Origin of the sequence: Nocardia brasiliensis, assembly GCF_042691675.1 — a bacterium.
GTDB lineage: Bacteria > Actinomycetota > Actinomycetes > Mycobacteriales > Mycobacteriaceae > Nocardia > Nocardia brasiliensis_D.
Window position 1 is genome coordinate 8,657,929 of record NZ_CP170507.1, and the last position, 96,626, is coordinate 8,754,554.

The 96,626-nt window shown below is 67.1% G+C and carries 86 protein-coding genes; 44 read left to right on the forward strand and 42 right to left on the reverse strand.

What is annotated here, in order from left to right:
• Window positions 1-176 precede the first annotated feature (176 nt).
• Window positions 177-464 carry a hypothetical protein gene (locus tag ACFK0J_RS39995; protein ID WP_218472426.1) on the forward strand — a complete coding sequence of 96 codons (288 nt, stop codon included), beginning with the start codon at window positions 177-179 and terminating at the stop codon, window positions 462-464.
• A gap of 95 nt (window positions 465-559) precedes the next feature.
• Here ACFK0J_RS39995 and ACFK0J_RS40000 read toward each other — a convergent pair whose 3' ends face one another.
• The gene (locus tag ACFK0J_RS40000) at window positions 560-1,783 is read right to left on the reverse strand and encodes an acetyl-CoA C-acyltransferase (protein ID WP_378735138.1); all 1,224 of its coding nucleotides are present in this window, start codon (window positions 1,781-1,783) and stop codon (window positions 560-562) included.
• 552 nt (window positions 1,784-2,335) lie between these two features.
• Here ACFK0J_RS40000 and ACFK0J_RS40005 point away from each other — a divergent pair.
• The 3 genes from ACFK0J_RS40005 to ACFK0J_RS40015 are packed head-to-tail and all read left to right on the forward strand — an operon-like array spanning window position 2,336 to window position 5,886.
• The gene (locus tag ACFK0J_RS40005; protein ID WP_378735140.1) at window positions 2,336-3,166 is read left to right on the forward strand and encodes a hypothetical protein; all 831 of its coding nucleotides are present in this window, start codon (window positions 2,336-2,338) and stop codon (window positions 3,164-3,166) included.
• Window positions 3,167-3,196: 30 nt separating this feature from the next.
• A complete protein-coding gene (locus ACFK0J_RS40010) occupies window positions 3,197-5,137 on the forward strand; it encodes a fumarate reductase/succinate dehydrogenase flavoprotein subunit (RefSeq protein WP_378735141.1) in 1,941 nt (646 codons plus the stop codon).
• Between the two features lie 2 nt (window positions 5,138-5,139).
• Window positions 5,140-5,886 carry a succinate dehydrogenase/fumarate reductase iron-sulfur subunit gene (locus ACFK0J_RS40015; protein ID WP_378735142.1) on the forward strand — a complete coding sequence of 249 codons (747 nt, stop codon included), beginning with the start codon at window positions 5,140-5,142 and terminating at the stop codon, window positions 5,884-5,886.
• A 49-nt stretch (window positions 5,887-5,935) separates the two neighbouring features.
• Here ACFK0J_RS40015 and ACFK0J_RS40020 read toward each other — a convergent pair whose 3' ends face one another.
• The 4 genes from ACFK0J_RS40020 to ACFK0J_RS40035 all read right to left on the reverse strand — a co-directional run bounded on the left by ACFK0J_RS40020 (window position 5,936) and on the right by ACFK0J_RS40035 (window position 7,675).
• Window positions 5,936-6,073 (reverse strand): hypothetical protein, encoded by a 138-nt coding sequence (locus tag ACFK0J_RS40020; protein ID WP_246634268.1) that lies wholly within the window; start codon window positions 6,071-6,073, stop codon window positions 5,936-5,938.
• Window positions 6,074-6,253: 180 nt separating this feature from the next.
• Window positions 6,254-6,478 carry a DUF397 domain-containing protein gene (locus ACFK0J_RS40025; RefSeq protein WP_378735144.1) on the reverse strand — a complete coding sequence of 75 codons (225 nt, stop codon included), beginning with the start codon at window positions 6,476-6,478 and terminating at the stop codon, window positions 6,254-6,256.
• Window positions 6,479-6,521: 43 nt separating this feature from the next.
• Window positions 6,522-6,725, reverse strand: coding sequence for a DUF397 domain-containing protein (locus ACFK0J_RS40030; RefSeq protein WP_378735146.1), 204 nt, complete (start codon window positions 6,723-6,725; stop codon window positions 6,522-6,524).
• Window positions 6,722-7,675 carry a helix-turn-helix domain-containing protein gene (locus ACFK0J_RS40035; protein ID WP_378735148.1) on the reverse strand — a complete coding sequence of 318 codons (954 nt, stop codon included), beginning with the start codon at window positions 7,673-7,675 and terminating at the stop codon, window positions 6,722-6,724. The genes ACFK0J_RS40030 and ACFK0J_RS40035 overlap by 4 nt, the downstream gene beginning before the upstream one ends.
• A gap of 330 nt (window positions 7,676-8,005) precedes the next feature.
• On the opposite strand from ACFK0J_RS40035, the gene ACFK0J_RS40040 reads away from it, so the two are divergent.
• From ACFK0J_RS40040 to ACFK0J_RS40050, 3 genes are all read left to right on the forward strand, one after another.
• A complete protein-coding gene (locus tag ACFK0J_RS40040; protein ID WP_378735150.1) occupies window positions 8,006-8,296 on the forward strand; it encodes a hypothetical protein in 291 nt (96 codons plus the stop codon).
• On the forward strand, window positions 8,296-8,502 hold the full coding sequence (locus tag ACFK0J_RS40045; RefSeq protein ID WP_378735152.1) for a hypothetical protein: 207 nt from the start codon (window positions 8,296-8,298) through the stop codon (window positions 8,500-8,502). The genes ACFK0J_RS40040 and ACFK0J_RS40045 overlap by 1 nt, the downstream gene beginning before the upstream one ends.
• A gap of 93 nt (window positions 8,503-8,595) precedes the next feature.
• Complete coding sequence (locus ACFK0J_RS40050) at window positions 8,596-10,116, forward strand: alpha/beta hydrolase (RefSeq protein WP_378735154.1); 1,521 nt, start codon at window positions 8,596-8,598, stop codon at window positions 10,114-10,116.
• A gap of 47 nt (window positions 10,117-10,163) precedes the next feature.
• Here the strand turns inward: ACFK0J_RS40050 and ACFK0J_RS40055 are convergent, their stop codons facing one another.
• Window positions 10,164-12,044, reverse strand: coding sequence for an ABC transporter ATP-binding protein (locus tag ACFK0J_RS40055; protein ID WP_378735156.1), 1,881 nt, complete (start codon window positions 12,042-12,044; stop codon window positions 10,164-10,166).
• A gap of 148 nt (window positions 12,045-12,192) precedes the next feature.
• Between ACFK0J_RS40055 and ACFK0J_RS40060 the strand changes: the two genes are divergently transcribed.
• Entirely contained in the window at window positions 12,193-15,066 is a 2,874-nt protein-coding gene (locus ACFK0J_RS40060; protein ID WP_378735158.1) for an FAD-binding and (Fe-S)-binding domain-containing protein, read from the forward strand.
• 361 nt (window positions 15,067-15,427) lie between these two features.
• Complete coding sequence (locus ACFK0J_RS40065; protein ID WP_378735159.1) at window positions 15,428-16,375, forward strand: DNA-3-methyladenine glycosylase family protein; 948 nt, start codon at window positions 15,428-15,430, stop codon at window positions 16,373-16,375.
• A gap of 77 nt (window positions 16,376-16,452) precedes the next feature.
• Here the strand turns inward: ACFK0J_RS40065 and ACFK0J_RS40070 are convergent, their stop codons facing one another.
• Window positions 16,453-17,193, reverse strand: coding sequence for a TetR/AcrR family transcriptional regulator (locus tag ACFK0J_RS40070; protein ID WP_378735161.1), 741 nt, complete (start codon window positions 17,191-17,193; stop codon window positions 16,453-16,455).
• Window positions 17,194-17,298: 105 nt separating this feature from the next.
• Here ACFK0J_RS40070 and ACFK0J_RS40075 point away from each other — a divergent pair, with 105 nt between their 5' ends.
• Window positions 17,299-18,822 carry an MFS transporter gene (locus tag ACFK0J_RS40075; protein WP_378735163.1) on the forward strand — a complete coding sequence of 508 codons (1,524 nt, stop codon included), beginning with the start codon at window positions 17,299-17,301 and terminating at the stop codon, window positions 18,820-18,822.
• Window positions 18,823-18,888: 66 nt separating this feature from the next.
• Here the strand turns inward: ACFK0J_RS40075 and ACFK0J_RS40080 are convergent, their stop codons facing one another.
• Together ACFK0J_RS40080 and ACFK0J_RS40085 are read right to left on the reverse strand one after the other, a co-directional pair.
• Entirely contained in the window at window positions 18,889-19,884 is a 996-nt protein-coding gene (locus tag ACFK0J_RS40080) for an oxidoreductase (RefSeq protein ID WP_378735165.1), read from the reverse strand.
• Window positions 19,885-19,998: 114 nt separating this feature from the next.
• Complete coding sequence (locus tag ACFK0J_RS40085) at window positions 19,999-21,069, reverse strand: DNA polymerase IV (RefSeq protein WP_378735167.1); 1,071 nt, start codon at window positions 21,067-21,069, stop codon at window positions 19,999-20,001.
• 125 nt (window positions 21,070-21,194) lie between these two features.
• On the opposite strand from ACFK0J_RS40085, the gene ACFK0J_RS40090 reads away from it, so the two are divergent.
• The 4 genes from ACFK0J_RS40090 (at window position 21,195) to ACFK0J_RS40105 (ending at window position 23,796) form a co-directional block, all read left to right on the forward strand.
• Window positions 21,195-21,800: a DUF1707 domain-containing protein gene (locus tag ACFK0J_RS40090; protein ID WP_378735169.1), complete on the forward strand. Its 606-nt coding sequence runs from the start codon at window positions 21,195-21,197 to the stop codon at window positions 21,798-21,800.
• A gap of 69 nt (window positions 21,801-21,869) precedes the next feature.
• The gene (locus ACFK0J_RS40095) at window positions 21,870-22,436 is read left to right on the forward strand and encodes a TetR/AcrR family transcriptional regulator (protein ID WP_378735170.1); all 567 of its coding nucleotides are present in this window, start codon (window positions 21,870-21,872) and stop codon (window positions 22,434-22,436) included.
• Window positions 22,437-22,503: 67 nt separating this feature from the next.
• Window positions 22,504-22,947, forward strand: a complete 444-nt coding sequence (locus tag ACFK0J_RS40100) for a PaaI family thioesterase (RefSeq protein WP_378735172.1) — start codon at window positions 22,504-22,506, stop codon at window positions 22,945-22,947.
• A gap of 66 nt (window positions 22,948-23,013) precedes the next feature.
• On the forward strand, window positions 23,014-23,796 hold the full coding sequence (locus tag ACFK0J_RS40105; protein ID WP_378735174.1) for an alpha/beta fold hydrolase: 783 nt from the start codon (window positions 23,014-23,016) through the stop codon (window positions 23,794-23,796).
• A gap of 55 nt (window positions 23,797-23,851) precedes the next feature.
• Here the strand turns inward: ACFK0J_RS40105 and lon are convergent, their stop codons facing one another.
• Entirely contained in the window at window positions 23,852-26,305 is a 2,454-nt protein-coding gene (gene lon / locus ACFK0J_RS40110; RefSeq protein ID WP_378743350.1) for an endopeptidase La, read from the reverse strand.
• A 302-nt stretch (window positions 26,306-26,607) separates the two neighbouring features.
• Here lon and ACFK0J_RS40115 point away from each other — a divergent pair, with 302 nt between their 5' ends.
• From ACFK0J_RS40115 to ACFK0J_RS40150, 8 genes are all read left to right on the forward strand, one after another.
• Window positions 26,608-27,150: a hypothetical protein gene (locus ACFK0J_RS40115; RefSeq protein ID WP_378735176.1), complete on the forward strand. Its 543-nt coding sequence runs from the start codon at window positions 26,608-26,610 to the stop codon at window positions 27,148-27,150.
• On the forward strand, window positions 27,147-28,193 hold the full coding sequence (locus ACFK0J_RS40120) for a PrsW family intramembrane metalloprotease (RefSeq protein WP_378735178.1): 1,047 nt from the start codon (window positions 27,147-27,149) through the stop codon (window positions 28,191-28,193). The genes ACFK0J_RS40115 and ACFK0J_RS40120 overlap by 4 nt, the downstream gene beginning before the upstream one ends.
• Window positions 28,194-28,311: 118 nt before the next feature.
• Window positions 28,312-29,667 (forward strand): hypothetical protein, encoded by a 1,356-nt coding sequence (locus ACFK0J_RS40125; RefSeq protein WP_378735180.1) that lies wholly within the window; start codon window positions 28,312-28,314, stop codon window positions 29,665-29,667.
• Between the two features lie 126 nt (window positions 29,668-29,793).
• Entirely contained in the window at window positions 29,794-30,585 is a 792-nt protein-coding gene (locus tag ACFK0J_RS40130; RefSeq protein ID WP_378735182.1) for a TIGR03084 family metal-binding protein, read from the forward strand.
• 407 nt (window positions 30,586-30,992) lie between these two features.
• The gene (locus ACFK0J_RS40135; protein ID WP_378735184.1) at window positions 30,993-31,745 is read left to right on the forward strand and encodes a hypothetical protein; all 753 of its coding nucleotides are present in this window, start codon (window positions 30,993-30,995) and stop codon (window positions 31,743-31,745) included.
• Between the two features lie 22 nt (window positions 31,746-31,767).
• Window positions 31,768-32,958 carry an L-2-hydroxyglutarate oxidase gene (gene lhgO, locus ACFK0J_RS40140; protein WP_378735186.1) on the forward strand — a complete coding sequence of 397 codons (1,191 nt, stop codon included), beginning with the start codon at window positions 31,768-31,770 and terminating at the stop codon, window positions 32,956-32,958.
• 169 nt (window positions 32,959-33,127) lie between these two features.
• A complete protein-coding gene (locus ACFK0J_RS40145) occupies window positions 33,128-33,598 on the forward strand; it encodes an SRPBCC family protein (protein ID WP_378735188.1) in 471 nt (156 codons plus the stop codon).
• Between the two features lie 10 nt (window positions 33,599-33,608).
• A complete protein-coding gene (locus ACFK0J_RS40150; RefSeq protein ID WP_378735190.1) occupies window positions 33,609-34,181 on the forward strand; it encodes a ribonuclease H in 573 nt (190 codons plus the stop codon).
• 91 nt (window positions 34,182-34,272) lie between these two features.
• Here ACFK0J_RS40150 and ACFK0J_RS40155 read toward each other — a convergent pair whose 3' ends face one another.
• From ACFK0J_RS40155 to ACFK0J_RS40195, 9 genes are all read right to left on the reverse strand, one after another.
• On the reverse strand, window positions 34,273-35,118 hold the full coding sequence (locus ACFK0J_RS40155; protein ID WP_378735192.1) for a hypothetical protein: 846 nt from the start codon (window positions 35,116-35,118) through the stop codon (window positions 34,273-34,275).
• Window positions 35,119-35,250: 132 nt separating this feature from the next.
• Window positions 35,251-36,429, reverse strand: coding sequence for an MlaD family protein (locus ACFK0J_RS40160; RefSeq protein ID WP_378735194.1), 1,179 nt, complete (start codon window positions 36,427-36,429; stop codon window positions 35,251-35,253).
• Complete coding sequence (locus ACFK0J_RS40165) at window positions 36,426-37,514, reverse strand: MCE family protein (protein ID WP_378735196.1); 1,089 nt, start codon at window positions 37,512-37,514, stop codon at window positions 36,426-36,428. Before ACFK0J_RS40165 ends, ACFK0J_RS40160 begins: the two co-directional genes overlap by 4 nt.
• A gap of 8 nt (window positions 37,515-37,522) precedes the next feature.
• The gene (locus ACFK0J_RS40170; protein WP_378735198.1) at window positions 37,523-38,629 is read right to left on the reverse strand and encodes an MCE family protein; all 1,107 of its coding nucleotides are present in this window, start codon (window positions 38,627-38,629) and stop codon (window positions 37,523-37,525) included.
• A complete protein-coding gene (locus ACFK0J_RS40175) occupies window positions 38,629-39,615 on the reverse strand; it encodes an MCE family protein (RefSeq protein WP_378735200.1) in 987 nt (328 codons plus the stop codon). The genes ACFK0J_RS40170 and ACFK0J_RS40175 overlap by 1 nt, the downstream gene beginning before the upstream one ends.
• A gap of 8 nt (window positions 39,616-39,623) precedes the next feature.
• Entirely contained in the window at window positions 39,624-40,673 is a 1,050-nt protein-coding gene (locus tag ACFK0J_RS40180) for an MCE family protein (protein WP_378735202.1), read from the reverse strand.
• Window positions 40,670-42,166: an MlaD family protein gene (locus ACFK0J_RS40185; protein ID WP_378735204.1), complete on the reverse strand. Its 1,497-nt coding sequence runs from the start codon at window positions 42,164-42,166 to the stop codon at window positions 40,670-40,672. Before ACFK0J_RS40185 ends, ACFK0J_RS40180 begins: the two co-directional genes overlap by 4 nt.
• Before the next feature lie 6 nt (window positions 42,167-42,172).
• Complete coding sequence (locus tag ACFK0J_RS40190; protein ID WP_218472462.1) at window positions 42,173-43,036, reverse strand: ABC transporter permease; 864 nt, start codon at window positions 43,034-43,036, stop codon at window positions 42,173-42,175.
• Window positions 43,037-43,855: an ABC transporter permease gene (locus ACFK0J_RS40195; protein WP_218472463.1), complete on the reverse strand. Its 819-nt coding sequence runs from the start codon at window positions 43,853-43,855 to the stop codon at window positions 43,037-43,039.
• A gap of 560 nt (window positions 43,856-44,415) precedes the next feature.
• On the opposite strand from ACFK0J_RS40195, the gene ACFK0J_RS40200 reads away from it, so the two are divergent.
• Window positions 44,416-45,090 (forward strand): serine protease, encoded by a 675-nt coding sequence (locus tag ACFK0J_RS40200; RefSeq protein ID WP_378735207.1) that lies wholly within the window; start codon window positions 44,416-44,418, stop codon window positions 45,088-45,090.
• Between the two features lie 62 nt (window positions 45,091-45,152).
• On the opposite strand, the gene ACFK0J_RS40205 is transcribed toward ACFK0J_RS40200, so the two are convergent.
• Window positions 45,153-46,604: an MFS transporter gene (locus tag ACFK0J_RS40205; protein WP_378735209.1), complete on the reverse strand. Its 1,452-nt coding sequence runs from the start codon at window positions 46,602-46,604 to the stop codon at window positions 45,153-45,155.
• Window positions 46,605-46,652: 48 nt separating this feature from the next.
• A complete protein-coding gene (locus ACFK0J_RS40210; RefSeq protein WP_378735211.1) occupies window positions 46,653-47,279 on the reverse strand; it encodes a hypothetical protein in 627 nt (208 codons plus the stop codon).
• Window positions 47,280-47,472: 193 nt separating this feature from the next.
• Here ACFK0J_RS40210 and ACFK0J_RS40215 point away from each other — a divergent pair, with 193 nt between their 5' ends.
• The 8 genes from ACFK0J_RS40215 to ACFK0J_RS40250 all read left to right on the forward strand — a co-directional run bounded on the left by ACFK0J_RS40215 (window position 47,473) and on the right by ACFK0J_RS40250 (window position 56,487).
• The gene (locus ACFK0J_RS40215; RefSeq protein WP_378735213.1) at window positions 47,473-48,012 is read left to right on the forward strand and encodes a DUF6764 family protein; all 540 of its coding nucleotides are present in this window, start codon (window positions 47,473-47,475) and stop codon (window positions 48,010-48,012) included.
• 37 nt (window positions 48,013-48,049) lie between these two features.
• Window positions 48,050-49,336: a serine hydrolase domain-containing protein gene (locus ACFK0J_RS40220; RefSeq protein ID WP_378735214.1), complete on the forward strand. Its 1,287-nt coding sequence runs from the start codon at window positions 48,050-48,052 to the stop codon at window positions 49,334-49,336.
• 41 nt (window positions 49,337-49,377) lie between these two features.
• Window positions 49,378-50,793, forward strand: a complete 1,416-nt coding sequence (locus ACFK0J_RS40225; protein ID WP_378735216.1) for a cytochrome P450 — start codon at window positions 49,378-49,380, stop codon at window positions 50,791-50,793.
• A 289-nt stretch (window positions 50,794-51,082) separates the two neighbouring features.
• Entirely contained in the window at window positions 51,083-52,003 is a 921-nt protein-coding gene (locus tag ACFK0J_RS40230; RefSeq protein WP_378735218.1) for a L,D-transpeptidase, read from the forward strand.
• 176 nt (window positions 52,004-52,179) lie between these two features.
• Entirely contained in the window at window positions 52,180-53,109 is a 930-nt protein-coding gene (locus tag ACFK0J_RS40235; RefSeq protein WP_378735220.1) for a carbohydrate ABC transporter permease, read from the forward strand.
• Window positions 53,110-53,201: 92 nt separating this feature from the next.
• Window positions 53,202-53,993, forward strand: coding sequence for a carbohydrate ABC transporter permease (locus ACFK0J_RS40240; protein WP_246634859.1), 792 nt, complete (start codon window positions 53,202-53,204; stop codon window positions 53,991-53,993).
• 16 nt (window positions 53,994-54,009) lie between these two features.
• The gene (locus ACFK0J_RS40245; protein ID WP_378735222.1) at window positions 54,010-55,338 is read left to right on the forward strand and encodes an ABC transporter substrate-binding protein; all 1,329 of its coding nucleotides are present in this window, start codon (window positions 54,010-54,012) and stop codon (window positions 55,336-55,338) included.
• A 69-nt stretch (window positions 55,339-55,407) separates the two neighbouring features.
• Window positions 55,408-56,487 carry an ABC transporter ATP-binding protein gene (locus ACFK0J_RS40250; RefSeq protein WP_378735224.1) on the forward strand — a complete coding sequence of 360 codons (1,080 nt, stop codon included), beginning with the start codon at window positions 55,408-55,410 and terminating at the stop codon, window positions 56,485-56,487.
• Between the two features lie 14 nt (window positions 56,488-56,501).
• Here ACFK0J_RS40250 and ACFK0J_RS40255 read toward each other — a convergent pair whose 3' ends face one another.
• From ACFK0J_RS40255 to ACFK0J_RS40275, 5 genes are all read right to left on the reverse strand, one after another.
• Window positions 56,502-56,954, reverse strand: coding sequence for a type II toxin-antitoxin system VapC family toxin (locus tag ACFK0J_RS40255; RefSeq protein WP_378735226.1), 453 nt, complete (start codon window positions 56,952-56,954; stop codon window positions 56,502-56,504).
• Window positions 56,941-57,150, reverse strand: a complete 210-nt coding sequence (locus ACFK0J_RS40260; protein ID WP_378735228.1) for a hypothetical protein — start codon at window positions 57,148-57,150, stop codon at window positions 56,941-56,943. Before ACFK0J_RS40260 ends, ACFK0J_RS40255 begins: the two co-directional genes overlap by 14 nt.
• Window positions 57,151-57,180: 30 nt before the next feature.
• Window positions 57,181-59,208: a M13 family metallopeptidase gene (locus ACFK0J_RS40265; protein WP_378743352.1), complete on the reverse strand. Its 2,028-nt coding sequence runs from the start codon at window positions 59,206-59,208 to the stop codon at window positions 57,181-57,183.
• A gap of 116 nt (window positions 59,209-59,324) precedes the next feature.
• Complete coding sequence (locus ACFK0J_RS40270) at window positions 59,325-59,705, reverse strand: DUF397 domain-containing protein (protein ID WP_378735230.1); 381 nt, start codon at window positions 59,703-59,705, stop codon at window positions 59,325-59,327.
• Between the two features lie 9 nt (window positions 59,706-59,714).
• A complete protein-coding gene (locus ACFK0J_RS40275) occupies window positions 59,715-60,716 on the reverse strand; it encodes a helix-turn-helix domain-containing protein (RefSeq protein ID WP_378735232.1) in 1,002 nt (333 codons plus the stop codon).
• On the opposite strand from ACFK0J_RS40275, the gene ACFK0J_RS40280 reads away from it, so the two are divergent.
• Window positions 60,700-61,224: a hypothetical protein gene (locus tag ACFK0J_RS40280; protein ID WP_378735234.1), complete on the forward strand. Its 525-nt coding sequence runs from the start codon at window positions 60,700-60,702 to the stop codon at window positions 61,222-61,224. The genes ACFK0J_RS40275 and ACFK0J_RS40280 overlap by 17 nt on opposite strands.
• On the opposite strand, the gene ACFK0J_RS40285 is transcribed toward ACFK0J_RS40280, so the two are convergent.
• Both ACFK0J_RS40285 and ACFK0J_RS40290 read right to left on the reverse strand, forming a co-directional pair.
• Complete coding sequence (locus ACFK0J_RS40285; RefSeq protein WP_378735236.1) at window positions 61,214-61,696, reverse strand: DUF4190 domain-containing protein; 483 nt, start codon at window positions 61,694-61,696, stop codon at window positions 61,214-61,216. The two genes, ACFK0J_RS40280 and ACFK0J_RS40285, sit on opposite strands and share 11 nt — an antisense overlap.
• Before the next feature lie 117 nt (window positions 61,697-61,813).
• Window positions 61,814-62,587 (reverse strand): pirin family protein, encoded by a 774-nt coding sequence (locus ACFK0J_RS40290; protein ID WP_378743354.1) that lies wholly within the window; start codon window positions 62,585-62,587, stop codon window positions 61,814-61,816.
• Between the two features lie 259 nt (window positions 62,588-62,846).
• On the opposite strand from ACFK0J_RS40290, the gene ACFK0J_RS40295 reads away from it, so the two are divergent.
• Window positions 62,847-63,311 (forward strand): NUDIX hydrolase, encoded by a 465-nt coding sequence (locus ACFK0J_RS40295; RefSeq protein WP_378735238.1) that lies wholly within the window; start codon window positions 62,847-62,849, stop codon window positions 63,309-63,311.
• A 198-nt stretch (window positions 63,312-63,509) separates the two neighbouring features.
• Window positions 63,510-64,877: an MFS transporter gene (locus tag ACFK0J_RS40300; RefSeq protein ID WP_378743356.1), complete on the forward strand. Its 1,368-nt coding sequence runs from the start codon at window positions 63,510-63,512 to the stop codon at window positions 64,875-64,877.
• Window positions 64,878-64,894: 17 nt separating this feature from the next.
• Here ACFK0J_RS40300 and ACFK0J_RS40305 read toward each other — a convergent pair whose 3' ends face one another.
• Window positions 64,895-65,434, reverse strand: a complete 540-nt coding sequence (locus tag ACFK0J_RS40305; protein WP_378735240.1) for a hypothetical protein — start codon at window positions 65,432-65,434, stop codon at window positions 64,895-64,897.
• Between the two features lie 215 nt (window positions 65,435-65,649).
• Here ACFK0J_RS40305 and ACFK0J_RS40310 point away from each other — a divergent pair, with 215 nt between their 5' ends.
• Window positions 65,650-67,230, forward strand: coding sequence for a DUF4185 domain-containing protein (locus ACFK0J_RS40310; protein WP_378735242.1), 1,581 nt, complete (start codon window positions 65,650-65,652; stop codon window positions 67,228-67,230).
• Here the strand turns inward: ACFK0J_RS40310 and ACFK0J_RS40315 are convergent.
• The 3 genes from ACFK0J_RS40315 to ACFK0J_RS40325 are packed head-to-tail and all read right to left on the reverse strand — an operon-like array spanning window position 67,199 to window position 69,590.
• Window positions 67,199-68,092, reverse strand: a complete 894-nt coding sequence (locus tag ACFK0J_RS40315) for a biotin-dependent carboxyltransferase family protein (protein WP_378735244.1) — start codon at window positions 68,090-68,092, stop codon at window positions 67,199-67,201. The genes ACFK0J_RS40310 and ACFK0J_RS40315 overlap by 32 nt on opposite strands.
• Window positions 68,089-68,793 (reverse strand): allophanate hydrolase subunit 1, encoded by a 705-nt coding sequence (locus ACFK0J_RS40320; protein ID WP_378735248.1) that lies wholly within the window; start codon window positions 68,791-68,793, stop codon window positions 68,089-68,091. The genes ACFK0J_RS40315 and ACFK0J_RS40320 overlap by 4 nt, the downstream gene beginning before the upstream one ends.
• 41 nt (window positions 68,794-68,834) lie before the next feature.
• Window positions 68,835-69,590, reverse strand: coding sequence for a LamB/YcsF family protein (locus ACFK0J_RS40325; protein WP_378735250.1), 756 nt, complete (start codon window positions 69,588-69,590; stop codon window positions 68,835-68,837).
• Between the two features lie 178 nt (window positions 69,591-69,768).
• On the opposite strand from ACFK0J_RS40325, the gene ACFK0J_RS40330 reads away from it, so the two are divergent.
• Window positions 69,769-70,584: a hypothetical protein gene (locus tag ACFK0J_RS40330; RefSeq protein ID WP_378735252.1), complete on the forward strand. Its 816-nt coding sequence runs from the start codon at window positions 69,769-69,771 to the stop codon at window positions 70,582-70,584.
• On the opposite strand, the gene ACFK0J_RS40335 is transcribed toward ACFK0J_RS40330, so the two are convergent.
• The gene (locus ACFK0J_RS40335) at window positions 70,581-72,041 is read right to left on the reverse strand and encodes a CCA tRNA nucleotidyltransferase (RefSeq protein ID WP_378735254.1); all 1,461 of its coding nucleotides are present in this window, start codon (window positions 72,039-72,041) and stop codon (window positions 70,581-70,583) included. The two genes, ACFK0J_RS40330 and ACFK0J_RS40335, sit on opposite strands and share 4 nt — an antisense overlap.
• A gap of 190 nt (window positions 72,042-72,231) precedes the next feature.
• On the opposite strand from ACFK0J_RS40335, the gene ACFK0J_RS40340 reads away from it, so the two are divergent.
• The 8 genes from ACFK0J_RS40340 to ACFK0J_RS40375 all read left to right on the forward strand — a co-directional run bounded on the left by ACFK0J_RS40340 (window position 72,232) and on the right by ACFK0J_RS40375 (window position 85,241).
• Window positions 72,232-72,768, forward strand: a complete 537-nt coding sequence (locus ACFK0J_RS40340; RefSeq protein ID WP_218472483.1) for an NUDIX hydrolase — start codon at window positions 72,232-72,234, stop codon at window positions 72,766-72,768.
• Window positions 72,769-72,956: 188 nt separating this feature from the next.
• Window positions 72,957-75,578 (forward strand): DUF6049 family protein, encoded by a 2,622-nt coding sequence (locus ACFK0J_RS40345; protein WP_378735257.1) that lies wholly within the window; start codon window positions 72,957-72,959, stop codon window positions 75,576-75,578.
• Window positions 75,579-76,586: 1,008 nt separating this feature from the next.
• On the forward strand, window positions 76,587-80,396 hold the full coding sequence (locus tag ACFK0J_RS40350) for a lipid II flippase MurJ (protein WP_378735259.1): 3,810 nt from the start codon (window positions 76,587-76,589) through the stop codon (window positions 80,394-80,396).
• 334 nt (window positions 80,397-80,730) lie between these two features.
• Complete coding sequence (gene sigM, locus ACFK0J_RS40355) at window positions 80,731-81,351, forward strand: RNA polymerase sigma factor SigM (protein ID WP_378743358.1); 621 nt, start codon at window positions 80,731-80,733, stop codon at window positions 81,349-81,351.
• Window positions 81,352-81,454: 103 nt separating this feature from the next.
• Complete coding sequence (locus ACFK0J_RS40360) at window positions 81,455-82,264, forward strand: hypothetical protein (protein ID WP_378735261.1); 810 nt, start codon at window positions 81,455-81,457, stop codon at window positions 82,262-82,264.
• A 153-nt stretch (window positions 82,265-82,417) separates the two neighbouring features.
• A complete protein-coding gene (gene trxB, locus ACFK0J_RS40365; protein ID WP_378735263.1) occupies window positions 82,418-83,404 on the forward strand; it encodes a thioredoxin-disulfide reductase in 987 nt (328 codons plus the stop codon).
• A 107-nt stretch (window positions 83,405-83,511) separates the two neighbouring features.
• Entirely contained in the window at window positions 83,512-83,859 is a 348-nt protein-coding gene (gene trxA, locus ACFK0J_RS40370; RefSeq protein WP_378735265.1) for a thioredoxin, read from the forward strand.
• Window positions 83,860-84,047: 188 nt separating this feature from the next.
• Window positions 84,048-85,241, forward strand: coding sequence for an N-acetylmuramoyl-L-alanine amidase (locus ACFK0J_RS40375; RefSeq protein WP_218472489.1), 1,194 nt, complete (start codon window positions 84,048-84,050; stop codon window positions 85,239-85,241).
• Between the two features lie 68 nt (window positions 85,242-85,309).
• On the opposite strand, the gene ACFK0J_RS40380 is transcribed toward ACFK0J_RS40375, so the two are convergent.
• From ACFK0J_RS40380 to rpmH, 9 genes are all read right to left on the reverse strand, one after another.
• Window positions 85,310-86,044, reverse strand: coding sequence for a GNAT family N-acetyltransferase (locus ACFK0J_RS40380; protein ID WP_378743360.1), 735 nt, complete (start codon window positions 86,042-86,044; stop codon window positions 85,310-85,312).
• A 310-nt stretch (window positions 86,045-86,354) separates the two neighbouring features.
• Window positions 86,355-87,374, reverse strand: a complete 1,020-nt coding sequence (locus ACFK0J_RS40385) for a ParB/RepB/Spo0J family partition protein (protein WP_378735267.1) — start codon at window positions 87,372-87,374, stop codon at window positions 86,355-86,357.
• 70 nt (window positions 87,375-87,444) lie between these two features.
• A complete protein-coding gene (locus tag ACFK0J_RS40390; protein ID WP_246634272.1) occupies window positions 87,445-88,401 on the reverse strand; it encodes a ParA family protein in 957 nt (318 codons plus the stop codon).
• Between the two features lie 3,902 nt (window positions 88,402-92,303).
• Window positions 92,304-93,086 (reverse strand): 16S rRNA (guanine(527)-N(7))-methyltransferase RsmG, encoded by a 783-nt coding sequence (gene rsmG / locus ACFK0J_RS40395; protein WP_378735270.1) that lies wholly within the window; start codon window positions 93,084-93,086, stop codon window positions 92,304-92,306.
• A gap of 157 nt (window positions 93,087-93,243) precedes the next feature.
• Complete coding sequence (locus ACFK0J_RS40400) at window positions 93,244-93,750, reverse strand: protein jag (RefSeq protein ID WP_378743362.1); 507 nt, start codon at window positions 93,748-93,750, stop codon at window positions 93,244-93,246.
• A 152-nt stretch (window positions 93,751-93,902) separates the two neighbouring features.
• The gene (gene yidC, locus ACFK0J_RS40405) at window positions 93,903-94,997 is read right to left on the reverse strand and encodes a membrane protein insertase YidC (RefSeq protein WP_378735272.1); all 1,095 of its coding nucleotides are present in this window, start codon (window positions 94,995-94,997) and stop codon (window positions 93,903-93,905) included.
• 4 nt (window positions 94,998-95,001) lie between these two features.
• A complete protein-coding gene (yidD, locus tag ACFK0J_RS40410) occupies window positions 95,002-95,400 on the reverse strand; it encodes a membrane protein insertion efficiency factor YidD (RefSeq protein WP_378735274.1) in 399 nt (132 codons plus the stop codon).
• Window positions 95,397-95,798, reverse strand: a complete 402-nt coding sequence (gene rnpA / locus ACFK0J_RS40415; protein WP_378735276.1) for a ribonuclease P protein component — start codon at window positions 95,796-95,798, stop codon at window positions 95,397-95,399. Before rnpA ends, yidD begins: the two co-directional genes overlap by 4 nt.
• A gap of 21 nt (window positions 95,799-95,819) precedes the next feature.
• Window positions 95,820-95,963, reverse strand: coding sequence for a 50S ribosomal protein L34 (gene rpmH, locus ACFK0J_RS40420; RefSeq protein ID WP_005516618.1), 144 nt, complete (start codon window positions 95,961-95,963; stop codon window positions 95,820-95,822).
• Between the last annotated feature and the right edge of the window lie 663 nt (window positions 95,964-96,626).

Consider the following 96,626-nt stretch of genomic DNA (forward strand, 5'->3'; position numbering starts at 1 on the left):
GGCGAACTGCCGAACTTTGCCAGCTGACGAGCCAGATCCGGATTCTTTCTGTACTGTGTTGTAGATCACGTTGTGTGGTGAGTCACACGACTTGGTGCAGCGCGGTTCCAGGCAGACCATGGAAATACCCGCTACCCACCGAGTTCGCATGTCTGCCAGGAACACAGGAGGTATCGATGACACGCAGCGAAATCGCGGAACTCCGCTACACGGTCGGCCAGCTCCGGCAATCCATCGGCGCACTGCGGGCCCACTATGGCGACGCGAATATGGTGCGGCGGCTGGAGAACGACCTCGAACGGCTCGTCATCGACGCCGACGAACTCGAGCAGTCACCGCCGCCGGAAATCCGCCGCCGCCCCCAGGACACCATCTACGTCCCGGACAGCAAGTCCGACGAGGCGGCCTGGATGGGCGCGCAGGACGAGGGCCTGGGTTTCCACTCCCGCCCCAGGACCACTTAACTCGAGGACCACTTAACTCGAGTCTCGGATTCGCGGGCCCACGCCGTGCCGGTGGGCCCGCGAATCCTTGCGCCGACCCCCACCCGGTCGGTGGATCAGGCGCGATGACGGCCGAATCGCCGAGCCGGGCGGGCCCCGTGGAACCGCGCGCCGCGCGGGGTTTCGGCGATCGGGTCCGATTTCGCCGACTCGAACAGCGCCGCGATGCCGTGGTCATGGCCGAGCGCGATCGCCTCCAAGCCGTAGTTGCCGCCGGTGCGAGCGAGTTCGTGCAGCATCGTGGTCATGATCCGCAGGCCGGTGGCGCCGACCGGATGGCCGAGCGCGATGGCCGAGCCGTTCACATTGAGCCGGTTCCGCGGATCGAAATCCCATTCCCGCGCCAGCGCAAGCACTTCCACCGCGAATCCCTCGTTCACCTCGACCAGATCGATGTCGTCGAGCGCGAATCCGGTGCGCCCGAGCAGCTTGGCGACAGCGGGTGCCGCACCGAGTGTCGCTGTGTCCGAATCACATCCTGCCGCCGCCCAACCCACCAGATACGCCATCGGGGTCAGACCGAGATCGACGAGCCGATCCTCGGCGACGACCAGACAGGCCGACGCGCCGTGCCGATGCGAGCTCATGTTGCCCGCGGTGACCACGCCGTTCGAGACCAGTGGGCGCAACGCGGCCAACGTATAGGTGGAGACGTCTTCGCATACGCCTTCGTCGCGCAGAATCCGGTGACCGCCGGTGCCTTCGAGGCCGGGATCGGACCAGCCGGGCTCATCCAGCACGCCGACCGGGATCACCTCGGCGGCGAACGTGCCCTGCCGCCAAGCGCGCGCGGCTTTGCGATGGCTGGCCACCGCGAACTCGTCGGCGTCCGCGCGGCTGATGCCGTAATAGCGGGCCAGTTCCTCGGCGTTGGCCAGATCGGACGCGTGGGCCGCTTCGCCGTGGCCGGCAGCGGCATCGGGGGCGCACTCGACACCGCCGGCCACCACGACGTCGGCGGCGCCGGTCTGCACCATCATGGCCGCGGTGATCACCGCCTGTAGCCCGCTGCCGCAGCGCCGATCGGTCAGGAAACCGGGAACGGCGAACGGTAACCCCGCACCCCGCGCGGCAACCCTGCTCAACGCGGGCCCGGTAGCCAGACCGCCGTCGACACACGCCATCGCGACGTCTTCGATGCGCATCGGGTCGATCCCGGAACGCTCGACCACCGCGGACAGCACCGTCGAAGCCATCCATTCCGGCGGCATTCCGGACAGCGCTCCGCCTTCGATCCCACTGGGCGTCCGGACCGGTGCGACTATCGCCGCTCGTCTCATCTTGGTGCTCCTTCCCCCGCCCAGTTCGCCGCGTCGATGGCATCTGCGCACGTCAGCGGGTACATCTCGGAAATAGGTGAGCACAGATTTGTTGCCGCCGTGTGACGATCGGCGCGTCGGAATTTCGACTTCGGGTTTCGTTTACGCGCAGAGCCCTCGAATCCTGTTCTGTTTTAGACGAGTTCGAAGCGTTTGCGGTTCGTTCACCGCTCGACCGCATCGGTTGAAGTGACATCCAATGTGGCGCAAATCACGGGCATCCGGGCGGGTCCGGAATGCTGGGACCCTGCTCGAGCGATAGCGGGGGTGTCGTATGGTGCTGGGCATCACATTCGATTGCGGAGGTAACGATGACCACCCGCACAGCAGATCAGCGAGGCATCCACCAGTGAGTGAGCGCAGCGATCGAACCGAAAACACAGCGCCCTCGGCATTCACGACGGTGCCGAGCGTCAGCGAGGCGCGGTCGCCGATGAGTGAGCGCAGCGATCGAACCAAAAACACAGCGCCCTCGGCATTCACGACGGTGCCGAGCGTCAGCGAGGCGCGGTCGTGAATGCCGCACCGACCGCCACGCCGGAAGCGGGGACCGGCGTCTTCAGCAAAACGAGGGCTCGAATTTCCGAACGCACCCTGCGTACCGATCGATGGTGGATTCCGCCACTGTTCACGGTGCTCGGGCTGGCCGCGTTCGTTATCTACGCGACGATCAGATCCTATGTGCGAACCGCCTATTGGGTTCCGGACTACCACTACCTGACGCCGTTCTACTCACCGTGCCTGAGCACCTCCTGCGTCGAGGGTTCGAGCCACTTCGGCACGCCGTTCGGTGAGCTGCCCGGGATCTTGCCGCTCGGCTTCGTGGTGCTGCCCTTCCTGCTCGGCTTCCGGCTGACCTGCTACTACTACCGCAAGGCCTACTACCGGGCCGTGTGGTTCTCCCCGCCCGCCTGCGCGGTCGCCGAACCGCACGCCAAGTACACCGGCGAGACCAGGCTGCCGCTGATCATCCAGAACGTGCACCGCTACTTCTTCTATGTGGCCGTGGTGGTTTCGGTGATCAACACCTACGACGCGATCGTCGCGTTCCACGGCAAGGACGGCGGATTCGGCCTCGGCCTCGGCAATATCGTCCTGTGGGTCAACGTGATCCTGCTGTGGGCGTACACCCTCTCCTGCCACTCGTGCAGGCACATCGCGGGCGGGCGGCTCAAGAACTTCTCCGCCCATCCGGTGCGCTACTGGTTCTGGACCCAGGTCTCCAAGTTGAACACCCGGCACATGGCGCTGGCCTGGACCACTCTGGGCACCCTCGTGCTGACCGACTTCTACGTCATGTTGGTTGCCAGCAAGACGATTTCGGATCTGCGGTTCATCAACTGATCCGCCCCAACCCCAGGAGTATTCGCGGCCATGCCAGAAGTTGAACGGCACAAGTACGACGTCGTCGTGATCGGGGCCGGTGGCGCCGGATTGCGTGCGGTGATCGAGGCCAGAGAACACGGCCACTCCGTTGCGGTGGTGTGCAAATCGCTGTTCGGCAAGGCGCACACCGTGATGGCCGAAGGCGGCTGCGCCGCATCGATGGGCAATGCCAACGAAAAGGACAACTGGCAAACACATTTCAAGGACACCATGCGTGGTGGCAAGTTCCTGAACAACTGGCGTATGGCCGAACTGCATGCCCAGGAGGCGCCCGACCGGGTGTGGGAGCTGGAAACCTATGGGGCACTGTTCGATCGGACCGCCGACGGCCGGATCAGCCAGCGCAACTTCGGTGGCCACACCTATCCGCGGCTCGCGCACGTCGGTGACCGCACCGGCTTGGAAATCATCCGCACCATGCAGCAGAAGATCGTCGCGCTGCAGCAGGAGGACTACGCGGCGACGGGCGACTACGAGTCACGCATCAAGGTCTTCTCCGAATGCACCATCACCGAATTGCTGAAGGACGGGGACCGGATCTCCGGCGCGTTCGGCTACTGGCGCGAGTCCGGTCGATTCATCCTTTTCGAAACGCCCGCAGTGGTTTTGGCGACCGGCGGCATCGGCAAGTCGTACAAGGTGACCTCGAATTCGTGGGAGTACACCGGCGACGGCCACGCGCTCGCGCTGCGGGCCGGGGCGACGCTGATCAACATGGAGTTCCTGCAGTTCCATCCGACCGGCATGGTCTGGCCGCCGAGCGTCAAGGGCATCCTGGTCACCGAGGGTGTGCGCGGCGACGGTGGGGTGCTGAAGAACACCGAGGGCAAGCGGTTCATGTTCGACTACATCCCGCCGGTCTTCAAGGGGCAGTACGCCGAAACCGAGGAAGAGGCCGATCAGTGGTTGCGCGACAACGATTCCGCGCGCCGCACCCCCGACCTGCTGCCGCGTGACGAGGTCGCGCGCGCGATCAACGAGGAGGTCAAGGCCGGTCGCGGGACTCCGCACGGCGGCGTCTTCCTCGATATCGCCTCGCGTATGCCCGCCGAGGAGATCAAGCGTCGGCTGCCCTCCATGCATCACCAGTTCAAAGAGCTCGCGGACGTGGATATCACGGCGGAGCCGATGGAGGTCGGCCCCACCTGTCACTACGTAATGGGTGGTATCGAGGTCGATCCCGATACCGGGGCGGCGACGGTGCCGGGTTTGTTCGCCGCGGGTGAGTGTTCCGGCGGCATGCACGGTTCCAACCGGCTCGGCGGCAACTCGCTGTCGGACCTGCTGGTGTTCGGTCGCCGGGCCGGGCTCGGCGCGGCCGCGTACGTCGAGCAGCTCGGCGCGCGGCCGACGATCACCGACGCCGATGTCACGGCGGCCGCGAAAGTCGCACTCGCACCGTTCGACCCGCCTACCGAGGGCGCGGGCGAGAATCCGTACACCCTGCACACCGACCTGCAGCAGACGATGAACGACCTGGTCGGGATCATCCGCAAGGAACACGAGGTGCGTGAGGCGCTCAGCAAGCTCGCCGAGCTGCGGGCCAGGTTCAAGCAGGTCACCGTCGAGGGTCACCGCCAGTTCAATCCGGGCTGGCACCTCGCGCTCGATCTGGAGAACATGCTGCTGGTCAGCGAGTGCGTCGCGAAGGCGGCATTGCTGCGCACCGAAAGTCGGGGCGGGCACACCCGCGACGATCATCCGTCGATGGATCCCGCCTGGCGAAACCAGCTGCTGGTCTGCTCGGTGGATCCGAGTACGGCGGGGGAGACCATCCCTGACGTCACAGTGACGCCGAAGGCGCAGACCCCGATGCGGCCGGAACTGCTCGCCCTTTTCGAACTCGGCGAGCTCGAAAAGTACTACACCCCGGAGGAAATCGCCGGGCACCCGGCAGCGGCCGGGACATCGACAGAGCGAGAGGCGTAGCGATGGGTTACGACGCCAAATTCCGCGTATGGCGCGGCGACCTCGACGGCGGCGAACTGCACGACTTCACCGTGCCGGTGAACGAGGGCGAGGTGGTGCTCGACATTATCCACCGGTTGCAGGCCACCCAGGCGCCGGACCTGGCGGTGCGCTGGAACTGCAAGGCGGGCAAGTGCGGTTCCTGTTCGGCCGAGGTGAACGGGCGGCCGCGGCTGCTGTGCATGACGCGGATGTCCACCTTTACCGAGGCCGAGGTCATCACGGTGACCCCGATGCGTACCTTCCCGGTGGTCAAGGACCTGGTCACCGACGTGTCCTTCAACTACCAGAAGGCCAGGGAGATACCGTCGTTCACGCCGCCCGCGGATCTGAAGCCGGGCGACTACCGGATGAAGCAGGTCGATGTGGAGCGCTCCCAGGAGTTCCGCAAATGCATCGAATGTTTCCTGTGCCAGAACACCTGTCACGTGGTGCGTGACCACGAGGAGAACAAGGCCTCATTCGCCGGGCCGCGGTTCCTGATGCGGATCGCGGAATTGGAGATGCATCCGCTGGATGTCGCCGATCGGCGCGACCTCGCCCAGGACGAGCAGGGACTCGGCCTCTGCAATATCACCAAGTGCTGCACCGAGGTCTGCCCGGAACATATCAAGATCACCGACAATGCCTTGATCCCGATGAAGGAGCGCGTGGCCGATCGAAAGTACGATCCGCTGGTGTGGTTGGGCAACAAGCTGTTTCGTCGCTGACGCCGATGACAACCGGCCGAGTTTCCGGCTCGGCCGGTTGGCGCACCCGTCATAACATCGCCACCACGCCGACGGCGACCACCCACACCAACACACCGACGAACAGAGCCGACAGCAGTGAGCCGGTGAGGATGTAAACGCCGATCGAGGTCACCGCGAAGAGCAGCGCCACGATCAGCCATTCCACCCAATCCCCAGGCCGCAATTTCTTGTACCGGGAGTGGGAACCTTTGAGCCCACGGTCCACAAAAAATTAACTACCCAAAAGATCTTCAGGCGAAACTCGCGGCCAACAGACAACGCCGATGGCTCCCCCGCCCGAGTCTGGCCTGAATACCCGGAGAGGCGGGGGAGCCGGGCCTTCGCGCTATTCCGGGCGGTCGAACTCGCCATCGTGCACACCGGCAGTGAACGCGGCCCATTCCGCGGGCGTGAAGACCAGTACGGGCCCGTCGGGGTTCTTGCCGTCGCGCAGGCCGACGTGACCATCCGCGAGCTGCGCCACCTCGACGCTGTCATTGCCCGCGCCCGCGCCGGCCTTGCGCCACGTCGCTCCGGTCAGATCGACATTCGCGCCACTATTGATACTCACGACTTCTCCTCGGTTGCGCTCGACGTCGCTGCTCGAGCCACACTCACGAACGGCTGAATTCGCCGTCCGTCACTCCGGCGGTGAACGTATCCCATTCCGCGGGACCGAAAACCAGGGCCGGACCATCGGGGTTCTTGCTGTCGCGCACACCGACATGTCCACCATCGAGGAAAGCCACCTCGACGCAATCCTTGCTGCCGCTGCGCGTGCTCGTAAACCACTGCGCCCCAATAAGATCGATACTCATGCCGCAAACTCCTTCGCTATCTGCCGGAGCAGATGTCTGCTGGTTTGTATATCCAGCGCGGCGCGCTGGAGGCACTCGTGTGCCCGATGATACCGCTGCACATCGACCGGTCTTTCGAGGTAGAGATCGCCGGTAAAACCCTCCACATACACCACGGGTGGCTCTACCGGCTGCCCCTTGCTATCGGTACCGAACTCCAGAATGGTGAACGGTCCAGTTGAATCTCCGAGCGGAATGCCGGCCGCGAACGGCAGAATACGCACCGAAACATTGTCACTGGTACTCAAATCGGCAAGATGTCGTAGCTGCGCCGCCATCACTTTGGCGCCACCGACCACGCGACGCAAGACCGACTCGTGCAACACCACGGCAACGGTGGCCGGCGAGGCCTTCCGGGTGATCAATGCCTGCCGTTGCATCCGCAGCTGCACGCGCCGCTCCAGCTCGGCGTCGGTGTCATCCGGGTAGCCGAGCCGGTGCAGCGCCCTGGCGTAGTCCGCGGTCTGCAGCAGGCCGAGCACCAGCTCGGATTGGTAGGAGCTCAGCTGCTGGGCCGAGGCCTCCAAACCCACATAGACGTCGAAGTTTTCGGGGATCAGGTCGCCGTAGGCGTGCCACCAGCTTTTGACCGCGGCCTGCTGGGCCAAACCCTTGAGACCATCGGCCAGCTCGTCGGGGATGCCATAGATGCGGCACAGTTCCTGGATGTCGATGGTGCGGATGCGATCGGCCTGACCCTTCTCCAGGCGTTGCAGAGTGCTTGCGCCCCACTCCATCAGCCGGGACGCCTCGGCGATGGTCAACCCCGCCTGGGTGCGCCAGTCGCGAAGATATCTACCTAGTTGCCGGCGCGGTAACGTGGAGGAGGCACTCTCGGTACCGGTCGGTTTGTCGGACCATCCGGACGCTCGCTCCGAACTCGTTGACGCTCTTGCCGAACTCGCTGACACAGCACGCTCCGTTCTGTGTTCGGCTGCTCACCCGTGGTTTTCCGGGGGCAACCAGCAAGCTCGGTTCCCCGTCACTTCGCTTGGGCAGCGGGCTCTTTCGTCCACTATGGAGAATCCTCCCCTCCCGGCTGGTTTTCGTGCTGGGAATTCGCGCGAAATCTTTGGATATCCATCGCGGGCGTTGTTTCATGCACCCGGCAATGGTGTGCTGGAAGTATGCCCGGAGGTCGAACGCCCGCAGTGGCGTCGCCGCGAAACCTCCGGGCACTCACCAGGAGTCGCCCGCAGGAACGAGGAGTCATGGCTGTACATGTCATAGCGTCGTCCTTGATGACCAGCGATCTCACCGCGCATCGAGCACGCAGCGTCGGGCACGGGAGCTGGGTGGTTTCCTACCTTCCCGGCCGCACGCTGACGTGCGCGCAAGCGGTTGCCGCATTGCGGGTTGCCGAAGTGGTGCCGACCTTGCTCCACGTCGTCGGTGAGCTCGCCGACGAGGTCGGGCTGACCGCGCTCGAGGCGGTCGGGATGGCCGTGCGGCAATCCTCCTGGGCCGACGATCACCCGGCGCCGGCCCGACATCGTCGGCGCAACGACCGGCACGAGGCGGGAATCGTCTGATGCAACTCACCAACCTGAATATGCATGTGGCCGCGATGTTGGCGTGCGGGACCGATCCCGGCGTCATGACCATCGAACAAGCACACGCGGCAATGCAATTACACCTCGATTGCACCGTCGACCGTTGCCTGGTTCGCCGCCGGGCCCGGACCACGCTGGTCGAGGCCGGTAAGTGCGTGCTCGACGAGCGCGCGCTGCCGTCCTGAGGTACCTCGGCACCCGACCGAAACAGCCGCGATCCGATACCGTTCTCTGCGCGACGAGGTATGTGGGCGTGTGAGAGGCGAAGTCTGGTGTTGATGAGGCTGTTCCGAGGTTCGGTGGCAGTGCTGGCGGTTTCGGTGCTGACCGCCGTGCCGGTCAGTGGTTACGGCAACGCCGCGCCGGGCGACGACGCGGGCTCGACCGGGATGGACCGGTTCTACCGCCAACAGCTGCACTGGAAGCCCTGCGGAATCGCGAATCTGGACAAAGCCGGTGGCGAGTGCGCGGACGTGCTGGTGCCGCTCGACTACAGCAGGCTCGACGGCCGGACGATGACCGTGGCGATATCGCGGGTCAAGGCCACCGATCCAGCTCGGCGGCAAGGGATTCTGCTGGGTAATCCGGGCGGGCCCGGCGGGGAAGGACTGGACAGCGTCGACTTGCTCGGTGACGTGCTGACGCCGGACGTGCTGGCCACGCACGACCTGATCGGCATGGACCCGCGCGGCGTCGGGGAATCGGGCCGCAGCCCACGGTGCGGGTGGCCGGTCGGCGAGATGATCCGGTCGGCCGGCCTGGACCCGCTGGGTTTCGTGCACGACACGGTGCAGTCGGCGGGCATGGCGGCGGGCTGCCTGATCCACGACCCGGCGATGATGCGGCAGTTCACCACCCGCAATACCGCTCGGGACATGGATGTCGTCCGCGGTGTGCTAGGCGAGCCGAAGATCGACTACTTCGGGCTCTCCTACGGCACCTACCTCGGCGCGGTGTTCACCCAGATGTTCCCGGAACGCAGCGGACGGATCGTGCTGGACAGCGCGATCGATCCGGACCGGTACTGGGCGGGGCTGGTGCAGGACTGGGGACCGGCGGACGAGATCGCGTTGGACGACTGGGCGGGCTGGGCCGCGACCAAGGACGACACCTACCACTTCGGGTCGACCCCGCAGCAGGTGCGGACGACGATCGAGGACCTGGTCCGGACCGCGGCGCGGCAGCCGATCGTGATCGACGGCTTCGCTGTCGACGATCACTGGCTGCCGTTCGTGCTGCACGGGCTGCTGACGAATTTCCGGCTGAATGTCGCGATGGCCGAGACGGTGCGGGAGATCGCGGATGCCGCGGGTGGTCCGCCGACGACGGCACGCTCGCCGCGGCTCGGCGCCATCCTGAAGGCGTTGCGCGACGGCGAGAACTCGGCGCTGGCGCAGATCGCCTGCGGCGACGTCGGGGTGCCGCGCGACCCGGGCTGGTACTGGCGCAACATCGAGGAGAGCCGGGCCACCCAGCCGGTGTTCGGGGCGATGGCGAGCAATATTCAGCCGTGCGCGTTCTGGCCGAGTCCGGTCGAACCCGCGACCGTGGTGCGCAATGCGGTGCCCGCGCTCATTCTGAGCGCGACAGGCGATCCCCGTACTCCGTACGCCCATGCGCGCAAGCTGCACGAGTACATGTCCGAGTCGCGGCTGGTCACCTTGCAGGATGTCCGCATCCACCTGACCTTTCGGCCCGGGCTGAGCAGCTGCGTGAACGACGCGATCAATACCTATCTCGGTACGGGAACGCTGCCTGCCGAAGATATGACCTGCTACGCCGACCCGTCGACGCAGTAGGTCTGGCTGCCGGTCGGCCCGATGACCGGATGTCATCGGGCCGGGGGTCAGGCCGCGACCGGTGCGGGGTCGTCGGCGAACTGGGTGCGGTACAGCTCCGTGTAGCGGCCTTCGGCCGCCAAGAGCTGGGTGTGCGTGCCGCGCTCGATGATTCGGCCGTCCTCCAGCACCAGGATCTGATCGGCGGCGCGGATGGTGGACAGGCGGTGCGCGATCACCAAGGCGGTCCGGCCGTCGAGTGCTTCCGAGAGTGCTTCCTGGACAGCGGCTTCGGAGGTGGAGTCGAGCGAGGCGGTGGCCTCGTCGAGGATGACCACACGCGGCTGCTTGAGCAGCAGGCGGGCGATGGTCAAGCGCTGGCGTTCACCGCCGGAGAGCCGGTAGCCGCGTTCGCCGACCACGGTGTCCAAGCCGTCCGACAGGGATTCGACCAGATCGCGTAACCGGGCTCGCTGCAAGGCATCCCACAGTTCGGCCTCTTGTGCCTCGGGCCGGGCGAGCAGCAGGTTCGCGCGGATGGTGTCGTGGAACAGGTGCCCGTCCTGGGTGACCAGGCCGACGGTCTCCCTGATCGACTGGGTGGTCAATTCGCGCACGTCTGTTCCGTTCAACCGCACCGCGCCGCTGTCCACGTCGTACAGCCGGGAAACCAGTTGGGCGATAGTCGATTTGCCCGCTCCCGACGAGCCGACCAGCGCGATGAGCTGGCCGGGCTCGGCGCGCAACGACACATTGTGCAGCACGTCGACGCCGCCGCGGGTGTCCAGGGTGGCGACGTCCTCCAGCGAGGCCAGCGACACCTTGTCGGCGGACGGGTAACCGAAGGTCACATTGTCGAGTTCGACGGCGACCGGTCCCGCCGGCACCGGCACCGCGTCCGGCGCGTCCTCGATCAGCGGGCGCAGATCGAGCACCTCGAAGACCCGCTCGAAGCTCACCAGCGCGGCCATGATCTCCATCCGGGCGCTGGCCAATGCGGTCAGCGGCGTGTAGAGCCTGGTCAGCAGCAGCGACAAGGCCACGACGGCACCTGCGTCCAGTTGCCCGCGCAGCGCATACCAGCCGCCCAGTCCGTAGACAAGAGCAACCGCCAGCGCCGAGACCAGGGTGAGCGAGGTGACGAACACGGTCTGCAGCATCGAGGTGCGCACGCCGATATCACGCACCCGCCGGGCACGCAGCTCGAACTCGCCGGATTCCTGCCGCGGTCGGCCGAAGAGCTTCACCAGCGTGGCGCCGGGCGCGGAGAACCGCTCGGTCATCTGCGTGCTCATGGCGGCGTTCAACTTGGCCGCCTCGCGCTGCATGTCGGCCAGCCGGTTGCCCATCCGCCGAGCCGGCAGGACGAACACCGGCAGCAACAGCAGCGCGAGCAGGGTGATCTGCCAGGAGATGCTGAGCATCACGCCCAAGGTGAGCGCGAGGGTCACCAGATTGGCCACCACGCCGGACAACGTGTCACTGAACGCGCGCTGGGCGCCGATCACGTCATTGTTCAACCGGCTGACCAGCGCACCGGTGCGGGTCCTGGTGAAGAAGGCGATCGGCATCTTCTGCACATGATCGAAGACCGCGGTCCGCAGGTCCAGGATCAGGCCCTCACCGATGCGCGACGACAACCAGCGGATGGCCAGGCCGAGCGCGGCGTCGAAGACCGCGATCGCGCCGATGATCAGCGCGAGTTTCACCACGACCGCTGGGGCCGCACCACCGACGATGTTGTTGACCACCCGGCCCGCCAGCACCGGCGTGGCCACCGCGAGCAGCGCGGACACCACACTGAGCAGCAGGAACACCCCGATGCGGCGGCGATGCGGCGCGGCGAACCCGATAATGCGCCGGGCCGTGGCCATGCTGAACGGCCGCTGCTCCTGGGGCGCGTTGGCCCGCCGATAGATCTGGCTCCACGCCACCGATTCGATACTCACGTAGAACTCCCTCTCGCTCCCCACCCCATCAAAGCCGTCGGCACCGACACTAAGACCTCAACAAAGGTTGAGAGCAAGTCAATCCCACCCCACCCAGATTCCCCGCACAGCGAAACCGCGCTGCGGGGTGGGGCGCGCTTAGGCTGGCGTGGTGAGCGAGGACCGGGTGGTGGCAGCGCTGGGCGGCAGGATCGGCGGTGAGGTCGATGCATCCCCGCGTCGGCGGGCCGAGTATTCGTCGGACGCCTCCAACTATCGGGTGCCGCCCCGGGCGGTGGTGTTTCCCCGCACGGACGAGGATGTGGCGGGCACCCTCGAATTCGCCAAAGACAACGGGCTGTCGGTAACCGCGCGGGGCGGTGGCACCTCGGTGGCGGGCAATGCGGTCGGCCCCGGGCTGGTGCTGGACTTCAGCAGGCATATGCATCGGATCCTGGCAGTGGATCCGCAGACGCGGGTCGCCCGGGTACAGCCCGGTGTCGTACTTTCGGAGTTGCAGCGCGCGGCTCGACCATACGGGCTACGGTTCGGGCCGGACCCGTCCACGCAGAATCGCTGCACCCTCGGCGGCATGATCGGCAACAATGCCTGCGGGCCGCGCGCCGTCGCCTGGGGCCGCACCTCGGACACGGTGCGAGAACTGCGCATTCTCGACGGCCGCGGTGTCGAGCGGACGCTCGCGAACGATCTGTCCGTGCTGCCCGGCCTCGCCGAGTTCACCGGGGCGAACCTCGCGGTGTTGCGCACCGAGCTGGGTCGCTTCGAGCGGCAGGCCTCCGGCTACGGGCTGGAACATCTACTGCCCGAACGTGGTTCGGCGGTGGCGAAGGCCTTCGTCGGGTCCGAGGGCACCTGCGGGCTGCTGCTCGACGCGACGGTCGAGCTGGTTCCGCTGCCGAAGGCCACCGTGCTGGCGGTGCTCGGCTACCCCGACATCGCCACCGCCGCGGACGATGTCGCCGCGGTGATGGCATGCGCACCGACCGCGGTCGAAGGCATCGACGCACGACTCGTCGATGTCGTCCGCGCCCATCGCGGCACCGTCCCGGACCTGCCGCGCGGCGGCGGGTGGCTGTTCGTGGAGACGGTGGGCGACACCCCCGCCGAGGCAGTGGCGGTCGCCGAACAACTGCGCCGGTCCGTCGCCGCGATGGATTCCCGCATCGTCACCGATCCCCATGCCGCGGCGGCACTCTGGCACATCCGCGCGGACGGCGCGGGCCTGGCCGGTCGCACGCCGGACGGCCACCCGGCCTGGCCGGGCTGGGAGGACGCGGCGGTACCGCCGCAGCGGCTCGGCGCCTACCTGCGGGATTTCGCCGACCTCACGCGCGAGCACGGGGTAGACGGCCTGCTGTACGGCCACATCGGTGACGGCTGCATCCACGTCCGGTTGGATCTACCGATTGCCGATGCCCCGCAACGCTTTCGGCGCTTTCTGTTCGACGCCGCCGAACTGGTTGTGCGGCATGGTGGTTCGCTGTCCGGCGAGCACGGCGACGGCCGGGCCCGGTCGGAACTGCTCTCGCTCATGTACTCCCGCCCGGTGCTCGACGTATTCGCCGGATACAAGGCCCTTTTCGATCCGGACGATGTGCTCAATCCCGGCGTGCTGGTCGAGCCGCGACCGATCGACGCCGACCTGCGGGTGGCCGAGCTGCCACTGGTCCCCGCTGCGGGCGGCTTCGCGTTCCCGCACGACAACGGCGATATCGGGACGGCGGTGCACCGCTGCGTGGGTGTCGGCAAGTGCCGCGCCGATACGCGGGCCGCCGGTGGCTTCATGTGCCCGTCCTACCTGGCCACCCGGGACGAGAAGGACAGCACCCGAGGCCGGGCCAGGGTATTGCAGGAAGTGGTGCGCGGCGCGCTGCCATGGTCGTCCGACGCGGTCGCCGAATCGCTGGATCTGTGCTTGTCCTGCAAGGCTTGTCGGTCGGACTGTCCGGCGGGCGTCGACGTGGCCACCTACAAGGCCGAGGCGTTGTATCGCCGCTACCGGTACCGCCCTCGGCCGCTCGATCACTACTCGCTGGGTTGGCTGCCGCGCTGGCTGGCCGCCGCGACCCGCATGCCGCGGGCCGCCAACGCACTGGCCGAGGTCGCCGTACTGCGCCGAATCGGGTTGCGCGCGGCGGGTATTGATCCGCGCCGCGAGGTGCCGCGACTGGCGGACCGTAGTTTCCGGCGGATCTGGCGCGACCTCGGCGGCCTCGCACCGCCCATCGGGTCGGCGGGTGCGCCGGAGGACAACCCACGCACCGGTGCGGCAATGACCGAAACGCAGAGTCCGGCCAGCACCTCGGGGGACAGTGCCGATCGACCCGAGGTGATGCTGTGGATCGACACCTTCACCAACGCCTTCGATCCCGAGATCGCGCTGGCCGCGGCGCAATTGGTGCAGTCGCTCGGTTACCGGGTGCGCATTCCCGCCCGGCGGGTGTGCTGCGGACTCACCTGGATCAGCACCGGCCAACTGGACGGCGCCCGCGCACGCCTGCGTGCCACGCTGGACGCGCTCGATGAGCACGTGCGCGGCGGCGGCATCGTGGTCGGCCTGGAACCGTCCTGCACCGCCGTGCTGCGCTCGGATCTACCCGAGCTGCTACCGGACGACCCGCGCGCGGCGGCAACGGCACAGGCCGTGCGCACCCTTGCCGAGTTCCTGGCCGAACAACCGAACTGGCGGCCACCGCACCGGCCCGGCCGGACAGTGGTGGTTCAACCGCATTGTCACCAGCATGCGATTCTCGGATTCAATGCCGATCGCCAGGTATTAGCCACAATGGCTATCAAAGTGACTGAAATCACCGGATGCTGTGGACTTGCGGGAAACTTCGGAATGCAGAACGGCCATTACGACATTTCGGTCGCGGTAGCGGAGAACGGCTTGTCGCCCGCATTGCGCACCGCCGGGGACGATGCGGTATTTCTCGCGGACGGCTTCTCCTGCCGTACCCAGGCCGCCCAGCTGACCGGTCGCCGGGGCCGCCATCTGGCGCAGTTCCTGTTGGAGCAGTGAGGCTTTCGCGCGCTCGCCGAGCCAGCGGGCACGGCGAGTGCGCGATACCGGTCAGCTGCCGAACGGCAGGGTGCCGGGCGGAATCTGATAACCCGAGCTACCTGCGGAAACGCCACCCCAGGCGTTGAGCAACCAGTTGAGCAAGTTGGTGATCATTCGATACCTCCATGTGGCGACTGCCAGCTGTTTGCCGATCGGAACCAATATCGCCACGTCCATTCTTCGCGTTACAAAATACCGTGGACCTGCGGTCATACGGAATCGGCATCGAGAAACGATGAATTCGGTTGTGGGCAAGTAGTTTCCGACCGACAGCGGACGGGCACGCATTCCGCCGCACGCCATCGGGCAGAATGGTCCGATGCGCAACGCGATGGTCGAGCCGGAGGTGGACCCAACCGGTCTGGCCAGGACCGTGACGTCCGACCGTCCGATCGACTTGGCGTGCACGATCGCGCCGCTGCGCCGTGGCGCCGGCGACCCGTGCCATCAGACCACCCGCGATGGTGCGCACTGGCACGCCTCGCGCATGTCGTCGGGCCCCGTCACCTACCGGCTGACTCAGTCCGGGCCGTGCGCGGTGCACGGACAAGCGTGGGGGCCGGGCGCCCAGGAATTCCTCGACGGCCTCGATCACATGCTGTGCCTGGACGAGGATCTGGACGGCTTCGTCCCGGACCACCCGAAGCTCGTCGAGGCGCATCGCCGCTTCCCCGGCTTGCGGATGTTGCGTACCGGCTTGGTCTTCGAGGCGTTGGTGCCCGCGGTGCTGGAGCAGAAGGTGCACAGCATCTCGGCCCGTGGTTCGTGGCGAAAACTGGTGCGGCAGTTCGGCGATCCCGCACCGGGCCCGGCACCGGAGGGCCTGCGGCTGCCGCCCGACGCCGACACCTGGCGGCGGGTCCCGTCCTGGGCTTTCCACCGCGCCAATGTCGGGCCGCAGCGGGCGCAGACCATCGTGCGGGCCGCCCGGGTGGCGAGCTCACTGGAACGGGCGGCGGGTGTCGATCCGGCCGAGGCCGCCCGCAGGCTGCGCAGCATCCCCGGCATCGGCGTATGGACCGCCGCCGAAACCGCCCAGCGCGCCTTCGGCGATGCGGATGCGTTGTCGGTTGGCGACTTCAACCTCGCTGCCATCGTCGGCTGGACGCTGCTCGGCCACCCCATCGATGACGACACCATGGTCGAATACCTGGAACCGCTTCGCCCGCACCGCTATCGGGCCGTCCGGCTGCTGGAGATCAGCGGCCAGGCGCACAAGCCGAAATTCGGCCCGCGCACCCCACTGACCGACCACACCTGGCACTGAGACGAATCGGGGACAGCCCCGGGGCGTAATCGGGCGCAGCCCCGGCTTGATCGAGCTCAGCCCCGGCTTGATCGAGCTCAGCCCCGGCGGGCGTTCAGTCCGTCCAGGACGCGGTCCAGGCCGTAACGGAACTTCCGGTCGCGGCGCTCGGTCGGGTTCATGTCCCAATCGTCCTGCTGGAACCTCGGATAGTCCCTGGCCGCCTCCTCGGCGGCAGGTCGCAATTGGTCGATCAGCTCCTGTTCCGTCTGGCCGGTCCGGGCCAGCAGTGCGAGCCACGCCGCCTCGCTGATCCCCATCCCGACGACGTAGCTCATCACGGCACTGATCGCGTCGCCCGCCTCCGCCGCCGGAAAACCGCCCGCTTCGAACAGCCCGACCAGGCCGTCGTTGAGCCGCATGACGTTCGGGCCGAGATAGGACAGCCCGACCTGGCCGAGTGTCGACGCCATCCACGGGTGTCGCAGGATCATCGCGCGCAGGCTTTCCGCGCAGGACTCGGTTGCGGTGCGCCAGTCCGCCGGATCGCTGATCTCGGGCACCCGGATCTCGCCGTAGACCTCGTCGACGACCAACTCGATGAGCTCGTCTCGATTGGCGACGTGCCGGTAGAGCGAGGTCGCACCGGCATTCAACCGGGCACCGAGCTGGCGCATGGTGAGCGCTTCCATGCCTTCGGAATCCAGCAAGCCGACCGCCGCGGCGACGATCTGTTCCCTGGTCAGAGCCGGTTGTTCCCGGCCCCGACGCGGTCGCGTCCACACCGATCCGATCTGCTGCTGCTTTTCGACGGCCACGTCGACTCCTTCCGTTGCCATCGAGGATAGCGCACGATGTTCGCACTTGCGTACGTCCGAAAACCATGCGTACAGTGTTCGCAGCTGGAGAACGCCGTACGCAACACCGCGAGAAGAGAGTTTCCGATGGACGCGAGTGACACCCGCAATCCGAAGCGCTGGTGGATTCTGATCGTGCTGTGCCTCAGCACGCTGGTCCTGGTCATCGACAACTTCGTGCTGGCCGTGGCGGTGCCGCCGCTGGCCGAGGACCTGAACGCGACCGCACAGGACATCCAGTGGATCCTGGACTCCTACATCCTGGTGTTCGCGGGCCTGCTGCTCACCTCCGGCAGTCTCGCCGACCGGTTCGGCAGGCGCCGAGTGATGATCATCGGTTTGGTGTTGTTCGGCGTGGCTTCACTCGGCGCCACACTGGCCACGAGCGCGCTCGAGTTGATCGCGGCCCGCACGGTAATGGGCATCGGTGGCGCGCTGGTGCTGCCGAGCACCCTGTCCATCCTGATCACCGTGTTCGACGACGCGGAACGGCGCAAGGCGATGAGCTTCTGGAGCGCCGCCTCGGTGCTCGGGCTGGTCGGCGGGCCGGTGCTGGGCGGCGTGCTGATCGCGCACTTCTGGTGGGGCGCAGCGTTTCTGATCAATATTCCGGTGGCCGCCGTTGCCATTGTCGCCGCGCTGGTGCTGATGCCGGAATCCAAGGGACCGTGGACCAAGCCGGACGTGCCGGGTGCGCTGCTGTCGATGATCGGGATGACCGCGCTGGTGTGGACCATCATCGAATTCCCCAAGGGCGGTTTCGATCACGCTTCCACGCTGAGCACGCTGGCCATCGCCGTCGTGAGCCTGGTCGCCTTCGTGGTGTGGGAAAAGCGGGTCGAGCATCCGATGGTGCCGCTGAACCTGTTCCGCGACAGGGACTTCGCCGGTGGCAGCCTGTCGCTCACCCTGGTCCAGGTCGCCAATGGCGGACTGCTGCTCGTGCTGACCCAATACCTGCAGTTCGTGCTCGGCTACTCGCCCACCGAGGCCGGACTGGCCTTCATCCCGATGATGGCCGCCTCCATCGTGTTCAACGGTCTCGGCGCGGGGCTGGGCAGCAAGGTCGGCCACCGCACGCTCGCCGGCACCGGCATGCTGGTCTCGACCATCGGTCTCGGCCTGCTGGCCGGACTCGCCCCGGACAGCGGCTTCGGCGTGCTGACCGTCGCGCTGGTGGTGCTCGGGGCCGGTGCGGGCTTGGCGCAGCCCGCGGCGATCGCCGCGCTGATGGGCGCGGTTCCAGCGGAGCAGGCGGGTGTCGGGTCCGCGCTCAACGACACCATTCAGCAGGCGGGCGCCGCCCTCGGCATCGCGGTGCTCGGCAGCATTCTGTCCAGCAGCTTCACCGGCAACATGCCGGATTCGGCCCCCGCGATCGCCCGGACCTCGATCGGCGACGCGCTGGCGCTGGCCGCCCGCACCGGCGACACCGAGTTGGTCGCGGCCGCCCGCGAGGCCTTCACCACCGCCATGTCGACCAGCTTCCTCGCGGGTGGCGCGGGAATCCTGGCCGGTGCGATCGTCGCGCTGATCGTCATGCGCGACAACAGGACCATCTCGGCGGACGCGGTGGATGGTCTGCTCGAAGAGGCGGTTCTGGTCAAGTAGGACAACCGAATTCAGCGAAAACCTGCCCGATCAGCACTGCTGGTCGGGCAGGTCTTTTCGGTCCGTTCAGAATTCGCCGAGGACGCTGAAAACGGTACGGCCGGTGTGGGTGCCGCCCAGGATGGACTGCAGGACCTTCGACGCGTCGGTGACCGGCGCGAACTGGGTGAGCGTCGAAAGGTGCTGTGGCCGCAGCTCATTGCCGAGCCGGGTCCACAGCTCACGGCGCTTCTCGATCGGCACGAAGGCGGAGTCGATGCCGAGCAGGGCGACGTTGCGCAGGATGAACGGCATGACCGTGGTCGGCAGGTCGGAACCGCCGGTCAGCCCGCTGACCGCTACCGCGCCGCCGTAGCCGATGGCGCTGAGGATGTAGGCGAGCGACTTGCCGCCGACACTGTCCACCGCCGAGGCCCACCGGGCCTTGGTCAATGGCCGCAGTTTGGCTTCGGGGTCCTCGGGCAGGCGGCCGATGACCTCGTTGGCGCCGAGTTCGCTGAGCAGATCGCCCGCGTCGGTCTTGCCGGTGGAGGCGACGATCTCGTAGCCGAGACCGGACAGGATATCGATACTCACGCTGCCGACCCCACCGGTCGCACCGGTGACCAGCACCGCGCCCGCCTCCGGGGTGAGTCCCCGGTCGAGCAGGGCTTGCACGCTCAGCGCCGCGGTGAAACCGGCGGTGCCGAGAGCGGCGGCGTCCCGCGGGCTGAGGCCGTCGAGCTTCACCACCCAGTCGGCGGGCACCCTGGCGTACTCGGCGTATCCGCCGTGGTGCGCGACCCCGATGTCGTAGCCGTGTGCGACCACCAGGTCGCCGGGGGCGAAATCGTCGTCCTCGGAGGAGACCACCTCGCCGGTGATATCGATGCCGGGAATGATCGGATATTTCCGCACCACCCCGCCACCGGGTGTGATCGCCAGCCCGTCCTTGTAGTTCGCGCTGGAGAAGTGCACCTTGATCGTCACCTCACCCGGCCCGAGGAATTCCTCGCCCACCTCTTGCTTGGTGAGAACGATCCCGCCGTCAGATTCATGCGCCACCATCGCCCAGAACTCCATGCCGACGAGCATACGAGCGTTGCCGCCCACCTGGACAGATCCCGACGTCTGGCGCACGCGCGCGTTGTCGGGATGCACAGCTTGTGTGTGCGGCTGACACAGACGGTGTGCGGACTACTCCGGGACGAGTTCGAGGCGGACGCCGAGGAGGCGGACGGGGCGATCGATGTCGAAGCGGTCGATGATGCGGAGAGCGGTTTCGGTGATTTCGGCCGGATCGATGGTGGGCGCGGGCAGCTTTTCCTGTTTGCTCCGGGTGAAGAAGGTGTTGGTCCGGACGGTTACCGAGACCCGGGTACCGACGCGGCCCGCTTCCGCCATTTCTTCGGCGACCTCGGTGGCCAGCCGCGCGACCTGGTCGCGAATTTCGGCCGGATCGGTGAGGTCACGAGGAAAGGTTTCGGACTTGCTGCGGCCCACCGGGACTCGTGGTTCGGTGGTGACGTCGGTATCGCCCTTGCCGTGGCCGAGAACCCACAGGTAAGGGCCGGTCGTCGGGCCGAATTCGGCGGCCAGGCGCTGCCGGTCGGCGGCCATCAGGTCGGCGACCGTGCTGATGCCGAGGTCGGCGAGGCGACTGGCGATCCGGGTTCCGATGCCCCACAGGGCATTTGTCGGACGGTGTGCCATCACCTCGGTCCAGTTCGCGGCGGTGAGGCGGAAGACGCCGGCGGCCGCGCCCGCATCGGTGGCCGGTCCGGCGGCGGACTTGCCGGTCGATTTGGCGAACCCGGTGGCCAGTTTGGCGGTGAGCTTGTTGTCGCCGATGCCGATCGAGCAGGACAGCTGTAATTGCTCGATCGCGCCGCGGATCTCGCGGGCCAGTGCCTCCGGGTCGTCGGTGTCGGCGGCGAGGAAGGCCTCGTCCCAGCCCCACACCTCGACGCGGCCGGGAAAGGTCCGCAACAACGACATGACCTCGTCCGACGCCTCCTCGTAGCAGGCCATGTCCAAGGGCAGGAAGACGCCCTCGGGGCACTTGCGCTGCGCGCTCCGCAGCGCCATCCCGGCCCGGACGCCGAACGCGCGCGCCGGATAGGAGGCGCAGGTGACCACCTTGCGCGGCTCGGTCGGGTCGCCGTTGCCGCCGACGATGACCGGCAGGCCGCGCAGTTCCGGGTGCCGGCGAAACTCCACCGCCGCCTGGAACTGGTCGAGATCGACATGCAACAGCCACCTGGCCATATGACCGTCTTACCCCACCAGGGTGACAAGCAGCCGGAATTCCGGTCCGATCGGGCCTGACGGCGATGCGCGGGTGCGGCAACCGGCCTACGATCTCGATGAGCACGAAAAGGGGGAGCATCCCGATGACCGATGCCCAGGACCAGCCCGCCCCGCCGCCTGCCGTCCGGGTCGGTCACGCCGACCGGGAAATCGCCGCACGGCAGCTGCACCTCGCGGTCGAGGAGGGGCGACTCGATCTGATGGAGCTGGACCGGCGACTCGTCACGGTTTATTCGGCGCGGACGACCGATGAGCTGACGGCCGTCACGGCGGATCTGCCGGTGCACGCCATGGCGCGGGAGCCGATCGAGTTGCGCGTCGGCAGCGGGTCGCGGACGAAGGCCGGTCAGTGGATCGTGCCCGCCGAGATCACCGCCGAATGCAGTTCCGGCACCATCAAAATCAATTTCACGCAGACCCTCTGCCCCCATCGCGAGGTGGTGCTGCACGCGTCCGTCGGCTCCGGCACCATCAAGCTGATCGTGCCGCGCGGCTGGCTGGTCGACGTCGACCGGGTGCAGACCAAAAGTGGTGACGTGCGGAACAAGGCCACCGGGCCGGTACTGCCCGGCGCTCCACTGTTGCGCATCGATGGCCGAGTCGGTTCCGGGGCGCTCATCGTGAAGTACCCGCGCCGGCCGCGGCGATCGTTTATGGCCTGGCTACTGGGTCGGCCACGTCCGGCCTGACCGTCTCATCGACCTCGCGTTCCCGCCGCGGCCATTGCGCTGCCCAGAAAACAGAACTAAATTCTGGATATGAAGATTCGAGATCGGTTGCTGTTGGCGGCCGAGCGGCAGTTCGCGGAACAAGGCGCGCTGGAGGCGACGCTCAACCAGATCCGGGACGCGGCGGGCGCCAGCGTCGGCGCTCTCTATCACCACTTTCCGGACAAGGCGGATCTGTATCGCCAGGTTTGGGCCAACGCGCTCGTCGATTACCAGCAGCACTTCTGGGCCGCGGTGGGCGACAGCGCCGACGCCGAGGCGGGAATCACGGCGGGGGTGCGCGAACATCTGCGCTGGGTCGCCGAGAATCAGTACCGCGCAAAGGTTCTCTCCTCCGCGCGGCCGCCCGGGGTACGGGAAAGCGACAGCAACCGCGAGTTCCTGCGCAACGTCGTCCGCTGGTGGCGCACGCACGCGGGATACGGCGCGGTGCGCGATCTCTCGTTCGATCTCGTATACGCCCTGTGGCTCGGGCCCGCGCAGGAGTACTCGCGGCAGTGGCTGGGCGGCGACATGCTCGCCGCCCCGACCGACGTCGCGGACGAACTCGCCGACGCGGCCTGGCAAACGCTGCGCACGGCCGAGCACCGGCCGTGAAACAGACCACGCCCCAAGGACTATCGCGTCCGGGCCGGTCCGGACCAGCGCGAACGAAAGGCAACTGATGACCTCTTCCACCATCGATATCGACCTCGCCAAGAAGGTGCTCGCCGCGCAACCCTTCGCCGAGCTGATCGGCACCGAGATCACCGCATTCGGCGACGGCACCGTCACTCTGGTCATCCCCATCCGCCCCGAACTCGGCCAGCAGTTCGGCTTCGTGCACGGCGGCGTGCTGTCCTACGCGGCCGACAACGCGCTCACCTTCGCCGCGGGCACCGCGCTCGGCGCGAATGTGCTCACCGGCGGCTTCACCATCACCTATCTGCGCCCCGCCGCGGGAACTCGGCTGCGCGCCGTCGCCACCGTCACCGGGTCGACCCGGCGCCAGGCCGTCGTCCGCTGCGAGATCTACGCCGAGAGTGCCGATGCCGAACCGGTGCTGTGCGCGGTGGCGCAGGGCACCGCACGGTCGGTCGAACGCGACCTGACCGGCAGCGCCGCCTGATCGGCCGGGGCACCGATCAATTCGCCCGCCCTGCCTCGTCTGCACCGGTGACGAAAGGAAAGAGCTGTGACAGATTTCGTGACCTCCGCCGACGGAACCCGGATCGCGTTCGACCGATTCGGCGACGGCGCACCGGTTGTCCTGGTAAGCGGGATGTTCTGCTCGCGGCCGATGACGCACGACCTCGCCACCCGGCTGGCCGAACGGTTCACCGTGATCAACTACGACCGCCGCGGGCGGGGCGAGAGCGGCGATACCGCGCCGTACGCGGTGCAGCGGGAGATCGAGGACCTGGCCGCGCTGATCGACGAACTGGGCGGCAAGGCCGCGGTGTACGGGCATTCGTCGGGAGCCGGTCTCGCATTGCGGGCCGCCGCGGCAGGCGTGCCGATCACCAAGCTGGTGCTGCACGAACCGCCCTACGGCGACGACAGCGACGAAAGCAGAAGGAGCGCACGGGAACTCGCCGAGCAGGTAGGGGCGGCCGTCGAACAGAATCGCCCTGCCGAAGCGGTGCGGATCTTCCTGACCGCAGCGGGAGCTCCGCCGGAGGCGGCGCAGGCCTCTAGTCAGGACCCCGGGATGCAGGCGGTGGCGTCGACCATGCCCTACGACCTTGCCATCATGGGCGATTCCGACACCGGCGGGGTGATCCCGCTCGACCTCGTCCGCGCCGTCGATGTTCCGGTACTCGTGCTGCTCGGCGACGCGAGCCCGGAGTTCTTCCGCAACACCGCGACTCGGCTCACCCAGCTGCTGCCGGAGGCACGCCTCACCGTGCTCGAAGGCCAAGACCATGGCGCGCCCGCTGAATTCGTGGCACCGCCGGTGGCCTCGTTCCTCGCCTGAACACCCGACAGGCCGGGCACGGAGAAAGCTCCGTGCCCGGCCTCGTGCTGGGCGATCAGGCGGTGGCCGCGAAGGCCGGGCCGTCCAAGGCCGGTTCGGCGACCGGCTCGATGGCGTAGGCCAGGATGTCGGCCACATCGGCGACCGGCCGGACCTCCAGTGCGGCAAGCACTTCGGCCGGGACCTCGTCCAGGTCCGGTTCGTTGCGAGCGGGGATGAACACCGTCTTGAGCCCGGCGCGCTGGGCGGCCAGCAGCTTCTGCTTGACGCCACCGATCGGCAGCACCCGCCCGTTCAGCGTGACCTCGCCGGTCATGCCGACATCGGCGCGCACCTGCCTGCCCAGTGCCAGCGACACCAGGGCGGTGACCATGGTGACGCCCGCCGACGGTCCGTCCTTGGGGACCGCGCCCGCCGGGAAGTGCACGTGGATATTGCGATCCAGCACCGACGGCTCGATGCCGATCTCTTCCAGGTGCGAGCGCACATAGGTCAGCGCGATCTGCGCGGACTCCTTCATCACGTCACCCAGCTGACCGGTCAGGGTCAGCGAGCGCTCACCCTCCGCGGCATTGGCCTCGATGTAGAGGACGTCACCGCCGAGGCCGGTGACCGCGAGTCCGGTCGCCACGCCCGGCACCGCGGTGCGTTCCACCGAGTCGGGAGTGAAGCGCGGACGGCCCAGGTATTCCTTCAGATCAGCCAAGTCGATCGTCAGCGTTTCAGCGCTACCGGAGGACGTTTCGGACTTCAGCAGGGCGTCGTAGCCCAACTCGGCGCCGTAGCCGAGCTCGGTCACGCTGGATTCACCTTTGGCCGTATCCGATTCGACCGTGCCGGATCCGGCTGTGGCCGAGGCGGTTCCGACCTCGGACAGTCGAGTCGCGGCCTTGCGCAACGCCTTCGCGATCAGTCGCTCCATCTGCCGCACTCCGGCTTCCCGGGTGTAGTTGGCGGCGATCTCGCGCAGTGCCGCTTCGGTGACGGTCACCTCGTCGGCGGTCAGTGCGTTGCGTTCCAGCTGCCTGGGCACCAGGAAGTCGCGGGCGATGGCGACCTTGTCGTCCTCGGTGTAGCCGTCGACGGTGATCAGTTCCATCCGGTCCAGCAGCGGGCCGGGGATGGTCTCCATGACGTTGGCGGTGGCGATGAACAGCACGTCGGACAGGTCGAGGTCCAGATCCAGGTAGTGATCGCGGAACGTGTGGTTCTGCGCCGGATCGAGCACCTCGAGCAGCGCGGCCGCCGGGTCGCCCCGGAAGTCCGAGCCGACCTTGTCGATCTCGTCCAGCAGGACAACGGGATTCATCGATCCCGCCTCCTTGATCGCGCGGACGATCCGGCCGGGCAGTGCGCCGACGTAGGTGCGCCGGTGGCCGCGGATCTCGGCCTCGTCACGCACGCCGCCGAGGGCGACGCGAACGAACTTACGGCCCATGGCCCGGGCCACGGATTCGCCGAGCGAGGTCTTACCGACACCGGGCGGACCGACCAGCGCGAGCACCGCGCCGGAGCCACGCCCGCCGACGACCTCCAGCCCACGCGCGGCCCGCCGCGAACGCACGGCCAGGTACTCGACCATGCGGTCCTTCACCTCGTCCAGGCCGTGGTGATCGGCGTCCAACACCGCGCGGGCGGCCGAGACATCGGTGCTGTCGGTGGTGCGCACCGTCCACGGCAGCTCGAGCACAGTGTCCAGCCAGGTCCGGATCCAGCCGGATTCCGGGCTCTGATCGCTGGCCCGCTCCAGCCTGCCGACCTCGCGCAACGCCTCCTCGCGGACCTTGTCCGGCAGATCGGCCTGCTCGATCCGGGTGCGGTAGTCGTCGGCGCCGTCGGGCTCGTCCTCACCGAGTTCCTTGCGGATCGCGTTGAGCTGCTGGCGCAGCAGGAACTCGCGCTGGCTCTTCTCCAGGCCCTCGCGGACGTCGTCACTGATCTTCTCGGTGATCTCGGCCTCGGCGATGTGGTCCTTGGTCCACTCGATCAGCGTGTTCAACCGCTGCTTCACGTCCGGGGTTTCGAGCAGTTCACGCTTCTGATCGTCGGTCAGGTACGGCGCGTAGCCCGCGGTGTCGGCGATCGCCGACGGATCGGTCAGCTGATTGACCGCGTCGATGATCTGCCAGGCCTCGCGGCGTTGCAGCACCGAAACGACCAGCTTCTTGTATTCGGCCGCCAGCTCTTTGGTCCTGCCGTCCGGCGTGGGCGTCTCGACCGGCTCGGCCTCGACCCACAGCGCGGCACCCGGGCCGGTGACCCCGTGCCCGATCTTGGCGCGCCGCTCGGCCTTCAACACGGCCGCGGGCGCGCCGCCGCGCATCCGGCCCACCTGTTCGATGGTGGCGACCACACCGTAGGAGGCGTAGCCCTCGGTCAGCCGCGGCGCGAGCAGCACGGCTTCGGTTTTCGCGGCGCGCGCGGCGTCGATGGCGGCCTGCGCCGATTCGTCCAGTTCGATGGGCACGACCATGCCCGGCAGCACGATCGGATCGGTCAGGAACAGCACCGGCAGGTTCTGAGGTGTAGTCACGTGTTCGACCCTTCCAAAAGTTGAGCGATGCCTACTCAACCCCACCCCACCCACGTTTGTTCCACCCCTAGCCCATCGTTCGCTGTGGGCGAAGTCGGTTCACGGGTCGCCGCTCGTGCGGCCCCAGGGCGACCGGTGACGCTGTCGGCGATGGCGGCCTTCCGGTTCCCGCGGAAATGGTGCTGTTCGGCATATCGTGGATCCGGCTGCGCCGCTGGTCGGTGGCAGTTTCTCGGACGAGGACGCCCAGGAGTGAGACCGCCGAGGGGAGCAGGTGTATGAGCCAGCCAGCTCGCAGGGGGAATGACTGGAGACCGGCGGGGGTGGTGCTTGCGGTGGTCGGTGCGCTGGTTGCGGGCCCGTCGGTGCTCGCGGCGCTGGTGCCGATCCGGGAGACGGCGGTGGCCCGAGGGGACGAGATCGAGTTGACGGCGCCGGGGGAGGAGCCGGACACGGTGCGCTTTTCCGGGGTGGACGGGTGGCAGCGCAGGCCGACGGGTGATCAGACCACCGCGGTGCTGACCGCACCGGATGGGTCGCGGCTCGCGGTCAGCGTGGTCGGCGGGGTCACGGACTTCACCGAGGCCACCGGGTGGCGGCTGAAAGTGCTCGGCGTACAAGGATTCGACGCGTACTTCGACGGTGGGCAGGTCGAGACGGCGAACGGCTTCGGTGGCCCGACCTGTCGCGGCTCGGACCGGGCCGGGGTGTGTGCCATCGTCGGCAACGACAAACTGGCCGTCACCCTGGTGCTGGCCGGTGACGACGCCACCCTGCCCGAGCTCACGCAGGTGCTGGAGACATTGACGGTGCGCCGATGACCTGGTTCCAGCCGAGGTCGGCGCTGTTCTGGACGTACTGCCTGATCTCGATCCTCGGTCTGCTCGGGCTGATCCGCCAACTGGCCCCGGTCGCCGCACTGACCTGGCGCGACATGCTGGCGGGACTGCCGTTCACCCTCGCGACCCTCGTCGTATTCGGCGTACTGATCCTGCATTTGGACCGCCTCCGAGCGCAGCGGCGGATCCGGACACCGCTCATCATGGGTTTTGCGTGGGGCGCGCTCGCGGGCCCCGGCATCGCCATGTTCGCCAACGATCACAACATGCGGGTGATCCAGAATCTCGCCGGTGACGCGTTCGCGATGAACTGGCAGGCACCGATTTCCGCGGCGATCGTGGAGGAGGCGATCAAGGGCATCGGCGTCTTCGCGGTCGCGTGGCTGTTTCGTCCCCTGCTGAATCGGCCGATCCACGGACTGCTGCTCGGCGGCTGCACCGGCCTCGGCTTCCAAGTGGTCGAGAACATCACCTACGAGGCCAACGCGGGATTGCTGTCCGCGCAGGACGATCCGGCGAACGCGGTGCTCGTCGGCATCGTGCGGCTACTCACCGGCATCACCTCGCACTGGATGCTCACCGGCCTGGCCGGTATCGGCATCGTGCTCGCGGTGGCCCGATCGGACTGGTCGGGCAGGCGGCGCGCCCAGGTCTTCGTAATGTTCTATCTGCTCGGTGCCGCACTGCATTTCGGCTGGGACGCGCCGAGCCCGGCGCGGGTACCGGTCGGGTCGATCGCCGCGCGGACGATGCTGTACGTCCTGATCTTCGCGGTGATCTACACCTGGGTGGTGCGGACCGAACGGCAGTGGTTCCGTGCGGTGGTCGGCTGGGCGGTGACCAAGGGCATCGCACCGGCCGGTGAACTGAGCACCTTGATCTCGCGGCGATCCCGCCGCCGGGCCCGCGCGGCGGAACGGATCAACGGTCAGTACAGCCGACGCCAGCAGGTGCGACGACAGCGCATCCTGCTCGACTGGGTGCAGGAGGCCGGTGCCCGATCCGGTCTTCGTATTCCCCCGTGAGGCACCGGCGCAAGCCCCGTCCCAGCCGCGTTGACACTCGCTCCGGGACAGTGACAATGTGAGGGCCTTGATATCTCATACCGGCGGTTCCGCCGGTTCAGCCTAGGGAGATCCATCGATGAGTTCGCTCGCCGCCGGCGTGTTCATCGATTGGGAAGATCTGACGGGCCAGTCCAAGTTCGTGGTCGATCTGGTCACGTTCCCGATCTTCAGCGCGCTGGCCGGCTGGCTGACCAACTGGACCGGCGTGCTGATGTTGTTCTGGCCGGAGCGGTTTCGCGGCATCCGGATTCCGGGACTGCACCTGCTGTATCCATATTTCCCGCGCCGGGTGCAGGTGCTGCCGACCTTCTCCGGGGACGGGCGGCAGCTCGGTTTCCAGGGATTCATCCCGGCGCGGGCCGAGAAGATGGCCAGCATCTGCGTCGACAAGGCGCTGATGCGGATCGGTAGTCCGCGCGACTTCATCCACGAACTCGACCTGGACGGGATCGCCGATTACGTCGCGGTGCTGGCCCGCAAACAGGTGCAGCCGCTGGTCGACGAGCTGATGAACCGGGAGAACCCGGACCTGTGGCGCTCGGTGCCGCGCGCGGCCAAGCAGATCATCTACCAGCGGGTCGACCGGGAAATGCCCGCGCTCTCGCGGCGCGCGTTCGAATCGCTGGGCGACAACGTCGATCAGCTCATCGACATCAAGAGCTTCGTCATCCGGTATCTGCAGGACAACCCCGGCATCCTCAAGGATCTGACCACCACGATCGCGGCTCCGGAACTACGCTTCATGGTGCGGATCGGTTTGCTCGGCGCGCCGTTCGGGTTGCTGCTGGCGCTGTATATGCATGTGCACCACCACATTCCGGTGCTGGGCTGGGTGCCCGGTTGGGTGATCGTGCTGCTGGTGTCGGCGGCGATCGGCGTGGTCGTCAATGTCATCGCGGTCAAGATGGTGTTCGAGCCGGGCGATCCGCAGCCCTGGTACAAGTACCTATGGCGGCAGGCGCTGCTGGCCAAGCGGCAGCCGCAGGCGGCGACCGACCTCGCGCACATCCTGGCTTATCAGGTGCTCACGCTGCCGAACCTGTCCAAGGAACTGTTGGACGGCCCGAACGGCGACAAGACCCGCCAGCTGCTGGAACGGCTCATCGCCGATGAGATCCACCGGCAGCTCGGCCCGACCACCTCGTTCGTGCGCGCGGCCCTCGGGCGCCGCCAATTCGACAACCTCAAGCTGGGCGCGGCGGGGGCCGCCGTCGGCCTCGCGCCGAGCCTGGTCGAGGACGAGGAATTCACCATGGAGCAGGCCAAGACCATCGACGTCTTCGCGGCACGCAAGCTGCGCCAGCTGACACCGGGGGAGTTCATGGAGATGTTCTATGCCTCGGTCGAGCAGGACGCGTGGCTACTTTATCTACACGGCGCGCTGCTCGGACTGGTTGTCGGCGCCTCACACTTGATCGTTTTCGGCTGGTAGAACGCCGTTCTGGGCGGTCTTCCGAAATACAAGCACGCTTGCTTGCCTTTTTCTGCGGCCACTGCGATGCTGATCCGCGACGGCACACGAGGCGGTGTGCCCGGCCGTACCTAAGGCAGGGAACTGATGGCTGACCTCGAAGCGCTGCTCGCCGATTTCGCCGACGAATGCGCCGATCTGGAACGAATCGTCGCCCCGCTGGCGGCCGCCGACTGGGCCCGCGCGACACCCGCCCCCGGCTGGACCATCGCCCACCAGATCGGCCACCTGGCCTGGACCGATGAGGTCGCCACGCTCGCCGCCGCCGATGCGGACGGTTTCCAGCGCCTGCTCACCGAGGCCGGGCCGAAAGCATTGACCTTCGTCGACGAGGCCGCCGAGGAGGCGGCGACGGCACCGCCGGCGGAGCTGCTCGACCGATGGCACCGCGGCCGCACGTCGCTGACCGACGCGTTGCGCGCGGTACCCGCGGGCAGCAAGCTGCCGTGGTTCGGCCCGCCGATGAGCGCGGCTTCGATGATCTCCGCACGGATCATGGAGACCTGGGCACACGGCCAAGACGTGGCCGATGCCCTGGGCGTCACCCGCGCCCCGACCGCGCGACTGCGCACCGTGGCGCATATCGGCGTGCGGACCAGGAATTTCGCGTACACGGTGCACGGCAAGACACCGCCCTCGGACGAGTTCCGGGTCGAGCTCAGCGCACCCGACGGCACGCTCTGGTCATGGGGACCCGAGGACGCCACGCAGCGAGTTACCGGGCCCGCCCTCGATTTCTGCCTGCTGGTGACTCAACGCCGTCATCCGGATGACCTCGCGATCGACGCGGTCGGTCGGGACGCGGCGGAATGGCTAACCCTCGCACAGGCTTTCGCTGGACCACCGGGCGCGGGCCGGGCTGCGGGTCAGTTCGGCTGAAACCACCAGCAGACGAAACGACGGCCGGATGACTACATCCGACCGTCGCCAACACCCGACCCGGTCCGAAGATTCGGGAGCGGGCGAGCGCCACACTTGGGTGCGCCGTTCGTGTCGGCCGGACGCCATTGGCCGGGTGTCTCGATGTGGCAGTCGAGGATGACGCTCGCCAGCTAGAGGATTATTTACCCCCGGGTGAGGTACTGGAAACATAAACCACCCCATCGATTCGGCGGTGGTGCGATGAGCTGCGGCTGGGGTCGGTGATTCCGCGTCGGCAGCGCTGTGATTCTGATCTCCCGGAGGCGGCGCCCTCGGCGGCCCCGCCGTAACCTGGACAACTGTATGGCTTTCAACGATGCGGGCCGACTGCCAGGGGAAGCAGGGGCGGAGGGAAGGAACGCATCGTGACAACACACCGACATGTCCATATCGCGCGACACGCCGCTGTCGTGCTCGCCGGCGCCGCCAGTCTCAGCCTCACTGTGGTCGCGGGCTCCTACATCGTGAACCAGATGGCCGATGCCACCCGGCCCGGTGGCGAGCACGCCGCACCGGCCGCGCCGGCTGTCGAGGATGCGACGAGCGCTCCCGAGTGGGTGGACGCCGTGCTGACCGGCGGCAGCTACGAACTACCGGCGACCGTCACCCGGCACCAGCCGGACTTGACCGTGCCGAGCCCGAAAGCGGCTGACCCGCATAGTGGTTCGGCGGTCGTACAGCAGCCGTCCTCCCCCCTCGGCGGAAAATGGCGGCTCGGCAACACCTACGTCGGCGCGCAGGTGGCCACCGTGCGATCCGACACGATCGCGATCACCGTGGACACCAACGCGTTCACCGTGCTGACCGGCGTCCCGCAGTCCGACCCGGCCCAGGGACGACCCGGAGGACACCCGAGCATTACCCAGCTGCGCACCGAATTCGACACGCGCAGTGGCGAAGTGGTGCTGATGCTGACCGACCCGTCACTCGGCGAATACGACCTGCGGCTCAACCAGCCGCAGGCACCGGAGCCGAAGTCGGCGCCGGATACGCGCGCGTCGGCCAACGCCACGTCCACTGTTCCCGAATCGGCTACTGCCCCCGAATCGAACCCGGCACCGACGAAGGCGAGCACGCCGACGGCACCGCGCGGCACGAAACCCAGCGTCGCGGTCTAGTTCTCGGCCTACTGTTCTCGCTATGCCGAACAGCACCTATGACTTCTGCGTGATCGGCGGTGGCATCGTCGGGGTGGCGACGGCGCATCGGATACTGCATCGCCATCCCGGCGCGACCCTGGTGCTGCTGGAGAAGGCGGCGGCGCTGGCCACCCATCAGACCGGGCACAACAGCGGCGTCATCCATTCGGGTATCTACTATCCGCCGGACAGCCTGAAGGCGCGGCTGTGTCGGCGCGGGGCCCGCTGGACCAAGGAATTCGCTGCGGCACATGGGATTCCGTTCCAGGTCTGCGGCAAGCTGCTGGTCGCCACCGATGCCGCCGAGCAACGCAGAATGCTGGCGCTGCACGAGCGTTCGGTCACCAACGGTGTCGCGGTCGAATTGATCGACGCCGCCGAACTCCGCAGGCGGGAGCCGCGAGTGACCGGCGTCGGCGCCTTGTTCGTGCCGGACACCGGCATCGTCGACTACACCAGGATCACCAGCGCATTGGCCGACGAAGTCCGGGCGGCGGGCGGGCAACTCGTGTTCGGCGCCGAGATCACCTCGCTCACCGAGACCGACGCCGCGGTCACGGCGGCCGGACCGGCGGGTGCGTGGACGGCCCGCACCCTCGTGGCTTGCGGCGGATTGCAGGCCGATCGGTTGGCTCGAATGGCCGGGCTGCGCAACGACTTCCGGATCGTGCCGTTTCGCGGCGAGTACTACCAACTGCCGCCGGAGCGGGCCGGGCTGGTGCGCACGCTGATCTATCCGATTCCCGATCCGACCCTGCCCTTCCTCGGCGTGCATCTGAGTCCGACCATCGACGGTGCGCTGACCGTCGGGCCGAACGCGGTGCTCGGGCTGGCCAGGGAGGGGTATCGCAAGGGCAGTTTCGACGCCAGAGACGCGCGTGCGGTCCTCGGCTTCCCCGGCGTGCACCGAGTGGCTGCGGCGAATCTGCGGACCGGACTACGGGAATTGCGCAATTCGCTGTTCAAGCGCGGCTATCTGGCCGAGTGCAGGCGGTACTGCCCGGAGTTGACGGTTGCCGATCTACGCCCGCGGGAGGCCGGGATTCGCGCGCAGGCGGTGCTGCGGGACGGCACCCTGGTGCACGACTTCATGATCGGACGCACGCCGCGCTCGGTGCACGTGCTGAACGCCCCGTCGCCCGCGGCCACCTCGGCCATGCCGATCGCCGAGCACATCGTCGATCAACTCTGAGCCCGCAGAGAACCGACCGACCGGTCCAATCAAGCCACTGACCTGCCCCGAGCAACCAAGCAACCGGCCGGTCGCAATGTAAAAACCCAGCCCACAAATCCTGCGCACCCCTCCAATAAAGAGGAGAGCTGTAGTACTTTTAACGCCAGTCGTGGAACCGGGAGGGCCTATGGGCCACATCAAGTACGCGAGTGACGTCGGAGCGCCCGTCGAGGTCGCCTTCACCTATACGGACAACCATCTGTTCGTACCGGATTGGATGTTCGCGGTCGCCGACTTCGAGCCGACCGGCGAACTCGACTCCGGCCTCGGCGCGATGTTCACGACCACCGCGCATCTGGCGTTCTGGCGGCCGACGATGACATGCGAGGTCACCGAATATCGCCGCAACGTGGTGATCGGGTATACGCTGCGTGGGCGTTTGTCCGGGACCCTGACGCTGCGCTTCGACCCGCTCGGCCACGGGCGGTCGGTGCTGACGTCCGAGGCGGAGTACAGCCCACCGCGCGGATTCGCCGGGCGCCTCTGTGTCGGTCTGGTGGATTCCGCCGTGAAATCGGCGCTCCGCCGCACCGAGTCCCAATTGCGAAGGGAGATAGAAGAATTCCACGGTACCGATCTTGTCGGTCGGATTGCGTAGGGTGCCAGCCATGATCATCGTGAGCACCGACGGATCCTGCCTCCGCAACCCCGGCGGCGCCATCGGCTGGGCTTGGGTCAATCATCAGGGCTCCTCGCTGAGCGGTGGCGGCGCGTCCGGAACCAATCAGGTCGCGGAGCTACGCGCGGTACTGGAGGCGATTCTCGCCCATCCCGGCTCCGAACCTCTTTTGATCGAAAGTGATTCGCTCTACGCGATCAAGTGCGCGTCGGAATGGATCTCGAGTTGGCGGCTCAACGGCTGGCGCACCTCCACCGGCGGTGCCGTGAAGAACGTGGAACTCATTCGGCAGATCGACAAAGCGATCGCCAGCCGACCCGGCCCGGTCCGGTTCCGTTGGGTCCGTGGACATGTCGGCAACTACTTCAACGAGCAGGCCGACGCGCTTGCCGGTGAAGCGGCTCGGAAGGCCGCCGCGACGGCGGCCGTGGCCGAGGCGAACACCGCGGAAATCCCCGCGGTGACTGTGGAAGAAGCGCCGGCGGCGCCGGAAGCGCCGAGAGAAAAGGCCGCGGGGAAGGCGGCCGCGCCGTCGGCGCCGCAGACTTTGACCCTGTTCTGATCAGCCAGCGGCAGTGAAGCTGCCTGGATGACCTCCGGCGGTGGTGGCTCGGCCCACCGCCGGAGGCGCTCAGTTGTCTTCCGCGCTCGAACTAGTTGCCGGGCTGCGGCGTCTGCTGCCCATTCGGGGGCGTCTGCGGTTGTCCGTTCGGAGCAGGCTGATCCGCGCCTGGCGCGGGAACGCCGGGGGCCGGGGCGCCGGGCGCGCCGGGCAGGCCGGAACCAGCGCCCTTCAGCAACGGCGAATCGAGCTTCTCGACCAGCCACTTGTCACCGGACTTGGTCAGCTGCGCGATCAGCACGACGAACTGCCGCTCCGGTGTCGTCTGGGTGAAGTTGGTCCGGTACTGCGTCAGCGTGACGAGCACCTTCGCCTCGGTCTTGTCACCGGATTGGTAACCACACTGCACGTCGTCGACCCAGGACTTCACCTGCGCCTGGACCATGGCGTCCTTGAGTGCCGAGGTGGCGTCGCCGAACTCCTTGAGGAATTCGCCGCTCGCGTTTGACTTCACCTTGGTGAAGTAGTCGTCGAGGTTCTTCGAGTAGTCGTAGACCGAGACGTCCTTGCCGAAGGTGCAGGCGGCCGCCGTCGAATCGTGGATCGCGTCGAGCTTCTCGCCACGGTCCTTGCCCTGCAGGAAGAACACCACCACCGCGGTGATCGCCGCCACCGCGAGCACGCCCGCCGCGAACGCGGCGATCAACGGCAGCGACATGGAACGGCCCGCGGTGGACGAACTGCCCGCACCCTTACCGAGATCGTCCTTCGGCTCCGTCTTCTCGGCCTTGGTCTTCTCGACCTTCTCGGTTACTACCTTGTCGGCCGAGGTGGCTTCGGGCTCGGCTGCCGTGGACTTCTCGGCCGCACCGCTCCCGGTCACCTTGTCCTCAGCGGTCTCGGCATCTTTGTTGGTGTCGGCGTCGTCGGTGGACATCGATACAAACCTGCACTTTCCCGGCGCGCGGGCGCACCGATCGACTGACGGGCCCGCATCTCGGGCGAACCGTACGCGTTGTACCGGCGAGTATGCCCGGACCCATGGTTTCGCCGCGGGGCCGGGGGCAACTCACCGTATCGGGGGCAGGGTCCGCTCGTTCGGATCCACACCCGGCGGCATGTGCGCGCCGTTGTTCGGCACATCGGGTCGCGGCGCATTCGCCGCACCACGGATCACCTGACCAGGCGGCGGGTTCTCACAGTAGTTCCACTTGGGAATCGTGCCGTCCTGGACGACCTCGTTGCGGATCCGGGTGGAGTTGTAGGTGCAGAACGGTCGCGGCCAGATGTCGATCATCGCGTGGAACTCGCCGTCGTGCGCGGGCACCGCCAGCGCGTCCGCGCCGAGCGCGAGCGAGGGGAACAGCGCCCGCAACGCGGGCAGGCGCAGCTGCGCCGCCTTCGTCATGGCCGCGAAATTGGCGGCCAGGCTGGTGATCGGATCGGTGGTCTTGTCCAGCACCGCGCCGAGGCTGTTCAGCTGCCCCGGCGCCCGCTCCAGCACGCCTTGCAGCTCGGCGTTGGCCTTGTTGAACTGGTTGAACAACGTGCCGGAGTTGCTGGTCAGGGTGGCCAGGTCGGGCTGCGCGTTCGAGGTGGTGTCGGCGATGGTGCGCAGGTTGGCGATCAGGTTCGTGGTCTGCGGCAGCAGGTTGTCGAAACCCGCCATGGCCAGGCTGATGCCATTGATCATGCCGCGCAACTGGTCGGGACCGCCGCTGAGCGCGACGTCGAGCTCGCGCAGGATCACGCCGAACTTCTCCGGATCGATCTGTGCGATGAGCTCGCTGGAGTTGTCGAGCACCGACCAGATCGGGGTCGGCGTCTTGATCTTCTCCGGATCGAATGCCACCACCGCACCGTCGCGCAGGTACGGACCCTGCTCGGCGCCGGGACGGAAGTCGATGTACTGCTCGCCCGCGCCGGACAGTGCCTGCACCGAGATCGCGGTGTCGACCGGAATCTTGTACTTGCTCTCGATCTCGGCCGCCGCGGCGATCGCCTGCCCACGGTCGGTGAGCTCGATCGAGGTCACCTTCCCGACCCGGTAGCCGCGAAGGGTCACGTCGTTACCCGGCTGCAGCCCGCCCGAGCGGTCCAGGCTCACCGTGACCGTGTAGGTGGAGCGCAGCGGGTTCACCCGCATGATGCTCACCATCAAATAGGTCGCGCCGACCAGGAACACGAGCACCAGCCCGATGCTGGAAAGAACCAGCTTGTGCTGCATCAGCTTCGAGAACAAGGTCATCGGTGGCCACCTACTCGACTCTGCACGATCTGCAGCACCTGGATCATGGAGCCGACGAAATCTTGTAGATCATTCAGATCCTGCAGCTTGCCGTGCTCCGGGTCGGACAGCGCGCTGATGTCGAGGTTGGTCAGCGTGGCGTACACGGCGAAACTGTTGCCGCGGAAGGTCGCATCGACCTTGGGCCGGATTTCCCGCAGGCCGTCGAGGGTGGCGCCGAGGGTGTTGTCGGTCTTCGCCAGCGCATCCATCAGCTGGTGGGTGTTGTCCAGCAGGCTGGCAAGCTGCTGACCCGAGCTGTCGGCGTAATCGCCGAGCGCGGCGCTTGTCGTCGAGACCTTGGTCAGCAGTTCGCCGATGGCCCGGTTGTTTTCGGCTATGGCGCCGATCATCTGCGGCAGCGTGTCCGCGACCTGACCCAACTCACCGCGCCGTGTCTCGATGGTGGTGGCCAACGTGGCGAACTCGTTGAGCACACTGTCGACCCGGGCCGAGTTGTCGTTCAAACTGCCGACCACCCCGGTCATTTCGGTGATCAGGTGGGCAAGCGTGCCGCCGCGACCGCCGACGATGGAGTCCAGCTCCGAGGTCAGCTTGCCGAGCGCCGCGACACCGCCACCATTGAACAGCATGGATATCGAGATCAGCAGCTGCTCGACGGTCGCACCCGCCGAGGTCATATCCAGCCCGAGAGTGTCTCCCCCGCGGAGCATCTCGGTACCGGGCTCGGTCTTCGGCTTGGACACCGCGACGAACACGTCGCCGAGCGGGGTGGCCTGGCGCAGTTCGGCGGTGCTGCCCTTGGGCAACTCGATGTCCTTGCGGATGGTCAGATCCACGACGGCCTGGAAGTTCTTGGTCTTGATGTTGGAGACCACTCCCACATCCGAGCCGCCGATCTTCACCTTCGCCTGATCCGGCAGATTCAACGCGTTCTCGAACACGGCGTGCAGGGTGTAGCTCTCACCGGACAGCCCGGGTTTGGGCAGCGGCAGCTTCTCCACCGTGAGCCCACACCCCGAGGTGATCCCTACCCCAGCCACCGCCGCGACCGCGACCAGTGCGCGGCGGGCCTTCATCGTCATGCGGGACCTCATTTCGTCAGTCCGAGCAGTGCGGCGGTGAGTCCGTAATCGGGCCCGAAGTCCTGGACATTTCCGGTGCGGCAACCGTCCGCCCTCATCTGGAGCCGCTCGCAGAACAAGCTCACGATCTCACCGGAGAGGAAGGTGCCGAGCACACCGACCAGCCGGACATAACCGTGCTCGCGGTTCATGATCCGGTCGACGTTCTGGAAAACCATCGGCGCGACATCCACGACTTCGGTGATGCCGTAGGCGTTGTCGCGCAACTGCTGGGTCACGTTGGTCAGCCCGGTCAGCGAACCGGACAGCTGGTCCTGATACTGGCCGAGGGTGCTGCTGGTGTTGGCCAGGAAGTCGTTGACCTGGTTGAGCGTGGCCTGCAAGCCCGGCGACTGCTCGGCGAGCAGTCCGGTCATCTGAGTCATCCGATTGCTGAAATCCCGCACCGACTGGTCGTTTTCGGCCAGCATGGTGGTCAGCTCGTTCAACTTGATGATGATGTTGGACACCGCGTCTTTGTTGTCCACGCCGACCTTCAGCGCGCCGGACAGCGCGTTGAGCGTGTCCCGCATCTTCTCGCCGTTGCCGTTGACCATCGGATACAGCACCCGACCCGACAGCGGGCCGATGCCCTCGGTGCCCGGCTCCGGCTTGAGCGCGGCCGCGAACTGATCGATGGTCTTGATCATCGTGTCGAGCTCGACCGGGGTCTTGGTCTTGCCCAGCGGGAGATGCGCGCCGTCGGCCAACGTGTCGCCCTTGGTGTAGACGGGAGTGAGTTCGACGTGGCGGTCGGTGACGATCGACGGCGAAATGATCGCGGCCATCGCGTCTTTCGGGATCTTCACGTCGTTGTTGATCGACAGGTGCACCTCGACGAGGGTGCCCTTCGGCACGATCTTCTCGACCTTCCCGACATCGAGTCCGAGCACGGTGACCGGGTTGCCCTCGTAGATGCCCGCGATGTTCTCGAAATCGGCGGTGATCCGCGTCGTGTTGCCGAGCGCGTTGTTCACCGAGCTCGGCACGAGCGAGCAACTGCCGACGGCCAACGCCGCGGCGCTGACCACGAGCATCTTGGCCATTCTGCGGAGCCGCTGAGTCGGCTGAGTCATCACTGGCACCCCTCGATCACGTTGACGCGGCACAACCAGTTGTCCGGGAAGACCCAGGGCAGCCCGACCGAGCCGTACGGCCCGCTGCCGCCCCACGAGTTCGCCAGGTAGCGCACCGTCGGCGGCATCAGCGACAGCAGCCGGTCCAGGTTGTCCTTGTTCTTCTGCAAGCCCTCGGCCATGATGTTCAGCTGCTCGATGGTCGGGCCGAGTTGGTTGTCGTTCTGTGCGCCGATTTCCTGCAACTGCCTGGTGAGCTCGGCGACATTGTCGAGCAGCTGGCGCAGCAGGCCCTGGCGTTCCATCACCCGGTTGGCGATGGCCTCGCCCTGGGTGATCACCAGCAGCACGCTGTTGCGATTGTCGGCGAGAATCTGGGTGACCCGGTTCAGATCCTTGAGCAGGCTGTCGACCTCGTCTCGGCGGGTGTCCATCACCTTGGCCAGCGCGCCGACGCTGTCGAGCGCCTGGGCCAGCAGGTGCGGAGAATCGCCCATCTGCTGGTTGATCAGGTTCAGCGACTCGGACAGCTTCTTCGTATCGAGCGCCTGGAACTTCGGCGTGCCTTCCTGCACCACGTCGGCCAGGTTGTACGGAACCGCCGTGTTGGACAGCGGGATTCGGCCGCCCTTCAGGCCGGAGCCGTCGCCGGGGTCCAGATCCACGTACCTGGCGCCGAGCAGGGTGGCCATCTTGATCGCGGCGCGTGCGTCGGGGCCGAGTTTCACGCCGTTGTCGACGCTCAGCGTCAGCAGCACGTGGTCGCCCTCGAGCTTCGCTCCGTCCACCCGGCCGCTCGTCACGCCCGCGACGCTGACCCGGTCGCCGACCTTGATCCCGGCGGCCTGCACGAATTCGGCCTTGATCGACTGTTCACCGACGCCGATCAGCTTGACCAGACTCGACGCGAGCAGCAGCACCACGATGAGGGCACCACCGACGATGCCGAGCCAGAAGTAGCGGTTGTTGTTGAACCGAGTCTTCATCTTCGTGATCATGGGCGGCACACCGCCGACTGGGCCTTGCCGCCGATACCGAGGTTGTGGATGAATCCACGCGGGAACAGCACGCCGTAGAGCGAGATGTCCAAGCCGCAGAGGTAGGCGTTGGCGTAGCCACCCTCGGAGGTATGCCTGCCCGCGGCCGAGATGATGTTGGGCAGGTCGATGGCCGCCTGATCCAGCTTCGCGCCGTTGGCGAGCAGCAGGGTCAGCGCGGCGCTGGTGGAGTTCTGCGCGGTCTGCAGTTTCGGCTGGATCTGGCCGACCATCTCCACCAGCGAGCTGGTGGCGTCGGCGATCTGCACCGTCGATGCCTGCAGGGACTGGCCCTGCTCGTACAACCCACCGATCAAGGCCCGGGTCTGGGTCACCAGGGTCTCCAATTCATCACCTCGTCTGGCCAACCCCGCCATCACACCGGAGAGGTTGGTGATCACATCGGACAGGATCGCGTCCCGCCGCTGGAAATCGGTGGCCAACTGTGCGGCCTGAACGATGAACGCGCTCAACGAGACGCCATCACCCTGCAAGGCCTGGATGAAGGTCTCCGAGAGGCGGTTCACCTGCTCGGGCTGCAATGCCTGGAACAGTGGCTGAAAACCGTTGAGCAGACCGGAGACGTCGAACGACGGCTCGGTCCGCTCGAGCGGAATCGACGCGTTGTTCTTCAGCTGCGCCGGGTTCGACGACTTGCCGGGGGCCAGTGCCACATATCGCTGGCCGATCAAATTCTGGTAGCGGACAAGGGCTTTGGTGTCGTCGAAGAGGGTTTGATCCCGCTGCACGACGAAAGTCACCTTCGCCACTTGCTTTTTCGACTTGGCGTCGCGGTCCAACTCGATCTTTTCGATCTTGCCGACGCGCACACCCGCCATCCGGACGTCATCACCCTCGTGCAGGCCGAGGACGTCGGAGAAAGTTGCCGAATAGGTGTTCGTGTCGCCATCTACGATGCGCGCCAACGTATTCCACACGACAACCGTGACGAGAATCGACACGATGGCGAAGATACCGAAGCCGATCAGCGGTTTACGTATGCTCATCGGCCCGCCCCACTTTCGGCCACGTGCATGGTCCCGCCCTTCAGAATCGAGCTCAGCAGCAGATATTCGGCGGTGGTCGGCTTGCGCCCGAGCAGCGTGGTGATCGCGGCATCACCCTGGTAGGCGATGGCGCCCGCGGTCGGGTTACTCGCCGGTGCCACCGGAGCCGGATCCGGAGCCGGGGCAGGCGCGGGGGCCGGAGCGGGCGGTGGACCGAAGCCGGGCAGCATCGGGATCAGACCCTCCAGCGGGGTGCCCGCGAACGGATTCGGCATGCTCGGCACGGCACCCTCGGCGGGCCGTGCATCCGGCGTGGTGATGCCCGGAATCAGCGGCAGACCGGGCATCGGCAGCACCGGCGGCAGCCCGGCCGCCGAGTCGAGCTTGCGTGGCTTCAGTTTGTCCGGCATCGGCGGCAGCTCGTTCACCGCGGGCGCGGTGAAGCAGCTGGGTCCGGCCAGCTCGTCGTAGCGCGGGCAGTCGGCCACCGTGTACGGCTTGTACGGAGTGAGCGTGATGCCCGCGTTCCACACCTGCTGCTTTTGCGGACCCCAGGTGAAGGTGGAGTCCATCCGGCGAGTCAGTTCGCCGAGATTCAGGATCGTTTGGGTGATCGCGTTCGGATCCGCGGCCACCGCGCCGAACATATCGCTCGTGCCCTGGGTGACCTGCTTGCCCACGTCCCCGTTGCGGGCGAACAGGTTGTTGACGGTGTCGACCGTGTTACCGGTGCCGGTGATCAGGGCGACCAACTCGCTGCGCCGGTCGGCGATGGTGCGTGCGGTCTCCACCGAGGTGCCGAGCACGTCGAGCAGTTCCGGCGCGGACTGGTTGAGGGCGTGGACCGAGCTGGAGAAGTCGCCCAGCATCACCCCGAGGTTCGGGATCGAGTCGTCGACCGACTGGAGCCAGCGATCGAACCGTTCGACGGTGGAGCCCGGCATCCGGCCGCTGCCGTCGAGTGCCTGCGACAGGGTGCCGAGTACGCGACCGAACTGCACCGGGTCGATCTGGTCCAGGATGTTGCGGACCGTGGTGAGTGTGTCCTGCAGGGCGATGGTGCCCGCGCTGCGATCTTCCTCGATCACCGAGCCCTCGCGCAGGTACTGATCCGCCGGGCCGTTGAAGACCAGCTCGACCGACGTGACGGCGAACAGGTTGCTCGGCACCACGCGAGCGGTGACGTTGGCCGGAACGCCCTTGGCGAACTCCGGTTTCACCTCGATCTTCACCTTCTGCAGCTCGCCCTTGGCCGCGACCTCGACCTCCTTGACCGCGCCGACGAGCACACCGCGGAACTTGACGTCGGCATCCGATGGCAGCCCGTCACCGGTGGTGGTGAGGTTCGCGGTGACGTTCACCTTCTCGACGAAGTAGCCCTGGTACCTGGCCATCAGGAAGCCGAGCACCACCGCCAGGACGACAAGCCCGCCGACGCCCGCGAGCAGCAACTGACGCATCGTGGGTCCACGCCCACTGGGATCAATGATCATCTGGTGCTACCCCGAGATCCGGATGCCGGGGTTGACGCCCCAGATCGCCAATGTCATGAACAGGTTCGCGAAGACGACCGCGATGATGCACACCTTGATCGCCCGGCCGGCCGCAACGCCGACGCCCTCCGGTCCGCCGGAGGCGAAGAAACCGTAGTAGCACTGGATGAACGTGGTGATCGCGACGAACAGGATCGCCTTGAGCAAGGAGTAGATCACGTCCGTAGGTACCAGGAATTGGTAGAAGTAGTGCTGGTAGGTACCGGTCGGCGTGCCACCGACCAGTTGCACGGTGAGCGCGCAGGACAGGTAGGCCATGGCCAGGCCGAGGCAGTACAGCGGAATGATCGCGATCATCGCCGCGAACATCCTGGTGCTGATCAGGTAGGGCAGCGGCCGGATCGCGATGGACTCCAGCGCGTCGATCTCCTCGGAGATGCGCATGGCGCCGAGTTGCGCGGTGAACCGGCAGCCCGCCTGCGCGGCGAAGGCGATCGTGGCGAGCAGCGGGCCGAGTTCGCGGGTGGTGGCGAAGGCGGAGACGGCGCCGGTGATCGGGCTCAAGCCGAGCAGGTTCAGCGAGTTGTAGCCCTGGATGCCGACGGTCATCCCGCCGAACGCGCTGAGGATGACCACCACGCCGATGGTGCCGCCACCGACGACCAGGTTCCCGTTGCCCCAGGTGACGTCGGAGAGCAGCCGCCACACTTCCTTGGGATAGTGCTTGAGCGCCAACGGGATCGAGCCGATCGAGCGCAGCAGGAAGAACACCTGGTGGCCCAGCTTGGCGAGCAGATCGACCGGCGCCTGCGCGGTTTTACGAAACTGCTGGAACGGCCGCAGTAGCGGAGGTACATACGTCGACGACACTCAGACCACCTGTGACGGGAACAGTGCGTTGTACACCTGGGTGATGATCAGGTTCACCCCGAACAACATGATGGCGGAACTCACCACCGCGGAATTCACCGCGTTGGCCACGCCGCCGGGGCCACCACGGGCATTCAATCCGTTGTCGCAGGCGATGATCGCGGCGAGTAGCCCGAATATCAGCGATTTCACCAGTGCGACAAAGAGATCGCGGGTTACCGCGAACGAGGAGAAGGTGCCGATATAGGAACCCGGCGTACCACCCTGCGCGAAAATATTGAAGATGTAACCAGTCAGGAAGCCGACGAATACGACGAAGCCACAGAGCAGCACGCTGACCAGCATCGCCGCGCCGAGCCGGGGGGCGACCAGCCGACGCAGCGGGTCGACGCCCATCACCTTCATGGCGTCGATCTCCTCGCGGATGGTGCGCGAGCCGAGATCAGCGCACACTGCGGAGCCGACCGCGCCGGCGATCATCAGCGAGGTGACGAGGGGAGCGCCCTGCTGGATGATGCCGAGGCCGTTGGCCGCGCCGATGAAGGAGGTGGCGCCGACCTGGCCCGCGATCGAGCCGACCTGGATGGAGACGATGACGCCGATCGGGATGGCGACCAGCAATGTCGGGGCCGCCGAGACGCTGGACATGAACGCGCACTGGCGGATGAACTCACGGAAGGGGAAGCGGCGCCGGAAGATTGCGACGAACAGTTCGGCTACCGCCGCGATTCCCATGGTGATCTGGCGACCGAAGGTCTCCAGTGAAGCCTTCGGATGGTCCGCCCAGTAACCCTTGGTCCAATCGACCGCATCACTCATCCGTGATCCTGTTGGTGGACTCTCGGTCGACTGCACTGGCTAACCCCTCTCGACGCCGGTTGGCTGCCCCGACGACTTGTTTGCTTGACGCACCTTACTACGTAGTAAGCCAGAACACACCACCCTCCTGTGATTGCAGTCATAGAGCTCGATCACTGTGACGGAAACGCTAAGACCGGAGGCATCGACATTGGGTCAGAGCCCAAAGCGGAGGGGTGATCTTCTGGAACAAGTTACAGGTCAACGGGGTGAATCGGCCGCCCAAACAAGGGTGTTCGACCAATTTATTCGGAAAATATTCATTCAAAATGGTATTTGATTCCAGAACAGAACAGACCGAGTTGTACTACTGTTCGATTACGAACTCGAACCGGACATTGGCCTTTCTCATAGCTTGTGGCTATTATTCGAAATAAGAGACAAACAGGTCATTCTGTCGGAAATAGGGTTAAGGCTCGTCGCCGTGGACACCCCTCAGTAGGTGACGCGCCCGGGCCCGAATCCTGACACGATGGGTGCGACAGATTGATATCGTGCGGGCTTCCGACGTCTGGAGGGACATGTTCAGCAAACTCGCCAAGGTGGCCAACGCCGCCTTCGCCGTAGCCCTCGCTGCGGCGCTGCTCGGGACGGGCGCGGGGGCCGCTCAGGCGGAGCCGGGCCCGCCGGTCGTGGGCGGCGGTTCCGGCATCATCATCGACAACCAATTCGAGTGCACCGTCACCACCGTCGGCCACGATGGCGCGGGACGGCTGATCGGTCTGACCGCGGGCCACTGCGGTGATCCCGGTGCCGAGGTCTTCGCGGAGGTCAACCGGGGCGCCGGCGTGATCGGCCGGTTCGTCTACTCCAACCACGAGCTCGATTACGCCGTCATCGAGTTCGAGCCGGGCAAGATCATCCCGGTGAACCGGATCGGCAATGTCACCATCACCGGGCTCGGCGCACCGGCGCAGTTCCCGATGATCGTCTGCAAAGAAGGCCGGACCACCGGCAACACCTGCGGTATCAGCTGGGGTGACGTCTTCGGGTCGAACATGGAGACCTGGAGCCAGATGTGCGTGGTGGAAGGCGATTCCGGAGCACCGGTCGTCATCGGCACCACCCTCGTCGGCATGGTGAACGCCTATCTCGCCATCGCCTGCTTCGGCCCCGAGGTCGGCACCAACATGACCGCGATCATCGACGACATGAACGCCCGCGGCGGCATCGGCGCAGGCTATACGCCGATTTGATCGGCCGCTTCGCGGATTCGAGCCTGATCTAGGCGCACGAAGGGGACATCGGCGGCCGGCGGCTATACATCCGAGCCATGAGGTGCGAGCGCGGGTCCGGCCACCGCGCACTGCGGCATGCAGTCGACGCTGTCCATGGCGGGCGGGCGGCGCGGCGGGCGCAGCAGTGCGGCCGCGAGGATCGCACCCGCCAGCAGCAACCCGACGCAGATCCACACGGCGGTACCGAATCCATGATGGAAGGCGACCGGATCGCCGAGCGCGCCGGAGATGCCGGCCAGCCCGGGCAGCGCGGCGACGGCGAGCAGCTGCGCGGTCCGCGCGACGGCGTTGTTCACCCCGGACGCGATACCGGCCTCGCTGGACGGCACCGCGCCGAGCACGGCGCCGGTCAACGGGGCGACCAGCGCCGCGAGGCCGAAGCCGAAAACGAGTACGCCGGGCAGCACATCGGTGAGGTACGTGGTGTCCGGACCGATCCGCAACAGCAGCGCCAGGCCGCCCGCGGCGAGCAGCGGACCCACCGTCATCGGAATACGCGGTCCGTGCACCTGTGCCCAGCGTCCCGCGGGAGCCGAGAGCGCCAGCATGATCACCGTGATCGGCACGGTGGCCACGCCCGACATCAGCGGCGAATATCCCGCCACCAGTTGCAATTCCAGCACCAGCAGGAAGAACACGCCGCCGAGTGCCGCGTAGACCGCGAGGGTGACCAGGTTGGCCGCGGTGAAGACCCGGGAGGCGAACAGCGATGGTGGGACCAGCGGATGGTCGCTGCGCATCTCGATCACCACGAACGCCGCGAGCAACAGCACACCGGAGACGATGAGCAGCGGCATGGTCTCGATCAAGCCGAAGGTCAGCGCGCCGAGCGCCAGCGCGACCACTAGGGCGCCCGGCACGTCCAGTTGCGTCTCGGCATTCGGATCATGGCTCTCCGGCACATGTTTCAGCGCGACGAGCACCACCACGAGGGTGAGCGGCACATTGATGAAGAAGATGGAGCGCCATCCGGCCAGCTCGATCAGCCAGCCGCCGAGGAACGGCCCGAGCGCGCCCGCGACGCCGCCGAAGCCGGACCAGAGGCCGATCGCCGCGCCCTGATCGCGCCGATCGATGGAAGAGGAGATCAACGCGAGACTGCCCGGTGTCAGCATGGCACCGGCCACGCCCTGCAGAATGCGGGCGAACACCAGCATCTCGATATTGATCGCGGCGCCGCACAGCACCGAGGCAAGGGCGAAACCGATGGTGCCCCAGACGAACACCTTGCGCCTGCCGAGCCGGTCACCGAGCGAACCACCCAGCAGAATGAACGACGCCAAGGTCAGCGTGTAGCCGTTCAAGGTCCACTGCAGCCCGGCCACATCGGTGTCGAGCGACTCGCCGATCCGCGGCAACGCGATGTTCACGACGGTGGCGTCGAGCGAGGCCACCGACGAACCGAGGATGGTGGCCAGCAGAATCCAGCGGCCGGTGGCCGATTTCAGCCGGGGCAGATCAGTCGTGCGCACCGACTCAACATAATGGCCGGCTGCCCGGATGCGGGGAGATCGCCGGTGTCAGAGTTCCTGGACGCAGACGACGAATCGACGCTCCTCGTAGACATACCCGGTGCCGCTGCCGCAGACGCTGACATCGTCGGCGCCGTCCACCCGCTTGACGACCTTGACGCCCTTGCTGCTCGCCGTCCCGGTGCAGTCGATCCGCTTGGGATCGTCGCCGCCGACGTCCATGCAGCCGCCGACGACCCAGTCGATGTCCAGGCAGTACGCGCCCTGCTCGATGCCGTTGAGGGTCTCGGCGTAGTAGTTGTCGGCGTCGCTCACGCACTGCGAGCTCTTCGGCGCCTTACCGATCACCTTGTAGTTCGCCGCCCGGCTACCGCAGGACGCCTTCTCGATGGTGGCGTTCGAGGTGGTGCCGCCGAGCGTGACGCAGTCGCCCTCTTCGGCCTTGAAGTCGATATTGGCGCTCTTGGTCGGCGTGGGCTTGCTGGTGGTCGGCCGGCCCGAAGTGGGCTTTCCCGGCGAAGGTTTCGGAGTAATAGAGACGGCATCAATGGTGCCGTTGTTCACCGCGGGCTGCGCGCTACCGCTGATGGTGGAGCTACAGCCGACCACCGATAGGGCGGCCACCGCGATAAACGCCGCGAACGCGACTCGACCCCAGGTCAGTTGACCAGACACGTACAGTCCTCCCGAGCTGTAACGCTCCGAACTCACACCCCCGTAAGAATCCGAAGTAAACAAAACTTAGCTGTGCTTGAAATACACGCCATGCATACACCATGGAATACGCGCACGTCGACTCGACTGCGGGATCGAGGTTCCAGCAACCGATCTGGGTATGGTGGAGTTTCGTAGTTCGAGAGGAGTCACCGTGAAGCTGATCAGCACGATTGTCTGCTCGGCTGCCGCGGTCTGCACCCCTCTCTGGTTCCCCGCTGTGGCCTCAGCAACCGATGTGCAGTGCACCTCGGAAAACGGGACGGACATCACCGTCATCGACGGCAGCACCGCCTGCCGCGCCGCCACGGACCTGCTCGGCCAGGCGAAATCTCTGGGAATCGACGGTGTCGGTTACGCGAACGCCACCGCGGGGGCGATGGCGATCGGCATCGGCGCGGCCGGTGGGGTGGGGGCCAGCGACGGCGCGGGCGGGATACCGATCGCGATCGGCGTCGGCCAGGACGCGATCGCACTCAGTTCCATTGACCACAACCAGATTTCAGCGAACCCGGGCCTGCCGACGATCGCCGTGTCGGTCGCCCTCGACGGGTCCCGTGCCGGGGCGCGGACCGCCGAGCGCACCGTGGTGTGCCTCGGCGGCGGGGCCTTCGCCTGGAATTCACGTACCGGCGACACGTGCCTGAGCACGCCCTTCGGGCGCTGGCAGACCCCGGTGCACCAGCTACCCTGAGGACGCACCCGATGCTCGGTGGTCAGGAGGTGACCCCATGGTTTCGGCAACAGCAGCGGGCAACTTCGACGCCGCCGACCCGGCGAAGGGCAAGCTCGCCGCGCCCAAAGAGATGCTGGTCGACCCGCGATTCATCCGGCTCGCCGACCAATTCTTCGGCATGTTCACCCAACCCAGCCGCGGCGGCGCGGCTTTGGCGGTCTACCTCGACGGCAAGCCAGTGGTGGACATCTGGGGCGGCTGGGCAGGCAAGGACCGGCGTTGGAACGGCAGCACCGTCGCGCTGACCTTCTCCACCGGCAAGGGCGTCGCCTCCACCGTGCTGCATCGGCTGGCCGAACGCGGCCTGATCGACTACGACGCGCCGGTCGCCCGGTACTGGCCCGAATTCGCCGCGCACGGCAAGGACGACATCACGGTGCGCGATGTGCTCTCGCACCGAGCCGGGCTGCACCGAGTACGCGGACTGGTCCCCGGCCGGGAGGGCATCCTCGACTACGACGCCGTGGTCCGCGCGCTGGCCGACAGCCCGCCGGACCCGCGCCGCATCCGCACCTCCGGCTACCACGCCATCACCTTCGGTTGGCTGGTCGCCGAGATCGTGCAGCGGGTCACCGGTGAACCGTTCACCGACGTGCTGCGCAGGGAGATCGCCGAGCCACTCGGGCTCGACGAATTCTGGTTCCGGGTGCCGGAATCCGAGCGGTATCGAATCGCCAAGATCTTCCCGCACCTCAGCCCGCCCGGAATCCGCTGGAACACCGCCTCGTCGGTGCTGTCCTGGGTTCGCCCGATTCGCGGGCTCGCCGAGGCGGGCATGCCGGAGAGCTTCGACGAGCTGGTCCGCGACCCTCGAGTGCACGACGCCGTGATGCCGGGTTGGAACGGCGTCTTCTCGGCGCGCGCGCTGGCCAGAATGTATGGGGCGCTGGCCAACGAGGGCCGGGTCTTCGTGGAACGCCGTGACGGCACCGAAGCCGTTCGGTTTCTGCGGCCGGAGACGATCGACCTCATCAACCAGGTGCAGCCCGCCGAGAGCCGCGACTACGTGCTCGGCCTGCCGCTGCGCTTCACCCTCGGCTACCACCGCCCGGTGCTGATGTCCAAGCAGCAACCGCGAAAGGCGTTCGGCCACTATGGCGTCGGTGGTTCGGGCGCCTATGCCGATCCGGAACTCGGCATGTCGGTCGCCTTCGTCACCAACCGGCTCGGCAACGCGGTGACCGCGCTCGGCGACGCCAGGCTCGCCCGGCTCGCGGCGACCGCGCGAAACACGGTGCGGAAAGTCAAACCGGCCGTCGTCATCGACGAGACCGATTCCTAGGCGGATCGAACCCGGGCGCGGGTACGTACGTAGCTATCGATATGGACGTGCCGACAGCCGGATCCGGCGCGAGTGAGCCACCTGGAGCGGTCGCCGAGCCGCGGCAACCGCGGCTGTTCCTGCTACACGCCCTGGCGGCGGGCATCGACTTCGACCGCTACTTCCGCTGGCGCCGGGCGCGCACGGGCGATCCGTTCTTCGTCCGCTTTCCCGGCTTCGGGTCGGCCCTGTTCACCGGCACCGCCGCGGGCGCACGCGAGATATTCCGCGCACCGATCGATGCGGTCGAACCGCCGCGGCCGAACCCGATCGAGCCGCTGGTCGGCACCACCTCGCTGATCCTTTCCTCGGGCGAGCGGCATCGCCGCGACCGCGCGCTGCTCGCCCCCGCCTTCCACGGTGCGCGGATCCGCGAATACGGCGAGATCATCCGGGATTCGGTGCGGCAGGAGATGGCAGGCGGCCCCGATCAGGCCGGGCCGGTGTGGCGGCCCGGCACCCGCATCGATTCGCGGGCCGCGGCGCGCGCGATCACGCTACGGGTGATCCTGGCGGCCGTGTTCGGGGTGGACAGCCGCCAGCGGCGAGCCGAATACACCAGGGCCGTCGGCGAATTCCTCACTACCTTTTCCGGACCGATGCTGCTGATGCCGCCGCTGCGGCACGGGCTGTTCGGTCATGCGCCGTGGGATCGGTTCGTCGCGGCCCGCGAACGCCTCGACCGATTGATCCTCGACGACATCGCCCGCGGGCGGACCAGCACCGGGAACCCGACCATCGGCGTTCTCGGCATGCTGCTGAGTACCCGCGGCGACGGCACCGCGAGCACCGACGACGAGCTGTGCGAACAGCTGCGCACGCTGCTGGTCGCCGGGCACGAGACGACCGCGACGGCGCTGGTCTGGGCACTGTTCGAGCTGCATCGCGCGCCTGCCGCACTGGACCGGCTGCGTGCGGAGTTGCGCGCGGCCGGACCGGCTGCCGGGCCGGTCGAGCTGGCGGGTCTGCCCTTTCTCGATGCGGTGTGCCAGGAGACGCTGCGACTGCATCCTGCGGTGCCGATCGTGGTGCGCCGGTTGACCGCGCCGTTCACGCTGCGCGGGGTGGCGCTGGCGGCGGGCGACACGATGGGGATCGCGGTGCCCTTGCTGCACTCCGATCCGCAGGTGTGGGCCGACCCGCGGCAGTTCCGGCCGGAGCGGTTCATCGAGCGCAAATACCGGCCGTTCGAGTTCGCACCGTTCGGCGGCGGACATCGGCGCTGCGTGGGTGCGTCGCTGGCGGACTACGAACTGCGAATCGCGTTGGCTACCATCGTGAGCCGGGTGCGGCTGCGGCTCGCCCCGAAGTATGCGAACGGCCGTGCGCCAATCTCGGTGCCGCACAACATAGCAACCGGTCCGCACCGCCCGATTCCGTTCGATGTAGTGAGTGATTTACATCACGAAGATGTTTGACGCCCCCGCGATGGCGACCGACCAGCGAGATCATTCGGCGCATCGGACTCGCCGATCTGACCGGTACCTTTCGCGAAACCGAATGGCCCCCAACGGGTTATGTGACGGCGACCACACCGGCCGGTCTGTCTGAATCAATAGGAATCGCCACTGGCTTCCAGCCGCACCGGGACGGTAGGAAGGACGAAGGGTCGGGCCGTCAATACCCGTGGGGCCGCTCTGCTTGCCCCACGCCGATGAGAGATCTCGTGACATACGCGCGCGTCTGCGCGTGTGCGCGAGAGATGGAATGGACGAGAAACCTATGCATGCCGCTTCGCACACCGGGTCGCTACCTGCTCGCCACCGGGGAGCACAGCTAACCCGCAGGCTGCGGGCGGGCGCCCTGTTGTCCGCGACCATCGCGGCGGCGGGTGTCCTGCTCGTCGCGCCCGCCGAGGCCGAACCCATCCCCGGGCTCGGTTCCGGATCGGCCGGTTCGGCAACCGAGCCACAGCCGCAGCAACCGAACTTCGCGCCGCCATCGATCAACATCGCCGACGGCGAGGTGGTCGGGGTGGCCCAGCCGATCATCATCAACTTCAAGGACCCGGTGACCGATCAGGCCACCGCCGAGAAGTTCATCAAGATCACCTCGTCGAAGCCGGCGCCGGGCCACTTCTACTGGCGCGGCGACAAGCAGGTGCGCTGGCGGCCGAACGAGTTCTGGCCGGACAACACCGATGTGCAGGTGCAGGCGGGCGAAACCCGCAGCGCCTTCAAGATCGGCGACGCCCTGGTCAGCACGGCCGACGACAACACGCACACCATCACCATCACTCGCAACGGCGAGGAGGTGAAGACGATGCCGACCTCGATGGGCAAGCCCAAGCACGAGACCCCGAACGGCACCTACATCGTCGGCGAGCAACTGCGCAAGATGATCATGGATTCGTCCACCTACGGTGTGCCGGTCACCGATCCCGAGGGCTACAAGCTCGAGGTCGAGTACGCGACCCGCATCTCCAACAGCGGCATCTTCGTACACGCGGCCCCGTGGTCGGTCGGGCAGCAGGGCAAGTCCAACGCCAGCCACGGCTGCCTGAACGTGAGCACCGAGAACGCCAAATGGTTCATGGAGAACACCCGCCGGGGTGACCCGGTCATCATCGTGAACACCAAGGGCGGAACGCTCAGCGCCAGCGACGGCCTAGGCGACTGGAACGACTAGTAGGTTCGCCGCTCCGGCGGCACAAGACACGTCACGAAGCCGAACATTACGATCAATTAGCAGTTTGCTGATCGTGGTGTTCGGCTTTTTGATTCACTGTGCGCGTGCTCGAGAAGTTCAGCAGTCGGGGGACTGGCGTTAACCGAATGTTTGCTCCCGTCCGTAGAGTGCGCGGCGTGCGAGCGAGGCCGGAACGAGTACTGCCCCAACCGCGCGGACGTGGTCTGCGCAACCGGCCCTGGCAGGACTACGCCCTGTTCCTCGTTTTGGTCGTGCCGAATCTCGCGCTGCTGACGCTGTTCGTCTACCGGCCGTTGATCGACAACATCCGGCTCTCGTTCTACGACTGGAACATTTCCGATCCGGTGGCCACCTTCATCGGTGCGGCCAACTACCGCGAGTGGTGGGGTCGGCCGGATTCCTGGGACATCGTCACCAACACAGTGGTTTTCACCCTCGCCGCGGTGGTCGGCAGCATGGTGCTCGGTCTCGCGCTCGCCTTGCTGCTGGACCGGAAGTTGTTCGGCCGCAATGTGGTCCGCTCGGCGATCTTCGCGCCGTTCGTCATCTCCGGCGCCGCCATCGGCGTGGCCTTCCAGTTCATCTTCGATCCGAGCTTCGGCCTGGTCCAGGATGTCTTGCACCGCATCGGTGTCGCGCAGGTGCCCGACTTCTATCAGGACCCGCACTGGGCGCTGTTCATGGTGACGGTGACCTACATCTGGAAGAATCTCGGCTACAGCTTCGTCATCTATTTGGCCGCGCTACAAGGGGTTCGGGCCGAGCTGATGGAGGCGGCCGAGATGGACGGCGCGAGCCGGTGGACCACTTTCACCAAGGTATTGCTGCCGCAGCTGCGGCCCACCACGTTCTTCCTGTCGATCACGGTGCTGCTGAACTCGTTGCAGGTCTTCGACATCATCAACGTGATGACCCGCGGCGGTCCGCTCGGCACCGGCACCACCACGATGGTCTACCAGGTGTACGAGGAATCCTTCCGTAATTTCCGCGCCGGGTACGGCGCGACCGTGGCCACCATCATGTTCGTGGTGCTGCTGGTCGTCACTCTGGTGCAGGTTCGCGTCATGGATCGGAACGAACAGTGATCAAGGATCCGGCTGGAGCGGATAGCGGTCTGTCCCGCACGATTTCGTACCGGCGCCGCCAACGTTGGGTGACGTTACTCGGCTACGCGGCCATGGTGTGCGTGCTGATCATCGTCGGCGTTCCGCTGTTCTGGATCGTCATCACCTCGTTCAAGGCCCGCCCGGACATCTACGTGCAGCCCGCGGTGTACTGGCCGCACAGCTGGCATCCGGAGAACTATCGCGACGCCACCACCACGCTGCCGTTCTGGACCTTCCTGAGCAATTCGCTGATCGTCACCGGGGTGATCTCGGCGGTGAAGTTCGTGCTCGGCGTGTTCAGCGCGTACGGGCTGGTGTTTCTTCGGTTCCCCGGTAAGTCGGTGGTGTTCCTGGTGATCATCGCGGCGCTGATGGTGCCGAACCAGATCACCGTGATCTCCAACTACGCGCTGGTCTCCCAGCTCGGCTGGCGAAACACCTTGGTGGGCATCATCGTTCCGCTCTGCGGGGTCGCGTTCGGCACCTTCCTGATGCGCAACCATTTCCTCTCGCTGCCCTCGGAGGTCATCGAGGCCGCGAGAATGGACGGCGCCAATTGGTGGCGGCTGCTGACCCGGGTGGTGCTGCCGATGTCCGGGCCGACCATGGTCGCCTTCGCGGTGGTCACGCTGGTCAACGAGTGGAACGAATACCTCTGGCCGTTCCTGATGGCCGACGGCCCCGAGGTCGCCACGTTGCCGGTCGGACTGACGCTGCTGCAGAACACCGAGAACCCGAGCGTCACCAACTGGGGGCCGGTCATGTCGGGCACGTTGCTGACGATGCTGCCGATTCTGGTCGTGTTCCTGCTGCTGCAACGCCACATGATCAAAGGCCTCACCTCGGGTGCGGTCAAGGGCTAGATACAGGAGAACAAACGTGTCCACTTCTCAGTTCCCCGCGCTGTCCCGGCGCGGATTCATCGGGCTGGCCGGTGCCGTCGCCGCGGGCGCGGCGCTCACCGCGTGCGCGGGCACCGGCGGTGGCGCCAAACAGTCCGGCGACGCCAACACCATCAACTTCTGGTCCAATCACCCTGGTAGCTCGAAGGATCAGGAAACCGAGCTGATCAAGCGTTTCCACGAGAAGTTCCCCGACCTGAAGGTCAACCTGATCGACGCGGGCAAGAACTACGAGGAGGTGTCGCAGAAGTTCAACGCGGCGCTCTCCGGTGGTGAGCTGCCCGATGTCGTTGTGCTGTCCGATGTCTGGTGGTTCAACTACGCGCTCAACGGGTCCATCGAACCGCTGGACGGCCACTTCGGCGATGCGGGGGTGCGGTTGGACGACTACGTCGATTCGCTGGCCGCCGACTACCTGTTCAACGGCAAGCACTACGCGCTGCCGTACTCGCGGTCGACGCCGCTGTTCTACTACAACAAGGATGTCTGGGCGAAAGCCGGTCTGCCGGACCGTGGCCCGGAGAGCTGGCCGGAATTCGACGAGTGGGGTCCGAAGATCCAGGCCGTAGTCGGCGACGGCAAGCTCGCGCACGGCTGGGGCGACGCGAAGAACTACCTGGCCTGGACCTTCCAGGGCCCGAACTGGACCTTCGGTGGCGCCTACTCCGACGGCTGGCAGCTGAAGTTCACCGAGCCGGGCACCATAGCCGCGGGCCAGTTCCTGCGCGACATGATCCACACCAAGAAGTACGCGGGGATCAAGCCGCAGATCGCCGTCGACTTCGGCACCGGCGTCATCGCCTCCACCATCGCCTCCACCGGTGACCTCAAGGGCATCAAGCAGAACGCGGAAGGCAAGCTGCAGTTCGGCACCGCGTTCCTGCCGCACCCGAACGGTCCCGGCGTCACCACCGGCGGCGCCGGCCTGGCGATTCCGGCGCGCATTTCCGACCAGCGAAAAGTGAACGCGCTCAAGTTCATCGAGTTCATCACCAACGCGTCCAACACGGCATACTTCGCGCAGGCGACCGGATACATGCCGGTGCGCAAGTCGGCCGTCGCCGACCCGGCCGTGCAGGACTTCCTGGCGAAGAACCCGAACGCGAAGGTCGCCATCGATCAGCTGCCGTTGACCAAATCGCAGGACTACGCGCGCGTGTTCGTGCCGGGTGGCGACCAGATCATCGGCACCGGACTGGAGCAGATCGGGCTGCGGAACGCCGATCCGGCAACGGTTTTCGCCGATGTCAGCAGCCAGCTGCAGGCGATCATCGATCGGCAGATCACCCCCAAACTGCCCAAGTAACACCCGCACCCGACGGCGGTCACCCCGGCGTGGCCGCCGTCGCGAGTTCATCTGAGGAGATCGACGCCCATGGCCACAGTGCAGTTCGACGGGGTGACGCATCGGTATCCCGGTGCGCCGACACCCGCTGTCGACAGCCTGGAAATCGACATCGCCGATGGGGAGTTCATCGTCCTCGTCGGCCCATCGGGCTGCGGCAAGTCGACCAGCCTGCGCATGCTGGCCGGCTTGGAATCGGTGGAGGCGGGTCGAATCCTGATCGGCGGCAAGGACGTCACCGGTCTGCCGCCGCGCGCCCGCGATGTGGCGATGGTGTTCCAGAGCTACGCGCTGTACCCGAACATGACCGTCGCGCAGAACATGGGCTTCGCGTTGCGCAACGCGGGCATGAACAAGGCCGACACCCTCGTGCGGGTGCGAGAGGCCGCGAAGATGCTGGAACTAGAGCACCTGCTGGACCGCAAACCGGCGAAACTGTCCGGCGGCCAACGGCAACGAGTCGCGATGGGCCGCGCGATCGTGCGTCGGCCGCAGGTGTTCTGCATGGACGAGCCGCTGTCCAATCTGGACGCGAAGCTGCGGGTCAGCACCCGGTCGCAGATCGCCGCGCTGCAGCAGCGGCTCGGCACCACCACCGTGTACGTCACCCACGATCAGGTGGAGGCGATGACCATGGGCGACCGGGTCGCGGTGCTGCTGGACGGCAAATTGCAGCAGATCGCCGCGCCCCGTGAGCTTTACGACAATCCGGTGAATACCTTCGTCGCCGGGTTCATCGGTTCGCCGGGGATGAACCTGCTGGAGGCACCCGTGCGCGACGGGGCGGCAGTGCTGGACGATCTGCGAATCCCGTTGCCGCGGACCGCGAAAACGGGTGACCGGGTGGTTGTCGGCATTCGGCCGGAGTCGTGGGAGGTGACCACCGAGGACGGCGGCCTCACGGTCGCCGCCGAACTACTGGAGGAGCTGGGCGCGGAGTCGTTCGTCTACAGCCACGGCGTAGCCGAGGACTGGAACAGCCGCTCGGGCAAGGTGGTCGTCCGAGTCGACCGCCGCTTCCAGGTAGCGCTCGGCGACCAGCTACGGCTCCGCCCCAAACCCGACGACGTGTTCTTCTTCGATTCCGAGACCGAGGAACGCCTGCGCTGACGGCGTTCCCCGGCCTAAGTTCTCGGACCGACGACTCCTCGAAGCAGCTGGGTATCCACCGCGCCCTCCAGGGCGGCGCACAGCTTCGCGTCGGCCGTCAGCAGGGGTATTCGGCGTTCGATCGCCAACTGCGCGAACACGGCGTCGTACATGCCCAAGCGCTCGCGCACGGCCAAACCTGCGGCACGCTCCAAGCGATCCGCCGTGGTCCCGTGCACCGTTACACCTAGGTCGTCAATGACACGGACCGAAGCGGCGAATTCCTCGGACGACAGCCGCTTCGTTAGCAGGCCTTTCTTACGAAGGACCCCCGCGACTTCTATCCGCGCGAAGTCGACTGTCTCGAGGGCGACTGATCCCTCGACAAAGCTCTGCTGGATCTTGCGGGCATGCTCGTATCCGTCTTGGTCGATGAACCAGCGCAGGAATACGGAGGAGTCGACCAGGTAGATGTCAGTCACGATCATCGTCCCGCAGTCGAGCGAGCTCCTCATCGACGCCGGTTACGCCCTGCATTCGTTGTTGCGCCTGCGCCAACGCCGCAGCCGCGGCCTCCCGGCGGCTGCGGCGAGCACGCTGACGAGCCAGCTCGAGGACCGGTGCCAGCTCACCGTCCGGTAGCTGGTCGACCAGCTCGTGCAGCTCGTCACGCAGTGCGCTCATGCCTCGACTTTACTGCGGTCGCCGCGGTGGTCACCAGATCTTCACGCGCTCCGTCGGCTCCAGATATAGCGCGTCGCCGGGCTTCACTTCGAAAGCCTCGTGGAAGCTGTCGATATTGCGGACGACGGCGTTGCAGCGGAATTCCGGTGGGGAGTGCGGGTCGACGGCGAGGCGGCGCACGGCCTCCTCGCTGCGGACCTTGGTACGCCAGACTTGTGCCCAGCCGTAGAAGACGCGCTGCAGACCGGTGAGGCCGTCGAGCACCGGCGGTTCGGCGCCGTCGAGGGAGATCTGGTAGGCCTGTAGGGCGATGGAGAGGCCGCCGAGGTCACCGATGTTCTCGCCGATGGTGAATTCGCCGTTGACCGTGTGCTCGTCTGGCAGGTCCTTCGGCGACAGCACGTTGTACTGGTCGATCAAAGCCTTTGTGCGCTTGCCGAATTCGGTGCGGTCGTCGTCGGTCCACCAATCGATCATGTTGCCGTCGCCGTCGTATTTGGCGCCCTGATCGTCGAAACCGTGGCCGATCTCGTGGCCGATCACCGCGCCGATACCACCGTAATTGGCGGCGTCGTCGGCATTCATGTCGAACATCGGCGGTTGCAGAATCGCTGCGGGAAAGACGATTTCGTTCATGCCGGGGTTGTAGTAGGCGTTCACGGTCTGCGGCGTCATGAACCATTCGTCGTGATCGACCGGGCCGCCGAGCTTGTTCAGGTCGCGATCGTGGTCGGCGGCATAACCGCTGCGGTAATTGCCGACCAGATCGGCCGGGTCGATCGCTACGTCGGAATAGTCGCGCCACTTGTCCGGGTAGCCGATCTTCGGGGTGAACTTCTCCAGCTTGGCCAGCGCGGCCGCCCTGGTGTCCGGGCCCATCCAGTCCAGCTGGGCGATGTTGCGGCGGTAGGCCTCCTGCAAGTTGGCGACCAGGTCCACCATCCGCGCCTTGGCCGCCGGCGGGAAGTGCTCGGCCACATACAGTTTGCCGACCGCCTCACCGAGCAGGTCCTGCACCAGCGAAACGCCGCGCTTCCAGCGCTCCCGGTTCTCCTTGGCGCCGGTCAGCGTGCGGCCGTAGAAGCCGAAGTTCTCTTCGACCACGTCATCGGTGAGATACGGTGCGCGCGAACGGATCACCCGCCAGGCCGCCCACGCCTGCCAGTCGGCCAGTGCTTCCTCGGCCCACACCTGAGCGAAGGTGCGTAGGTAGTCCGGCTGCCGCACGACGACTTCGGCGAACAAGTCGGGGCCGGGCTGGTCGACGCCCGCGGCGAGTGCCGAAGTCCATGCTGCCCAATCGAACTCGGGATAATCGGTGGTCAGCCCGGCGAAGGTGGTGAGGTTGTAGCTGCGTTCGGCGTCGCGGCGACGAACCACGTCCCAGTGTCCGGCGGCGAGCTTGCGTTCCAGCTCGAACACCCGCTGCCCGACCGTATCCAGGTCCGACGGGAGCAGCGCGGCGATCCGGGGATCGGCGGCGGCCAGCGCGAACATCCGGCCGACGTGCGCGATGTATTCCGCCCGGATCTCGGCGTATTCGTCCTGGCGGTAGTACGACTCGTCGGGCAGCCCGATGCCGGACTGGGTGGCGTGCACCAGGTAGCGGTCGGAGTTCTTGTCGTCGGTGTCGACGTAATACCCGACAGCCCCGCCGACACCGGTGCGCTGCAAACTGCCGAGCAGGGTCGCGAACGCACTCCGGTCGGTGACCTGGTGAATCGCGGCGAGCTCCGCCGAGATCGGCGTGAGCCCGGCGGCCGCCACGGTCTCGGTGTCCATGAAGCTGGTGAACAGATCACCGATCTTGCGGGCGTCACTGCCCGGTTCCGACGGTTCGGCGGCCGCGTTCTGGATGATCGCCTGGACGTCCCGTTCCGCCTGGTCGTACAGGGTGCGCAGCGCACCGTCCACCGCGCGGTCGGCCGGTATCTCGTGGTCGGCCAGCCATTTGCCGTTGACATGCGCGAACAGGTCGTCCTGCACCCGCACGCCCTCGTCGATGTAGGACAGATCGATACCGGAAGGGCTGGTCAGCTCGGAAGTCACGATCTCCAGTATGCAGAAAACGCGCTGCCGGGCGCCGCCGTCGCCAGACCGCGGCCGGGCGGAGCGCATGCGCGGGCGCGCGACAGTCGGCCCCGGCCGGTCCGGTCGAGGAAGCGGCTGCCAGGTCAGGCGGTCAGTGCGATGCGGTCGAACTCGCCGTCCCGCACGCCGAGCAGAAAGGCGTCCCACTCCTGCGGGGTGTAGTCGAGGACGGTATCGCCGTGCCGGAGCGTGGTGTGATCGTCGGCCGCGGGGTGCGCGGTCAGTGCGCCCGGCGTTCGCTCACGCCTGCGGAGCGCGTCGAGGAAGGTGCTCCATTCGTGTGCGGTAACGGTGATGACGGGCTCGTCCGCGGGGCGGTTTGCCGGGTTGCGGCGGTATTTGCTGTCACGTATGAGCACCGCGTCACCATCGAAGCGGACCTCGACACATTGATTGCCGTTGTTCGACCGAGTCGACGTGAACCAGTCAGTGAAAACCGACCGGGGAGTAGCGGTGGGGGCCATGGCCAGATTTTACACTTGGGCATACGACCTGATCAGGGTCGATGATTCGTCACGATCCAGCGATTGGTCTTGTGCGCGAACGTAAGCGAAGCCCAGATCGCGCACCAATTCCGGGTCGTCGACCGCCCCGCCGAAGACGGCGCTCTCCGCCCAGCCGAAGGTCGGCAGCTGCTCGCCGGCGAAGTCGATGAGATGGAAGCTGGACCCGCCCAGCACCGCACCCGCGGTGGCGGCGAACGGGATGACCCGCACCTCGATGGTGTCGAGCTCCTCGATCAATTCGGCCAGGTGGATCAGCTGCCCACGCAACACCTCGGGACCGCCGGTCTGCTGCAGCAGGGTGCCCTCGCCGATCACCGCGGTGAGCTCGACCGGCTCCTTGCCGCGCAACCGCTCCTGCCTGCGCATCCGGATGGCGACCAACTGCTCGACCTGCACCGGGCGGATCATCACGTCGGCACTGATCAGCGCACGGGCGTAGTCCTCGGTCTGCAACAGACCGGGCACGACCAGGCTGTCGTAACTGCGGATGCACTGCGCGCCGTATTCCATGCCGTACAGCCGCTGCAGTTCGGGCCCGATCAGCGCGGACGATTTGGTCCACCAACCCCGCTGCTTGCTCGCCTCCAGCAGCGCGAGCAACTCCGCGCGCTCCTCGGCGTCCACCTCGAGCAGTTCGAGCACCGGGCCGATGGTGGTGGTGGTGAGGACGCGCCTGCCCTTTTCCACGTGCGACCAGTTGGCGGGGGTGAAGCCGACCGCTTGGCGAAGCCGGCCGAATCGAAGCCGCGTTGTTCGCGCAGCTCCCGCAGCCGGAGCACCAGTTCCCAGCGGGCAACGGTAGGCGAGACGGGTGCCATGACAGGCGATCGTAGCTCGTCGGCTTTCCGGCGTGTGACTATTGTCAAGCCAGTTGTGCGGCATTAGGGTCTGGGGCCAGCGGTCGATTCTCCCCCACTTCACGCGATCCACCCGCATCGAGGCGAGGTTCGTCATGAGTTTGTCCCGCATTGATCAAGGCAGTCATTCGCCGTCGTCCCACGACTACTCAGCCCAGGACTACACGGCGATTCAGGACGCCATTGCCCGCTGCCGCCGGTATCGCAAGGAGCACGGCCTGTACGGCGTCGTGGATCCCACGCTGGGACGAATCATGCTGGAAGTCGGCGCGGTCGGCGCGGTGGTGATGCCCGCCGCGCTCGGTCGCCGGGTGCGCGACCGGCTGACCGAGATGCCGGCCGAGCAGCGACCGGGCCCGATCATCGCGCACCCGCGCTCGGACCGGTGGACCTTCCTCACCGGCCCGACCGACAACTCGTATCTGGACACCGAACTGTTCGCCGACCTGTTCCGCGTCTGCGCCTCGGTCGCGCTGCCGGGCAGCCACATCGTGCTGCCCTCACCCACCGACGAGTCCACCGGTTACCGGAGCTGGATCGCCGCGCCGGAGAACGGCTTTCGCCGCGAACTCCGCGATGTGCTGGCGGCGACCAGGGCCTGCGCGGCGATTACGGAGTAGGCGCGGGGGTCAGGGTGATGCTGAACTTGTCTTCCAGTCGCTGATTCCAGTCCCGCTCGCACTGCTCGATCTTGGACTGGTCGCTGCCCGCCCGGTTCACGCAGTCGAAGAAGTCCTTGCCACCGGAGTCGACGAAGAAGCTGTAGCCGATGATGGTGACCACGACGGCGCCGATCAAGCCGAGCACGCCGAGGATCACGCCGGTGATCGCCATGCCCGCGCCGCCCGCGCGACCGGACCTGGTCTTCGCCAGCGCGACGAGACCGAAGATCAGCGCGAAGGCACCGAACAGGTAGCCGCCGACCAAGGTCCAGAAGCTCAGCACCGCCAGGATGCCGAGCACCAGCGCGGTGATCGCCAGCCCCTTGCCCTTCGGCGACTCCTGCCAGTAGGCGGGCTGGCCCGGATACTGACCCGGCGGCGGGTATCCCGGGGGCGGGGGATACTGGCCGGGAGGCGGATATTGCGACATGGACTTCCTCTCCGTCGGTGCCTCGCGCTGCTCGATCCGGACGAGGTGGTCCGGCGGAGTGCGCGGGGATCGCCTACTGATCGCGCGCGCTATTGGCGGATGTTAATGCGGCGCGGCCTACTGGGCGCCCAACCGCGCGTGCATCTCCCACACCAGAATTTCCGACGGTCGGCGGGCGATGACGCGTTGGCCGCCGGTTCTGGTCAGCCGGACCGCGTCGCCCTCGTCCAGCGTGCCGACGCCCTCCATCTCCACCTCGCCGCGGGCGACGAATACGTGCAGGTACGGCGCGTCCGGCAGGTCGATGATGTGGTCGGCCTCGCCGGGCATCCGGGCCACGTGGAATGCCGCATGACTGCTGTTGATGGCGATGGCGGTGCGATCGCGGTAGCGCGGCAGGCCGGCGGCCACGGTCACCAGGCTGCCGGTCGCCAGCGCGTCGTCGATCTCGAGCTGTTGGTAGCCGGGTGTCAGGCCTGGTTCGTCGGGGACCACCCACATCTGCACGAAATGCACCGGCTCGTGGTGCTCGGCGCCGTCCAGCCGCCACGAGTCGTTCTTCTCCGAATGCAGGATGCCGGTGCCCGCGCTCATCCGCTGTGCGAGACCCGGGTAGATGATGCCGCTGTGGCCGAGCGAGTCCTGGTGCACCAGGCTGCCGCCGAGCACCCACGTCACGATCTCCATATCCCGGTGCGGATGCGTGTCGAAACCTTGGCCGGGGGCGACGACATCCTCGTTGTTCACCAGCAGCAGGCCGTAGTGGGTGTTGTCGGGATCGTAGTGCTCCCCGAACGAGAAAGAGTGCTTCGAATCCAGCCAGGACACCCGCGTCTTCATGCGGTCGCCTGCTCGATGGACGTCGATGTGTGGTGTCGTGAGTGTGGACATCATGGTCCTCCTCTCGGGACCGTGCACCGATCACCTTTCAGGGTAGGAGCACATCCGTCGCGGTACTCCACATTCCTAGTAAATTGTCCTGCACTCGGCATTTTACGCGAGCGACCAGCGGGTGAACGTCAGGCGAGCAGAACCGGCCGGTACGCCGAACGGCTGGGCGGCCCGCCGACGACAGCGGCGCAACCCGGCACCGTATCGGCGCCGGATTCGTAATATGAAGTGCGGCAACGTAACCGGAGGTGACGGCGGGATGCGATCCGAGGCGCTCGCACGCATCGAGCGACAACTCCGTAGCGAAGCGCGCCGCGACGGCATCGCACATTTCGTCGTCGGCGTCGCGGTCTTCCGCGACCGCAAACTTCTGGTGGTCCGCCGAGTGCCCGACGACTATCACGGCGGCATGTACGAACTACCCGGTGGCGGAGTCGAATCCGGCGAAACATTCGCCGAATGCGTCGCGCGCGAATTGTTCGAGGAAACCGGCCTGCGCGTGCGCACCATCACCGGCTTCCTCGGCGGCTTCGACTACGCCACCAGAACCAAGTCCAAGGTGCGCAAATACAGCTTCGTAGTAGAGGTCGAACCCGGTGAAGTCGCGCTGGCCCCCGGCGAACACGACGCCTTCGCCTGGATAGACGCCACCGCCCTGCACGACCTACCCATGGCCCCCGACATGCGCGAGGCCGTAAGCGCCCTCGTCACCGACTCCCGTTGAACCCCCGCATATTACGCACCAACGCCCCACCACCGCCACGGCCGTCGAGCGCCGTTCGCAACCTGTCTCGCATGCATGCCCCGCACGATCGACCACATCCCACCCCCGACCCACCACCCGCGAGTCTTACGAGCGCCGTTCGCGGCCCGTCTCGCCGCGCCCGCGCGGCCAAATGCACAGTAACCTCACGGCGTGTCCATTCCCTCTCGCTCGGAGAGTTCCATTCCCTCGGATGAGCGGCCGGTTCCGCTGCGGACCGCGCTGCGGGAGAGCCCCGGGGTGGTGCGGCTTGCGCTGGTGCGGTTCGCCGGTCAGTTCGGCGACGGCATGTTTCAGGCGGCGTTGTCGGGGGCGATTCTGTTCAATCCCGAGCGGCAGACCGATCCGCTGGCCATTGCGGCGGGTTTCGCGGTGTTGTTGTTGCCGTATTCGCTGATCGGGCCGTATGCGGGGGCGCTGCTGGATCGGTGGGATCGGCGCACCGTATTGCTGGTGGCGAACGTGCTGCGTGCGGTGCTGATCGGGCTGGTGTGCGCGGGGCTGCTCGCCGGTATCGGGGAGACGCCGCTGCTTCTGCTGGCGTTGGCGGTGGTGGGGATCAGCCGGTTCGTGCTGTCGGGTGTGTCGGCGGCGTTGCCTCGGGTGCTTGCCCAGCACTGGCTGGTGCCGATGAATTCGGTACTCGCCACGGTGGCTTCCGGGTGTGCGGGGCTGGGTGCGGCTACCTCGGTGGCGGTGATCGGCTGGATCGGCGCGGGTGATTTCGGGTCGGCGGTGGCGGTCGCGGCGAGCGGTGTCGGGTCGGTGGTGAGCGCGCTACTGGCTGCCGGGTTCGCCCCGCGAGTGCTCGGACCGGACGCGGGCCAGGTGGCGACCGAGAGTGCGCTGCGGGCCATCGCCACCGGGTTGCGCACGGGTGCGACGGCGGTGTGGGAGTCGGTGCAGGTCACCACCGCGATGCTGGGTATCGGCACGCATCGAATCGTGTTCGGCACCAACACCTTGATCATGGTGCTCGTGCTGCGGCAGACACCGACCGAGGGTTCCGGATTGAGTAGCGGATTGCTCGGGTTCGGCGTGGCCATTGCCGCGACCGCGGCGGGAATGCTGGTGGCCGCCGTGGTGGCGCCGTTGCTGATTCCCCGGCTCGGGCGGCCGCGAACGGTCGTGGTCGGCTTGCTGACGGCGACGGTGGTGCAGTTGACACTGGTCACCCCTATCGCCTTCGCCGATTCTCCGTCCGCCGTGCAGCGGGCGCATCAGCTCCTGCTGGTCGGGGCGTTCTTGCTCGGGCTGGCCGGACAGACGATCAAACTGACCGGCGATGCGACCATGCAGATCGATATCGATGACGCGCGGCGCGGGCAGGTATTCGCACTGCAGGACACCGTGTTCAATATCGCCTTCATTCTGGCGATTGCCGCCGCCGCGCTGGTTATCCCGGACGACGGCCGGTCGCTGCCGGTGATTGTGGCGGGTGCCGGAATCTATTGCGCGGGTATTGCCGCCATCGCACTCAATGCGCGTCGGCGGATCGGTCCGGCGATCGACCGGGGAGCGGAGTGAATTTTTGGAGGCCGAATTCAGGTGATGATCGGATCGTCGTCGAGGTGGCGTCCGACCGGGTTCAGCCATTGGGCGAAGTAGTGGGGTAGGTCGGGCGGTGGTAGGTCGGGCGCGGGCGCCGCGGAATGATCGTTTTCCGGCAGCTGTTCGGCATCGGCACCCGGTTGTTCGGGCACCGAATCCGACGATGGGTCACTGGCGTCGGGCAGAACGGTGTGCTCCTCGGCGTCGAGGTGATCGGTGCGCACGATCCAGTCGAGTGGTTCGCTGACGGCGTCCGACGCGGTTCCGGTGATGTGATGGTTCCAGGTGCCGAGGCCGGTCGGATCGGTATAGAAGTGGTCGAGGACGCCGTCGTCGTCCAGATCGAGCGCCGCCACGTCGGCGACGCCGGAGCCAGCGGTGTCCCACATGGCGTCGTCGGTGAGGCCGTCGCCGTCGAAGTCGAGGCGCACGGCGTCGGCCGTGCCCGGCCCGGCCAATTCCAAATCCGCCTGGCTGGACCACACGTGCACGGGGCCGTCACCCGTGCCGAACACATACTCGATCTCGTTCATATTTGTTTGGACGCGCGCGGGTGGCCTTCGGTTCCCTATTTCGCGCAGACCATTCCGGTAGGTTCATTTTCACTTCGACCCGATTCGACAGGAGTCAATGACACATGGCTTTTCCGGCGAAGAACTCCGATATTCCGCGAAACCGACTAGGTGCTTGCGAAACCCGGTCGTACCCGCTCACCCGGGCCGCCGAATAGCGGGGTCTACCGGCCGTCATGCGTCGACGTGGAAACAAATCCCCGTGGGTACCGGTGCTGTTCGGTGCGCTGATCGGCGGCGCGCTCCCCGTCCCGGCCGCGCAGGCGGGTCCGTTCCCGTGGGCGCCGTTACCGGTGAACAGTTGCGGGGAAGTCGGTTTCGATCCGCTGAACCGCGAGCGTGATCCGGCGCTGCCACCCCCGCCGCCGGTGGAGCTGCCGGAGCGGATCGTCATTCCGGTGCCGATCCCGCAACCCACCCCGGTACCGGTACCCGACCCGCCACCGGACAACACCAGGATCGATCCCGAACCACTGGCGATCGATCCGTGCCATACCCCGTGCCCCGATATCCGCGATGCCGCGAAACAACCTGAGCAGGACCCTGGTCGGACTCCGGCCCCGGCGCCCGGTGATGGTCCGAGTTCGGGTTCCGCAGCGGGGTCGGCGGCCCCGATCGAAGTGCCACGCATCGAGATCGAACCCGAGATCGAACCCATCCCCGTCCCGGTGCCCGGCGGCCCCGGTGCGGCGCCACAGCCCGCCCCGCCGCAGGTAGTGCACCCCACCGAACCGGGCCCGCTCGCCGCCGCGGTGCCCGAACCGCGCGTCGCATCGGTGCGACTGGCGGGTCAGGTGACCGGGCACGGTTCGCAGAACCGTACCGATGTGCGCTGGCAGGTGGACGGCACGGATCTCGGCGTGATGTGGGAGACCAGGCCGGGTGAGGTCGCCGTGGCGTTCGGTGACACCTTCGGCGAGGGCTGGCAGGTGGGCGGTGCCGGTCGGGAAGACCAGGATTGGCGCAGCAATGTCCTGGGGTACAGCACCGATCGCGACCTGTCCGACGGCCTGTCGCTGGACAGCATGGTGCAGGACAGCCCGTGCCACGCCGCCGAGATCCTGGCCAGCCGCAAGATCAAGAACTGGGAGACCACCACCATCCCGACCTCCGGGTTCGCCCTCGGCGATCGCCAATATCTGAGCTACATGTCGGTGAATCGGTGGAGCCGGATCCCCGGCCTGTGGCGCAGCAACTACGGCGGACTCGCCTACTCCGACGACAACGGGCGCACCTGGACCAAGGATCAGCATGCCAAGTGGGACAACCTCTTCGGTGTCGGCCGGTTCCAGGTCGCGGCGATGGTGCCGCAGGGTGACTACGTCTACATGTTCGGTACGCCCAACGGACGCCTAGGGATGATCGGGCTGGCGCGCGTGCCGAAGGACCACGTGCTCAACAGGTCCGCCTATCAATACTGGGTAAACGGCAGTTGGGCGCCCGCGGCGGAAAACGAGGCCACCCCACTGTTTGTCGGACTGGCCGGCGAGTTGTCCGTGCGCTACGACCGGGACAACGAACAGTGGCAGATGGTGTATCTCGACCCGATTCGCAGTGCGATCGTGATCCGTAATGCGGGTAGCCCGCAAGGTGTATGGACCGAACCGGTAGAGCTCGTCTCCACCAACGACTATCCGAAGTCCTACGGCGGCTTCATTCATCCGTGGTCGACCGGCCGGGACCTGTACTTCACCCTCTCGTCCTGGGACAGCTACAACGTGTATCTCATGCACGCCGAGCTGGATTCACCGAACTGAGATCGGCGCGAGCCGGACGGAAGCGGACGGGCTGACCGGGCCGGGCCTGCGCGACGGCGTCGACGTCCGCGTCGATGACGACCGCGACCACCGGATAGCCGCCGGTGATCGGATGATCCGCGAGGAACACCACCGGCTGTCCGCTCGGCGGGACTTGGATCGAGCCGAGCGCCATGCCTTCGGTCGGCAGTTCGCGTTCCACCGTTCGTTCCAATGGCGGTCCCTCGCGGCGATCCAGCCGGGCCCCCACCCGATCGGTGTCGGTGGACATCACCCACACACCCTCGAAAAGTGCTGTCGGGTCGGTGAACCAGTCGTCGCGCGGACCGAGCACCGCGCGGATCGTGACGATATCCGCGGGCGGATCGGCGACCGGTGCGAAGTCGATGACCGGAATGGTGTTCGGCGCCGGTCCGATCGGCAGCGTATCGCCGGGGCACAGCGGAACCGGGCCGATGCCCGACAGAGTGTCGCGGCTGCGCGAACCGAGCACCGGCGGCACCGCGATCCCGCCACGCACGGCCAGGTAACTCCGCAGGCCGACGGTTGCGAGGCCGAGCCGAAGCGCCTGTCCCGCCTCGAGTTCCAGCACGCTGGCGTGCCCGACCGGTGTCGCGTCCACCACGGCCGGGGCGGGCGCACCGGTGACCGCGACGGTGACATGCGTATCCGCTCGCAGCACCAACCCACCGAGCAGCACCTCGAGACCCGCGTACTCCTCGGGATTTCCGACCAGCCGATTGGCCAACCGGAACGACGAGCGGTCGGCCGCACCGGCCGGGCCGACCCCGGAGCCGAACCACCCTGGCCTGCCGAGGTCTTGGACGGTGGCGAGCGGCCCGACCTGCTCGATCACGATCATCCGTTGGACCCTTCGTCGACGAATCGGACCAACCCGCCTGCGCGGATCAGCGCGGGTGGGTCCCGGTCCACGTCCCACATCCGCAGGTCGGTCGTGCCGATCAGATGCCAGCCACCGGGGGTGCTGCGCGGGTACACCGCCGAATATCCACCGGCCAGCGCGACCGCACCCGCGGGAATCGTGGTGCGGGCCTGCGATCGGCGCGGCACGGTCAGTCGGGCATCGGGGGACTCCAGATAGCCGAAGCCAGGAGCGAATCCGACGAAGGCGCACCGCCAGACCGTGCCGGTATGTTCGGCCACCACCCGCGCTTCGCTGATCCCGAGTAATCGCGCTACCTCGGCGAGATCGGCACCGTCGTAGCGCACCGGGATCACCACCGGATCGTCGGCAGAATCGTTGTCCGGCAGTGTTCCACGGGAAACAATGTCCGAATCCCGCGCCGCGGTCCGCTGTTGCATTTCGCGAAGGATCTTCTCGATCGCACGGCGGACGGATTCCGCATACGCCGGTGAAACCAGCGTCACGAGAACGGTTTCCGCGGCGGGCAGCACATCTTCCACGCCGCTCGGCGTGCCGGCTCGCAGCGCCGCAACCAGTTTCGCTACCGCACCACGGTGCGACGGCAGCACCAGCCACGCCCGATCACCAGCAGGCCGGATCAGCCGATCCGGGTCGAAATCGTCCGGTGCCGAAGGCATCACCGCACCCCGTCCTTCGTCGAACGGCTGCCGCGCATGCTTCAGCCGAACGGTTCGACCGGCACCCCGACCTCGTCCAGGGCGGTGCGGATGAGCCGGGCCATCTCGACCGCGGCGGGCGTGTCGCCGTGCACACAAATGCTCGCCGCGCGCACCGCCACCTCACCGGACCCGTCGACCGTGCGGGCGGTACCCGACATGGCGATCGAAACCGCCTGCGCGACCGCCTCGTTGGTGCGCAGCACCGCACCGGGTAGGCCACGCGCGGCCAACGTGCCGGTCGGCGTGTACGCGCGGTCGGCGAAACCCTCGCCCACGAAACGCACCTCGGCGGCCTCGGCGGCCTCTTCCAGCTGAGTTCCGGCCGGGCCGAGCAGCGCCAGGCCGGAGTCGTAGTCGGTCATCGCGGCCAGCACCGCGTCCGCGAGCTGCCGGTCGCGCGTGGCCGAATGGTAGAGCGCACCATGTGGTTTCACGTACTGCACCCGATCGCCCGCCGCCTTGGCGAACGCGTCGAGACTGCCGATCTGATACAGCACCTCGTCGCGCAGCTCGCCCGGGACCATCGTGATCTCGCGGCGACCGAACCCCGCCAGATCGCGGTACCCCACATGAGCGCCGATCCTGACCCCCTTCGTCACGGCGAGTTCGCAGGTCCGGCGCATGATCGAGGGATCGCCCGCGTGGAACCCGCACGCGATGTTGGCGCTGGTGACGATGTCCAGCATCGCCGCGTCGTCGCCCATCGTCCACGGCCCGAAGCCCTCGCCGAGATCACTGTTCAGATCCAGCGGCATGTGAAACCTTCCCGTGGCGTTGTGTCGGAGACAGAACCCTGATTGTCGTTCCGACGGCGTTCTACAAGCAAGAATGCCCGGACCGCGGCGAATTATCCGCAGCTCACCGGCGCACAGCGCGACCTGGATCACTCCACGATGGTCCAGTCCGGCGACGGCTTGTACGCTCGGACCAATCATGGCCACGTATTTCGATCCGAAGTCCTGGTCGCCGTTGCGGGCTGTCGATCTCGGCAAGCGCCTGTTCGAGCAATCCTGGCTGGAGCAGTGGATCGCCGTCACCACCTCCTGGGTGGATCCGGTCGCCGACCTCGGCGCGGGCACCGTCACGGCGCTGATGCCGGACGCCCTGATGACCGTGCTCAGCGAAGGCATTCTCAGTCGATTCGGCGGGCAAGAGGTGAGCGCCACCCTGCTCGGGCACGACCTGCACGCCACGCTGCAGGTGCTGAAGGTCCGGCGGCGTGGCGCGCACTTCCAGACCAAGACGGTGCTGTCCCGGCTGCGCTGGGATGATCACCCGATCGAGGCCGTGACCGTCATCGCGCACGGCGTTCGCCTGATCCCCGGTATGCCGACGAAGGTACGGGCCGCGCGGCTCGACCTCGATGGCACGGTCACCACCGCCGCGCTGGTCGGCTGGATCAACACCCAGCCGCTGGACTGGCAGCTCGACGTGGACGACAGCGGGCTGATCCGCGCCAAGCACCGCCGAAGACGGCTGACGGCGCTGGTAGACGCCTCGGTGACGGACAACCGGGTCACCGTCGACCTGCACCGGGCCACCTGGCTCGGCCTGCGGGTCCCGCGCCGGATGATCGGCGCGCCCGCGCTGCTGCTGGAACAACTGCCGAATCAGGCGCGCATCGTGCACGCCACCCGAGACGGCGACCTGGTGCGCTTCCGGATCGAGCTGCCGGAGATCACCGGATCGTTCGATCTCGCGCAGATCCGTTCCGCCATCGTCACCGGAACCACGCTGATCGTCTTCTAATCCTGCGCCTTCCACCACTCCCGCAGCGCCGCCTCCGCCTCCTCGCGGGTCATCGGACCGCGATCCAACCGCAGCTCCTTCAGGAACCGCCACGCCTTCCCGACCTCGGGACCCGGTGGCAGACCGAGCAATTCCATGATCGCGTTGCCGTCCAGATCGGGCCGGACCTTGGCCAGATCCTCCTGCTCGCGCAGCCGCTCGATCCGCGACTCCAGCTCGTCGTAGGTGGCGCGCAACGCGGCGGCCCTGCGCTTGTTGCGGGTGGTGCAGTCGGCGCGGACCAGTTTGTGCAGGCGGGGGAGCAGGTCGTCGGCGTCGGTGACGTAGCGGCGCACCGCGGAATCGGTCCACTGTCCCTTGCCATAGCCGTGGAACCGCAAGTGCAGGAACACCAGCCGGGCCACGTCCTCGGTGAACTGCTTCGGGTACTTCAGCGCCCGCATCCGCTTGCGGACCATCTTCGCCCCGACCACCTCGTGGTGGTGGAAGCTGACGCCGCCGCCCGGCTCGTTGCGTTTGGTGTCCGGCTTGCCGATGTCGTGCAGCAGCGCGGCCCAGCGCAACACCAGGTCGGGGTCGCCGTCCTCCAGATCGATGGCCTGCTGCAGCACGGTGAGCGAGTGCCAGTAGACGTCCTTGTGCTGGTGGTGTTCGTCGATCTCCAGCTTCATCGCGGGCACCTCGGGCAGCACCCGCTGGGCCAGGCCGGTCTCGCACATGATGTTGATGCCGTCGATCGGGTGCGCGCCGCCGATCAACTTGTCGAGTTCCACCCGGACGCGCTCGGCGGTGATCCGCTCGATTTGATCGGCCATCGCGGTGATCGCCTCGCGGACCCGCGGATGCAGCTCGAAGCCGAGCTGCGCGACGAACCGGGCCGCGCGCAACATGCGCAGCGGGTCGTCGTTGAACGAATCCTCCGGCGCGGCAGGCGTATCCAGCATGCCCGCGAGCAGCGCGTCCATTCCGCCGAGCGGGTCGACGAACTCCAGCGAACCGTCCGCGCCGATCCGCACGGCCATCGCGTTGACGGTGAAGTCCCGGCGCACCAGATCGTCGGCCAGGGTGTCGCCGAAGGTGACCTCGGGATTGCGGGAGACCCGGTCGTAGTTGTCGCTGCGGAAGGTGGTGATCTCCAGCTGTTGGCCGCCCTTCGACCCGCTCACCGTGCCGAACGCCAAACCGCCCGTGTCCCACAGATGATCGGCCCAGCCGCGCAGCATCTCCTGCACCTGCTCCGGGCGCGCGTCGGTGGTGAAGTCGAGATCGGTCCCCAGCCGCCCGAGCACCGCGTCCCGCACACTGCCGCCGACCAGGTACAGCTCATACCCCCGCGCCGCGAACATCTCGCCGAGCGGTTCCAGCACATCGGACAGTCCGCCCAACGTCACCGCCGCAGCAGCCAGCAATCGGGTACGTCTATCCAGCTCTGCGTCATCGGACTCGGTCGAAACCACAAAACAGCAGCCTACCGAGGCGCGCCAGTCCTTATACCGGCGCAACCCCCGGCGTGCGGCGCGCACCACATCAGCTGAGCTGGCGGCGCCCAACCACGCGCAACGGAGCCCCGCGACCCGCCCGACTTCCGCGAGCGCCGTTCGCGGCCGGGCGGCAGGAAGGGCAAATCCAACACAGTAGGATTGCTTGGTGTCTCCGGCCGATCGAGCGAACAGTCGACGCCGCCAGCCTCGGCGCCGCGGTTCGGCGGCCAACGCGGCGAAACCGCGCATGCGCACGGTGCGCGAGACCTCGGCCGGCGGCCTGGTGGTCGATGGCTTGGACGGGCCGAGGGAGAAGCGAAGCGCGGCGCTGATCGGGCGAACGGACCGGCGCGGACGGTTGCTGTGGTCGCTGCCGAAGGGGCATATCGAAGAGGGAGAGACCTCCGAGCAAACCGCCATCCGTGAGGTTGCCGAGGAGACCGGCATCAACGGTGTGGTGGTGGCCGAACTCGGCAGCATCGATTACTGGTTCGTCACCGACGGTCGTCGGGTACACAAGACCGTGCATCATTACCTATTGCGTTCCACCGGCGGCGAATTATCCGACGCCGACGTGGAGGTCACCCAAGTGGCGTGGGTCCCGTTGAGCGAGTTGCACTCTCGATTGGCCTACGCTGACGAACGGCGCCTGGCCGAGGTGGCGAACAAGCTGATCGACCGGATGGAGACCGGCAAGCGATGACCCAGACTTTTCGGCATCGCGCAGCGATTCCGTGGGGGGTGGTTGGGCGACGGGTGTGGCTGCATCGCGTAGCGATTCCATGGGGAGTGGCCGGGCGACGGGTGTGGCTGCATCGCGTAGCGATTCCATGGGGGGCGGTGGCCGGGCGACGGGTGTGGCTGCATCGCGTAGCGATTCCATGGGGGGCGGTGGCCGGGCGACGGGTGGGCCTGTTCCGGATCATTGTGGCGGTCCTGACCATCCTCGGTTCGGCGACGACGCTGCCGACGCTGCTGCCCGGCGCGGCGCAGGCGCAACCCACCGGCACCGGGACGGCGACGGGGCCGAAATTCCTGAAGCTGTCACTGGATTCGGTGACGCCGACCGCGGTGACCACGACCAGCGATCCGGTCCTCACCATCTCCGGGACGGTCACCAATATCGGTGATCGCCGGGTCGAGGACATCAGCGTCCGAGTGCAGCGTGCGGCCGCGATCACCGCGCCGAGCAACCTGCGCGCGACACTGCGGCTGGATCAGGTCAACTACGACGTGAACGGTGACTTCGAAGAGGTCGCGACGCTACTCGATCCGGGCGATCGCAAGAAGTTCACGGTGACCGTCCCGCTGCGCGCGGGTGGCGGCAGCACGACCACCTCGCTGGATATCGGCAAGCCCGGTGTGTATCCGCTGCTGTTGAATGTGAACGGCGAACCGGCCTATGGCACCCAGGCCCGGCTCGACGACGCCAGATTCCTGCTCCCGGTGCTCGGTCTGCCGCCCGTACCGAACAGCGCCGATTCGTCGGAGACCGGCCAGCCGGTGGCCGCGCCGACCGACGCGCCGGTGGCGACAACGATGCTATGGCCACTGGCCGATCGGCCCCGCTTGGTGGCGGGCCATCCGGGGTCGGCGGACGGGAAGGCCGAACTCATCGACGACGAGCTGGCCGCCTCACTCGGCAAGGGTGGCCGCCTCGACCAGTTGCTCGCCGCGTTGGAGAGCGTGTTCGACACGGTGCCCGGCCGCGACCGCACTCTCGCGACCTCGGTGTGTCTCGCGGTCGACCCCGATCTGCTGATCACCGCGCAGGCGATGACCAAGGGTTACCGGGTGCTGGCCAGCCCGTCCGATCCCGACGGCGCGACCAGGCCGGGTACCGGGGCCGCGCAGGCACAGACCTGGCTGGCCCGGCTGCGCACGCTGGCCAGCTCGATGTGCACGGTGGCCCTGCCGTTCGCGCAGGTCGACCTCGCGGCACTGGCGGCGGTGAACGATCCGGACCTGTCGGCGCGGGCGATGAACGCGCCCGCCGAGATCGTCGACTCGATCCTGGCCACCAAGTCGGTGCGCGGCGTCAGCCTGCCGGATTCCGGCAGCATTGATACCAGTGCCGGAATCTTGTTGCGCAGCCACGGCTTCGGGACCGCGGTGCTCGCCGACTCCGCCGTCGCCCCCGAGGGCACGGCGGGTACCGCCGCGGCATCGCAACCGACCACCAGCCGGGGCGACACCAAGAACCAGCCCACCGCCACCCAGAACACGGTGAACCAGACCGCCGAACACGCCGCCCCGGAAGTGGTTCGGCTGCCCGGCGTCACCGCGGCCGTACCCGCACCGGCGCCCGCGCCCGGGCCGCCCGCCGCCGATCCGGCCGCGCCGAACGGGAATCCGGCGGCCACCCCGGCCGTCGATCCGGCACTGCGCGCCGCGACATTCGACATCTGGTCCGCGACGGCACTCGCGGCGGTCGGCTCGAATCCGCCGACACCGTCGTTCACTCCCGCCAAGGTTCGCTACGAGGTCACCAACGACTCCCGCGCCGCCCGGCTGCAGGACGCGCTCGGCGCGATCTCCTGGTCGGCGCTGAACCCGGAACCGAATCAGCCGCGCTCGTTACTGCTCGTCCCGCCGCAGCAGTGGGGTGCGAACAAGGAGGAGGCGACGGCGCTGCTGCGCCAGATCGAGCTGCTGGTGCGCGGCAACCTCGCCGTCCCGCGCCCGTTCCATGAATTGGTCGCCCAGCCGCCGGACCCGCAACCGTACGAGCTGGACTACCTGCCGCAGGCAGCGCAGGACGCGGTGCCCGACCGCTTCGTGGCGCCGGTGCGGGACCAGGGCCGCCGGATCAGCGACCTGACCCGCGCGCTCGTCGAGGTGCCGGAGGCCGAGCCGACGCCACGCCAGTTCCTCGATCCACTGCGCGACGACCTGATCCGGGTACTGAGCCTGTCCGATCGGCGGACCGGCGACGCCACGCAGGCGGACACCTTCGCGCAGCGGCGGATCGATCAGACCACCCGGGCGATGGACAAGATCTATAGCTCGGTGACCGTGCTGCCGCCGGGCGGCGTGTACACCCTCGCCTCCGAGCAGAGCCCGTTGCTGCTGGTCGCGCGCAACAATCTGCCGGTGTCCATCCGGATCAAGTTCCTGATCGAGGCACCCGCCGAGACGAAGATCACCGACCTCGGCGAGGAGCAACTGCCGCCGAAGGGGACACGCTCGTTCCAAATCCCGACCGAGGTCAGCGACAGCCGTAACCTGGTCATTCCGATTTCCCTTACCACACCCGACGGAATCGCGCTGGGTAATGCCACTTCGGTTTCGGTGCGTTCGAACGCCTATGGTCAAGCCCTGGCAATAATTACCGCATGTGCCGGATTACTGCTCTTCCTGTTGGCCGGGCGCCGCTTGTGGCGCCGGTTCCGCGGCCAACCCGATCCGGCCGACGAGGGTTTCGACCCGAGCACTCGGCGCCGGGTCAACCGGTACCGGCGTGCCAAGAAGCGGGTCATCCAGCAGGAGCAGGAGCATCAGGAGGCACAGTGAAGGACGGTCAGCCGACGACCTCCGCTGTGTCCCGATCCGCCGTCCGGTGCGATTCCGCCACGCGGGCAGCGGCTGCGTCTACCGGATTTGGACGTCCGACAAACCACAGTGGCAGAGTGGAGGACAATCGCGGAAGGCTCGCGCCGGCGCAGGGGCGGTGCGAGTGATGGGCAGTACCAGGAGGAACGGTGAGCGATTCAGCCTCGAGGCCGCTCGCCGAGCCGACCGGGATGCGCTGTCCCGCCGGGCGCAGGAGGCATGATGAGCGACGATGACTCATCGGCGCATCGGCCTCGATCCGATCGGCGCGACGGTCCACCGGCCCGTCGGGCGCCCGTTGCGCCGTGGGAACGGCTACCGCCACAGGCGGAGGCCGAGGAGCCGGACGTGAGTCCAGGCCCGTACGACGCGCCCCCGCCGCGAGTGCCGCAGGTCAGTCGTCCGTCGGCACCGCCACAGCCGTGGCCGGGTCAGCGCATGCCGCCCGGACCTCCGCAAAGACCCCCGGGACCACCGCAGCGTCCCGCGCCGGCGCCACACCCGGGACAACGGCAATATCCGGCGGCACCACCGCCGGGACCGGGACAGCCTCGGCCGATGCCGCCGGGTCAGCGTCCTGGACCACCGCCGGGACAGTCCGGCGCGATTCCTACCAGCTCGCCGCGCCCCGCGCCCGGGCAGTCCGGTGCGGCACCTACCGGCGCACCGCGGCCAGCGCCCGGCCAATCCGGTGCGATACCTACCAGCGCACCACGCCCAGCGCCGGGACAGTCCGGTGCACCACCCGCCAACTCGCCGCGGCCCACGCGGCCGGCGCCTGGCCAATCCGGTCCCATTCCGACCGGAACACCTCGGCCGCGACCTGGGCAGTCCGGCCCGATTCCGGTCGGCTCGCCGCAGTCCGGTCGGATACCACCGCCGCGCTACGCCCCGCCGCAAGCCCGGCCTGAGCCGTACCCGCCGCCGCGCCGCCGCCGACCCGCCCCGGCGGACGCCGAGCCGGCCAGGATGAGCAAAGGCCCGCGCACTCAGGAGTGGCCCGCCGCCGACAAAACCGAGGACCAGCAGCAGAACTCGAACGCGCGCCTGCTCAAGGATTCCGGTTCGATCGCGATTGCCACGTTGATCAGCCGGCTCACCGGGTTCGGCAAGCAGCTGGTGCTGGCGACCGTGCTCGGCCCGGCCATCGCCAGCGCGTTCACCTCCGCCAGCCTGATCCCGAACATGATCACCGAACTGGTGCTCGGCGCGGTGCTCACCGCGATGGTGGTGCCGACGCTGGTACGTGCCGAGAAGGAAGACGCAGACGGCGGCGTCGCGTTCGTGCGGCGGCTCGTCACAGCGGCGTTCGTGGTCTTGGCCACTGCCACGCTGCTGGCCACCGCCGCCGCGCCGATCCTGGCGACACACGTCTTCGTGGCCGCGGACGGCAAGGTCAACACCGCGCTGACCACCGCGCTGACCTTCTTGCTCTTGCCCGCGATCCTGTTCTACGGCATGTCTGCGCTGTTCACCGCGATCCTGAACACCCGGCAGGTGTTCAAACCCGGCGCGTGGGCACCGGTGATCAACAACGTCGTCGTGCTCGTCACCCTCGGCCTCTACGCCTTGACGCCCGGTGAGATCACCCTCAACCCGGTCCGGATGAGCGATCCGAAACTGCTCGTTCTCGGCGTCGGTGTCACGCTCGGCGTCGTGGCCCAGGCGTTCACCTTGCTGCCCGCGATCCGTCGGCAAGGTATCGATCTGCGTCCGCTGTGGGGTATCGACACCCGGCTCAAGCAATTCGGCGTCATGGGTGCCGCCATCATCCTGTACGTCCTGATCAGCCAGTGCGGCTTGATCTTCGCCAACCACGTCTCCTCGGCGGCCGACGAGGCGGGTCCGGCGATCTACTCGTACGCGTGGCTGCTGCTCCAATTGCCGTACGGCGTCTTGGGCGTCACCGTGCTCACCGCGATCATGCCGCGGCTGAGCCGGAACGCCGCCGACGGCGATACCCCGGCAGTGGTCGACGACCTTTCGGTCGCCACCCGACTGACCATGATCGCGCTGGTCCCCGTGGTCACCTTCCTGACGGTGGCCGGGCCGGAGTTGGGCCAGGCGCTGTTCGGCTATGCCCGGTTCGCGGGCGATGCGCAACGACTCGGCTACGCGGTGAGCTGGTCGGCCTTCGCCCTGATCCCCTATGCGCTGGTCCTGATCCACCTGCGGGTGTTCTACGCCCGAGAACAGGCGTGGACGCCGACCTGGATCATCCTCGGCATCACCGCGGTGAAGATCGTGCTCTCGGCACTGGCCCCGATGATCGCGAGCAACAGCAATCAGGTCGTGATCGTGCTCGGTGTCGCGAACGGCCTCGGGTTCGCCGCGGGCGCGGCGATCGGCGGATACCTGCTGCACCGCAGTCTCGGCGATCTCCGTATGTCCAACGTCGGCCGCACCGTCACCCGGGTGGTGCTCTCGTCGCTGGCCGGTGGCGCTGTCATGTGGATCGTGGACCGGGTGCTCGGGCTGGAACGGCTGACGGAGTCCTTCGGCGGCCCCGGCTCACTCGTGCGGGTGGCGATCACGGCGATCGTCATGTTCACGGTGGCCTTCGGCCTGATGCGACTGGCCGGGGTGCCCGAGGTCGTCGGCATCACCGTCGCGATCTCCCGGCGCCTCGGCTGGACCCCGCCCGCGCCGGATCTCGATCTCGACGGCCCGGTCCACGACCCGTACGCCACGCAGATTCTGCGCAGGCCAGACCCGATTCCGGCGTACCCCGCGTTCGACCCGTACATGGATGCTCAGACCATGGTCCTACCCGTGATCCGAGCCGACGCCGTTGACATCACCGGCATGGGCGAGTTCCCGTACCCTGTTCGGCAGAGAAGCACAAGTGGCGAAATCGCCGAAACCTCGACATACCAGGGCGAAGGAGGACCGAGGGTGAGCGACGACGCGGTGGGCGGCGTCCCAGCCGCTGATTCTTCTGCGACCACGGCAGGCGGGCTTTCGACCGATGCACCGCCACCCGGGGGACAGCCGTCGGATCCCGCGTACGTGAACCGTGCGACCGGCGCCCGGCCGCCGGATCACGACGCAGGTCCGCAGGATCAGGATGCGCCTGGGCCGGACCACCAGGGAGCCGCGCCGGTGCCCGGCGCCGCGCAGCCCGGTCCGCACGATCGGCAGAGTCAGCTGCCACCACGCGACCCGATGTACGACACCGGGATGATCCCGATCGGGTCGCCGGAAATGCCACCGCTCGGCGGCGAGAACCTGGGTTCGCGGCGAACTCCACGCGGCCCCAAGCTCATTCCCGGCGCGTCGGTGGCCGGTGGGCGGTACCGGCTGCTCGCCGGGCACGGCGGGGCTCGCGGCCTCAAGTTCTGGCAGGCCCTCGACATCAAGCTCGACCGTGAGGTCGCGCTGACCTTCGTCGACGCCGACCAGAAGGCCAGCGACAATTCCGGCCACGATGGCCCGCAGGCCATTTTGTCCCGCACGCTGCGCCTCGGCCGGATCAACTCGCCCGGTTTGGCCCGGGTGCTCGATGTCGTGCGCGGCAGTTCCGGCGGCATCGTGGTCGCCGAATGGACCCCGGGCCGCTCGCTGCGCGAGATGGCCGAGACCGTGCCGTCGCCGATCGGTGCCGCTCGCGCTATCCGGGCGCTGGCCTCGGCCGCCGAGCTGGCCCATCGCGGCGGCGGATCGCTGTCCATCGACCACCCGGACCGGGTGCGGATCAGCGCGACCGGCGACGCGGTGCTCGCCTTCCCCGGCACTCTGGCCGACTCGGACGCGCAGTCCGATGTGCGCGGCCTCGGCGCCATGCTCTACGCCCTGATCACCGCCCGCTGGCCGATCCGCTCCGGCGGGGTCACCGGCACTGCCGCAACTGTCGGAGGGTTGCGGCTTGCCGACTTCGGCCCGGACGGCACACCGGTGGAACCACGCCAGATAAGACCCGAGGTGCCCTTCGAGATCTCCGCGGTCGCGGTGCGGTCGCTGGAGTCGAACAAGGGCGTACGCACCGCCGCGACCGTGCAGCACGTGCTCGAGCAGGCGTCGGTGGTGGACCAGAAGACCGATTTCATCCCGGTGCTCCGCCTCGGCCAGCGGCCGCAGCCGGTTCCCGACGAGTCGCTCGCCGACCCGGAACTGCTTGCTGCCGAACGGGAGAGATCCCAGCGGATGATGTGGATCATGGTCGGCCTCGGTGTGCTGGCCGCGTTGGTGGTCGGCATCGTGATCTGGTGGATGGTGAGCGTGTTCGCGCCGGGCGCTTCGGACGCGCCGCTCAACGAGCAACGCAATATCGGCCTCACCACCAACAACAGCCCACCCGCCGCCACGCCGTCGGCCGCGGGGCCGACCACCGCCGCGGGCGGCGTGCCGGTTCCGGTGACCGGGGTATCGGTGTTCTCGCCGGAGGGCACCCCGGACGGCGTCGGCAGTGTCAACGCGGTGCTGGACCAGAATCCCGCCACGATGTGGCGCACGGACCAGTACTTCCAGCAGTTCCCGGCGCTGAAGAAGGGGGTCGGGCTGCTCGCGACACTACCCAGCCCGGCCAAGCTGACGAATGTCTCGATCAACTCGCCGAGTGCGGGCACCGCGGTGGAGATCCGCACCTCGCCGACCGCCTCGCCGACACTGGATCAGACCCAGCTGATCGGCACGGCCAAGCTCGGTGACGGAATCACCGATATTCCGGTGCGCACCGACCAAGCCGCTCGCTATGTGCTCGTCTGGATCACCGGACTGGGGAACTCCGGTGGTCAATTCCAAACCTCGATCGCGGATATCCGCCTCGACGCCGCGGCTTGACCGCCTCTCCGCGCTTTCAGGCCGGACTTCGGGCACCGCGTGTGACGTCGGCGACCAGCGGCGGCTAGTAGGCCGGGTCAGCCCGCATTCGATGAGTTACCCCTCCACTCGCAAGATCGGTTGTGCTGTGCCCCTTTGGGGATTCGCCCCTCGGGCCGCCGCGGTTTGGTTGCTGCCGGATCGCGACTGACGATATGATCTCCTCGCGCTCTCAGCAGGGGAGCTTCCCGGGTTCTGGTGTTTTCGATCCTGGATGCTGCGAAATTTCGGTGATGGTCGTTCATGCCCGTCGCCACCGTGAGCGCTGTCCAAGGGGTTGGCATTGTCGTCGGAACTGAACGAGGATTTCCGCGGGGGGACATCGCGGTCTGTCGCCTATCGCGAACGCTCGTTCGTGGGCGATGACTACACCGATATCGAGCTGCTGCGGGCGCACGTGCGCGGCCAGCGGCACGCCTTCGCCGAACTGCTGCGCAGGCACAACGATCATCTGTGGCAGACCGCCCTGCGCACCTCCTACACCCGCGAGGACGCGGCGGATTCACTGCAGGACGCGCTCCTGTCGGCACACCGCACGGCCGCCTCGTTCCGGGCCGAGGCCGAGGTGCGCAGCTGGCTGCACGCGATCGTGGTGAACGCCTGCCTGGATCGGATCCGGCGCAACAAGATCCGCAAAGCGGTCTCACTGACCCCGGAGACGATGCCGGAACCACGCGATGACCGGGACGCGGTGGCCGAACTGGAGATGTCGCTCGTGGTCGATCACGCGCTGTTCTCCCTGCCGCCGGACCAGCGGACCGCACTGGTTGCGATCGACCTGGAAGGGTATAGCGTGGCGGAAGCCGCCGCGATGCTCGGTGTTCCGGAGGGGACGATCAAGAGCCGCTGCGCCCGGGGCAGGCAGCGGCTACAAGAACGGCTGGAATTTCTACGCGATCCGGGGAACCGGAAGTAGTTGACATGCGTCATTAATAGTGACGAACTTGTAGACGATGTCCATGTAGTCCCCACCCCTCGAGGGGATCCCCGCGATGTCAGATGAGAACACTGGAGGTGCGATGGCAACCCGGTCCGTGCCGCAGCCTCCGTTCTCGCCCGAGCTGCTCGCCGACCTGCACGCCGACAATGTGGCCCCCGAGTTGCGCGAGCAGCTGTGGCCCGCCGTCCGGCGCGACGGAGACGCACTGCGCTTCGTGCACGCACTGGACGACGTCAGCGCCGAACTGCGCGCGCTCGGCCGCAGCGACAGCATCATTCACACGATGCCCGACGACATCGCCGCCCGGCTCGAACAGTTCGTCGATGGTTTCGATCTGCACGAGGAACCTACCGACAAAGGCGCGACCATCTACCGGCTGCCGTCCTCGGCACACTTCGAAACGGCCGATGCTCCAGCTGTTTCCACGCCCCCAGCTGTTTCCACGCCAGCCGCCGCACCGATCCCACTCGACGACCGCAGGCGCGGCAGGCTCCGCTGGCTCACCGCGGCGGCCGCCGCCGTGGCGGTCGTGGCCTGCGCCTCGATCGCACTCGCCACCTTGCGCGGCACCGACGCCCCACCGGCCGCACAACCAACCTCCGGCACCGCGCAACTCGGTGACGAACTCGGCTCGCCCGCGATGCTCAGCGCGCTCGGCCGCAACGATGCCACCGGTCTGCTCAGCAGCGCGGCCGCTCGGGAACGCTGCGTGCACGCCAACGGGCTCGACCGCACAATCCTGGGCTCGGACGACATCAACTTCGAGGGCAAGGCCGCGGTACTGATCCTGCTCACCGGGCCGCGCACTCCCAAACTCACCGCCCTCGTGGTCGGAACCGGTTGCACCACAGACGATCCCCAACGCCTGGCGCTCCGCGACATCGGTTGAGTGACCTACCCGACAATCCCGGTCGCGGGTGTCCGAGAGCCCCGGTGTCAGCACTGAGCCCAACCTCACGTGGGAGGCGACCGGTGCAGGAACAATAGCCATTACGCTGTTGTTGACCGAGACGTCCGATTGATATCTTCCCGGAAGGGCCCCATGAGTACGCCAGTTCGCGACTTGATCATCGTCGGCTCCGGACCTGCCGGCTATACGGCTGCCGTGTACGCCGCCCGCGCCGAGCTCCAGCCGCTGGTGTTCGAGGGCACCCAGTTCGGTGGCGCGCTGATGACCACCACCGAGGTGGAGAATTTCCCCGGCTTCCGCGACGGCATCATGGGCCCGGACCTGATGGAAGAGATGCGCGAGCAGGCCAAGCGGTTCGGCGCCGACATCCGCACCGAAGACGTGGACGCCCTCGACCTGACCGGCCCGATCAAGACGGTCACCGTCGGCGACGAGACCTACCACACCTACGCCGTGGTCCTCGCCATGGGCTCGGCCGCCCGCTACCTCAACGTTCCCGGCGAGCAGAAGCTGCTCGGCCGCGGGGTGAGCGCCTGCGCCACCTGTGACGGCTTCTTCTTCAAGGGCCAGGACATCGTCGTGGTCGGCGGTGGCGACTCCGCGATGGAGGAAGCCACCTTCCTGACCAAGTTCGCCAACACCGTGACGATCGTGCACCGCCGCGAGGAGTTCCGGGCCTCGCGCATCATGCTCGAGCGGGCGAAGGCCAACGAGAAGATCAAGTTCGTGCTCAACGCCGAGGTCCTCGAAGTTCACGGCGACACCAGCGTGACCGGCCTCACCCTGCGCGACACCCGCACCGGCGAGACCTCCCAACTGGCCGCCACCGGCCTGTTCGTCGCGATCGGCCACGATCCGCGCAGCGAGCTGGTCCGCGGCCAGGTCGAGCTGGACGACGAGGGCTACGTGCAGGTGGTGCACCCGTCGACTGCTACGAAGGTGCCCGGCGTGTTCGCCGCCGGCGACCTGGTCGACCACACCTACCGCCAGGCGATCACCGCGGCCGGCACCGGCTGCCGCGCCGCCATCGACGCCGAGCGCTGGCTCGCCGAGCAGGGCGATATCAGCTCGAACACCCTGGACCACGCGGGTCACACGGTCGCCGTGCCCGCCAACTGACGTCCGTCATCGTCGCATCGCCCGCGGCGCGAGCGACGGCCCGAGGGCGGTAGCTCGCGTGACCACGAAGGGCCACGGGAGCGCCGCAATTCAGCAAGGGAGAACCCATGTCCGACAGTGCCAAGACGGCCAACGCCAAGACAATCACCGTCACCGACGCGTCCTTCGCCGACGACGTGCTGCTCAGCGAGAAGCCCGTCCTCGTCGACTTCTGGGCCTCCTGGTGTGGGCCGTGCAAGATGGTCGCCCCCGTGCTGGAGGAGATCGCGGGCACGCACGCGGACAAGCTGACCGTCGCGAAACTCGACGTGGACGCCAATCCCGGCACCGCCCGCGATTATAAGATCCTGTCGCTCCCCACTATGATGCTGTTCCGCGGCGGTAAGCCGGTGAAGCAGATCGTCGGAGCGAAGGGCAAAGCCGCCCTTTTGCGCGAACTCGACGGCGTCATCTGATCTCTGTCGCTGTACTGCCATAGGCGCCAAAGGACGTCGAGATCCACCGACGCGCCGTAGGATGCCTGGACCCGGGAATGCCGAATTCCCGTCCGGGTCTGAGACAATCGACCGACGCCGGTCGTGCGAAGGTGTATCCCAACGCATGAGTGGGTACCCGGATTGACGGAAGGAAAGGGCTCTCACGCATGCACCGACTTCGTCACGGCGACAGCGGTCCAGCCGTAGCAGAGGTTCGGAGCACCCTGGCAAGTCTCGGGTTCCTACACGCACACGTCGATACCGATCACGCCGACGCGCGCGAGTACTGGAAAGACACCGAGGCCGCGTTCGACCACCGGCTCGATTCCGCGGTCCGCGCGTTCCAACAGCATCGCGGGTTGCTCGTCGACGGAGTGGTCGGTCCGGCCACCTACCGAGCGTTGAAAGAGGCGTCCTACCGGCTCGGCGCGCGCACGCTGATCTATCAGCTCTCCGCACCGCTGTACGGCGACGATGTCGCGACCCTGCAGCGCAAGCTGCAGGACCTCGGTTTCTACGTGCACCGGGTGGACGGCTACTTCGGCCCGCACACGCACGAGGGGCTCACCTCCTTCCAGCGCGAGATCGGCCTTGCGGCCGATGGCATCTGCGGCCCGGACACGCTGCGTTCGCTCGACCTGCTCGGCGCCCGCGTCACCGGCGGCAATCCGCATCGGATCGCCGAGGAAGAGGTGGTGCACCGGGCCGGGCCGCAGCTGACCGGTAAGCGCATCGTCATCGATCCCGGTCTCGGCGGCCCCGACAAGGGTCACCCGGTACCGACCGAATACGGCGATGTGTACGAGTCGGAAATCCTGTGGGACTTGGCAAGTCGGCTGGAAGGCCGGATGGCGGCCACCGGGATGGAGACCTTCCTGTCGCGGCCGTGGGGCGCCAATCCGACCGATGCCGAACGCGCCGATACCTCGAATGCCTTCGACGCCGACCTGATGATCTCGCTGCGCTGCGCGACCAACCCGAGCCCGCTGGCCAACGGCGTCGCGGGTTTCTACTTCGGTAATTCGCACGGCTCGGTGTCGATGATCGGTCAGGTGCTCGCCGGGTTCATCCAGCGTGAGGTCGTCGCGCGAACCTCGTTGCAGGACTGCCGGACTCACGCCAGAACCTGGGATCTATTGCGGCTCACCAAGATGCCGACTGTTCAGGTCGACATCGGTTATCTGACAAACGATTACGACGCCACGGTGCTCACCAACCCACGGATGCGCGACGTGATCGCCGAGGCCATCCTCATCTCGGTCAAGCGGCTGTACCTGCTCGGCCAGGACGATCAGCCCACGGGCACATACACTTTCGCGGAACTGCTGGCAGAGGAACTGGCCGCGGCCGACCGCATGTAGCTGTACCGGAAAGCGCGCCCCTGCCGATCTCGTCGGCAGGGGCGCTTTCCTTTATCAAGATGAAGGACTCAGCGCACGCCGACGCGCGCCGGGGGAGTCATGGCGGCGGCCGCGAGCAGCTGGTCGAGCGCGCGCTCGACGTCTTCCTTCCACCCGTGATCAGAGTCGAGTTCCAGGCGCAGGCGCGGGAACTTGTGGTGCGGCGCCACCACCTTGAAGCCGACGTCCTCCAAGAAATCGGCCTCGATCATGCAGGTTTCCGGCGAACACTCGGTCATCGACCCCGGCGCCTTGGACCCGGTTCCCTTGATCGGCGAGATGATCCGCTCCATCAATGTCATCGAGCCGAACCGCTCGGACAGCGCGTGCGAGGGCGGATCGGAGCGAATCCCGAACGACTCCAACGCCCGCACGCCACGACGCACCAGATCGGCCACCACGGCCTGCATCAGCTGGTTCGCGACATCGGCATCCTTGTACGGAAATTCGGACTGCAGCGTGGTCAGCAGGACCGCATCCGGGCTGACCGGTGAGGTGGGGAAGAGGGTGGCGCGTGGCACGGCGCTCGGCGGCGAATACAGGGCACACCCCGCGACGTTGCCGTCGACGGTCGCCACCTGCCCGCACGAGCCCCATTCCAGCAGGACCGTGGAGAGCCAGGCTTCCTTTTCGAAGACCGGATCGCTGAAGCCGCGGGAGTCCTCGGCGACGGCGGGATCCATCTCCCAGAACACGCAGCGCCGGGAGTGCGCGGGGAGCCGGTCCAGCTCGCCGAGAGTGAGTGCTGTGACGCTGGTCGACACTGGTCTACTCAGCCTCCAGCTGTCCGATTCGTCCACGCTCATGCCTCCGCCTCGCTGACGCTCGGCTCGGGCACACGCGAAGCGCGCAGTGACATGATTCGCTCGCTAATACTTTCTCGCCAGCAAGAATAAGCGATCAAGAGAACCCGCCTCATTCCACGTCGCTGTGCTGTTGGTCAAGAACTTGTGTCGGGTCCGTTCGGGAGTCCATGCGCTCCGCTAACTCACGGAAATCCGCGCGCCGTCACAGTGACGTTTCGTCCGCGAGCTCGTACCTATCGCTTTCACAAGTCTAGTTCTGCCACTTCTGTCACAAATCGCGCTTGCTCTGTTCCATCAAGCTGACAATCCGCTCGAGGTCATCCACCGAACCGAACTCGACGACGATCCGGCCTTTTCGCTTGCCCATACTCACGATGACCCGAGTGTCGAACGACCCGGACAACCGATCGGCCACATCCTGCAAACCCGGCATATGGATCGGTTTGCGCTGCGGGGTAGGCGGGGCGGCCGGGTCCGGTGCCGGAGCCGTCGCCTGATTCGCCAGGATGACCGCCTCCTCGGTGCTGCGCACGGATAGCCCCTCGGCGACAACCCGCTTGGCTAATTCCTCCTGCGCGTCCGCACCGGCGGTCAGACCGAGCAGCGCACGCGCGTGCCCGGCGGACAGCACACCGGCCGCGACTCGCCGCTGCACCGAGATCGGTAGCTTCAGCAACCGGATCATGTTGGTCACGGCCGACCGCGACCGGCCGATCCGATCGGCGAGGACCTCGTGGGTGACGCCGAACTCTTCCAGCAGCTGCTGGTAGGCCGCCGCCTCTTCCAACGGGTTGAGCTGCACCCGGTGGATGTTCTCCAGCAGGGCGTCGCGCAACATCGACTCGTCGGCGGTCTCCCGGACAATCGCGGGGATCGCGGCGAGGCCGGCCTCCTGCGAAGCGCGCCAGCGACGTTCGCCCATGACGAGCTGATACTTGTCGACACCCGGTTCGACCCGACGCACCACGATCGGCTGCATCAGGCCGAATTCCTTGATCGAGTGCACCAGCTCGGACAGCGCCTCCGCCTCGAACACCTGGCGCGGCTGCTTCGGGTTCGGCTCGATCTGATCCGGCGGAATCTCGCGATAGACCGCGCCGCCGGGGGCCAGGTCGTCGTCGGTCGGGTCGGGGACCCGATGCAGGTACGCCGAGGCGGGCTGCGGCCCGATCGGGTCCAGACCGATGACGCTGGCCGCTTGACTGCTGAGCCCCGGCGCCGTCACCGGTCCCGTCGGGATCAGCGCGGCAAGTCCGCGCCCTAGCCCACCCTTCTTCGCCTGACTCATCGGTCCACTGACCCCTTCCTCGTTCCGCCACCACTCCGGGTCTCGCCGACCCGGCCGTCATCCAGCCAGCTCACTCCGCGGCTTCGGCGGCGGCATGTGCCATCGCCGTCGCCCTGGCCGCCATTTCGCGCCCGGCATCGAGGTAGCTCATCGCGCCCCGGGAGCCTGGATCATAATCGAGCACCGTCATGCCGTAGCCCGGTGCCTCGGACACCTTCACACTGCGTGGAATCACCGAGCGCAGCACCACATCACCGAAGTGGCCGCGCACCTCCTCGGCGACCTGATCGGCCAGCTTGGTCCGGCCGTCGTACATCGTGAGAATCACCGTCGACACGTGCAGGTCGGGATTCAGGTGCGCCTGCACCAGACCGATATTGCGGAGCAACTGGCCGACACCCTCCAGCGCGTAGTACTCGCACTGGATCGGGATCAGCACCTCCTTGGCCGCGACCATCGCGTTGACGGTCAGCAGGCCCAGCGAAGGCGGGCAGTCGATCATCACGTAGTCGATGTCGTACCCGGCGATATTGGCCTCCTGGATGGCGGCCTTGAGTCGCCCCTCTCTGGCTACCATCGACACCAATTCGATCTCCGCACCGGCCAGGTCGATGGTCGCGGGGATGCACAGCAGGCGTTCGTTGTGCGGACTCTGCTGGATCGCATCCCTAACCGACACCTCGCCGATGAGGAGTTCGTAGCTGGACGGAACACCCGAGTGGTGCTCGATACCCAAGGCGGTGCTGGCGTTGCCCTGCGGGTCCAGGTCGATCACGAGGACAGTCATCCCTTGATGCGCCAGGGCGGCCGCGAGATTCACCGCGGTGGTCGTCTTGCCGACGCCGCCCTTCTGATTGGCGATGGTGATGATGCGTTGCTCGTGCGGTTTCGGCACTGTCACCTTTCCTGGATGCAAAATCTGGCTGGCGCGTTGCGCTTCGGCCGCGATCGGGGTCTCGCTGGGGGAGATGTTCCCGAACGGTGTGCTTCCGAATGTCTCCGTGTCGAAATTGCTGGAGTCCAGCATTCCGGGTACACGCGACGTAGTTTCCCGTGAAACATTCGCCGGACCGCTCGACATAGACAGCTCCTAACCCGAGAACTTCAGATCACGTGCTTCCGACGAACGTCGGCGCCGTGTCATCAACAGCTGTGTCGGTTCGAACATGATGCTCAACCGGGTTCGCGGCGCCCGATCGACCGAGCGGAGCTCTCGCCGCTGTGACACCAAATCCTCCGTGGCACCTACGCTCACGCCCGACGTCCACTAGCTTGCCAGCACCGGACGCGATAAGAAAGCTGAATCGCGGCAACGCGCAAAGGACACGCGAATCTGTCCCCATTCAGCCACCATCCGCGTTGTTTCACATGAAACCCTGCCCCCGCCAACGTGCTTACGGGTTAGCCGAGAGCGCTTCCGCCCAACGCAGATCCGACCGAACAAGGCATTTCGACAGCGCAACGTCTCACCACCCGGCATTGTGAACCCAATGACTCGCCAGCACGGCGGCGGTCTTATCAACGGCGCGGCCTATCGAATGACGCGGCTCTCTGTGGTCCCCGCACAGCGGTGACCCGGTGACTCGGGAGCGCGGCCACCCTCGGCCACCCTCGGCGACTCGGCCACCCCCGGCGACTCGGCCACCCCCGGCGACTCGGCCACCCCCGGCGACTCGGCCACCCCCGGCGACTCGGCCACCCCCGGCGACTCGGCCACCCCCGGCGACTCGGCCACCCCGGCCACCTCCGGCGGAGCGGCAGCGCTACCTCCTGGTGACGCGTCCTCTCTACTACGCGTCCTCTCCAAGACGCGGCGACGAGACCGCCGACCGCCCGGCCACTCTGGCGCAGCAGCGGTACAGCGGCCGACCCCTCAACTGCGCAGCTTTTCGGCGACCCCGACGATTTCGAGCGCTACTTCGCACATCACGTGCACACGATGGAGATCTTCCGGAGCGGTCCGGACCGGACCTCGTTCGAGGCGTACACCGTGGTGGTCACGAGGGGCCGCTCGTTCGACGCATCGACGCTGCAGTGTGGCCTCCCGCAAGCATCGCGACGCGGACGGTGTTTCATGTGAAACCACAGCCGCGCCCGCCAAGGACGACGGGGCTAAGGAGACCGAGCGCCGTCGGTGCCCAGCACACAGGGCTGATCGTTTCCTGCGGAACTGCCACATCGTTTCCGCCACTCGAGCGCCACCGGCGCTGCGGTAAGCGCGGCGATCCAGACGGCACAACCGCTCGGCAAGCGCGGCGACCCGCTCGATGTTTCATGTGAAACCCCAACCCGGCGTGCCAAATACGTCAGAGGTCAGGTGAGGACCAACCGCGGCGGATGTCGGGGGAGAGCTTGATGTTTCCCGTGAAACAGCCCATGCGAAAGATCCTGCAGAATCGCCACGTCGTCTCAGGCGACTCCGCGACTGCCACTCGGTCACTCGGCCACACGGCCGTGCCCCCAGGCGCCCCGGCGCGGCAGCGGCAGCGGCAGCCTGCGCCCCGGCCTGGACAGCCCTCGCGACCCGGCGCGGCGGTGGGCCTCTCGAGGACACGGACTTTCGGCGACCCGCTGGCTCAGCAATCTGGCGGCTCGGCGAACCGGCGGCTAGGCCGCACGACGATCCCGCAGTACGAACCGATGGCACCGCAACTCGGCCGCCCGCCGACCCGCTGCCCCGCCGACCTGCCGCCCCGCCGACCTGCCGCCCGCACCTGGCGGGTGTGCGACCCGCGACCCAGCCACCCGGCCACTCCGGCGCGACCACCCTAGCCACCCACCCGAGCCACCCGGCCACTCCGAGCCACCCGGCCACCCACCCTGGCACGGTCACCGGGCCACTCGACGACCCGGTACGGACCCACACCGACCAGCCAGCCAGCCCACTCGGCGACCCGGCACCCCAGTAGCGCGGCGGCTCGGAGGACGCGGACTCTGCCATGCGGCGACAACGCGACGTGACGGCGACAGCCCTCTAGATAATGTGGACTATCGGTGATCCGGCGGTTCAGCCTCAACGACGACTTTGGCCACCCGCCAGCACCGCGATCAGCCCTCCCGGCTGGCGCGGCCACTCGCTGAGCGCGGCGGGGCGACGCGAACTTTCGACGGCGCGGCCCCTCAGGTCCCGGCGACTCAGCTTCGCCACCAGACGACCCGGCAACTCGGACACCTCCACGACTCGGCCACCCCGCGGCGACGCAACCAGCCGCCCGTCAGGCACGGCCTCCCGCTAGCACAGCGCGGCGGAGGAACGACGGCCTTTCGACGACGCGGTCTTTCGGCAACGTTCGACTCGGCTCGGACCCCCTGGACGACCGGGACGCCCGGCGACCCCGGCAGCGCGGTCTCACCGCACTCACGGCCACTCGCTCCACTCGTCATGTTTCATGTGAAACCGCAGTGCGACGTACCAAATACGAAAGAGGTGGAGAGAACCGCCGCCAGCACCGAGGGAAGTTGACGTTTCCCGTGGAACCAAGTGCGAACAGGCGCTTCGGGATCGCAGCATCGCCACCCGGCCCCCCAGGCCACCAGCCGCCGGTGCCCTGTAATCCGGTGCCCCTGCGACCCGGCGGCCACCCCGACGACCGGCGGCGTGGAGACCCAACGACTCCGCGACTCGGCCACCCGCGACCCCGCGATCCAACCAGTCGGCGGCTCTGAGACTCGGCCACCCGCCGACCCGCGCAACCCGCGACTTGGCCACCCGACCACCTGGCCCGTGGGCCTCTCTACGACATGGTCGTTCGGCGACCCGGCCGCGTGGAAACTCGCCGACTCCAGCGGATCGGCCACCCGGCCAACCAAGACTCGGCAACCCGGCGACCCCCGTAACCCCGCGACTGGCCACTCGACCACTCGGAGACACGGCCACCCGGAGACACGCTGCTCGACGCCCTTGCGAATCGGCGATCCGGTCACCCACGCGAATCCGGCCAACCGGGGTCGCGGCGACGCCGTCACTGGACGACGCGACCAACCCGGCGGCCTGGTAGGTCGGATGGCCTCGCGGCGCGGCGCGACAGGCGGGGCGGTGCGGCCTTTCGCATCGGCTCGTCGGCCGCCCGGCGGGCGACCCGCTCGACTCGGCGCCTAGGCGACCTAGTCACTTCGATCACGCGGCCACTCGATGTCCGGGTCGCTCGACCACCCCGGACACCGGGGAATCTAGCGACCCAGCCACTAGGCTGGCGCGGTCTCTCATCGGCAGCGGCGCGGGCCAACCGTCGAGGCGGACTTTCGCTGACCCGGCCGTGCGGTGACCGGGCGGCCCGGCGGTCCAGCGGCGCGGGGGCGCAGCGGCGCGGGGGCGCAGGGGCGCGAGGACGCGAGGACGCCAGGACGCGAGGACGCCAGGACCGGCAGCGCGGACACGCCACGACTCGGCGGCGCGGACACTCAAGGACCCGGACACCCCACGACTCGGCGGCGCGGCTTTGGGCAAGCGCGGCGACTCGGTCGATGTTTCGTGTGAAATTGCGGTGCCGACTGGTGAATACGAAAAGGGGAGACCAACCGCCGCCGGTGCTCCGCAGAGAGGGTTGGCGGTTTCCCGTGAAACAGCCCCCTGCGGATCGATCCTGTCGATTCACCACATCGACGCCGCGCCGTCTTGGCTGCACCCAGGAGGCTTCGGGTCGGGGAGTCAGCTATCTCCGGCTTCAAGGGCTGGGCCGCACCCCCGGCACAGCGGGTTGGTGCGTCGGGGCTCACCGGCACCGCGAAGGGTTCTGAGTTTCAGCGGCGACGGTGCGCCGCTGGAGAACCCGGAGCAGCCGACGGCGAGACCTGGCTCGAGGGTCCCGCACGTTCCTCTGCTTCGAGACGCGCCTACTTTGGTTCTACCGATGCCGCCCGGATTCAGCCTGTCCGGCAACGAGTCTCATTTGTCGATGGGAAGCAGTCGACCGGAGAAGTCCCGCCGCGCTACTTCGTCTTACGACCACGCGTCGGGTCGCCCGCGCGCTTCGCGGCCTTTGCTTCCTTGCGTGCCGTCGCGTGCTCGCTGCGGCGGCGGGGGGCGCGCTCGGCGCGGGGGAGGCGCTCGGCGCTGATGATCAAGGTGGGGGTGGAGACGAGGCCGGCTCCGCATTCGAGGACGGTGGCGTTGCCTGCGCCGGCCCGCTCCAGAGCTTCGCCGTCGCGGGCGAGTTCTTCGGCTGCGCTCACGCCTTTGAGGGCGAGCATCCGGCCGTGGTCGCGGAGCAGGGGGAGGGACCACTGCGCCAGCTTGCCCAGGGGGGCGACGGCGCGGGAGGTCACTACATCCGCGCCGCCTGCTTCCTTCATGACGCCGGATTGTTCGGCTCGGCCGCGTACCACGGTGACGTCGAGACCGGCGGCCTCGATGAACTCGCTGAGAAAGATGGTCCGACGCAGCAGCGGCTCGACCAAGGTGATGCGGAGGTCGGGGCGGGCGATCGCGAGCGGGATTCCGGGGAGACCGGCGCCGCTGCCGATGTCGACTACCGAGGCGCCTTCGGCGATCAGTTCGCCGATCACCGCGCAGTTGAGGATGTGGCGGTCCCAGAGGCGGGGGACCTCGCGTGGACCGATCAGGCCGCGCTCGACGCCTGCGGTGGCGAGCGCCGCGCAGTAGCGACGCGCGAGATGGAGTCGGTCGCCGAACACCGCCGCGGCCGTCGCGGGTGGTTCCAGCTCGGCAGGCAACGCGGTGGTTCCACCGAGATCTCGTTCCACGTGAAACATCCTTCCGAACTCGAATCGATCAGGCGAGCGGCGACGTACGGACAATCAGCTGCCGGACATGAACAAGGCCCCCGATCCGAAGACCAGAGGCCCTATCCAACCACCTACCCGTCAGGGTGACGAAATACGCCGTGCCCGTGACGTGTCCGGCTCTCACTCAGGACGGAACGACTACCACGTGCCGGTTCGGCTCGACGCCTTCACTCTCGCTGCTGACGCCATCGATCACCGCCACCGCGTCGTGCACGATCTTGCGCTCGAACGGCGTCATGGGCGCCAGCGACTCCGGTGCCCCGGACTCCAGCACCCGCTGCGCGGCGGCGGTACCGAGCGCGCTCAGGTCTTCCCGGCGCTTCGCCCGCCAACCGGCCACGTCCAGCATGAGCCTGCTGCGCACACCGGTCGCCTGCTGCACCGCCAGCCGAGTCAGCTCCTGTAGCGCGTCGAGCGTTTCACCGTTGCGGCCCACCAACTTTGACAGATCGCGGCCGCCATCGATGCTGACGATGGCGCGGTCACCCTCGACGTCGAGATCGATATCGCCGTCGAAGTCGAGCACGTCGAGCAACTGCTCGAGGTAGTCGCCCGCGATTTCGCCCTCTTCGATCAGGGCTTCCTCGGCATCGTTCACGACATCGTCGGCGTCCGTTTCGGCGTTCACCATCGTCGTCGCCACTGTGGCGTCCCCTCCGTCGGTCTCAACTGTCATTTGGTTTCCTTCATCTGCTCATCACGCTCGCCGGGCGCTACGCCGCCGGACGGTGCGCGATCAAGGGGTTGCTCAGCGTGGTGGCCGACCAGGCCACCGAAATGCGATCAGCGGCGGCGCTTCTGGTTCGCCCGGCCCCGGTTGCCCGGTCGCTTCTGGCCACCCGGCCTGCGCTGCCCCGCGGCCTTGCCGGTGGACTTGCCGGTCCCGTTGGTCGATGCCGGGGCGTCGACGGAATCCACCGCATCGATGACTTCGTCGACCGCATCCTGCGGCGTCTTCTTCCGGGTATTGACCGGCTTGGCGCCCGGCTTCGGCGCGTTCTGCGCCCGCTGCTCGATCTTGGCCAGCTTCTTGGCCTCTTCTTCCTTCTCCATCTTGCCGAAGACGAGGTGCTGCTGGCCGTAGGTCCAGATGTTGTTGGAGACCCAGTACAAGAGGATGGCGATCGGCAGGAACGGTCCACCGACGAGTACGCCTAGCGGGAACACCCACAGCGCAAGCTTGTTCATCATCGCGGCCTGCGGGTTCGCAGCCGCCTCCGGTGTCTGCCGGGCGACCGACGCGCGCGCGTTGAAGTGGGTGGCCAGACCGGCGATGATCATCAACGGGATCGCGACGGCGGCGATGGCCACCTTGCTCGGTACGACATTGTCGATGGCGAAGGCTTGCAGTTCGGTGTTCGGAATGGTGATGAACGCCGAGATCGGCGCGCCGAAGATACGGGCGCTCAGGAAGGACTGGACGTCGGCCGCGTTGAAGACGTAGTTGGGCGTATTCGCGTTCTCGGTGATCGAGAGCCCCAGCTGGCCGAAACCATGGCCGGTACGGTTGAACGAACGCAGCACATGGAACAGACCGAGGAACACCGGCACCTGGGCCAGAATCGGCAAGCAACCCATCAACGGGTTGAAGCCGTGATCCTTCTGCAGCTTCTGCATCTCCACCGCCATCTTCTGGCGGTCGTTCTTGTACTTCTTCTGCAGCTCCTTGATCTGAGGCTGCAGCTCCTGCATCTGCTTGGTGGTGCGCACCTGCTTCACGAACGGCTTGTAGAGCAGCACGCGCAGCGTGAACACCAGGAACACGACGGCAAGCGCCCAGGCGAGGCCACTTTCTTTCCCGAGGCCAGGCACTGCGGCAAAGACACGGTGCCAGAACCACAAGATCCAGGACACCGGGTAATAAATGAAGTCGAGCACGGCTCTATGCACTCCCGTCGTTCGTATCGCCGATCACCGCGCGCGGTGATCCTTTCCAAGCGTTCGGCTCCGACACCGGGTCGGCCTGCAGGCTGGCTTCCTGCGGCGCCGCATCGGTGGCTGCCACGGTCCCTGGGGCGGTGCGAACGGTGCTTCGCTTCCGCTCCGGAACGGGGTCCCACCCACCAGGGTGCCAGGGCGCACATTTGGCCAGTCGCACGGCTGCCAATCCGAGCCCGACGAACAGTCCGCGCGTCCGCAATGCGGTGACCGCGTACTCGCTGCAGGTCGGGGTGAATCGGCACACCGGCATGCGGGTGGGGGAGACATAGGTCCGATACAACTCGATCAGAAAGATCAGGGCGTTCGCCGGTAATCGGCCGATCGTGGCGGGCGGGCTCATGCCGATCCGACCCCGAGCTTGTGCACCGCGCCGCGCAGCTGGCGCAGCAGCTCCGCCGAGGAGGCGTCCGCCGCGCCGGGCAGCGCGCGGACCACGAGGTCGGCGTCGGCGGGCAACTCCGAGATCAGCTGGCCGCACATATGACGCAGGCGGCGGGCCACGCGGTGTCGAATCACCGCGTTGCCCACCGCCTTGCTGACGATCAGGCCGAAGCGCGGCCCGCCTACGCGGACCAGCGCCTCGGCTGGATCACCATGTCGTCTATTCACGTCCACGATTCCGTCATACCCGTGCATGAGCACATGTACGACCAGATCGCGCCTCCCGATTCGCTGGCCGCGGCGCACCGTCCGGGAGAAGTCGGCACGATGATGCAACCGATACGGCTCAGGCAACACCCGAGCGTCCGCGAGCGAGAATCAGGCAGTGAGTTCGGCGCGGCCCTTGCGGCGACGCGCCGAAACGATGGCGCGCCCGGCACGGGTGCGCATCCGGAGACGGAAGCCGTGAACGCGCGCCCGACGACGGTTGTTCGGCTGGAACGTCCGCTTGCCCTTGGCCACGGTCAACACTCCTCTAGTCAGTGGGCACCAGTCGGTGCCCGAAGCTTTTCGGTGAAACAGGTACTCGCGATGAATCGCAGTTCTGGTCATCATCGGCGCGTCGGTCTTGGCGCACAGTCGGTCGATCACGACCTACACGCGGTCAGCACAAGACCGCCACCGCACCAAAGGGTGACTGTACGAGGGTACTGATCGGCTCGGAGCGGGTCAAACTCGCCCCACCCGATCGGGTCCGGCGGCCCGACCAGCAGTAACGGTGCGGCCGAGAAAAGACGCTGTGCATATCACTGTCACACCCTGTGAGTATCGCAGTGAGTTCGTCCACACCCCTAGCCACGCCCGAGCGGATCAACAACTGGTGTTGCTCAGAGCTTGCTGCAGAACCGCAGGTCAACGCCTTCTCACGCGTGCGCGCAACGGCATTTCACAGTTCCCCAGAGTTCTCCACATCTGTGGATAATTGTGTGGAAAGACCCCTGGAGTGGCATATTCGTAGGGCCGACGGTGCCACGCCGCCGCCCGGAATGGGGATCCGGGCAGCGTCCGAACCGGTTACGGACGTACGCAGGATCACGGTACCGACCCGAGCATGGTCGACACCAGCGCCGCCCCGCGTGCCCCGGCCGTCTGCTCCTATCGACCTACTTCCGGGGAGGAAACTGC

Excerpts from the sequence above, each read along its gene's own strand:
- ACFK0J_RS39995 (WP_218472426.1), top strand. The coding sequence starts at position 177 with ATGACACGCAGCGAAATCGCGGAACTCCGCTACACGGTCGGCCAGCTC.
- ACFK0J_RS40000 (WP_378735138.1), bottom strand. The coding sequence starts at position 1,783 with ATGAGACGAGCGGCGATAGTCGCACCGGTCCGGACGCCCAGTGGGATC.
- ACFK0J_RS40010 (WP_378735141.1), top strand. The coding sequence starts at position 3,197 with ATGCCAGAAGTTGAACGGCACAAGTACGACGTCGTCGTGATCGGGGCC.
- ACFK0J_RS40015 (WP_378735142.1), top strand. The coding sequence starts at position 5,140 with ATGGGTTACGACGCCAAATTCCGCGTATGGCGCGGCGACCTCGACGGC.
- ACFK0J_RS40030 (WP_378735146.1), bottom strand. The coding sequence starts at position 6,725 with ATGAGTATCGATCTTATTGGGGCGCAGTGGTTTACGAGCACGCGCAGC.
- ACFK0J_RS40040 (WP_378735150.1), top strand. The coding sequence starts at position 8,006 with ATGACCAGCGATCTCACCGCGCATCGAGCACGCAGCGTCGGGCACGGG.
- ACFK0J_RS40045 (WP_378735152.1), top strand. The coding sequence starts at position 8,296 with ATGCAACTCACCAACCTGAATATGCATGTGGCCGCGATGTTGGCGTGC.
- ACFK0J_RS40050 (WP_378735154.1), top strand. The coding sequence starts at position 8,596 with ATGAGGCTGTTCCGAGGTTCGGTGGCAGTGCTGGCGGTTTCGGTGCTG.
- ACFK0J_RS40065 (WP_378735159.1), top strand. The coding sequence starts at position 15,428 with ATGCGCAACGCGATGGTCGAGCCGGAGGTGGACCCAACCGGTCTGGCC.
- ACFK0J_RS40070 (WP_378735161.1), bottom strand. The coding sequence starts at position 17,193 with ATGGCAACGGAAGGAGTCGACGTGGCCGTCGAAAAGCAGCAGCAGATC.
- ACFK0J_RS40075 (WP_378735163.1), top strand. The coding sequence starts at position 17,299 with ATGGACGCGAGTGACACCCGCAATCCGAAGCGCTGGTGGATTCTGATC.
- ACFK0J_RS40080 (WP_378735165.1), bottom strand. The coding sequence starts at position 19,884 with ATGGAGTTCTGGGCGATGGTGGCGCATGAATCTGACGGCGGGATCGTT.
- ACFK0J_RS40085 (WP_378735167.1), bottom strand. The coding sequence starts at position 21,069 with ATGGCCAGGTGGCTGTTGCATGTCGATCTCGACCAGTTCCAGGCGGCG.
- ACFK0J_RS40090 (WP_378735169.1), top strand. The coding sequence starts at position 21,195 with ATGACCGATGCCCAGGACCAGCCCGCCCCGCCGCCTGCCGTCCGGGTC.
- ACFK0J_RS40095 (WP_378735170.1), top strand. The coding sequence starts at position 21,870 with ATGAAGATTCGAGATCGGTTGCTGTTGGCGGCCGAGCGGCAGTTCGCG.
- ACFK0J_RS40100 (WP_378735172.1), top strand. The coding sequence starts at position 22,504 with ATGACCTCTTCCACCATCGATATCGACCTCGCCAAGAAGGTGCTCGCC.
- ACFK0J_RS40115 (WP_378735176.1), top strand. The coding sequence starts at position 26,608 with ATGAGCCAGCCAGCTCGCAGGGGGAATGACTGGAGACCGGCGGGGGTG.
- ACFK0J_RS40120 (WP_378735178.1), top strand. The coding sequence starts at position 27,147 with ATGACCTGGTTCCAGCCGAGGTCGGCGCTGTTCTGGACGTACTGCCTG.
- ACFK0J_RS40125 (WP_378735180.1), top strand. The coding sequence starts at position 28,312 with ATGAGTTCGCTCGCCGCCGGCGTGTTCATCGATTGGGAAGATCTGACG.
- ACFK0J_RS40130 (WP_378735182.1), top strand. The coding sequence starts at position 29,794 with ATGGCTGACCTCGAAGCGCTGCTCGCCGATTTCGCCGACGAATGCGCC.
- lhgO (WP_378735186.1), top strand. The coding sequence starts at position 31,768 with ATGCCGAACAGCACCTATGACTTCTGCGTGATCGGCGGTGGCATCGTC.
- ACFK0J_RS40145 (WP_378735188.1), top strand. The coding sequence starts at position 33,128 with ATGGGCCACATCAAGTACGCGAGTGACGTCGGAGCGCCCGTCGAGGTC.
- ACFK0J_RS40150 (WP_378735190.1), top strand. The coding sequence starts at position 33,609 with ATGATCATCGTGAGCACCGACGGATCCTGCCTCCGCAACCCCGGCGGC.
- ACFK0J_RS40155 (WP_378735192.1), bottom strand. The coding sequence starts at position 35,118 with ATGTCCACCGACGACGCCGACACCAACAAAGATGCCGAGACCGCTGAG.
- ACFK0J_RS40160 (WP_378735194.1), bottom strand. The coding sequence starts at position 36,429 with ATGACCTTGTTCTCGAAGCTGATGCAGCACAAGCTGGTTCTTTCCAGC.
- ACFK0J_RS40165 (WP_378735196.1), bottom strand. The coding sequence starts at position 37,514 with ATGACGATGAAGGCCCGCCGCGCACTGGTCGCGGTCGCGGCGGTGGCT.
- ACFK0J_RS40170 (WP_378735198.1), bottom strand. The coding sequence starts at position 38,629 with ATGACTCAGCCGACTCAGCGGCTCCGCAGAATGGCCAAGATGCTCGTG.
- ACFK0J_RS40175 (WP_378735200.1), bottom strand. The coding sequence starts at position 39,615 with ATGAAGACTCGGTTCAACAACAACCGCTACTTCTGGCTCGGCATCGTC.
- ACFK0J_RS40180 (WP_378735202.1), bottom strand. The coding sequence starts at position 40,673 with ATGAGCATACGTAAACCGCTGATCGGCTTCGGTATCTTCGCCATCGTG.
- ACFK0J_RS40185 (WP_378735204.1), bottom strand. The coding sequence starts at position 42,166 with ATGATCATTGATCCCAGTGGGCGTGGACCCACGATGCGTCAGTTGCTG.
- ACFK0J_RS40195 (WP_218472463.1), bottom strand. The coding sequence starts at position 43,855 with ATGAGTGATGCGGTCGATTGGACCAAGGGTTACTGGGCGGACCATCCG.
- ACFK0J_RS40200 (WP_378735207.1), top strand. The coding sequence starts at position 44,416 with ATGTTCAGCAAACTCGCCAAGGTGGCCAACGCCGCCTTCGCCGTAGCC.
- ACFK0J_RS40220 (WP_378735214.1), top strand. The coding sequence starts at position 48,050 with ATGGTTTCGGCAACAGCAGCGGGCAACTTCGACGCCGCCGACCCGGCG.
- ACFK0J_RS40225 (WP_378735216.1), top strand. The coding sequence starts at position 49,378 with ATGGACGTGCCGACAGCCGGATCCGGCGCGAGTGAGCCACCTGGAGCG.
- ACFK0J_RS40230 (WP_378735218.1), top strand. The coding sequence starts at position 51,083 with ATGGACGAGAAACCTATGCATGCCGCTTCGCACACCGGGTCGCTACCT.
- ACFK0J_RS40240 (WP_246634859.1), top strand. The coding sequence starts at position 53,202 with ATGGTGTGCGTGCTGATCATCGTCGGCGTTCCGCTGTTCTGGATCGTC.
- ACFK0J_RS40250 (WP_378735224.1), top strand. The coding sequence starts at position 55,408 with ATGGCCACAGTGCAGTTCGACGGGGTGACGCATCGGTATCCCGGTGCG.
- ACFK0J_RS40255 (WP_378735226.1), bottom strand. The coding sequence starts at position 56,954 with ATGATCGTGACTGACATCTACCTGGTCGACTCCTCCGTATTCCTGCGC.
- ACFK0J_RS40260 (WP_378735228.1), bottom strand. The coding sequence starts at position 57,150 with ATGAGCGCACTGCGTGACGAGCTGCACGAGCTGGTCGACCAGCTACCG.
- ACFK0J_RS40270 (WP_378735230.1), bottom strand. The coding sequence starts at position 59,705 with ATGGCCCCCACCGCTACTCCCCGGTCGGTTTTCACTGACTGGTTCACG.
- ACFK0J_RS40280 (WP_378735234.1), top strand. The coding sequence starts at position 60,700 with ATGAGTTTGTCCCGCATTGATCAAGGCAGTCATTCGCCGTCGTCCCAC.
- ACFK0J_RS40275 (WP_378735232.1), bottom strand. The coding sequence starts at position 60,716 with ATGCGGGACAAACTCATGACGAACCTCGCCTCGATGCGGGTGGATCGC.
- ACFK0J_RS40285 (WP_378735236.1), bottom strand. The coding sequence starts at position 61,696 with ATGTCGCAATATCCGCCTCCCGGCCAGTATCCCCCGCCCCCGGGATAC.
- ACFK0J_RS40290 (WP_378743354.1), bottom strand. The coding sequence starts at position 62,587 with ATGTCCACACTCACGACACCACACATCGACGTCCATCGAGCAGGCGAC.
- ACFK0J_RS40295 (WP_378735238.1), top strand. The coding sequence starts at position 62,847 with ATGCGATCCGAGGCGCTCGCACGCATCGAGCGACAACTCCGTAGCGAA.
- ACFK0J_RS40305 (WP_378735240.1), bottom strand. The coding sequence starts at position 65,434 with ATGAACGAGATCGAGTATGTGTTCGGCACGGGTGACGGCCCCGTGCAC.
- ACFK0J_RS40310 (WP_378735242.1), top strand. The coding sequence starts at position 65,650 with ATGCGTCGACGTGGAAACAAATCCCCGTGGGTACCGGTGCTGTTCGGT.
- ACFK0J_RS40315 (WP_378735244.1), bottom strand. The coding sequence starts at position 68,092 with ATGATCGTGATCGAGCAGGTCGGGCCGCTCGCCACCGTCCAAGACCTC.
- ACFK0J_RS40320 (WP_378735248.1), bottom strand. The coding sequence starts at position 68,793 with ATGCCTTCGGCACCGGACGATTTCGACCCGGATCGGCTGATCCGGCCT.
- ACFK0J_RS40325 (WP_378735250.1), bottom strand. The coding sequence starts at position 69,590 with ATGCCGCTGGATCTGAACAGTGATCTCGGCGAGGGCTTCGGGCCGTGG.
- ACFK0J_RS40330 (WP_378735252.1), top strand. The coding sequence starts at position 69,769 with ATGGCCACGTATTTCGATCCGAAGTCCTGGTCGCCGTTGCGGGCTGTC.
- ACFK0J_RS40350 (WP_378735259.1), top strand. The coding sequence starts at position 76,587 with ATGAGCAAAGGCCCGCGCACTCAGGAGTGGCCCGCCGCCGACAAAACC.
- ACFK0J_RS40360 (WP_378735261.1), top strand. The coding sequence starts at position 81,455 with ATGGCAACCCGGTCCGTGCCGCAGCCTCCGTTCTCGCCCGAGCTGCTC.
- trxB (WP_378735263.1), top strand. The coding sequence starts at position 82,418 with ATGAGTACGCCAGTTCGCGACTTGATCATCGTCGGCTCCGGACCTGCC.
- trxA (WP_378735265.1), top strand. The coding sequence starts at position 83,512 with ATGTCCGACAGTGCCAAGACGGCCAACGCCAAGACAATCACCGTCACC.
- ACFK0J_RS40375 (WP_218472489.1), top strand. The coding sequence starts at position 84,048 with ATGCACCGACTTCGTCACGGCGACAGCGGTCCAGCCGTAGCAGAGGTT.
- ACFK0J_RS40385 (WP_378735267.1), bottom strand. The coding sequence starts at position 87,374 with ATGAGTCAGGCGAAGAAGGGTGGGCTAGGGCGCGGACTTGCCGCGCTG.
- ACFK0J_RS40390 (WP_246634272.1), bottom strand. The coding sequence starts at position 88,401 with ATGCTGGACTCCAGCAATTTCGACACGGAGACATTCGGAAGCACACCG.
- rsmG (WP_378735270.1), bottom strand. The coding sequence starts at position 93,086 with ATGTTTCACGTGGAACGAGATCTCGGTGGAACCACCGCGTTGCCTGCC.
- ACFK0J_RS40400 (WP_378743362.1), bottom strand. The coding sequence starts at position 93,750 with ATGGTGAACGCCGAAACGGACGCCGACGATGTCGTGAACGATGCCGAG.
- yidD (WP_378735274.1), bottom strand. The coding sequence starts at position 95,400 with ATGAGCCCGCCCGCCACGATCGGCCGATTACCGGCGAACGCCCTGATC.